Genomic DNA, 115,343 nt, shown 5'->3' with positions numbered 1-115,343 from the left:
GCACCCGTCACCGCGATGATCGACGACGCCCCGGGTTCGGCGACCTTCCGCGCACTGGCCTGGTCGCAGGACGACACGACGTCGGACGAACCCGTGCCCTACACCGGTGACGACGCCTACGAGCCGTACAACCCGTTCGGACCCGCGCCCACCGGTGCCCGGCCGGAGGTGCAGTACCTGCCCGCCGACGAACCGGAAGACGGGCGGCGCGGCTGGCACGTGCCGCAGCTGGCGTTCGGCGCCGCGGCGGTGGTCGCGGCGATCGCCGTCGGCGGCGTCGCCTATGCGTTGACCTCGACGTCGGCCGACAGCACACCGGTCACCGAGTTCGAGACCACCCGGCTGCCCGCCGGCGCGCCCCTGCCCGAGCCGTCGAGTGCGCCGCCGCCCCCGGTCGTCACCGTCACCACGGCGCCGCCCGCGCCCGCTCCGCCACCCGAGCCCGGCACGCCCGCGCCCCCGCCACCACCCGTGACGCCGGTGACCACGACGCCGCCGACCACCACCACGACGACGACCACGACCACCACGACGACGACCACGACAACCACAACCACCACGACGACGCAGCCGACCACGACGACGACGCAGCCGACGACCACACAGCCGACCACGACCCAGCCGACGACCACACAGCCGCCGGTGACCACGACGACGCAGCCGCCGGTGACCACGACGTACGTGACAGTGCCGTTCGTGCCGATCCCCATCCCGATCCAGGTGCCCAACAACTGACGTAACACCTTGAGCGGCAGGCGAATCCGATCCCGCTTGCGCCGGCGGGTTTCCGCGCACGCGTTCGGGGTAACACTATGCAAAGCCCTCCGCGTGGCTGGGTGGCCGACGAAGCCCCCACCCGGGGAGTTTCAGGTACCCAGACAGCGTGGCGCCGCTCGTAGCAGCTCTTCACAGTCACTCGCCCGATCGCCTTCGCGGCGACTGACCGTTCGTTTCGAGGACCCTCGATGGCCATCACAGACGTCGCGCAGTACGCGCATCTGAGCAACACCGACATCGAATCGCTCGGTGCCGAACTCGACACGATCCGCCGCGACATCGAAGAATCCCTCGGCGCCCGCGACGCCGCCTACATCCGTCGCACCATCGCCTTCCAACGGGCGCTCGACGTCGGCGCCCGGCTGCTCATCGCCGCCGGCAGCGGCAAGACCGCCTGGATCGCCGGAACCGCGGCGCTGGCGTTCGCCAAGACCGTGGAGAACATGGAGATCGGTCACAACGTCGGGCACGGCCAGTGGGACTGGATGAACGACCCCGAGATCCACTCGAACACGTGGGAATGGGATATGGCCGGGCCGTCGTCGCAGTGGCGGTACTCCCACAACTACCTCCACCACGTGTTCACCAACGTCATCGACATGGACGAAGACCTGGGTTTCGGCGTGATGCGGGTGACCCGCGACCAGCCGTGGGAGCCGCGTTACCTGCTTCAGCCACTGCGCAACATCGCCCTGGCGATCGGATTCGAATGGGGTATCGCGCTCCATGACATCCACGCCGCCAAGGAGCGCGCACAAACCCCGGGTGAGAAACACGCGCAGTCACGCCTGATCCGGAAGAAGATCGCCCGCCAGATGGTCAAGGATTACCTGATCTTCCCGGCGCTGAGTCGGTCACGCTGGCGCCGGACACTGGGCGCCAACGTCGCCGCGAACATCGTGCGCAATCTCTGGGCGTACGTGGTGATCTTCTGCGGCCACTTCCCCGACGGTGCGGAGAAGTTCACCGCCGCGGTGGTCGAGCAGGAGAGCAAGCCGGAGTGGTATCTGCGCCAGATGCTGGGCACCGCGAACTTCAACGCCGGACCACTGATGGCATTCGCCAGCGGGAACCTGTGCTACCAGATCGAGCACCACCTGTTCCCGGATCTCCCCAGCAACCGGTACGCGCAGATCGCCGTACGCGTGCGGGCACAATGTGAGAAGTTCGATCTGCCGTACACCACCGGGTCGCTGATGCGCCAGTACTGGCAGACGCTGCGCACCATCCACCGGCTCGCACTGCCCGACGGTGATGACGGTCACCGGGGCGTTTCCGCGACGGGCAAGCGGTGAACCCAGACGACTGACCGCAATCGGAAGAGTTGTCGATGAATGACGTCGAATACGTCGAACTGCACGGCGAGCGTGTCGCGTACCGGGATGCGGGCAGCGGCGAGGTTCTGCTGCTCATCCACGGCATGGCCGGCTGCTCGGACACCTGGAACGCGGTCCTGCCCCGGCTGGCCGAGAACTACCGAGTGATCGCCCCCGACCTGCTCGGACACGGCCGCTCGGCCAAACCGCGCACCGACTATTCGCTGGGTGCGTTCGCCGCCGGCCTGCGGGATCTGCTCGACGAGTTGGGGGTCGACCGGGCCACGATCGTCGGTCAGTCCCTCGGTGGCGGCGTCGCGATGCAATTCATGTACCAGCACCCGCAGTACTGCCGGCGGCTGATCCTGATCAGCAGCGGTGGCCTCGGACCCGATGTGGGGTGGGTCCTGCGATTGCTGGCGGCGCCGGGAGCCGAGGTCCTGCTACCGGTCGTCGCGCCCAAGCCGGTGGTCGCCCTCGGCAACCGGTTACGGCCCGTCCTGGGGGCGCTGGGCCTCGGCTCGCCACAGGCCGCGCAGACGTGGCAGTCCTACAGTTCGCTGTCCGATCCGCCCACGCGGGCGGCGTTCCAGCGCACGCTGCGATCGGTGGTGGATCACCGCGGTCAGTCGGTCAGTGCGCTGAGCCGCCTCGGGATGCACCTCGAGGTGCCCAGCCTGGTGATCTGGGGAGACCGGGACCCGATCATCCCCGTCGCACACGCCTACTCGGTGCAGGCGGCCAGACCGGGCAGCGCGCTGAAGGTGTTACCGGGTGTCGGGCACTACCCCCACGTCGAGGCTCCGGACGAGGTCGTCGACGCCATCCGGCAGTTCTTCCTGGACACCGCCGCCGATGATCCCCACCACCACCCGGGCGCGGTGACATAGCGTCGGACCCAAACCCTGCGTTCTTTCGACAGCGGTTCACAGGTTTGCTTAAGGTTGACCCGGGGTTGGGGCGAACCAGCGGGGTGGATATGGGTGCGGGACTGCAGTTGGGGCTGAGCACGCCTGCGGGCGTCTTCGGTCTCGACGAGGTCGCCGCCACCGGCGCCGCCGTCGACCGGCACGTGGATCTGGTCCTCTGGTACGAGGACTTCGCTGCACCACCGCCCGTGAGCGGCGTAACGAAGGTTTCGGCCACCGGGGCGGTCCCGGTGATCACCTGGGAGCCGTGGCTCTGGCGCACCGACGTCACGGTGGCGGGTGCGGAGACGATCTCCGAGATCGCCGCCGGGGCGCACGACGACCGCCTGTTCTCCTGGGCCGCGGCGCTGACGATCACCGGCGAACCGGTCCACCTTCGGTTCGCCCACGAGTTCAACGGCGACTGGTACCCCTGGACGCCGGCCCACGGCGCGACACCGGACGCCTACGTGGCCGCCTGGCGCCATACCCACGACCTGTTCCGCCGTGCCGGCGCGACGAACGTGCGGTGGATGTGGTCACCGGACGCGATCTGCGGCGGGGAGGTGCCGCTGCGCGCATGGTTCCCCGGCGACGACTACGTCGACGTCGTCGGCATAGACGGCTACAACTGGGGAACAACACGTCCATGGAGTCGGTGGACGCCCCCGGTCGAACTCTTCGAACCCGCCGTCACCGAGATCCGCGCCCTGACCGGCCGCCCCATGATGATCGCCGAGGTCGGCTGCGCGGAGGACGGCGGCGACAAGGCCGAATGGATCTCCTCGTTCGTCGAGTGGGCGGCCGCGCAACCCGATGTCGACGCGGTCATCTGGTTCGAACACGACAAGGAGACCGACTGGCGGATCACCAGCACCCCGGCGGCCACCGCGGCGATGGCAGGCGCACTGCGGACGGTGATGCCGTGACCGCCGAGACCCCGGTGTCGCCGTTCGCCCTGCCGCCGGAGGTGGAAGACGAACGCGTCCGCTCGCTGGCCCAGCTGCATGTGCTCGACACCCCACCGGAGGACCGGTTCGCCCGGATCACCCGCATGGCACGGGCCGTCTTCGGCATCCCGATGGCGGCCGTCGCCCTCGTCGACCGGGACCGGCAGTGGTTCAAACAGGTCGACGGCCTCGACATCGGCACCAACCTGCCGCGGAACCAGACGATCTGCCAGGCGACCATCGCCCGCAGCTACGAGCAACCCGACAACCCGGCGCTGATCATCGAAGATGCCGCTGCCCGACCGGAATTCGCGATGGTCCCGGGAATCGGTGAGCCGGGCGGCATCCGCTTCTACGCCGGCTATCCGCTCTACGGTCCCGGCGGCCATCCGGTCGGCACCTTCTGCATCTACGACACCGAACCCCGCTCGTTGACCGAAGCCGAACTGACGACGTTCACCGAACTCGCGTCCTGGGCGCAGCGCGAACTGGAACACTCCGACGACCTCGAGCGCGCCGCCGACGTGCAGCGGCATCTGCTGCCACGCCCACTCGGCGACCTCCCCGGGTATTCGGTGTGCGCGATGTGCCTGCCCGCCTACGCCGTCGGCGGCGACTTCTACGACCACTACCGCGTCGAAGGCGGTGCGGTGTTCACGGTGGCCGACGTGATGGGCAAGGGTTTGGGCGCCGCGATTCTGGCGGCCAGCGTGCGCTCCGCGCTGCGGGGCGCATCGAGCGCGTTCGCCCGGGTCGAACGCCCACTCGCCCCAGAGGACGTGGTCGACGCCGTCGCCCTCCAGTTGTCCGAGGATCTCAGTAGCACCGACACCTTCGTCACGCTCTTCCACTGCCAACTCGACAGCGCGACCGGAACCGTGCGCTTCGTCGACGCCGGACACGGCATCGCCCTGGTGGTGCGCGCCGACGGCCGGGTCGAGGGACTCGACAGCGCCGGTCTACCCCTCGGTGTGATGCCGGGCGACACCTGGGATTGTGGTGAGGTGACACTCGGGGAGGGGGATACGTTGATCATCGCCTCCGACGGTGTGCTCGACCTCATCGGCGACGGCAGCGATGCGCGCCCGGCGCTACGCTTCGTCGCCACCCACCCCGAACCGGCCGACCTGTGCGCCCGCGCCCGGGCACTGGTCGCGGAGAAGTCACCGCTGGACGACGTCACGCTCGTGGCGGTGCGCCGAGAGCCGACCGCGTGAGGCACCAACTGCCCGAAATCTCCCCCGGCAAATACCCGTCGCCCTGGTTGCGGCTGCTGATCCTCTGCACCGCGCTGTTGGGCATCAACTACATCGTGTGGCGCTGGTTCGGGTCGATCAACTGGGCCGCCTGGTGGATCGCGGTACCGCTGGTGATCGCCGAGACCTACAGCGTCATCGACTCGCTGCTGTTCGCGATGACGATGTGGAAGATGTTGCGGCGCAACCCACCTCCGCCGCCGCCCGACGACGCGACCGTCGACGTCTTCATCACCACCTACAACGAGCCGATCGACATGGTGCTGGAGACGGCCGAGGCCGCCCAGCGGATCCGCTTCCCGCACTCGACCTGGATCCTCGACGACGGCGACCGCCACGACCTGGCCGAAGCGGCCGCCGAGCGCGGCATCGGCTACATCACCCGATCGTCGAGTTGGACCCCCGACAAACCGCGCCATGCCAAGGCGGGCAACCTCAACAACGCGCTATTCGAGACCCACGGCGAGTTCATCCTCGTACTCGACGCCGACCAGGTGCCCGAACCCGAGATCCTCGACAGGACCCTGGGCTACTTCCGCGATCCGCACATGGCGCTGGTGCAGACGCCGCAGTACTTCCACAACGTCCCGTTCAGCGACCCGCTGGGTAGCCAGGCGCCGCTGTTCTACGGGCCGATCCAACAGGGTAAGGACGGGTGGAACGCGGCCTACTTCTGCGGGTCGAATGCGGTGTTGCGCCGGGAAGCGCTGATGCGATTGGGGATTCGCGGATACGTGCGCGCCGTCGAGGAGGGCGTCCGGCGGACGCTCTATGCGGCGCGCAAGATGATCAGGACCGCGCGCAAACAACCGGGCGCCGACCAGCCCGAGGTGCAGGAGGCGCTGGAGTCGGTGCTGCAGGCGGTGCGCGACGCCCGCCGTCAGTTGCGGGACAAGCGGGCCCTGGCCGATATCACCTTCGACTTCCAGCAGCGCGTCGACGCGGCCGCACGCACGGTGGTCGACGCCGACATCACCGCCATGCGGGCCGATCTCGAGGTGATCACCGCGCTGAGCGAACACCCCGAGGCCACCGCCACGACAGTGGTGTTCGATGACGAAGCGCTGGAGTCGCTGGCGGGCCGGGAGTGGTCCCCGCTCGGCGCGATCGAGTCGATCGGCGCGATGATCCGCGCCGTCGACGTGGGCCGCGACGACGAGGCGCAACCCATGCTGCCGATGGCCACCATCTCGGTCACCGAGGACATGGCCACCTGTATGCGGCTGCACGCACTGGGCTGGCGCTCGGCCTACCACCACGAGGTCCTCGCCCGTGGTCTGGCGCCCGACGACGTGCGGACCATGCTCACCCAGCGGCTGCGCTGGGCGCAGGGCACCATCCAGGTGATGCTGCGGGAGAACCCGTTCGTGCAGAAGGGACTGTCGATCGGCCAGAAGCTCATGTACTGGGCGACCATGTACAGCTATCTGGCCGGGTTCGCCGCGCTGGCCTACATCGCCGCCCCGGCGATCTACCTGATCTTCGGCATCATGCCGGTGACCGCGTACAGCTGGGACTTCTTCGGGCGGCTCATCCCGTTCCTCGTGCTCAACCAGCTGATGTTCATCATCATCAGCCGCGGCACCCCGACCTGGCGCGGCCAGCAGTACAGCCTCGCGCTGTTCCCGGTGTGGATCCGGGCCTGTTACACGGCGTTCCTCAACGTGGTGTTCGGGCGACCGCTGGGCTTCGCGGTCACCCCGAAGACCAGACAGGAGGCGACGGCGATCCCGTGGCACCTGGTGAAGTGGCAACTCGCCGCGATGGCCATGCTGGTCGTCGCATCGATCATCGGCATCGTGCAGCTGTACTTCGGTGCGATCTCCGTGCTCGGTGTCGGTGTGAACCTCTTCTGGGTGATATTCGACCTGTTGATTCTGAGTGTGGTGATCCAGGCGGTGCGCTTCCGCGGACACCAGGACGAAGGAGTGTGATGAGCAGATATCCGACCCGCACAACCGATTCCGGTGTGTTGGTGATCCGGCCGGAAGGGCGCCTCAACATGGTGGCCGCGCCGGCGCTGCGCAAACAGATCCACGAGCTCGTCGACGGCGGCAGCACCCGCGTCGTCGTTGACCTCAGCGCAACCGAGTTCATCGACTCCTCGGGTCTCGGTGCGCTCATCTCCGGCCTGAAGGTGGCACGGCAGGCCGGCGGCGACCTCAGGATCGCCGCGCCCACCAGACAGGTCACCACAGTCCTGGAACTGACCAACCTCAACCGCGTTCTGAGCACCTATGATTCGGCAGACGGTGCCTTCGATGGCGACGCATGACCCGTCGGTGGTACTCGAGACCACAACCGGGCCGGACACTCTGGACGCGGTCCAGCGCACGCTCGACACGCTGTGGGCGGAACACGACGTCGACGAGATGGTGCGCATGCACGTGGATCTCGCGGTCGGCGAGATCGCGGCCAACATCATCGAACATTCCGGCGGCGGCGACCCCGTCCGGATGCGGATGGAGGTGAGCCTCGATCCGGACGTGGTGCGCACCACCTTCTTCGACGACGGTCACCCCTCTCCGATCGACCTCGGGGAGGTCAGCATGCCCGAGGAGTTGTCCGACCGCGGGCGCGGCCTGGCGATCGCGCACCGCGTCCTCGACGAACTGTCCTACCGCCGCGACAGCGACGGCAACCACTGGACGCTGGTCCGCAGCCGCACCCCGTAGGGGGCCGGGTTCCGATCGGGTCTGCGAGAATCGAGCGATGTCGGTGCCTGAGAAGCAGTCGGGGCTCAGGGAGCGCAAGAAGCTCCAGACCCGCGAAACGATCAGGCGAGAAGCGTTACGGCTCATCAAAGAGCGGGGCTACCAGAACACGACGGTCGAACAGATCTCCGCCGCTGCCGACGTCTCGCCGCGAACGTTCTCCCGGTATTTTCCGACCAAGGAAGCCGTGCTGCTGTCGGACGACCAGATCGCTCCGATCATCGAGGCGTTCGTCGACGCCCCCGCCGACTTGTCGGTGATCGAGGCCTACCGCCACGCCGTCGCAAGGACGTTCGGCGCGCTGAGCGAGGAGCAGCGTGCGGAAGCGATCTTCGGTCAGCGGCTGATGTACGCCATCCCCGAGGCGCGTGGACTGATCTACACCGAATACGTCCGGTTGATCGAGCTGATCACCGAGGCGCTGACGAAGCGCCCCGGCCAGCCGGCCGACACGGTGGAGCGTCGGGTGCTGGCCGGGGCGATCGTCGGTGTGCTCATCGCGGCGTCACACAACACCCCGCTGCCCGGTGATCCGATCTCCCGGTTCCTGCAGGTGCTCGACGACAAGCTGAAGTAGCACGCACAAGAAAGAGGGGCACCCGACGGGTGCCCCTCCCTTGCTCGTCGTTCAGCGGACGTCGACATAGACGACGCGGTCGCCGTTGTCGTAGCGCACCGAAACGATCTTCGACTCGTCGAGGGGCTTCACCATGCCGTGATGGTTCACGCGGATGGCGTAGCCGCGGTCTTCGAGGGAGTTGATGGTGTCCTGTGCGTTACCGGGACCGGCCGGGGCGGCCTGCGCAGGCGCGGCCAGTCCGAGGAAGGCGGCGGTCAATCCGCTGGCGACGATGGTGGCGAATCCGAGCTTGTTCATGTCCCGCTTCTTTCTGTCCCTCTGGCGTCTCCGGACTTTTCCGTTCCGCTCTGACTGCGTAAACCTGCAGGTCAGCGGTTTAATTCCGGTGGCAGTAATTGATCGACAGACGGCAGGATCTATTCGTGCCGGATACCTCGACTTCGTCGAGCGGACAGCTTTCGACCGGGCCGGCGGACCGGGCCCCGGTCGCTGATCATGAAACCGTAGGTCGGGAAACGAAGATCTTTGCCGGAAATTGAATTTTTCAGCAAGTTTGCCGCTATCTTCAATGCACCAGCGGCCGCAATGCCGTAGGCATTCGGATGGCGTCGGGGGATGCATCTCAAGGGGAAAGCGATGGATGCTTCGGCGTATATCGGTCGTGTCGGCGGTTTGGCTGTGGCGTTGGGGGTGGGCGCCGCGGTGATGGTCGGAGCTCCGGGTACGGCGTTCGCCGAGACCGGGGAACCGACGTCCCAGACTCCGCCCGACGACAGCCCGAAGCCCGCTGCGGAGCAGGATGATCCGGGGCAGGAACAGGCCGAAGAAAAGGCCGAAGAACAGGCCGAGGAGCCTGATCCCGAGGCTCTCGAGGGGCTGCCGGACGACGACGGTGACGAACCGGTTGTCGAAGAACCGGTCGTCGAAGAACCGGTCGTCGAAGAACCGGTCGTCGAAGAACCGGTCGTCGTGGAGGACGACGCCGAGAAGGACGCCGAGGGTGCGGATCCCGACGTGACCCTCCCGATCGTCGACCCGACCACCTTCGAGCGCGAGTCGCGTAACCGCCCGGACAGCACGCTGCAGACCGAGAAGTCGTCGGAGCCCGAGGGATTCGAAACCCTTTCCGAGACTGCGGATGTCGCGTCCTTCGTCGTCGATACGGCGCACGAGGTGAGCGAACAGCCCGCCGCAGCGGCGCGGACCGTGCTCGTCGACAACGTCGAGGAGATGGTGCAGACGGTGCTGTCGCCGGCCGCGGCGGCCGTCACGGCGATCACCGCACCCACCGCGGCCCGCAACTCCGCCCCGGTCATCAACCGGTTGCTCGCCGCGTTCGGTCTTGGTTCGTTGCGCAACCTGCCGTCACTGCCCAGCCCGGCGTGGGCGCTCAGCGCGTTGCTCGCGCTCGGTTCGCGGCGCGAACTCGAACGGTCGGTGGCGACACGGTCCGTCTCGACGAGCACCCCCACCGTCTCGCTCGCCGCTGCGGCGACGCCGTACGATCCGGCCAAGGATTACGTCGTGACCCCGGTTTCGGTCAGCGGCAACACCGTTCGCATCACCAACGTCACCGGACCCGGCGGGCTGAACAACACCACCACCCGCTTCGGGATCGGTGGCACCGACCTCGGAATCATGTGGGACAACGGGATCAAGGACAACCCGAACACCGCCGTCAACGAACACCAGGTGCTCATCGCCTTCGGTGACACGTTCAGCAACCGCACCCCGGTGCGCACCGGCGTGTGGCGGATGAACACGCTCTTCCGTAGCACCGACACCGTGCTGTCCAACGGTATGTACGTCGCCGACGGCATCCCGCACGATCCCGGGATGTACAGCGGCTCACCGATGTCGGATCCGAACTTCTCGCGCGAGATCATCGGCAACTACCACTACGGCATCGGGCCGGAGGTGACGATGATCCCGACGGCGGCGATCTCGGTGCCCGGTGCGGGCAAGGACGGCGCGACGCGCCAGTACATCAACTACATGGCCGTGAAGTCGTGGGATTCGCCCGGCCGGTGGACGACGAACTACTCGGCCATCGCGTACTCCGATGACAACGGCCAGAACTGGACCGTGGTGCCGCAGTCGTCGGTGCGTCCGGCCGCCGCCGGCCGCACCATCCTGCCGTTCGTCAACGGCGACCAGAACTTCCAGCAGGGCGCCTACGTCCGCAAGTACACCGTCGACCCCGTCACCGGTAAGCCGCTGAAAAACGCTGCCGGACAAGAGATCACCGACGGCTACATCTACTCGTACGGCACCCCCGCCGGACGCACCGGCACGGCCTACGTATCCCGGGTGGCCGAAGCCGACATCCTGGACAAGACCAAATACGAGTACTGGAACGGGACTTCGTGGACGCCGGGTAACCCGGCGGCCGCCAAGCCGATCCTGCCGTCGACGACCACGACGAGCTTTTTCGGTCTGATCAAGACCACCACATATCCGACGGTCAGCGAGATGTCGGTGCAGTACAACAGCTACGAGAAGAAATACATCATGTTGTACGGCGACAAGAACAACAACATCGTCATGCGCAAGGCCGATTCGCCCGAGGGCCCGTGGTCGGCGCCGATCACGCTGGTGACGTCGTCGAAGATGCCGGGGTTGTACGCGCCGATGATCCATCCCTGGTCGTCGACCGACAACGTGAGCGCCGCCGACCAGCAGTACCTCTACTGGAACCTGTCGACGTGGGACGACTACCAGGTCAAGCTCATGCGCACCGATCTGACGAAGGTGTAGCGCCATCGGTGCCGCGGACGACAATCCAGTTATGAAGCGAAGGACGCTGGCCGCGCTGGCCGTCGGTGCTGCCGTACTGAGCCTGCCGGCCACCGCGGTGGCGCACGCCGCACCGCCGGCACCCCAGCCCGGGGCGGGGTGTGCGCCCGCGGTGGACCGCGCGTTGGCGCACACCGCCGACGACACCGTCGTGCAGTGCAGCGCGGGCCGCTGGGAGGTCTATGCGGGGCCCTATCCGTCGAGCGACCGTTGGTTCTCCGGCGGCGACGGTCTCGACCTGCACGGGCAGGGGATGCGCAACCCCGAGATGCTGTCGGGTCCGTGGACCGGGATCCCGCAGGACCCCGCCACTCGGTGCCGCGCCGAGCAGACCGCCGTCGTCAGTGCCGGGAAGGTGGGAGAACCGCAGGTCGCCGAGGGGGAGCCCGGGCAACCGCTGCGGTTCGAGGTACTGCCGGTGATGTTCTCGATCCAGCTCACCGGCGACTGTCTCTGGCAGGCCGACTGACCCTGGTCACGGGATCGTTGCCCGGGCGAACTTGAACCGCGCCCGCACAGCGGTATCGTCATCCCGAATTGTGCAACCAGAGCGGGAACGATCAGTGGACCTAGTACTCGGCGTGTCGGTGACCTCGACGGCGCTTCGCTTCGTGCTCGTCGAAGGCGCGACAGGTGACGGCGCGACCGTCGACAGCGGAACGCTTGCGATGCCGGTTTCCGGCGACAGCCTCGACGCGCTGGTCGGCGCGGTGTCCGGCGAAGGCCCGTACGCCGCGGCGCCCGGACAGCGGCCGCTGGCCGTCGGTGTGACGTGGACCGAGTCCGTCACCGAACAGGCCGCCGGGCTGATGACCGCCCTGACCGCCCGAGGTGTGCGAAACGTCGTCGCTCTCTCGCCTGCGGAGTCCGCCGCCGCGCTGGCCGCCGGACTCGGTGACCTGGCCGCGCAGACCGACGTCGCGGTGTGCGTGGCCGAACCGGATGTCGCGCTGGTCGCGGTCGTCACCGCCGACACCGTGCACGTCGACCAGATCGACCGCGCGGGTGCAGGCGCCCTGGCCCGTCAGGTGCGGGAGACGGCCGATTCGACCGCGGTGTACCCCGAGGCGGTCTACGTCCTCGGCTCGGCCGACGACGTCGACGCGGTGGTGGCCGAGCTCGCCGGTCTGGTCACGGCCCCGGTGCTGTCCGCGGCCGAGGCGGACCTGGCTCTGGCCCGGGGTGCGGCCCTGGCGTCGGCGCAGGGCTCGGTCGGTGTGGACGCCCCGCTGGCGTTGGCTCAGGTGACGACCGATGCGCCGAGGTCGTGGCTGACCTGGCGAATCCCCGCACTCACCTCGGTGCTGGTCGCGGCCGTGGTCACGTTCGTGGTGTCGCTGTCGGTCGCGCTCGGCCTGGAGTTGACGCCGCAGATGCGCTCGGACGACGCGGCGACCCGCCAGGTGGCCAGCGCCTCGGATCAGGCGAAGGCCGCCGTCGACGCACCCGCTCCGGAGGCGCTGCCCAAGGCGGCGCCGAAGCCTGCCGCGCCGCCGCCTCCGCCCGAGGCGCCGCCGGCGCCGCCACCGGAGGCTGTCACGGTCGTCGACATCGCCCCCGCCGCCCCGGCGCCCGCACCGGAGGTCGCCCCGGAGGTCGCCCCGGTCATCGAACCGGTGTACGCCGCACCCGAGGTGGCTCCGCCGCCGGCGCCGGTCTACGTGCCGCCTGCCCCGCCGGTGTACGTACCGCCCGCACCGGCGTACGTGCCGCCGCCGGCACCCGTGGCCCCGGCGTACACGCCGCCGCAGGCGGGATACGTGCCGCCCGTCGCCCCGCAGCAGCCGCGATTGCGTGACCGGATCATCGAGCGGCTGCCGATCATCAACCGGTTCCACGAACCGCAGTACCCGTACTAGGCGTCCTCGCCGCGGTCACGGCGCCGCAGCACCACTGCGGCGACTCCGCACACCAGGGCGATCGCCAGAGCGACGGTCGCGATGGTGAGCCCGGCCTGCCCGGCGGACGATTGGACGCCGAGCATCTGTGCGCGTCCCCAGGTGACCCATCCGATCAGGACGGCTTTGACGATCAAGATCACCGAGACGACACTCAACGCAGTGGCGGGCCGCATGGGTCCGAGGGTAGGCGCGCCCTGACGCCCGGTTCGTCACCTTTCCGTGACCATGCCGTGACATAACGCGAGTTATTTCGTACAGTGCTGGGGTGGGTAGGCACTCGAAGCCCAGCGAGCAGCGGCGAATTCCGTCGTCATCGCTCGTTTTGGCCATGCTCGCCGCCCCAGCGGCCGTGGTCCTCGCCGCCGGTGCCGACGTCCACCGGGAGGCGCAAACCGCCGCCGCACCCGCCCCGCTGCCGCCGCCGCAACTGCCGCCGTACGACCTGGAGGTGGTGGCCTCCGGTGCGGTCGGCGGGCCGGCAGACCTGAAGGTGGCGCCGAGCGAGACGGTGTCGGTCGCGAACTGGAAGGTGGCCAATCGCGCCTCGTACCGGGCGCTGCCGGTCGGCGTCGCCCCGGAGCGGGGTCTGCAGGTGAAGACCATCCTCGCCGCCCGTGCCATCAGCGCCGTGTTCCCCGAGATCCAGCAGATCGGTGGCATGCGGCCCGACGCCCTCAGGTGGCACCCCAACGGTCTGGCGATCGACGTGATGATCCCGAACCCGGGTAGCGCGGAGGGCATCGCGCTCGGCAACCAGATCGTCGCGTACGTGATCAAGAACGCCGAGCGCTTCGGCATGCAGGACGCGATCTGGCGGGGCGTCTACTACACGCCCAACGGTCCGCGCGGGTCGGGTAACGGGCACTTCGACCACGTGCACATCACGACGACCGGTGGCGGATATCCCACCGGTTCGGAGACGTATTTCCGTTAACGCAAATCTGAATTTGCGTCAATATTTGTCAGTAACTTTCCGGCATCGTTTCGATGCCGGCTCGGCATCGCGCACGCATATTCGCTGCGCCGAACGCTATACAGACTCCGCACCGCAAACACCGCGAGAAGGGTCGGGGAATGTCGTCAACGAGCCGTGTTGGAATTTCTTCACTATTCGCTTGTGCGCTCCTCTTCGGATCTACGGCGGTGACGCCGGACATATCGCAGGCGCAACCCGGACCGGGCGGGGCAACCGTGCTTACCCTCGCGCCGGCGTTCAACGAATTGAAGTCCAATTGGCTGCGTGGTGAATTGTTCGCCGCACCGAATGTGAAGGTCAAGGTCCCGTACACGAACATCCCGAGTGCCACGAACACGCACAAGGGCGCCGACAAACTCAACGAGATGCTGCACGCCTATCCGGGCCCCAAGATCGTGGCCGGGCACAGCCAGGGCGCGCAGGTGGCCGACGACTGGCTGCGCCGTTATGGACCGACCAGCGACATCGACCCGGCGACTGTGCAATTCGTTCTGACGGGTGATCTGGAGAGCAAGTACAACGGGTGCGCGAATGTTCCGGGCAGCGGTTGTGTGGCCGCCTACGGGGGAAACAATTTCCCCGATGACACCCCGTACACGGTGAAAGTGATCGCCCGTCAATACGACTATTTCGCGGACTGCCCCAACGACCTGTCGAATGAAACCGCGAAGAAGAACCGCAATGCGTCACAGGTCGTCGGCGGTAAGGGTGAACTCAACAGCGTGCACACGAATTACAGCAACATCGGTTTGAACGATCCCGGCAACAAGACCTTCGTCGAGGGGAATGCGACGTACATCCTCGGCGCACCGGCGACCTATTTCCTGCCGGTGGTCACGCAGAAGTGGACGTCGAACGAATCCAAGGTGGTGGAGGACGCCGAGCTGCGTCCCATCGTGGAATCGGCCTACAACCGACCGATGGGAGCGCCGCCCGCACCACCGGCACCGTGAACCAGAAGAGCAATCACGGCCCATCGGCGGGTTTGGCCCCCGAAACCGGCGCCGCTCCGTTTACGGTTTGGGAGTGCCAAACATGGATCGTCGGAGTGCAATGTTGATGTTCGGGGTCGGTGTGGCGGCTGCCGCGCTACCGGTTGCCAAGGCCGGTGCCCAACCGGTGATCGGTGATACGCCGCCCGGACCGGGTGTTCCCGAGGCCGGCGTACCCGGTCTCCTGTTCTCAGACGAGTTCAACGGACCGGCAGGGGCGCCGCCGAACCCCGCGTCGTGGTTCATCGTCCCGGCCAGGGAGACCATCCGGAACCCCGTCGAATGGGACAAGCCCTTCAACATGGGCCGCTACGTCACCGATCAGGAGCACGTCTTCCAGGACGGGGCGGGCAACCTGGTCATCCGGGCCACCCGCGGCCCCGGTGCGAACATCCAGGAGAAGTACGCCAGCGGGAAGGTCATCGGCAACTGGCGCGGCGGTGTCGGGACGACGTGGGAAGCCCGCATCAAGCTCAACTGTCTGACCGACGGCGCGTGGCCGGCGTTCTGGTTGATCAACGACAACCCGGTGCGCGGCGGCGAGGTCGACCTCGTGGAGTGGTACGGCAACCGGGACTGGCCCTCGGGCACCACCGTGCACGCGCGGTTGGACGGCACGCAGTTCCAGACCCACAAACACCCCGTCGACAGTGACTGGCACACCTGGCGGATGACCTGGCAGCCGCAAGGCATGTACTTCTGGAAGGACTACCAGCCGGGGATGGAGCCGTTCTTCACCGTGCTGGCGAACTCCCTGCCGGAATGGCCGTTCAACGACCCCGGCTACACGATGGCCCCGGTCTTCAACATCGCCGTCGGCGGCTCCGGCGGTCGCGAGCCGGCCGGCGGCAACTACCCCGCGGAGATGCTGATCGACTGGATCCGGGTCTTCTAACAGCAGCGTTCGAACCAGCATCGGAGTCTCATGTCGAACTACGGCCCGCCGGATGACCGCGGCTACTACTCCGACCCTCCGGACGGGTACGGCGGGCAGCGTCGGCCGCCGGGTCCACCTCCGGAGGAACCGGTTCCGTGGTACCGGACACCGGCGGCGATGTTCGCCGCAGGAGTCCTGCTGACGCTGGTTCTGGTGCTGCTCGTCTGGGCGGTCTTCGGCTCGAGTTCAGACGAGGCGGACACCACCCCGACGACCACGCTCACGCCGATCACCCCGACGGCGACGACCGCGACGACGGCGCCGGGGACGACTCAGACCGAGACCGAGACGGTGACGATCACCGAGACCAGCACGCCGCCGCCCACCACGACGGCCGAGCCGAGCACGTCGACCAGCGTCGTCACCAGCACGACCACGAGCACCACCGTCAGCACGACAACGGTGACGGTGACGGCTCCGCCACCGGCGCCGTAGTCGCTACACCTCCGGAACCCGGAGGTTCAGCAGGGCGCTTTGATCTCGAAGGGCATTGTCTGCGATTGTCCGGGGTTGGCCGGATCGGGTCCGACCACCGTGCCTGTGATCGTGTAGATGGTGTCGTCGAGGGTGGCCTCGGCCTTGCCCAGATCACCCCCGGCGACGCCGTTCACAGGGCCGATGTCGTCGATGCTGACCGTCTCGACTACCGGCTCCTGACCTCCGAGGCGCAGATATGCGTGGGCCCGGCCAGGTTCAGCGCCCGCGTCGATCATCAGCGACCACTCGATCTGACTGCACTCGACGGACCGGGTTTCGCGCGTCTGACCGTCGAGCGTGATCTGGCCCGCCTGCGCGGACGGTTCACTCGGCGGCGAGCCGGTCAAACCGCATCCTGAAGTGACGACGGCACCCACCACTGCTCCTGCTCGCACCACCAGTCGTCTCACCGAACACCTCCTAGCCGAAACTCGGATACCCGGATCTGGTCACAACTCGCGTGAGAACCACATCGCGGGAGACGTCGCTCAGTCGCCGGTGCTGCTGGAACTGCCCTTGCCGTTCGAATTTCCGGTGCTGCTGGAACTGGAACCGCCCTTGCCGTTGGAATTGCCGGCGCCGCTCGGGCGGTCGGTGGTCCCTGAGCTCTTGGGGCGGGATTGGGTCGAAGCATCCGCCGGAGCGTCATCTGCCGTTGATGCCGACCTCTTGACCGCCCCGTTCGAAGACGACCCGCCGATCGGCTCGTCGACGATGTGCTGCTTTGGCGCCGGCGGGCTCGTCGACGGAATCACCGAATCGTTCACGCCGTCAGACAGAGGAACCGCCGTTGTCGGCGTGGCGGAAGGAACTTTCGGCGTCGAAGGCGCCGCTACGGTTTGGACGGGGGGTGCAGGCGGGGGCGTCTGATTCGGCAGGGTCACCGACGGACCGCCGATGCCGTACGCGTCCTGCCCGGCCACGCCGGGCGGCGGTGTCCCCGGTTCGCGCAGATGGAGGATGTCCTGCGTCCCGTATGTCAGTCCTGTGGGTATCGCGTGAAGGAGGCTGGAACCAAGGGTCACCGGGTCGGGCAAGTAGAGGAAGTTGGCCGGTGTCGGCACACCGGGATTGATGGTGCGGTCGTACCCAGCCTCCACCAGGACGCGCAGTACGGGATCCAGCATGTCGACGGCAATGGGGCCGATGACCGGAATCCAGGTCAGCGGCATGAGGAGCGGCAGAGGATAGGTCGGGATCAGGTAGTACGCCGTGTCGCCGTAGGTGCCCTGGAACACGGCTTGGCTCATGTCGACGGATCCGTAGTCAGGGTGCACGAAGAGCTGACCCGCGAACGCGTTGGCGACGGCGAGGATATTCAGCGGATTGGTCGGGAAGTCGGCGAAGAGGTCGTACTGGCGCGCGATGTCATAGGTCGTGATCTCGCCCGGAGTCGCCCCCGCCGTGGTCGTCGGGGTGGGACCGATGAACGAAACGTCGAGGATCGGAATGTAGGCCCCGTCGAACCGCGACATCAATCCACCATTCGGGCGGCTGCCGTTGCCGAGGAGCACGAAGGTGACGTCGGGCGCGGCTGTCGGGTCGCTCGCTCAGTACTCGTTGAATTCTCGCTTGTACAACGTCGCGACCTGGGTGCCCTGCGAGTAGCCGAAGATGACGCTGCCGTCCAAGTCCTGGAACTGACCGGGTGGCGGCAGCGCGTTTACGCCTTGCTCGACCGCGTCGTCGTAGGTGGGGTCGACGAAGTAACCGTCGGAGAACGGCCAGAAGCTCGCCGGGTAGTCCACCACGACGATGCCGTCGGGCGGATTGTTGACCGTCCCGTCGACGTAGGGCATCGCCAGCTCTTCGGGCGTGGGATTCCCGTGGCAGAACGGCAAACAGAAGGGAACGCCGTACTCGGTTCCCCTGATGACATAGGTCGACGCTGCAAGCGTGAACACCAAGGTCACCGTCGAGACGAGAGCCAACAGAACGGTGCCGACGGCAACGAGAAGAGCCAGGCCGGAGCGGGCAAGAATTCGCATGTGCAGTCAATCCCCAGAGCAGTGACAGTGTGAGCGTCCAGCCTCCCCGCGAGCAATCACGCCACTCCGAGCCACGGTACTGGACAGTCCATCAACATCACGAGGCCGATTTGGCAGCAAATTGCAAAGGGGGCAACATCGTTAACCGGCCGAAGTTGCTCTTACGGGCTGTTATGGGACGGCGGTGCGACCAGGACGTGGTCAGTACGCTAGCTCGACACCCGGTGCAGGACGGCCGACAAATGGTGCTGCAGTGGCCGTCCCACCGCTGCCATCCGCAAGGTGTATGTCAGGGTGTCGCCGCTGATCTGCATCGACCGGCCAACGGCCATAACCTCTTTCGCGGACTCGCTTCGGCCGATGTCGGTCGAGATGAGGTCCATCCGCAACGTGTCACCGTCAGCGGTCAACGGCCCCTCTTGGATCTCGGTGATGCCGGTCGGATGCGCGAGGATCCACTCGACGTTGTTCGGCGTGGGCGCGCGCAGGTAGCCGGTCTCGGCGTGTAGCGGCCGACCGTCGTCTGCAGCGCGCGTGCGCTGGACGTAGGTGAGGAACGGCTTGCCGGTGTGGCCGAACGTGATCTCCTCGGTGTAGTCGAACGGTTCGATCGTCGGATACTCACCCGAACCCTTGCCGGACCACGTGCCGAGCAGGGGTGCCAGCGCGGTCAGGTCGGGGTGCACCTCGGGGATGGTGACGGCCACGTCGCCAGGGTACGTCGAGCGTGCGTTCATCGTGGCGCCGATTACCGACGGCGCCCGCCGAGGTTTGGTGGACCTCGCCACGGGTAAGCGGCGTCATCCGACGAGAACGGACGCCATGACAGCAGAGCCTTCGCGAATAGTGGTGACCGGGGCGTCGGGCAATGTGGGAACCGGCGTGCTGCGCGCGCTGGCGTCCCAGCTGCCCGACGCCGAGGTCGTGGGAGTGTGCCGGCGGCCGCCCACACACGGTGAGCCCTACGAGCGGGTGCGCTGGCACACCGTCGACCTGTCCGCGCCGAGCGCCGTCGCGGACCTGGAACCCGCTCTGCGAGGCGCGGACGTCGTCATCCATCTGGCGTTGGCCGTCCATCCGGTGCGCGACGAGCACTACCTCTATCGAGCGAATGTGCTTGGCACACAAGCACTCCTGAAGGCCATGACGGCGGCCGGGGTGAGGCAGCTGGTCTACGCGTCCAGTCTTGGCATCTACGCGCCCGGATCCGGACCGCCGGTCACCGAGGATTGGCCCACGACAGGCCAGACCACCTCGGTCTACAGCCGGCACAAGGTGAAGGTGGAGCAGGTCCTGGACGGGTTCGAGCTCGACCACCCCGAGGTCACGGTCTCGCGGTTCCGCCCGACCGTCGTGGTGCAGCGCGAAGCCGCCTGGCTGATCAAATCGTTGTACCTGGGTCCCCTGGTGCCACGGTCGGTGCTGGAACTCCTCCGTCGACGGGAGCTCCCCGTCCTTCCGGTGCCTGCGCCGCTGGCACTGCAGTTCGTCCACGCCGACGACGTCGGCGATGCAGTGGTCCGGATGGTCACGCAGCAGGTTCGCGGATCGTTCAACATCGCCGCCGATGTGCTGGACACGGCGGCGCTCGCCGACCTCGTCGGGGCACGCCCGGTCAGCGTTCCCCCGCAGGCGGTGCGCACGCTCATCGCGGCCCTGAGTGCTGTCCGTGTCGTGGCGCTGACCCCCGGGTGGTACGACGTGGCGTTCAGAACCCCGCTGATGGACACCTCCAAGGCGCGCCGGACGTTGGGCTGGGAGCCGGCGCGCTCCTCGGCCGAGAGCGCGCGGGAGTTGATCGAGGGCCTCGCCGACGGGGCAGTGGGCACCAGCGCCGCGATGGGGTGGCGGCTGCGGCCCCGCAGGGACGTCCGCGCCGCGGTCGATCGTGCGCATGACGTCACCCTGGTGTCATGGGGCGCGCTGGCGTTGCTGCGCGCCGCCGGGATGCGCCGCGCCCGCGTCGTGGATGCCGTGGTGGTGGCGTCGAACCTGGCCACGGGTACTCCGATGGCGCTGGACCGGATACTGGAGCGGCGCGCCGATCCGGTCGCACTGCTCGCGCCGGTGGCTGTCCTGGCTGCCCTCGGTGCCACGCTGCGCGGTGGCTGGCCCGCTGTTGCCGCCACCGGCGCCTTGCAGGTGCTCCGCATGTCCGAACGCAATCAACGAAAAGCGAAACTCGTTAGCAACGCCGAGGTTCCGGCAGGCTCCCGGGGGTAATGCCCCACGATGGATGAATCTGCGGCAACACCCGAAGTGGTCGTGGTGACGGGTGCCTCCAGCGGCATCGGCGAGGAGACGGCCCTTCGCTATGCGGGGCGCGGGGCGCGGCTGGTGCTCGCGGCACGCACTGAGGACGCGTTACAACGGGTCGCGGACGCCTGCCGCGCGGCGGGCGCCGAGGCCGTACTGGTCCAGGCCACCGATATCGCCGACGCCGCCGAGGTCGAGGAACTGTTCGGCGTCGCCGAGGGCCACTTCGGCCGGATCGACATCGTGGTGCAGTCGGCCGCGATCACCGCGTTCGGCCGGTTCGAGGACGTACCTGCAGGCGTCTTCGACAGCATCGTGCGGACGAACCTCATCGGATCGGCGAACGTGGCGAGGTCGGCCCTCGCCCACTTCCACAAGCGCGGCAGAGGGCATCTGGTGCTGATCGGCTCCCTGCTGGGTACGGCCGCTGCACCGTATCAATCCGCCTACGTGGCAAGTAAATTCGCGCTCAACGGGTTGGTGAGGACGTTGCGGCAGGAGAATCGCCACCTGTCGGGCATCAAGATCCACGGTGTCTACCCGGGTCCGGTCGACACCCCGGTCTACGGCACCGCGAGCAACTACTTCGGCCGCGCACCGCGGGTCCCGCCCACCGCGGTCAGGCCGTCGTCCGTGGTTTCGGCGATCGTCCGCGCCACCGATCGCGGGCGTTCCAGTGAGCGCCAGGTGGGTGTGTTCAACCGGCCCGTCATCGCGATGTACCGCCTGGCGCCGCCGGTGTACGACGTCCTCATGGGGGTGTTCCTGCGTACCTTCGGCTTCACGTCCGAGTCGACGGAGCCGACCCACGGCAACGCGTTCGCGCGGGATCGTCATCCGAAAGCGGATTGAGCGGAGCCTGGTTACGGGGCATCCGTCGTCGACAGCGGTTGGCGTTCGACGGAGCGCCCCAGGACGACCTTCGCCGTGATGACGCCCAACTTGACCATGCCCAAATACGTCGACGGGTTGAACATCGTCGGCCACACCGTGCGTGTTTTGTGCTCGTAGACCGGCCGGTCGGTGAACCGGTCGCGCAGCCACCTCAGCGTCATGGGCGCCGACAGCGGATGCAACAGCAGATGACCGCAGAACCGGTCGCGGTGGTAGGTGACCGCGGCACCGATGCGTTCATACTCGGCCACCAGTGCATCGACATCGTCGACGCTGATGATTCCGTCGTGCACCGCCTGGATGACCAGCACCGGGGGCTTGGGCCTGGATTTGCCGAGCTTGGTCTCGTCGAAGATGTGGCGCACTTCGGGCAGGTCCCACAGTTCGTCGGCCGTCATGTCGACGTAGGACCCGATGTCGACGTTGCGCAACTGCCAGACCGCCTGGGCCGTCGTCATCGTCTGCAACTTCTCGAGTAGCGCCTTACCCTCGTCGGTCGCGTGCTCGTCGACGACGTTCTGCGCGCCGGGGAAGACTTGCGTCAGTGCGGAGATCATCAGCGCGGCGAGGCCGGCGAAGAAGCTGCCGTTGAGGCGGCGCGCCACACTCCCCGGGTCGCCGACAGGTGAACCCAGCACGGCGCCAACGATATTGAGCTCCGGTGCATATCGCTCACACAGTTCGGCCGCCCACGCCGAGGCCAAGCCTCCGCCGGAGTATCCCCACAGACCCACCGGCGCAGACGGCGACAAATCCAAGCGCTCGCATTGTTGAGCGGCGCGCAGCCCGTCCAGGATGCGGTAGCCGGGCTCGACGGGAGCGCCCCACATGCCATGGCAGCCTTCGTGATCCGGTACGCAAACCGCCCAGCCTTCGGCCAGCGCGGCGGTCACCAACAAGTACTCCGCTTTGTGTGAACGCACCGATCGGTCCCGCGCCGCGCCGCATGGCGAACGAGGGGAAACAGCGTGACGCCACGGCGTCGATCGCGCACTGATAAGAGAGCATCGGATAAGCGACGTCTGGCTCGCGCTGCGCCGGGACGAGCACGGTCGTCACGGCGACTTCCGGTTCTTCGTGCAGATTCGTGGTGCGGTACAGCAGCTGGACGGCTTTCACGGGCTGGCCGACGAGGCCGAGGAATCCGATCTCCACGTCGCGCGAACGCAACACCGTGCCCGGTTCCGCGTGCTCGTAGCCCTCCGGGGCCCGGTAGAACGGGTCGTGGTCGGGCGGGATCGGACGTTCGCCGCGCCGCAGCTCGTCGTGCGGGGCGTGTGCGGCTCGTACTTGCGTCGCGGAATAGTCATCCATCGGTGTGGTGCCTCCTCGGCGTATTGCTGACGGCGCGCACGCCACGCCATCCGAAGTAGCCATTACCCGCGGTACCGGGAGGTCAACCCTCGGTCAGCCGAAACCGCCTCTGATGGTCAGATGCTCGCTCGCTGTCGACTGCTCTCCACCGTTGCGTCGACTCCGGCCGGTGGGTGCTGTCGTGCCCGCCAGAGCGCGCACACGCTGCAGATGAGCACGATGGTGAGCGCGAAAAGGTAAGCCGCTGGAAGTAGCTGATCCCATGTTCCGGGGTGGCGCAAGGACATGAGACCTGCTTGTGGGGGCAAGCTTCGCGATGCGACGAACCAGCCCCCGAAGATCGCCGCCAGCACCCACATGGCCAGCGCCGCGACGCGCGAGCGGTGTACATAGCCGAGGTACCCGAGATGGACGAGAAGCGGTGCGAACCACACCCAGTGATGGCTCCAGCTGAAGGGTGACGCGGCGGCCGAGGTCATCCCCGCGATGGCGACGCTCAAGAGCCGTTGACCGCGGCGCCACGCCAGCGCGGCGATCGCGATGGCGACGATCGCGAATACGCCTGCGGCCACGGTCGGCCACGGCGGGACCCAGTTGAAGCGCGTGAGAAGTCCGGCCAGGCTGGTGTTCGCCAGAGGGTCGCTGGAGATCCGTCCGACATCCTGGAACCTCTTCTGCAGCCAGAATTCTGTTGAATCGGCCGGCAGCAGGACGAATCCGACGGCGATGGTGGAGACGAACGTCAATCCGGCGACGAGTGCCTCGCGACGTCGCCCGGTTGCGACGAGGAAGACGATGAAGAGCGCGGGAGTCAGTTTGATCCCGGCGGCGACCCCGATACCCATCCCCGTCCACCTGCGCGACGGTTGCGCCAGCAGGTCCGCGACGACGATGGCCATGATCAGCACATTGATCTGACCGAGCTGTAGTGAGAGCCGGACCGGCTCGAGCCAGATGATCGGGGCCATCAGAAGCGCCGTCAAACCCCACAGACCCGTTGCGGTCCTGATTCCTGCGGCACTGAGCATCCGGCTGACGATGTAGCCCATGCATGCGACGTTCACCAGGAGACCGAGGACGAGAACGCCAGGCTGGCTCAACCCAATCAGGGGGAGGAAGCACAGCGCGGAGAACGGCGTGTATATGAACAGCATCGTGTCTGGGTTGCCGGTCAGGCCCACCGAGTACAGGTCCTGGCCGTCCCAGGCCCGCTCTGCCCCGAACCGGTACACCAGCAGGTCGACCTGGCTGGCCAGGCTGGGCCACCTCAGGTACGCCGCCACGTACAACGCCAACGCAACCGACAAGACGATCGGCCCCCATACGCGGACCGATCGAGGGACGGCGCGCGGGGGGAGATGGTCCTGCACGATGAGGCGACTCCTTCATCGGTGTCGGTCAGCTGGGCGAGGGTCGCGGTCAACCCTGGAAGCGCCCCTACCCGAGCGCAGCGAACGGTAAACGGTTTCGGAATCACCGTCGGTGCGCTTTCGGGCGCTCGCAGGTCCGGAATCCCTTGGCCGCGTGCTGCTCGGTGCGGGATATCGAGCGCATGCGATCACACAAGGACCATCGCTGGCGGAGAGGCCGGTTTGATCGGACGGCCGCGCTGACCGTCTGGGGCGAACACCCCTGGGGGTCAGAGCATCGAGCGCCGCACTGCGTGGCGAGATCGGTTCCCGCGCCGTCTAGTTGGTGGTGGGTGGTGGGGGTTGGAAGGGTGTGTACCACCACCAGTCGGCGTGCTCTCCGGATGGTCCGCGGTAGGGCGCGACGGTGGGTGGGGGTTGGTTGGGTGGGCGGGCCAGCGAGCCGGACGTGAGGTGTCGCCCGGTGCTGTCGGTGACGGTGAGCTGGTCGGCGGGTCCGGTGATGGTGATGACGCCGCGGTGGTGGGCCCGGTGGTGGTAGGGACACAGCAGCACGAGGTTGTCCAGGTCGGTGGCTCCGCCGTCTTCCCAATGCTGGATGTGGTGGGCGTGCAAACCGCGGGTGGCCCCACACCCGGGGACTGCGCAGGTGCGGTGACGGTGTTCCAGCGCGCGCCGCAGCCGGCGGCTGATCATGCGGGTGGTGCGCCCGGACCCGATGGGTTGGCCGTGGCGTTCGAACCACACTTCACAGGTGGCGTCACAGCCCAGGTAGCGGCGGTCGGCCTCCGACAGCAGCGGACCCAGATGCAGGGCGGCGATGCGCTCGTCGAGGTCCAGGTGCACCACCACGGTGGTGCGCTGACCGTGCGGGCGGCGGGTCACCTCGGTATCCCAGCCGGCCTCGACCAGCGCGGCGAACGCATCAGCCAGGGCGGGCATCGGTGGGCGGCCACCGGCGGGAGTGCCGGTGGGGGTGTCGGTGGGGGTGTCGTGGTCGCGTTTCCACTGCGCGATCAACGCATCGTGATGAGACCGCAAAGCGGCGTCAAACACCGCCGCCTCGACATGCGGCAGGGCGATACGCCAGTAGGTGTACTCCTCATCGGAGGTCTTGCGGATCGAGGCCTGCGCCACCGGCACCGGCTTGGGCTCGCCGTCGGCATCCTTGTCGGGCTCGGGTGCGGGGCGGGGTTCGAGTCTGATCGCGGTGCGGAGCTGGTTGACCGAGGCGCTGCGGGCCAACTCCGCATAATGCTCATCAGAACCTGCGCCCGCCCCTTCGGCGATGACCCCGACCTGATCCAACGACAGCCGCCCGTCGCGCAGCGCCTGCACACAACGCGGGAACTCCGCGATCCGGTGGGCGATCGCGGCGATGGTCTTACCGTTCCGCGACGAGGATCCGGTTTTCCAGGCCATCAAATGCGCCACCGACTTCGCCCCGGTGATCCCACCCAACCCGTCGTGATCGATCTCCGCGGCGATCTCCACCAGGCGTGCATCGATGGCGTTGCGCTGGCCCGCCAACTCCGCCACCTCCTCGAACAACACCTCCAGACGCTCCTTCGGCAACAGCGCCACCGCGCCGGACGAAACGTTCGAGGACATAACCCCATACAAGCACCAGGGTCCGACAATCCCGCGGGTTGCCCGACGGCCCACAGTCCGTGTGTGTCGGAGCCGATCATTTGTCTCACCAGCGTGTAGGCGCATCCTGGATGCCAGAGGATCGCGTACCGAAAAGGGGCAGCGATGGTTCGCGACGCGCGCGCGGAGGCATCCACCGCCTACGAGCGACACGGGTGGGAGGATGCGTACAACTTGCTGTCCTCCGCTGACGCGCAGGATTCGCTCGCGGCTGAGGATCTGAACCGGCTGGCCACTGCCGCTCATCTCACCGGGCGCTTCGACGCCGCCGGTGAGGCGTGGGAACGGGCGTACCGGGCATATGTCGAGCACGGCCATGTCGCCGAGGCAGTGCGGTGCTCGTTCTGGCACGCCCTGACACTGATGCTGCGCGGCGAGCACGCACGCGGCAGCGGGTGGTTGGTCCGGGCCCAGGGTCTCCTCGAGGAGGCAGGCCTCGACAGCGTCGAACGGGGGTACTTGCGCATCCCGGTTGCACTGCAGGCCCTCGGTGGTGGTGACCCGTCGGCCGCATATACCGAGTTCGACGCGATCGCAGCGGTCGCCAGGCGGTTCGGCGACCCGGATCTGCGGGCTCTCGGCCAGCTCGGCCGCGGTCAGGCGCTGGTCGCCCGTGGCGAGGCCGCACGGGGAACCGCGATCTTCGACGAGGCGATGCTGGCGGTGACGACCGGTGAGGTGTCGGCGATCGCCGCCGGGATTGTCTACTGCGCCGTCATCATCTCCTGTCAGCAGGTTTTCGATGTGCGTCGGGCGGCGGAGTGGACGGCGACGATGAGCCGCTGGTGTGCCGAGCAGCAGGGCCTCAAGGCGTTCCGCGGGCAGTGTTTGGTGCACCGTTCAGAGATCATGCAGCTGCAGGGTGAGTGGTCGGATGCGATGGAGGAGGTACGCCGGGCCTGCGATGCGCTGTCAGACGTCCCCGGTGATCCGGTGCTGGGTATGGCGCACTACCAGCAGGCCGAGCTGCTCCGGCTGCGCGGCGAACTGGACCGGGCCGAACTGGCGTACCGCGAAGCCAGCGGCTGGGGGCACCCGGTGCAGCCGGGGCTGGCACTGCTACGGCTGGCCCAGGGTCGGGTGGATGATGCGCTCGCCGCGATTCGCCGCGCGATGGCAGCAGCCGAGGGACCGGTCGAACGATCCCGGGTGCTGGCGGCCTACGCGGAGATCGCGCTCGCGGCCGGTGACGTCGAAGCGGCTCGCAGTGCGGCCGAGCAGCTCGAGACCATCGCGGCGGACTTCGAGTCGCCATACCTGCGGGCGGTCGGCGAGTACGCGCGTGGCTCGGTGCTGTTGGCGGGCGGCGATCCAGCGGCGGCCTGCACGGTCCTGCGCCGATCCTGGGCGGCCTGGCAGGAGCTGGACGCGCCCTACGAGGCCGCCCGGGTGCGGCTGCGGATGGCGCAGGCGTGCCGGCGGATGAACGATGACGACACCGCCGCGATGGAGCTCGACGCCGCCCGCCGGGTGTTCGAGCAACTCGGCGCCGCACCGGCGCTGGCGCAGGTTGCCGAGGTATCCACGAACGCACCGGCAGGTGCGCCGAGCGGGCTGACCGCGCGTGAGTTGGAGGTGCTGCGCCTGCTGGCGACAGGGGCGACCAACCGCGAAATCGCCCATACGCTGGTGATCAGCGAGAAAACGGTGGCCCGCCATCTGGGCAACATCTTCAACAAGCTCGACGTTTCGTCCCGGACCGCCGCGACCGCTTACGCCTACCAGCACGACCTGGTGTAGCCGCCTGCGCAGAATTACCCACGCCGCCTCGCGGGGCATTTGGTCAATCCGACCGATGCGGTACCGCTCGGCCCGCCCATACCGTCGGGCCCATGGCGCAACGCGTATACGCGCAGGCCCCGAGCCCGAGGACGCCCGCGCCCCGGCCGAGCCATAGAGCTAGTGCCGGGCCGCCCAGCGGCGGGCGTTGAGCCGCTACGGAGCTCACTTCGTCGAAGGCACCAGAGAGGAACTGTCATGAACATCCATGCGCCATCCCAAGACCTGATCCGCGATGCCTGGGATGCCATTGCGCCCAGGTTCGACGAGTTCGTGACGCCGGAGAGCATGCAGTACGGCGCTCATGCCCTCCGACAGCTCCACATCGGCAGAGGCACCAGATTTCTGGATGTGGCCTGCGGTAGTGGGGCATTGAGCCTCCCCGCCGCGCGCCTGGGAGCCGACGTGGTGGCAGTCGACATCTCGCAGGCCATGACCGAGCGGGTGGCCGCCAGGGCAAGGGCGCAAGGGCTGTCGAACATCTGGTGCCGGGTCATGAACGGTCAGGATTTGGACCTCGCCGACGACACGTTTGACATCGCCGCCTCCCAGCACGGGGTGTCGTTGTTCCCCGATGTGGACGCCGGGCTGGCCGAGATGGTGCGCGTGACCAAGCGCGGCGGGACTGTGCTCGTCATCGCGTTCGGCGCTCTGCCGAAGGCGGAGTTTCTCGCGTTCTTCGTAGCCGCCATCAAGGCGGCCGTGCCCGGCTTCGCCATCCCGCCTCTGGACCCGCCGCCGCTGCCATTCCAGCTGGCCGACCGGGAGCTCTTCCGCAGCAAGCTCATCGCGGCCGGGCTGAACGACGTCACCGTCGAGAGGACTGCCTGGGAGATGCCCTTCCGGTCGGGGGCGCACATGTGCACTATGGTCACCTCCAGCAACCCATTGGGCGCCCAGTTGGTCGCCGGCCTGACCGCCGCCCAGCGCGCCGACGTGGAACATGTGCTCGACGGGATACTTCGTGAACGCTCGGGCGGCCAACCGGGCGCGGTGCTGTACGCCGACGTCAACGTCGGTGTCGGCACGAAATGACCCCCTTGGTGGGTCGCGGCTGGCTACACGCTCACTGTGCCCGGCGATGCGGGGGCGCAGCCCAGTGCTCACCTGGTACTGATCCGCCCGAGCGGCATCGTCACCCGAGGATCCCTTTGTCACCTTCCTGAACGTGCTGCGCCCGGGACAGCCGGATTCCCGCCGACGACCAACCGCGTCTACCCACTGGTGAATGCGACGGGGACCGTCCTGGTGACCGATGTAATCGGCACCGGTGCACCCGGTGATCCGTTGTCCACCATCCTCACCCTCTACCGTCCTGGCGAGATGCCCGTCGTGGTCGAGATCCCCGGTCCGCCCGTGGGTAAGGGCCTCGGCGCCGACGGCACGGTGACCTACGCGGCATCCACCGCTTCGGGCTCGACGTTCACGGTGCTCCGTCCCGGTCAACCCGCCGTCACCATCAGCACTCCCGGTCCGGTCTCCAACGGGCCGGTGGTCGGGCCCGACGGCACGCTCTACCAGGTGACCGACGATCGCGTCTCGGGACGCACGAACCTGACGATCGTGACCGCCGCCGGGGAGGTGACCAGGTTGGACTTCGCCGGCAGCAGCCCGAGTCTGGCGATCGATCCGGACGGCGGCAAGGTCGTCCTCGTGATGACGACCCGCGAGGGAGGGATCGAGACGCGCACCGGCTATGAGATTGCAGTCGTGACGGGCGCCGCGTCGTCGGTCTAGCTGTTCGACGTGGAGCCGATGACGGGAATCGAACCCGCGTATTCAGCTTGGGATCTGTCCGTAAATTGCAGTACGCGCAAGTATCGCAAAGTATTGCAGGACAGCATCTTTCGGGTGTGTCTAGTACGGCGAGATGCAGGTAAGTTCATGCCAAATTCGGCACGTTTTTGCGGGGAAAGTGCGGAGCACCGGCAAACGCACCACCGAGCGACGGGTAGCGGCATGTGCCGCCTAGCAAGATCCATGGAAAGTGTCAGGCGCTACACACCGCGGGCTGCAGGCGTCCGCTAGGCGACGGATATTGGTGGGAGTGGCCGGTAGGCTCCCTCACATGGGGGTCCTGCCAGAAAAGCCTTGGCCAACGGCTGAGATCTACCTTGGCCTGCTATCCACCGCTCTGTTGGTGGTAGCCGTCGTCGGATACTTCGGCGATGAGGAGGAAGGTGTCACCGGCTGGCTCCTGGCTGCTGGTGTGTTACTCGCATCGCTGGCTGCTTTCTTCCGCAGAATCGAAGGTGTCCTGAAAATCACCAAAGAAGGCGCTGAGATCCCGATAGGGGAGTACCAGGCACAGCGGGGTCAGATCGTTCCTGCGCCTAAGCTCGAACTGCCCTTCGGCGGCGAGGGCAAGCTGACCGCGGAGATCGAAAAGAGCGAGATGCCGGCGCTTACGACGGGTGACCAACAGAAGCAACTCGGGACGGGTGCCGACGTCGGACGGGATGCGACTCCGTCGGTCGTCTTCACATCCCAGGCCGGCGAGCAGTACAACCAACTCACTCTGCCCCGCAAGCTCGCGGTCGATGCCGCCGTCGAAACCCTTGGGCAAGTCCGCGATCCCAAGTTCATTACCTCAGCCAACACTGGTGGCCGTGCCTATTCCCGCCGACGGCTCCCCGACCAGAACTTGCAACTGATCTATCGCATGTTGGATAAGACGAGGACCGACGAGCCGGACCGCTATGTCGTCATTGCAATTGAAGACATCAAATAGGTCGATTTCCGCGCCACCGGAGGCCACACCGGCAGCGGGACCTTCCTGCTGCGTGCAAGAACTCCCGAGGCACACTGCACGCCGAAGGTGCTCTCGCCGACACTTGCCGTTCGGGAAGCTCTACTCCCGTCGCCGTGTCTTTCGGCGCCCGCACTGCGTTCGAGGTTCGGTCGGATCGTTGCGTCGACGTGCCGCCGAGGTGCGCGGCTGCCGCCGTCGTATCGTCGACCAAGCCGGTGATGCGGGTGCGCTCGGCGTCCTCGGGACCGGGCTCGACGCGATGTGAGCGGCCGGGACGATACGAAGGACACCTCCGGTGAAGGTTGATCAACTGCGACGCGCAGCCCGTTCGGGCGGGGCAAATCAGCGCCACCCACCTATCGCCATGTCATATTTGCCATGTGACGGTTGCGCTCTACGTGAAAGTGTTCGACGGCATCGTCCTGGCAACCGACTCGGCAACCACCTTGAGCGCAGCCCTGCCGACTGGCCACATCGTCTCGCAGGTCTACAACAACGCCGACAAGATTTTCCACCTGCACCGTCAGCTCCCGGTTGCCGCGATGACTTGGGGGCTCGGAGTCGTTGGTCCGGCAAGCATCTCCTCGTTGTCGAAAAGCTTCCGGCTGCGGTTGATGGGGCGCGATCCGAAGTACAAGGCGGACACTCTTGATCTTTCCGACTTCAGTGTTGAAGACGTCGCGGACCGGGCGTCGAAGATGTTCGGCCAGGCGGCCAACGACGCTGGCTGGCAGAGCTTCCCCGCCGAGCTCGGCTACCTCGTTGTCGGTATTTCAACTAAGTGCGACCAGGCGGAAGCTTGGCTACTTGAGTTCTCGGGCAACACAGTGGAGCCAAAGCCAGTTCAAGTGCTAGAGGACTCAGAGTATGGTTTCCGTGCTTACGCCCAACCGGATGCCGTGAATCGCCTGTTCAACGGCTATGACGATCAACTCCGGGAGAGGTTGATAGATGCCGCGATGCAGCCTCCAAATACCGCCGATCGCGCTCAAGCGGAGTCGCAAGTGGACACCGCTCTTGGTCAGTACCGTTTGGACCCCGTCCAGCCGGGAATGCCTTTGCCAGACGCTATTGATCTAGCTCGTTTCATGGTGGAGACGACAGAGGGGTATGCACGGTTCCGTCTTGGGGCGGATACTGTTGGTGGACCGGTCGAAGTGGCTTCCATCAGCCCGCATGAGGGATTCAAGTGGATCAACCGGAAGCATTACTTCACTCGGGACTTAAACCCAGGAGAGATGACCCAATGACTCAGCTCCCATCTATCGCCAACCACTCGACGCCAAGCGGCCAGGGCAGTTCGAAGTCAGTGTTCCGGTCCGCTGGGCAAACAAAGCAGTATCCGCCCCGCCCGTCTATCACGACCGCAAAGCCCCAGGCCTCCGGTACAACAAAGAGCACACCCGCTTCGAAGGATGGCAAACGTAAATAGCCGTAACCTCTCGCGAACACGCGCTCCTGCACCCGCAGGGGCGCGTGTCGTTTTGTGGGCAATCTGCGCGCGGCGCAGATGAAGCTTGAACAGTCCGGCGTCGCGACTCAGAGCGATACGCCGGGGTCGACCGACGAGATCGGTCCCGCGATGATGTCCGCGGGAAGCAACTAACTGTTCTGCAACTGTGCAAGCGGCCGGGAGACGTGCCCCTGAGTCGGCGCGGACTTACTCGTCGAAGCGCCGCCGGAAGCGGTCCTCCATCCGGCTGGTGAACGCGCCGCCGGCGCCCTTGGCCCGCTTCGGCCGCTGCTGACTGACCTCGTCGGGGACGAAGTGGTCACGTCCACCAAGGCCTCGCCGGCGGGTGATCGCGAAGACCACGCCACCGAACATCACGACGAAGCCGATGACGGACAGAATCGCGAAGTCGCCGATCCGCGTGGCCGGGAACGCGACACCGGACACCAGCAACGCCAGTCCAATCACAAAAAGCGCTGCGCCCTTGAGCCGCCGCCGGGTGGACGGTGCGCACAGAGTTCCACCACGCACGCTGGACGCGAACTTGGGGTCCTCCGCATAGAGCGCGCTCTCGATCTGGTCGAGCATGCGCTGCTCATGATCGGAGAGTGGCATTCGTCCCTCCTTCGGGCCGTGCCGCCGTGTACGCCGTAATTATTAGGCGGCTAGAGGTCATGGTACGAGGGGAAGTCCGGTAAAGCATCAGCTTCTCGGTGCCACGGTGACGCGAGCGCTTCATCGCCATGGCGTCCGCCACACGGAGGTTGGCGCATCCCAGTTACCGTTGGCGGTCTGACACCAGTCCTCGGCGCGAGACACGACGCAATGACCTCGATGTTGTCGGCCCGGACAAGCGTCGGTACCCGCGCCACCACAGTTCGCGAATAGCAGCGTCGGCCGACCTTGATTGCCTCGGCCGACTTTTCTCGCCGACGCCGCTACCACCAGCGATCGAGTCATTTCCATCGCCGCGGTAGATCGACACCGCGTCGTTGCGGGGGTCACGCACGAATCGCCCGCAATGCGATCGGTATTAATTCGCGGAATGACGGTGTACGCGAGGAGCTAGGGCTGTCGTCTTGCTGCTCCATCTGCAGTACTTGCGGCCTTGTCTGGCCGCATGACCTTCCGGCATATAGCTCCACTTCATTCCGCCGTGCTGTACGACCTCGCCGGCGCCGCGTTGGTTATCGGGCATCAGGCGCAAAGCGGGGTTGTTGACGATGCTGCTGTCGGTTCGCTCCCAGCAATACTTGCGTTCCATCTCGAGGTGAGATCCTGTAGAACAACCTCGGACTGATCAACCCAGGGGGAAGCGGGCGCAGCGGTGACGCGGATTTTCGACAACATCAAACAGGACCTGGGCTCACACCTGGAGAAGACGCTCCTGGTGTCCAACACCATGGACGTCGCCGTCGGCTACTTCAACCTGCGCGGCTGGGCCGTGTTCGACCATCTCGTCAGAGATAAGGCTGAGAGCTGGAACGAGGGCGATCCGCCGATCGTTCGGATCCTCATTGGCATGGTGACCGCCGGCGTCCAGCAGGAGACGCTCGACGCCCTCCAGGCCGATCTGGAGGGCAACACGGAGTCAGACGCCGACGCGAACTCCGCGCGCGAGCGCAAGGCGGTGTTGGTCGAGCAACTCCGTCTGCAGTTGATGCGCGGACTTCCGACCGCAGCGGACCGTGCGGTCCTGCAGTCCCTGCGCGACCTGCTCTCAACCGGGGCTGTGGAAATAAAGGTGCACACCCGCAAGCCGCTGCACGGTAAGGCCTACGTTTGCCACCGCGACGACCTCAATAACCCGATCACCGGGTTCGTCGGCTCCTCGAATCTCACCCGACCTGGCCTCACTGTTAACTACGAGCTAAACGTCGACGTGCTCGACACCACTGCGGCTGAAACTCTCGCGCAGTGGTTCAACGACCGGTGGGACGACAGATTCAGCCGACCGATAACCGCGGACATTCTCGATCTGCTGGACGAATCGTGGGCGCGCCGCGAACCCCGACGGCCATACGACGTGTTCCTCAAGGTGTGCTACGACCTCTCACGCGATGTCCGCGAAGGGCTGGCCGAGTACTCCGTGCCCAGCGCAATCCGCGAACAGTTACTTGAGTACCAGGAAACCGCGGTGCAAACCCTCGCGCGGCGGATCATGACGCGGAACGGAACCATGCTCGGCGACGTGGTCGGTCTCGGCAAAACGCTGACGGCGATCGCGGTTGCACTGATGCTTCGCGACGAGCACGGCTACATGCCGCTGGTGGTGTGTCCAAAGAACCTGGTGTCGATGTGGGAGGAGCACTTCGAAGCGTACGAGCTGCATGGCAGGGTGGTGCCGTACTCCATGGCTCACGCGGTTTTGCCCGCACTCCGGCGGTACCAATTGGTCATCGTCGACGAGTCCCACACGCTGCGCAACGACACTCGCCGCGACTACAAGGCGATCCAGGACTACATCCAGGCGAACGACAGTAAGGCGCTGCTACTGACGGCCACCCCGTACAACATCCGATTCCTGGATGTAGCGAACCAACTAGGTCTCTACATCGACGACGACGACGATCTGGGCATCTCCCCTGTCAACGCGCTCGCCGCCGACCCGCGGCTGGCCGACAGAGTAGATGGCAAGACGACCACGATGGCCGCGTTCCGTCGCTCGGAAGATCCGGACGACTGGAAGCGCCTGATGAGCGAGCATTTAGTACGTCGGACCCGCACATTCGTGAAGAACAACTACTCCAAGAATGACGGCGACGGACCGTACCTGGAGTTTTCGGACGGTACCCAATTCAGATTCCCGCAGCGTATCCCGAAGCCGGTAGACCACTCCTTCGGCGAGAGCGACCCCGCCACGCTGATGGCCGGGGACACAACCCTAGACACGATCACCGCGCTTCAACTTCCCCGGTACGAGCTCGGCAACTACCTCTCGTCCACCGCTGCACCAACCGACGCGGAACGTGAGTTTATTGACAACCTGGCACGCGGCCGCGGCCACGTCGCCGGCTTCGTCCGCACCACCTTCTACAAGCGACTATCGTCCTGCGGGCATTCGTTCACGCTGTCCCTCAAACGGCACGTCGCACGCAACGAGCTGTTCCTGTACGCCATAGACAATGGCCTAGCGATCCCGGCCGGGACGATCACCGAGAACCAGTTCGGTGAGGACGACGACGACCCGAACGGCGGCGGCGAAGACACAGTTGGAACCCCCGAGACTCGCTACGCGACGCTGCAGGAGAAGAATCCGGCGGGCTTGACATGGCTTCGGCCAGAACTGTTTACCCCTGCGCTCCGGGAGGCGCTGGTCGAAGACACCGCGGCTCTCCGGACGCTGCTCACGTTGTACGGCGATTGGAAGCCCGAGACCGATTCCAAGCTTGATGCCCTGATCCACCTCTTGCAGATCGATCACCCCGACGAGAAGGTTCTCGTCTTCACCGAATACAAGGACACCGCCGAGTACATCGGAGCGGCGCTGCGAGCAGCCGGCATCGACCGCGTCGGCATCGCCACCGGTGACAGCGAGGACCCGACCCGGCTCGCGCAGCGGTTCTCCCCCGCGTCCAATACGCTGCCGGGCCACGACCCCGGCATCGCTCCAGAAGATGAACTCCGGGTTCTGATCGCAACCGACGTTCTCAGCGAGGGCCAGAACCTGCAGGACGCGCATATTGTCGTCAACTATGACCTACCGTGGGCGATAATCCGGCTGATTCAGCGCGCTGGCCGTGTCGACCGCGTCGGTCAGAAGGCCGAGACTGTCACGCTTTACTCCTTCTTCCACGAGTCGGTGGACAACGTGATTGACCTTCGCCGCCGTATCGCCGAGCGCCTCCACGCTAATGCTGAGGCATTCGGTTCCGATGAGCAGTTCTTCGGCTCCGACGGGGAAACGCAAGCCATCACTGACCTGTACAACGGCAAGCTCGACGAGACCGACTCCACAGACGATGTAGACGCGTCCAGCCTCGCTTACCAGCATTGGACCCAAGCTGTCGACCACGACCCCGACCTCGCCGCCAAAATCGCGGGCTTGCCCGACATGATCTCTGCAACCCGGCGCAAGCGGCTCACCGACATTGATACGGGGGTGGTCTGCTACGTGCGGACCGACTCCGGCGTTGACGGTTTCGGCCGCGCCACCTCGGACGGCACCACTTCACTCCTCACAGGCCACGAAGTCCTTAAGACCTTTGAGGCGTTGCCGGAGGAGCCAGGATTGGAACCCGTCGCGGATCATGACGACCTGATTGAGAAGCTGGTCCGCGGCCCTCTGGCCACTCCGACGCTCGCTGCGGGGAGGCTGCGGGGTGTCCGCCGGACACTCTGGAACCGCCTGGGTGCAACGCTGCATAGCCACAACGCCGATACCTCTTTGGCTCTCGACGACCTCTACCAACACCCGTTGACGAAGGACGCCGAAAACCGACTCCGTCGGGCGGTCCGCAACCAAGCGAGCGACGACGAATTGGCCACCCTGATAACCGCGTTGCACCGCGACGGCGATCTCACCGTCACCGCCCGTAGTGGTAAGGATCCGATCCGCATCGTCTCCAGCATGGGAATCGTGGAATGACCGACAACCGACTTCTCGACCTCGTCGACACTCGCGACTTTCGCACTTTATTCATCGACGAACTCGGCTGGGAGAATCCTGATCGGCCGCCGCTGAATCTGAATGTTGATGGCAACGACTACACCCTTACTCAGGTGGCCGGGTTTAAGGGATTGCGGATCTGGCACTGCCCGGTGCTGCCGCCGCGTCCCGTTCAACGTCAGATCGATGTCCTCGTTGGTAAGGACAATCTGGAGCGGCTGGTCATATTCACCGACGATCATCGCCAAGAATGGCGTTGGCCGCGCCGCGCGCAGCTTGGTTCCACCAACGCCAAACTTGTTGTCCACCAATACCACAACGGCGACCGTAAAACTCATTTAGGTGATCGTCTTCGTGCGATAGAGCTCGACTTCGACGAAGACCTCCCACTTGTCGCGCTCCTGGATCGGATGCGCGAGGCGTTCGACCGTGAAGCGGAGACCGCTTCGGTCGCGGCTGCACGGCTTATGGGAACTTTGTATTCCCACCTCGAATTAGCGGGTGTCGGTGCACACGAAGCTACGCTGCTGCTCGCGCGGCTTCTCTTCCTGTTATTCGGTGACGACGCCGACATGTGGAGGCCACCCGCACTTTTCGAGAACCACCTGCGCAACCAGACCACTGGGCAGACCCTTCACGGCGACTTGGTCGAGCTCTTCGATGTGCTGAACACCCCGCAGGATCGCCGCAGCATCGAAGCTGGCCATCCGCTCGCATTCTTCCGGTACATCAACGGTGGACTGTTCGAGGATCCATTGCGGTTACCCCCGTTGCCAGTCGAGTTCCGCAATGCCCTTCTGGAAGCATGCAGCTTCAATTGGTCGGTGATCTCCCCGGCTGTGTTCGGGTCGATGTTCCAGACCGTTAAGAGCAAGGAGGCACGCCGGCACGGCGGGGAGCACTACACCACCGAAGCGAACATCCTCAAGACGATTGGGCCACTCTTCCTCGACGAGTACCGAGACCGACTGAAGCGTGCTTGGGACGACAAAGGGCAGCTCACTCGCCTCCACAATGAGCTGGGGCAGTTGCGATTCTTGGACCCGGCCTGTGGATGCGGAAACTTTCTCGTTGTTGCCTACCGCGAGATGCGTGCCCTCGAACTCGAAATTCTGCGCCGTCGCCGCGAACTCGACATGATCGACGGCACCGCAACGGGCGGGGACCGCGCGCAACTCACGTTCGACGTCACCGGTGACATCAAAGTCACACTCGACCACTTCTTTGGTATAGAGATCGATGAGTGGCCGGCCCGGATCGCAGGGACCGCAATGCTGCTGGTGGACCATCTAGCCAACCAGCAGATGGAGCTGGAGTTCGGTGTCGCTCCCGACCGTCTGCCCATCACGATCGCGTCCAGCATCAAGGAAGGCAACGCGCTGGAGATTGATTGGAAATCGATCTTGCCTTCCAGCGAGCAGGTCATCGTCTTCGGGAACCCCCCTTACGCGGGGCAAAAAGAGCGATCGGCGCAACAGACCGCCAATCTTCGGTCCACCTTGGGCGACGACTACAACGGCAACCTCGACTATGTCTCGGCGTGGTTTCGAAAGGCGTCGGAATATCTCACCGCTCCCAACTCGCGGTTCGCCTTCGTCGCCACCAGTTCGATCTGCCAGGGGCAATCTGTCGCACCGCTTTGGGTGCCCATCCTGGACGCCGGTTGGACGATTGCCTTCGCCCACCGCCCCTTTGACTGGGACTCCGAATCGGCCAACCCTGCTGGCGTCCACGTTGTGATCGTGGGCCTTGCCCGAGGGCCGAAGCGAGTCGAACGCACGTTGTTTCACTACGCTGCCAACGGTCTCGGTGAGCCCGAGGCTCGACGGGTGGAGAACATCAACCCATACCTGCTTAACGGTCCCAACGTCGCAGTCCGGGGCTCGCGGAAGCCAGTACCTCCGCATTTGCCGCCGCTCACCGAAGGGAACAAGCTGTGGGACTTCAACCACCTGGTCATCAAGCCGGAGGAACTCGAAGCCTTCGAATCAGACCCCGTTGCGTCCCAGTTCATCCGGCCGCTGTTGTCCAATACCACTCTCTTGAAGAACAAGCCGCGGTGGGTTCTGTGGCTACGGGATGCGAAGCCCGACGACTGGGCTGGCAGTGCTCTGATCGAACGGCGACTAGAGCTGGTCAAGCAGGGGCGAACTGATAGTTCGGATGCGGAGGCGAATCGTAAGGCGTCGACCCCGCACCTCTTCACCAACTATCGGCAACCATCCGAGCCGTACCTCGCCATTCCAAAGGTTACCGGTCACACCCGCCTCTATCTGCCCGCCGCCTACTCAACACCCGACGTGGTCGTGAACAACACGTTGTTCACCGCGCCTGATCCGGATGGCTTCGTCTTCGCGATCGTCAGCTCGCGAATCTTCGCGGTTTGGCAGCGACTCGCGGGTGGGCATACCCGCGCGGATAGCAACTTCTCAAACACACTGGTGTGGAACACTTTCCCGCTCCCCGAACCCGGTAGTGTTTTCCGAGCCGCGGTGGTCGGTGCGGCAGCGAACATTCTTGAGGTGCGGAAGAAGTTCCCCGGCAAGACGTTAGAGGCTCTCTACGATGCCAGCAGCATGCCCATCGACTTGCTAACCGCGCACCGGAGTCTGGACGCGATTGTCGAAAAGCACCTCGATATCGATATCAGTGACATTGAGCGTTGCGAGGTGCAGCTCTTGTCCCGCTACGAACGAATGATCGAGGAACAAGGGAAGAAGAAGCGGTGAGGGCACCGGTGCTGACGCCGGCAGGCACTTAACACTTCAGCCAGATGCGCTAAACCGACAGCGCGTCGGCAACGACTGAGCGCGGAGGTCTGTCGAGTCAGGACTCTGGCCAGGATTAGATCTTCGACTCGTCCCACGGCTCGTCGGGCGTCATGGCGACTGCCGACTGCGGGCCTGACGTTAGCGAGCCAGCATCGGCAGCGAGATCAATCGCGTAAATCTCGGCCGCAATGTCGCGCTGCTGCTTGACCAACGCCGCGAACGCCGGGCCTGTGGCCTTCGGGTCGTCGATCGCCTTCGCAATTCGATGCTGCAACGCTACGAGTAGTTGGCGGCGATCACCACTCCTCGCCGCCTCTACGACCGACTTGGGTGCCGCTTTGCGAGATGCCCGCTTCACCGGCACGTTCTCGCCCGCCTTCATAACGCGCAGTCTTCGCTCGGTCACGTCCGGAGGCCAATCTGCTCGTCTCGAAAAAAATCGCGGCGGAGGGGGCGGCGCCTATGCCATGGGAGGCGGTCGCGGTGGGGGTAGGGGGTCACCCGCCCTGGGCACTTACGGCCGGCGCAACGTCATACGCGCACCGGCCCGCGAGGCGATCAGGCGATGTAGGACAGGCCGGCTTCGAAGGAGTTGTATTGCTGGATCTTGGCGAGGTCGTCGAGGTCTTCGCGCGCGGCAGGGTCCTGCTTGACGTATTCGGCGACGATGGTGTCCCAGCCGTTAGCGAGTGCTCGCGCCAGTACGGCCGCGGCGAGGCTCTTGTCGTCTGACCGCATGGCTGCCGCAAATACCTCTGCCGCTTCGTCGCTCCGGGTGAGCCGCGCGGCGCGGTCTTGCGCATCGCGGTAGGCGATGATCTGGCCGGGGTCGCTGCTGGTGACGCTCGACAACCCGAACAACCGCTTCTCAAGCGCCTGCTTCTTGGCGATGACCAATTCCTTCTCCTGCTTGCGGAGATCGCTAAGTTTGGCGCTCACCTCGGCGCGTTCGCTTTCGAGCTTCGCGCGCTTCCCGAGATCGGAAAGGGTGTTGTCGTTGGTCCAGCTTTCACTGGTGCGAGCCCATCGGCTTTGGATGCGTTCGGCTTGCGCGCGCAGGGCGTCGATCTGGGATTCGAGCTGTGCGAGGGACATTATGTTCGTTTTCCTTTCGAGGGTGGTTAGATCGCGGAGCGGCCTGTGGTGAGGTGCCAGAGTTCCTGGATGGCTGCAGATGTTGGGTGCTCTCCGAAGTGACGGATGCCGGCCTGGACCACTTGGTTCCATCGCTTGTCGATCGCCATGCGCAGAATGCCGAGCACCATGAAGTTGTCGGCACTGTTGCTCGCAGAAATCAGTAATCGGGCAGCTTCCGGTTCGGTCTCGACGGCTTGCAGGTCGCGGGTGTACGCAGCGTTTCGAAAGATGTTCTGGCGCAGGGCCGCGATGCGTTCGGCAGTTGCGCGCGCAGCTTCGATCGCCAGCATGCGTCGCTTCGCTTCCTGATCGATATTCCTTGCGACCCGATGAACGATCGTCAATCCAGACCGCTTGTCTGCGGTGCTAATCGTCGCCACCACCGAACAGATCTCGAACGTATACGGCGTCCTCGGATTCCGGCGGCTCCCGCCGAGAGTCAGGCGTCCGCACCCGCTGAGTAAGTTCCCTGAATTCGTCATCCGGCAGCTCTCGGAGGTACTGCTCGACTCCCAGCCGTAGGTAGTCGGTTGGGTTCATTTTGCTGACCTGCCTCTCCGTTCAGCGTGCTCAAGGACGGTCTGTCGCGGGAATAGCCATCGACCGCCGATCTCGCGGCCGGCAAGCTGGTCGCGAAAGCGAGGGCTTCGCACCCAGCTCATTGAGCAGTTGAGAATCGCTGCAGCCTCGGTCGTGTCGATGAGTTCCACTACCGAGGGTGACGATTGGGTTTGCGACGCACAACTTTTGGTTGCGTCTACGCAACTGACGAGTCGGTCGCGCAGAGCAGCGAATCCGTGCGGCAAGGGTTTGTTGCCGAGTGTGCGACGCACGATGAGATCGTTGACAGCGTAGAGCAGCAACTCGATTTCGTCCGGCGGAAATTTCATGACGCCAGCCGCGATGCGGTCGTCGACCCCGCCCTGGGATCGGTCGGCTCATGGTGGCTTCTCATTCCACGCGTACGCGGTCTGTGGATTACCTGGATGTCCCCGGTTTGCGTAACCCCATACCTAGACTCGGTAGGAGGTTTTGCGGCGCTCTTGCACCGCCAGGTGCATGAGCGGATGTATATACGGGTGAGGGTTTTCAGGTGTTGCACCGACGGGGGTGCAAGGTGTCTTGCACCGGCGGAGGTACAAGCTCGGACCTTCGCCCTTGTACTTTTTTTGGTGCAAGGTGGCAGTAGCCACCATGCACCAATGGTGGTGCAAGTTGAATGAGCGGATGATGCCCCAGTGGTGGTGCAAGGTTGAGCGGTCACCAGAAGTCCTCCTCGGGATCATCGACCGACTTGCGGCAAGGTCTGGGCGGCAGAATGATTGGTGTGGAGTAGTGAGATAGTTCGCCGTCGGTGAAGCGGCGGCCTCCGGCGCACACCACGTAGGCGCGGCGCCGTTGTACCGGCTTGCCGTCGCGGACGTACTCCCGGATCACAAGCCGCTGATCTTTGACCGCTGCCCCGATGGCTGCGGTGACGCGCCGGCGGTTCCCAGGCCAGCCGAAACGCTCGGAAATTTCGGCAGCCGATGTCTCCCATAGGCGCCGGCCGGACTGGGCCGACGTTGCGACCGACAGCAGGTAGGCCAGAACGGCGAATCCGTCGGTGCCGAGTGCGTCTTTGTGCGGTCCGGTGCGGATCAACTCGTCGGAGAGAATCGAGTAGCCAGTGCGCTGCTTGTCGCCCACTACGTAAATAGGGTTGCGGCGCCTCATCTCGTAGACCTGCTTGCTTCTTCCGGCGTTCGTAGTCCGTCCGCGCGCTGTGCGGCACATGTCCGCTCGAAAGCTGGTTTTCGATTCCCAATCTGGATAGGTCGTATTGACCGCGTGGACACACTGGCTCCAGGGAGATTCCAGGCGGTGACCCCTCGACCGACGAGTTGGCCAGCCATTACGTACTTGGCTCGAATGGGCCGCGGCGGTTCGTTGCCTGTTCCCGTCCAGTGTTTGGTGCACCGGCGCCGACGGAGGCCGTCGCCCTCCGCAGGTCCTCGGTGCTGTCAGAATTCGGAATCAGGCCGATGTCGGCGTGATCCTCCTGTGGCCAGCGCATCAGGCAGCGTCCGGCCCAGGCCGGGCAGCGTGCTCCAGACGCGCCAGGTACTCGTCAATCTGCCGATCCGTGCTAAAACGCCGACGCCCGATCGTGACCGAGGCCAGATCCCCCGATGCCCAGAGGTTGAAAACTACCGTTCGGCTCACTCCGAGACGGGCACCTACTTCGGCGTGATTGTTGTTCCGGTTCATCGGCCTCCTGTCGAGTTCGCGACCGTGCTGTCGCGAACCCGACAGTACATCGGGATGTCGGAAAGTCAACAGAAACTGTGCGATGATGTCGCCATGGACGACAGCCGAAGTTGGACCCGAGAGGTCGCAGAACGCGTTGGTGAGGCCGTGAGGTCGGCGCGGGAAGAACGGGGCATGTCGTACGTCCGTCTGGCCGAGGCAACCGAGAAGATCGGCGCACCTGTCCACCGGGTGGCGATACCGCGGATAGAAAAGGGTGAGCAGGGGGTTACGCTGCCCGAACTGATCGCGCTGGGTGTCGCGTTGGAGGCAGATTGGTCCAAGTGGTTGGACAGGGCTACGGCGGGCGTCGACATTCCAGGCGCCCGTTCTGATCGGGCGGTTCTGCGGATGCTGATCGCCGAAGTCGAAGAAAAGCTAGAAACGCAGCGCCACAATCTTTTCCAGGCCGAGGAGGGCGCCAAACGCCTGAATATGCCGGAGCGATACCGCGAGCGCCTTATCGATGAAGCGAGACGGTACCGCGAACTCATCGAGTCCCTTCAAGTGGCCCGAGATCGGTACCTAGAAGATCTGCGCGGAATGGAAGACGATGCCTAGGCAGCGGATGGCACCAGGCGAGCATGGCAAGATCACTGAACGCGAGCGCAATGGAATCTTCTATGCGACAACGTATGTCAGGCTCCATAGCGGTAAGAGGCGAGAGCGTGAGGCGCGGTCTGCAAAGTCCGCCGAGGATGCCCGGCGGACGCTAAAACGACGGATCGCCGCGGAGCTCGCAGTCGGGGAGCCCAGCGGGGTGATCAACCATCGCACGACGCTTTCCGACCTGTTCGACGCATGGATGCCGGTGAAGATCACTGAGGATCGGATCGGGGAGCGGACGGCAACGCTCTACCGCGATACGTGGAGATTGCACGGCGCTCATCAGCTCGGCGCGCTCCGAATCTCGGAGTTGTCGACAAGCCGCGCAGATTCCTACTTGAAGGCCCTGTCGCCGGCGCCTGCCACCTACATGCGCATCATCCTCTCGGGCATGTACTCGTTGGCTGTCAGGTTCGACGTGATCGGCAACAACCCAATTCGGGAAACGCGGACCGCCAAACTGGTTCGTAAGCCCGCAAGGGCGTTGACGGCGATGGAGTTTGAGCAGGTACGCCTGGCGGTCAGAGCATTCTGCGGACATAGGGGTCCGGGACCCCGGCGGGGTCGGATGCTGCCGGCGTTCATCGAACTGCTTGCGGCCACCGGTGCGCGGCCGGGTGAGGTGCTGGCGATCCGGTGGGAGGATGTCGACCTCCTCGGTACACCTCCGACCGTGACGGTGAACGGCACCGTGGTTGACGCGGGCAGAGTGGCCGGCAAGCCACTCCATCGGCAGAACGGACGCAAAGGCGGCGCGCCCCCGCACACTGTGAGCTTGCCGGCGTTCGGTGTCCAGGTCCTGGCCGACCTGTACGCGGTGACGGGTCCCGATGGGCCGGTCTTAACCAACCGTGACGGCGGCCTAGTGGCACTGACAAACATCCGGTCGTCCTTGCGCGAAGCGCTTGCCGGCCACGAACACCTCAAGTGGGTGACACCACACAGTTTCCGCCGGACCGTCGCGACGGTCGTGCGCGATGGACTTGGTGTCGAAGCGGCCCAACGTCAGCTTGCGCACGCCCAGCTCGCCACAACCGAAGGGCATTACGTTCAGCGGGTGACGGCCGGCCCAGATGCCCGCGACGTGTTGGAGACATGGGCCAGCAACCAAGCTTGAGAATCGTTTGTACGGGGAAAGTACGGAATTTCGAGCTTTCCTGTTAGCTGGCGAACTCCTGTGCCGCACCTAGCAGGGCACTTGGAGCCGATGACGGGAATCGAACCCGCGTATTCAGCTTGGGAAGCTGATGTTCTGCCATTGAACTACATCGGCCTTGCCAGCTCACGCTGGTGATCACGGAGATTATCACTCCGAGCCGATAGTCTCGTCGGGTGCTGCTCTCCGATCGTGATATCCGCGCCGAGATCGACGCCGGACGGCTGGGCATCGATCCGTTCGAGGACAGCCTGGTGCAGCCGTCGAGCGTCGACGTCCGCCTCGACACCCTGTTCCGGGTCTTCAACAACACCCGCTACACCCACATCGACCCGGCCAAGCAGCAGGACGAACTGACCAGCCTCGTCGAACCGTCGCCTGGTGAGCCGTTCGTCCTGCATCCCGGTGAGTTCGTGCTCGGCTCGACGCTCGAGACGTGCACCCTGCCCGACGACCTGGCCGGCCGGCTCGAGGGCAAATCGTCGCTCGGGCGCCTCGGCCTGCTGACCCATTCGACGGCCGGTTTCATCGACCCCGGGTTCAGCGGCCACATCACCCTCGAACTCTCCAACGTCGCCAACCTGCCGATCACACTGTGGCCCGGCATGAAGATCGGCCAGCTCTGCCTGCTGCGCCTGACCAGCCCGGCCGAACACCCCTACGGCAGCGCCAAGGTCGGCTCGAAATACCAGGGTCAACGCGGGCCGACACCCTCGCGGTCCTACCAGAACTTCATCAAGCTGAGCTGAGTCTGTTCGGCCCTGCGCCAGGGTGCCGATGCGCGAGAAGACACCGCGCCACGTTCGTGACCGCACGGCGGAGATTGGCCCGAAACTTCGCCACCTGGTCACGAACGACGGCGCAGGCCGGCCACGTCGCAGACATGCGAGAACGCGACGCCGTGGGCGCAGACTCAGCGCGGGGAATTCGAACTGGCAGGGGCCGGTTGTCGTAGTTCCGAGTAGGGTTTCTCGTACGCGATCAGCTAACGCCGTGGCGTGTAACGACTCGGCAGGTCGCGGCGATGAAGGTTCTAGTTGTCGGCTCGTTCGGTTCGGGCGCGCCGGGACGGCATAATCGATATAGCAAACTTTTGGAGGGCTTGGTGGACATCGTACTTGGTGTCTCGATGACACCGACGACGGTCCGCATGGTGCTGGTCGAAGGCGAGAAGGCCGACGGGGTGACCGTCGACCACGACGTCTTCGACATCAACGCTGTCGAAGGCTCAGCAACGTCGAACGCGGCCGATCAGGTCGTCGCCGCGGTGCTCGGCACGCAGGAGAGCGCCGCCGCGGGCGGCCACCACCTCCGGTCGGTCGGCGTGGCGTGGAGTGATCACGCCTCGGCGGCCGCCCTGCGCGACACGCTCACAGCACGCGGCATCGAAGACGTCATGCTCGTGTCCGAGGGTCACGCCGCGGCATCGCTGGCCCAGGCGGTCGGCCGCGCCGTCGGCTACACCGCCACAGCGCTGTTCTTCATCGACCGCGACGCCGCCACGCTGTCGGTCGTGCAGACCGACGACGGGTCGGTCACCAAGGTGCTCAGCCGCAGCCTGCACAGCACCGACGCGATGGCCGTGCTCACCGAGATGGCCGCCGCCGTCGACGCCCAGGACTCCCCGCCGCAGGGCATGTTCGTCGTCGGCTCCGGCGTCGACGTCAGCGAGGTCAAGGCGCATCTCGGACGTCTGCTGTCGCTGCCGATCAACGCCCCGGAGGAACCCGAGCTCGCGCTGGCCCGCGGTGCGGCCCTGGCATCCGCGCACGCACCGGACTTCGAGGCCTCGACCGTCGGGCTGGCCTACTCGCAGGATCCCGAGGAGGGAACCACCGCGGGCAGCTCGTATGCCGCGTTCGGCGCCGCCGCCACGCAGCTGGCCCCGGTCAGCAGCGCCGCCGCCGCACCGCAAATGGTGTTCGCCGAGCCCGAGGCCGCCCCCACCCCGGCCGACGACGAGAACCGCAAGCCGTTCCTGCTGGTCGGCAGCGCCCTGTCGTCGATCTTCGTGGTCGGCGTGGTGGCCCTGGTCATCTCGTTGGCCGTGAACATCCGCCCCACCGCCGACCAGCGGCCCAGCCCCGCCGAGGCCGCCATCGTTCCCAGCGCGCAGGCACCCCGTCCGGCGCCCGCGCCGGAGGCTCAGCCGGCGGTCGCCCCGCCCGCCCCGCCGGCCGAGACCATCAAGGCTCCGGTGCCTGTCGTGCGGGAGGCCCCGGCCCCGGCCCCGGCTGCGCCCCGCACCGTGTACGTCGAGAAGGCTCCCGTCCCGGCGGCACCCCCGGCACCCGCGCCGCTCCCCGCGGCGCCGCCCGCCCCCGTGCCCGCGCCGATTTCCGCAGCGCCGGTGCCCGCGCCGGTCCCGGTTCTCCCGGCGCCGGTGTTCCGGCCGCCGGTGGTGTTGCCGCCCCCGGTCATCCGGTTGCCGCGGCCCCAGCTGCCGCCGATCTTCCGCGACGACGACGAGCCCGAACGCCCGTCGTGGCCGAACCCGTGGCAGCCGAAGCCGCAGACGCCGCCGAAGCAGGACGACGACTACTGGCCTCAGCGGCCGACCGTTCCGACGGTGCCGCAAGCGCCGAAGCCTGTCGTGCCGCAGGTGCCCCAGACGCCGTACGTGCCGTCGGTGCCCCAGACGCCCTACGTGCCGTCGGTGCCCCAGGCGCCGTCGAATCCGTACTACCCGCCCTCGAGTTCGGGTGGCGGTTCCGGGTCGAGTCGCGGTGACTACGGCTCAGGGTCTGGCTCAGGGTCCGGCTCCGGGTCCTACGACGGAGGCGGATCGTCGGGCGGCGAGGATTCGGTGTGGCCGTTCCCGTCCTTCGGCGGCGGTGACTGAGCGGACGGTAGCGTTTCCGGCCATGTCGCCGGTGTATGCGCTCAACCTGTTCGACGTCGCGAACCGCGACGAATACCTGGCCTACGCCCGGCGTTCGCCCGCCGCGGTGACCGCCCACGGCGGCCGTGTCGTCGCGCTCGGCAAGTTCCGTGAGTCGGTCACCGGTGACATCGAACCCCGCCAGGTGTTGATCCTGGTCGAATGGGAGTCGAAGGAAGCGTTCAACAGCTACCGCAACGACCCCGACCTGGCCGATCTGCACCCGCACCGCGAGGACGGTTCCTCGGCCTACGTCTGGCATCTGTTCGACCGCTTGGACGATCTGCGGCCCCTCCTTAAGCTCGAGTGATGGTGCACGACTCCTCGGGGGCAACGATTCGGCAGCGGGTCCGGTGGCTGGCTCTGCACGGGTTCGTCCGCGGTATGTCACGGCTGGGGATGCGCCGCGGCGACCCCCAGGCGCGGCTGATCGCCGACCCGACGGTGCGCGCGAACCCGGCGGCCTTCGCCGACGAACACCGGGTGAAGGGACCGCTGATCCGGGGGCGCGTCGGGCTCATCACGTTCGACCACGCCGTCGCCCACGAACTGCTGCGCTCGGACGACTTCCGGGTGTCATCGCTCGGCGGTGAGCTGCCCAGACCGCTGCGCCGGGTCATCGACCGCACCGACACGGGACTGCTGCACCCGATCGAACCCCCGTCGCTGCTGTCCATCGAGCCGCCCGACCACACCCGCTGCCGCAAGCTGGTGTCATCGGTGTTCACCACCCGCGCCGTCACCGCACTGCGGGACGGGGTCGAGGCCACCGCGGTGAAACTGCTCGACGACCTCGAACGCGACGCCACCGGCAGCGGACCCGTCGACATCGTCGCGCGGTACTGCTCGCTGCTGCCGGTCTCGGTGATCAGCGACGTGCTCGGCGTCCCCGAGGCGGACCGCGCCCAGATCCTCCATTACGGCGAACTCGGCGCGCCCAGCCTCGACATCGGCCTGAGCTGGCAGCAGTACCTACGGGTGCACAGCGGCATCGTCGGCTTCAACGCCTGGCTGGTCAACCACCTCGAGAACCTGCGCCGCAACCCCGGCGACGACCTGCTGAGCCAACTGATCTCGGCCACCGAGGACGGGGCGGGCCTGAGCGAACGGGAACTGCAGGCGACGGCCGGGCTGGTCCTCGCCGCCGGATTCGAGACCACCGTCAACCTGCTCGGCAACGGCATCAAGATGTTGCTCGACCACCCGGACCAACTGGCGAAACTCCGGGACCGCCCGGAACTGTGGCCGACCGCCGTCGAGGAGATCCTGCGGCTGGACTCCCCGGTGCAGATGAGCGCACGGGTGGCCAAGAAGGACGTCGAGGTGGCCGGGGTGCCGGTCCGGGCCGGTGAGCTGATCATCATCCACCTCGCCGGTGCCAACCGCGATCCCAAGGTCTTCGACGACCCCCATCGCTTCGACATCGAACGCGACAACGCCGGCAAGCACCTGTCGTTCTCCGGCGGCAGGCACTTCTGCCTGGGCGCCGCACTCGCGCGCGCCGAAGGCGAAGTGGGACTGCGGACCTTCTTCGACCGGTTCCCCGACGCCAAACTGGCCGGGACGGCCAGCCGCCGCGACACCAGGGTGTTGCGCGGGTGGTCGACTCTGCCGATCACGCTCGGAACCGCCCGCGCCGCGCTAGGTTCGTGACGTGGACTTCCGGGCGGCGCTGCTCGAGCAGACCAACAGCTTCGGTGACCTGATCGCGACGGGCGATCCGGAGACGCCGGTGACGACGTGCGGGGACTGGACGCTCAGACAGCTGTTCCGCCACGTCGGCCGCGGAAACCGCTGGGCCGCGCAGATCGTCGCCGAACGGCGCCATGAACCCCTCGACCCGCGCGAGGTGCGCGACGGCCGGCCGCCCGAGGATCCGGACGGCGCGATCCAATGGCTGCGTGACGGTGCCCGGCTGCTCATCCACGCCGTCGACAGCGTCGGCTCCGGCACCAAGGTCTGGACGTTCCTCGGGACGCGTCCGGCCGGGTGGTGGATCCGTCGCCGCGTGCACGAGGTCGCCGTCCACCGCGCGGACGCGGCGCTGGCGCTCGGGCAGCCGTACGACCTCCCGCCCGACCTCGCCGCCGACGCACTCAGCGAATGGATCGAATTGGCGGCCGTGCAGGCCGGCCGCCGTGGACTGCCCATCGAACGGGGCCACACGCTGCACCTGCACGCCACCGACGAAAGCCTCGGCGGGGTTGGCGAGTGGATGATCACCAGCACCGAAGATGGCATCGACTGGACCCACGAACACGGTAAGGGCGACGTCGCCGTCCGCGGACCCGTCGCCGACCTGCTGCTGGCGGTGACCCGGCGCCGCACGCTGGCCGACAGTGGCCTCGAGGCGTTCGGCAAGACCGAGATCTGGGACCGGTGGTTGGAGCAGACGCCCTTCTAAAGTGGCGTACCTTCACGAACATGACCACATCGGAGAAGGCGACCGTGCTCGCGTGGCACGACGCGCTCAACGCCCGTGACATCGACACGCTGCTCGAACTGTCCAGTGACGACATCGAGATCGGCGACGCCCATAGGGCGGCGCAAGGGCATGCGGCACTGCGTGATTGGGCCCGCGCACTCGATGTCAACGCCGAACCGGGTCGGCTCTACATCCGTGACGGTGTGGTCGTCGTCGAACAGCAGATCACCTCGGTGACGGGGGAGACCGGTACCGCCGCCTCCGCTTTCCGCGTCGTGCACGACAAGGTGACGTCGATGTTCCGCCACGCCGACCTGTCGTCCGCGCTGGCCGCCACCGAACTCGGTGAAGAGGACCTGACCGGCTGATGCGGGGGATCATCCTGGCGGGCGGCTCGGGCACCCGGCTGTACCCGATCACGCTCGGGGCGAGCAAGCAGCTGCTGCCCGTCTACGACAAACCGCTCATCTACTACCCGCTGTCCACGCTCATCATGGCCGGCATCCGCGACATCCAGGTGATCACCACCGCCGAGGACGCCCCCGCCTTTCACCGATTGCTGGGCGACGGTGCGCATTTCGGCGTCAACCTCACCTATGCGGTGCAGGACGAGCCGGACGGGCTCGCACAGGCGTTCGTGATCGGCGCCGACCACATCGGCACCGACTCCGTCGCACTGGTGTTGGGGGACAACATCTTCTACGGCCCCGGGCTCGGCACCGGACTGCGCCGCTTCCACGACGTCAGCGGCGGGTCGATCTTCGCGTACTGGGTCGCCAACCCGTCGGCGTACGGGGTGGTGGAGTTCAGCGCCGACGGCACCGCCCTGTCGCTCGAGGAGAAACCCGCGACACCGAAATCGCACTACGCGGTGCCCGGACTGTACTTCTACGACAACGACGTCATCGAGATCGCGAAGTCGCTGAAGAAGTCCGCGCGCGGTGAGTACGAGATCACCGAGATCAACCAGCGCTACCTCGATCAGGGCCGGCTCACCGTGGAGGTACTCGCGCGCGGCACCGCATGGCTCGACACCGGCACGTTCGACTCGCTGCTCGATGCGAGCGACTACGTCCGCACCATCGAACGCCGTCAGGGACTGAAGATCTCGGTACCCGAGGAGGTGGCGTGGCGCGTCGGGTTCATCGACGACGAGCAGTTGGCCGCCCGCGGGCACAGCCTGCTCAAGTCCGGGTACGGCGCCTATCTGCTGGAGTTGCTCGACCGCTGATCAGGGCAGCCCGGGCAGCACCTTGTCGAGGGTGACCGGCAGATCGCGCACACGCACCCCGGTCGCGTTGTAGACGGCGTTGACCACCGCGGCGGCCGATCCGACGATGCCGATCTCCCCGGCGCCGCGCGATCCCATCGGGTTGGCGTGTTCGTCGGCCTCGTCGAGCCAGATCGCGTCGATGTCGGCCACGTCGGCGTGTGCGCTGATGTGGTAGGTCGCGAAATCCTGTGTGACGACGTGGCCGAACCGCGGATCGCGCACGCTCTCCTCGTGCAACGCCATCGACAGGCCCATCGTCATTCCGCCGATGAGCTGCGAGCGCAGCGTACGGGCGTTGATCGCCCGGCCGATGGAGAAGACGCCCAACATCCGCGGCACACGGATCTCCCCGGTGTCCCGGTTGACCCTCGCCTCGACGAAGTGGGCGCCGAAGGACTGCATGGTGAACTTCTCGGACTCGGGGTTCTCTGGTGCCTCGGCCACCGTGGTCGCGCCGATCGCCGGGGGATCGCCGTGGTCGCGACGGAACTGCCGTGCGGCCGCGACGATCGCCCGTCCCCACGAGTTGATGCCCGACGATCCGCCGGCCACCGATGCCTCCGGCAGCGCGCTGTCGCCGATCTGCAGGTCGACCGCGGCCACATCGCAACCCAACGCGTCGGCGGCGATCTGCGTCAGCGTCGTCCAGGTGCCGGTGCCGATGTCGGCGGCGCCGATCTGCACCAGGTAGCGGCCCTCGTCGGCGTAGGTGATCCGCGCGGAGTTACCCGGCATCTGCATGGCCGGATAGGTCGCCGACGCGACACCGAGCCCGACGTACCAGTCACCGGAAACACGTTGTGCGGGAACAGGATCACGCGACGACCAGCCGAACCGCTCGGCCCCCAGCCGCAGGCATTCCACGAGGTGGCGGCCCGACCACGGGTTGCCGGTCTCGGGGTCGACCTCGGGATCGTTGCGCACCCGCAGTTCGATCGGGTCGACCCCGCAGGCCGCCGCCAGTTCGTCCATCGCCACCTCGGCGGCGTAGGCGCCGGGACACTCACCCGGGGCGCGGAACCAGAACGGTACCGGCACGTCGAGGGCGGCGAGTCGGTGGGCGGTGCGCCGGTTCGGTGCGGCGTACATCTTGCGTGACGTCACCGCCGTCTGTTCGGCGTATTCCTTGACGGCCGAGGTCTGTTCGACGACCTCGTGCGCCAGTGCGGTCAGGGTGCCGTCCTGGTTCGCGCCGAGCCGGATGCGCTGGATGGTCGGTGTCCGATAGCCCACCAGGGCGAACATCTGCTGGCGGGTCAGCGCCAGCTTCACCGGCCGCCCACCGCTGCGCTGGGCGGCCAGCAGGGCCAGGACGTCGTGCGCGTGCGGGGCCCCCTTCGAGCCGAAGCCGCCGCCGACATGCGGTGCGATGACCCGCAACTGGTCGGGTTCGAGTCCGAAGAGCGGTGCCAGTGCCTTCCGCGCGGCGTGCACACCCTGTGTGGAGTCGTACATCGTCACCCCGTCAGCGGTCCATATCGCGATCGCGGCGTGTGGCTCCATCGGGTTGTTGTGCTCGATCGGTGTCGAATAGGTCTGGTCGACGGTGACCTCGGCCGAGGCCAGCGCCGCCTCCACGTCACCCTCGTCGGTGTCCGACGGATACCCCGCGTTGACCTGCTCAGGGGTGTAGAGCCCGGGGTGGTCGGCGGTCAGCTCCACGTCGTGCGATTCCTCGGTGTACCTCACCTGCACGAGACCTGCTGCGTGCCGGGCGATCTCGGCCGTCTCCGCGACGACCCCGCCGATGATCTGACCGCGGAAGTGCACGCGGTCGTCCTGCAGGATCGACAGCTCACCATCGGAGGTGTCGGCGAGTTCCGGGGCGTCGAACACCGTCAGCACATCGAGCACACCGTCGATCGCCCTGGCGGCGTCGGTGTCGACGGCCGCGACCCGACCACGGGCGATCGTCGACTGGATCGGATGCAGATACGCCGGATCGTCGACGCGCTGTTCGAAGGCGTACGGCGCGGCGCCGGTGACCTTGGCGCGGCCGTCCAGCCGTGCCATCGGGGCGCCGATCGCCTGCGGGTCGAGGAGTGTCATGGCCGTCCCCGTCCGGTCAGCGCGCGCAGTTCGGCGATCAGCGTGCGGCGGGCCAGCGCAACCTTGAACTCGTTACCCGGCTGCGGTTCGGCGGCCGACAACTCGGCGTCGGCGGCCGCGGCGAACGTGTCGTCGGTGGGTGGTGCGCCGGTCAGCACCTCCTCGGCGCGGCGGGCCCGCCACGGCTTGTGCGCGACACCGCCGAAAGCGATTCGCGCCGAACCGATCCGGTCGTCGGCGAGGCTGAGCTCGGCAGCGACCGATACCAGCGCGAACGCGAACGACGCCCGGTCGCGGACCTTGCGGTACTCGGACACCGCCCCGGGAGGCGGTGCGGGCAGTTCCACCGCGGTGATCAACTCGCCGTGGCGCAGCACGGTGTCGCGGTGAGGTTCGTCGCCGGGCAGCCGGTAGAACTCGTCGATCGGAATGCGGCGCTCGCCGTCGGAGCCCTCGACGACCACCACACCGTCCAGCGCGCTCATCGCGACCGCCATATCGGACGGATGCACGGCGATGCAGTGTTCAGACGCGCCGAGAATCGCGTGGTAGCGCACGTAGCCGCCGATCGCCGAGCAACCGCTTCCCGGGCTGCGCTTGTTGCACGGTGTGGTGACGTCCTGGAAGTACACACAACGGGTGCGCTGCAACAGATTTCCCGCCGTCGTGGCGGAGTTGCGCAGCTGACCCGACGCCGCGGACAGCATCGCCCGCGACAGGACGGGATAACGGCACCGGATCACCGGATGGGCGGCGAGGTCGCTGTTGCGAACGGTGGCGCCGATGCGCACACCCCCGTCGTCGGTGGCCGTCACCTCGTCGAGGGGCAGCCGGCTCACGTCGACCAGCAGGTCGGGGGTGGCGACCCCGAGCTTCATGTGGTCGACGAGGTTGGTGCCGCCGGCGAGGTAGGCGGCATCGGGATGCGCGGTCAGTGTTGCCACCGCATCGGCCGGGCTCTCAGCCAGGTGGTAGTCGAACGCCCTCACTGAACCCGCCTCACTGAACTGAAGCCCGTTCGATCGCGGCGACGATGTTCGGGTACGCCGCGCAGCGGCACAGGTTGCCGCTCATCCGTTCCCGGATCTCGTCGTCGGTCAGTTCCGGTACCGCCTCGAGATCGTCGGACACGAAACTCGGTGCGCCGGACTTGACTTCGTCGAGCATGCCGACAGCCGAACAGATCTGGCCCGGTGTGCAGTACCCGCACTGGAAGCCGTCCTCGTCGGAGAACGCCTGCGCGACGGGGTGCAGATCGTCGCCGTCGCCGAGACCGGCGGCGGTGGTGATGTGCGCACCGTCGGCGGCGACCGCGAACGTCAGGCAGGTGGTGACCCGCCGTCCGTCGCGCAGCACGGTGCACGAACCGCACTGCCCGTGGTCGCATCCCTTTTTGGGTGCGGTCACGCCGAGGTGTTCGCGCAGCGCGTCGAGAAGGGTGACGCGGTTGTCGAGGTGCAGTGTGTGTGGCCGGCCGTCGACCTCGAGGGTCACTTCACGATGACCGGTGGGCTGGGTCATGGCGGGCGGATACCCCAGGGCCTGACCGCGAAACGTCGCTAGTGGTTGTCCGCCCGCGGTGTCGCCAGGACAGCGGCGATTCCCGTCGTCAACGGGACCGACAGTGCCAGCGCGATACCGCCGACGGCCGAGCGCGCGACCTCGATGGCCACGCTCTCACTGGTCAGCACGTCGACCAGCGAGCGGTTGGCGACACTGAACAACAGCAGCAGCGGTAACGCGCTGCCGGCATAGGCGAGCACCAGCGTGTACACCGTGCTCGCGATGTGGTCACGGCCCACCCGCATCGCGCCGACGAAGACCGCCCGCCGCGAACTGCCCTCCAGTTCGGCCAGTTCGAACGCCGTCGACGCCTGGGTCACCGTCACGTCGTTGAGCACGCCGAGTGAGCCGATGATGAACCCGGCCAGCAGCAGACCGGTGATCGACACGTTGCCCAGGTAGGCGGCGACCTCGTTGTTCTGGTCCTCCGAAAGCCCGGTGAGATGGGCGATTTCGATGGCGCCCCAGGACAGCACGGCGGCCAGCAGCAGCGACGTCAGCGTGCCGAGCAGCGCGGCGCTGGTGCGCAGGCTGACACCGTGGGCCAGATAGATGACGGCATAGAGGATCACCGCGGACGCCACCAGCGCGACCGGGACGGCCGATGCGCCGTCGCGCAGGGCGGGCAGCAGGAACACCACCAGCACCGCGAACGCGACCACGATGCCCACCAGCGCGCGCAGACCCCGCCACCGCGCGACCGCCACGACCACGACGGCGAAGGCGGCGGCCAGCAGGGCCAGCGGCCATCCCCGCGCGTAGTCGTAGAACGTGTAGCTGGTGGCGCCGCCCGGGCTCACCTGACGGCTGAGCCGGATGTCGTCCCCCGCGGCCAACTGTGGCTGGCCGGGTCCGCCGCTGAACTCCAGAAGCGTGTTGGCGCCCTTGTTGGGCCCCGAGTCGATCGCGACGAGCACCTGTACGCACTGGGACCCGTCGGCCGGCGTCGGGACCGGATCGGCGGTGAGCACCTGACCCGCCGACGGACTGCCGCACGGCGCCAGGCTGGTGGCGCGCACCTGCCCGGCCTCCGTCGTCACCGCACCGCCCTCGGCGTTCTGGAAGGGCAGCGGGATGTCGGCCTTCTGCTGGCTCGGCCACAGCAGCACCGCGCCGATCGCCACCGCGACACCGATGAGCGCCAGCAACCCGACGACGATCCTGGCGGCCAACGGGCCGAGCGGGGACGGCCCGCTCAGCGAGTGGGAATGCGGGTGGGAGTGCGACACTCGCTACTGCCGGTAGCTGACCAGGAAGTTGCCGAGACGCTCGATGGCGTTGGCCAGGTCACGGGCCCACGGCAGCGTGACGATGCGCAGGTGATCCGGTGTCGGCCAGTTGAACCCGGTGCCCTGCACAACCAGGATTTTTTCCTGCAGCAGCAGGTCGAGCACCAGCAGCTCGTCGTCGTGGATCTCGTAGACCTCGGGATCCAGCCGCGGGAACGCGTACAGCGCGCCGGCCGGCTTCACGCACGAGACGCCGGGAATCTCGTTGAGCTTCTCCCAGGCCACGTCGCGCTGCTCGAGCAACCGCCCGCCGGGCAACACCAGATCGTCGATGCTCTGATGGCCGCCGAGCGCCACCTGAATCGCATGCTGTGCAGGCACATTCGGGCACAACCGCATGTTGGCCAGCAGGCTGATGCCCTCGATGAAGCTGCTGGCGTGCTCCTTGGGTCCGGTGATCACCAGCCAGCCCGAGCGGTAACCCGCCACCCGGTAGGCCTTCGACAGCCCGTTGAACGTCAGGGTCAACACGTCGGGCGCGACCGAGGCCAGCGAGATGTGCTTGGCATCGTCGTAGAGGATCTTGTCGTAGATCTCGTCGGCCAGCAGCAGCAGCTGGTGTTTCCGGGCGAGATCGGCGATCCGCTCCAGCGTCTCGCGGCTGTACACCGCGCCGGTCGGGTTGTTCGGGTTGATGACGACGATCGCCTTGGTGCGGTCGGTGATCTTCGACTCGATGTCGGCGACGTCGGGATTCCAGCCCTGCGTCTCGTCACACAGGTAGTGCACCGGGGTGCCGCCCGCCAGCGAGGTGCACGCCGTCCACAGCGGATAGTCCGGCGCCGGGATCAGCACCTGATCGCCGTTGTCCAGCAGTGCCTGCAGCACCATCTGGATGAGCTCGGAGGCCCCGTTGCCGAGGAACACGTCGTCGACGTCGAAGCGCGGGAACCCGTCGACGAGTTCGTAGCGGGTGAACACCGCCCGGCGCGCGGGCATGATGCCCTTGGAGTCCGAGTAGCCCTGCGCGTACGGCAGCGCCTGGATGATGTCGCGCATGATCACATCGGGTGCCTCGAAGCCGAACGGCGCCGGGTTGCCGATGTTGAGCTTGAGGATGCGGTGGCCCTCGGCCTCCAGCCGCGACGCGTGCTCGTGTACCGGGCCGCGGATCTCGTAGAGGACGTCCTGCAGCTTCGACGACTGCGTGAACGTACGGGGCCGCGGCTGGTGGCCCTGGGGGTGCCAGGTCCGCTCGGCCGGCGTCTGAGGCATGGTCACGTCGTCCATGGTGGCATTGCCGTCCACTCAATTAGAAATTCGTGCAGGTCGGGGGCCGGACAGGCCCGCCGCCACCGCGGTGCGTGCGGGGTCAGCGCTTCCCCGGCCGACGGGCACCCTTCGCGATGCCCAGGCCCTTGACCGGCGGCTCGTCACCCACGACGCGGGCGTCGCCGTTGCCCGATGCGGGCTGCGACGGTGCCTCCGGCTCGGGTTCGGGTGCTGGTTCGGCTTGGGCTTCAGGCTGGGCTTGCGGCTCGGGTTCGGCCGGCTTCGCGGGCGCAGCAGCCGGTGCGGCGGGTTTCTTCTTCGCACCCGGGCGACGGGCGCCCGCGGCGATGCCGAGCCCCTTCACCTCGGGTTCCGGCTTGGTCTCCAGACCCCGATCCGAATCGGCGGTGTCCGGGGCCTCGGTGCCGGCCTCGGCCTGGTCCGGGTCCGCGTTCGGCGGCTGGACGACCGTCGCGGCGCCTTCGTTCGGCGACGCCTTGGCGGGCGCCTTCTTCGCGCCGGGACGCCTGGCGCCTGCGGCCAGACCCAGCCCCTTGACCTCGGGTTCGGGTTTGGCTTCCGCGGGAGCCTCGGTGGTGCCCGCAGTCTCGGCCTTGGCCTCGGGTGCAGCTGTGGTCTTCTCGGTGGCGGTCTTCTTCGCGCCGGGACGCTTGGCGCCTGCGGCGAGACCCAGCCCCTTGGCCGGTGCGGCCGCGGGTGCCTCGGCCTTGGCTTCCGCGGGCGCCGCGGCGGTCTTCTCGGTGGCGGTCTTCTTCGCACCGGGACGCTTGGCGCCCCCGGCGATACCGAGCCCCTTCGCCGGAGCTGCGGCCGCCGGCTTCGATTCGGTGGCCGTCGACGCCTTGGCCGCGGGTGCTTCGGCCGGCGCTTCCGGCTCCTTCTCGGGGGCCTTCTCTGGGGCCGGTGCGGCCGCTGCCGTCTCCTCAGCACGAACGGCGGCGCGCTCCTCGGCCTCCTTGGCCGCGGTGCCCTTCTCCGGCAGCGTGACGCCGCTCTTGTCCAGCGACCCGAGCAGCAGCTGGGCCACGTCGAGGACCTCGGCCTTCTCGACGTTGCGGGTGGCGGCGACGTCGTCGACACCGTCGGTGATCATCACGCGGCAGAACGGGCAACCGGTGGCGATCGTCGAGGCGGTGTCCATCGCCTCCTCGGTGCGCTCCACGTTGACGCGCTTGCCGATGTGCTCTTCCATCCACATCCGCGCACCGCCGGCACCGCAGCACAGGCCGCGGTCGGCGTGACGCGGCATCTCGGTCAGCTTCGCGCCGGAGGCGCCGATCAGCTCACGGGGCGCCTCGTAGACCTTGTTGTGCCGGCCCAGGTAGCAGGGATCGTGGTAGGTGATGTCGGCCCCACCGTCGGCGGGGGTGACCGGAACCAGCTTCTTGTCGCGGACCAGCCGGTTGAGCAGCTGGGTGTGGTGCAGGACGGTGTAGTTGCCGCCGACCTGCGGGTACTCGCGACCGAGGGTGTTGAAGCAGTGCGGGCAGGTGACGACGACCTTGCGGTCGACCCGCTCCACACCTTCGAACAGGTCGTTGAGGGTCTCGACGTTCTGTGCGGCGAGCTGCTGGAACAGGAACTCGTTGCCGGAGCGTCGGGCCGAGTCGCCGTTACAGGTCTCACCCTCGCCGAGCACCAGGTACTTGACGCCGGCGATCGCGAGCAGTTCGGCGACCGCCTTGGTGGTCTTCTTCGCGCGGTCCTCGTAGGCGCCGGCGCAGCCGACCCAGAACAGGTACTCGTAGTCCTCGAAGGATTCGACGTCCTTGCCGAACACCGGCACGTCGAAGTCGACCTCGTCGATCCAATTGGTGCGGTCCTTGGCGTTCTGGCCCCAGGGGTTGCCCTTGGTCTCCAGGTTCTTGAACAGCACACCGAGTTCACCGGGGAACTCGGACTCCATCATCACCTGGTAGCGGCGCATGTCCACGATGTGGTCGATGTGCTCGATGTCGACCGGGCACTGCTCGACGCAGGCACCGCAGGTGGTGCAGGACCACAGCACGTCGGGGTCGATCACGCCGCCCTGTTCGAGGGTGCCGACCAGCGGGCGGGTGGCCTGCTCGGGTCCGGAGCCCATGATCCGTTCGAAGCCGGACTCCGGGACGTGGTCGTGGGAGTGCTTCTCGGATTCCTTCTCACCGCGCAGTTCCTCGCCGAGACCGCCCTCGGGGGTGTTCTCCAGCGGCGACTCCTTGTCGCCGAGGATGTAGGGCGCCTTGGCGAACATGTGGTCGCGCAGGTTCATGATCACGAGCTTGGGCGACAGCGGCTTACCCGTGTTCCACGCCGGGCATTGCGATTGGCAGCGGCCGCATTCGGTGCACGTCGTGAAGTCGAGGTAGCCCTTCCAGGTGAAGTCCTCGATCTTGCCGCGGCCCAGCACGGCGTCCTCGGCGGGATCCTCGAAGTCGATCGGCTCGCCGTTGTACTCCATCGGCAGCAACGGGCCGAGGCCGTTGGGCAGCCGCTTGAACGTGACGTTGATGGGCGCCAGACCGATGTGAAGGTGCTTGGAGTGCAGCACGATCAGCAGGAAGACCAGCATGACCGCGATGTGCAGCAGCAGGGCGATGGTCTCGACCCACTCGTTGACGTCGTGGCCGAGCGGGCTCAGGACCCAGCCCATGAACTGGGAGAAGAACGCGCCGTTGCCGTAGGGCAGGTTGCCGACGTCCGCGGCGGCGCCACGCACCAGCGCGTAGGTCCAGATGACGTTGAAGATCATGAACAGGATCAGCCAGGCGCCACCGGTGTGCGAACCGTAGAACCGGGAGTCGCGGCCGTGTTTCTTGGGCTCGCGGACGATGCGGATGATTGCGAAGGTGATGATGCCGAGCAGCACCGCGACGGCGAAGAAGTCCTGCAGGAAACCGAGTGCGTCCCACGTGCCGATGATCGGGATGTGGAAGTCATGGTCGAACAGCAGGCCGTAGGCCTCCAGGTAGACCGACGCGAGGATGAAGAAGCCCCACATCGTGAAGAAGTGCGCGATACCGGGGATCGACCAGCGCAGCAGGCGGGTCTGGCCGAAGACCTCTTCGAACTGCGTGGTGATGCGTTTGCCGAGGTTGTCCTTGCGGTTGTTCGCCTCGCTGGTGGGCGCGCCGGACCGGATCAGCTTCGTCAACCACAGCACGCGTTTTGCGGCGAGTGCGATCACGATGCCGGTCATCAGCAACCCGACGATGAGTCGGATCAGAATCTGCGTGTCCACGCGCGGCCTCCCGGGGTGAAGTTACTGAGCAGTAACTTAGCCCAAGTTACCCGTCGGTAACTTAGGCTTGGTCCTGCTCATAGTGTCACCATTGCCAAGCGGGCCGCTACGAAGGCTGCCCTAACCCGCCCTGTGGTCAGCCCGAGGGGGCGAGAAGTGCGCGCAGCATCGACAGCATCTCGGACCGCGATTCCGCGCCGAGCCGGCGGCGGATCCGGGCCACATGGTGTTCGACGGTCTTCGCTGAGATGAACAGTTGAGCGCCAATGTCCCGGTAGGGCATACCGAGCAGCAGCAGCTCTGCCACCTCGCGTTCCCGTTCCGAGAGTTGCGCCGGGGCGGCCCGGGCCGGGGTCGCTGCCGGGGTGGCCGCCGCGGGCGTCGGTGCACCCATACCGGTCGTCTCGGTCGGCACCTCGGCGCCGGCGACGCTTTGTTTGAGGTCGCGCGCGAGCTGCAGCATCGCCTGCGACACCCGGCCGTCCGGCGTCTGCAGGGCGGCCTGCCCGGCCAGCCGCGTCGCGTCCCAGGTGTGGCCGAACTGCGCCAGCCCGCGGGCGGCAGCGGACACCTCGTCGACATCGACGTGGTTGGCGAGCACCCGCAACCAGGTGCGACCGGCCGAGGCCAGCGCTTTCGCGAACGCGCTCTGTGCGCGCCCGTCGCGGCTGGCGGCGGTCAGCGCCTGCCCGTGCGGGGCGACCGCTTCCGGAGAGTTCGCCAGGATGCCTGCGTGCACACCCGCCCAGTGCAGCGGCACCGACCACAGCACCGGATCGCCCAGCGCCGTGAGCAGCGCGAAGGCCTCGTCGAGGGTGTGCTGTAACCGCTCGACCTGCCGCAGCCGGGCCGCGGCCACCCACAGCTCGCCGAGCGGGAGCAGCGCGAACAGGTCGACCGAGTATTCGGCCAGCACCTCCACCGCGGAGTACCAGTGCATCTGCATGGCGCCGCTGTCCCCGCTGCGCCGCGCGATCGCGGTCTGCAGCGCGGCCGCCCACAGCGCATCGCGGCGGTGCAGGTCGGCGGTGGGCCGCGGAAGCGCGGTGGCCGCGGCCTGCAACTGGCCGTCCTGCATGTGCGTCCAGCCCAGCAGCAGGCGGTGCCGGTACGTGACGAATATCGCATCGCCGGATCCGTCGTCGCGCCCGCTGCGAACGGCCCGGCCCATCACGCTGCGGGCGCGGACCGGGTCGCCGCCGTGCAGCGCCGCCAGCGTCACCAGTGCGACCGGGGTGTCGGGGGTGACGACGCCGGCATCGGCGTTCAGTGACTGCCCCAGCCGCGCCGCCGCGACGGGGTAGGGCTGGTCGAGGGACAGCATGAGCCCGTCGGCGAGGCTGCGCGCCGCGCGGGCGATCGACGTCGGGGGTCCGGCGGCCTGCGTCCGCGCGAGCTCCCTGGCGGTGTCCCCGTCAGCGGCGGCGAGTGCGGCGACGGTGCCCGCGGCGCTCAGCAGCGCGTCGGGGGACGGCCCCAGCCAGCGGAAGAGGTCGAAAGCATGGGCGGCGCTGCCGTCGTGCATCGCGATGCTCGCCGAGATCCGCACCGCGGCGGCCCGTTCGTCGGGGTCTTGGGAGGTGAGCAGTTCATCGGCGATGCGGCCCGCCGTCGCGCAGTCCCCGGTCAGCGCGAGTGCGTCGGCGAGTTGCGCGCTGAGTGCGGTGGCGCCGGCGTCGGCGGCCGCCCGGTACAGCCGTGCCGAGCGGGCAGGGTCGTTGGCGGTCTGCGCGGCCAGATCGGCCAGCGCGGTGCCGAGCCGTTCGTCGCGCAGTCCGTGTTCTGCCATTCTCAACGCGAGATCTGCTGTCAGCGTTGACAATTCGAGTTGCGAACGGAGCAGCGACACCTCGATGTCGTGGTGGCGGGCGGCGCCCACCAGCTGGGCGATGCCCTCGTGCACGGTGCGCAGGAAGCTGTGGTGGTACGCCGGTTCGAGAAGTCCGCTCGCCCTGGCCCGGTCGACGACGGCGAGTGCGGCGTCGGACGGGATGTGCAGGGCCGCAGCGACGTCGTCGGGTCCCAGTTCGGGGCTCAGCGACGCCACCAGCAGCGTGTCGAGCAGCGGTTCGTCGAGGCGGCGCAGCCGTTCGATCAGCGCGATGCGCGCCGCCTGCCGGACCGCCGCGGCCCCGTCGCCGACCGCGGTGAGCGCGGGCCGCAGCAGGAACGGCAGACCGGCGGTGACGGCGGTCAGTAGCCGGACGACCTCGGGTGCCGGGGCGGCACCGAGCGTCGCGGCCGCCGCCCGGCCCACCTCCACCGCGGTGACCGAACCCAGTGCGACGGCGGGGTTTTCGCGTTCGAGCGCGGTGACCAGTGCGCGCAGCGGCGCATTGTGTGCGAGCGGCTGGGTGGCGATCACCACCGTCGATCCCGAATCGGCCACCAGATCGGTGAGCCGATCGAGGTCGCCGGGGTCGAGCAGGTGCGCATCGTCGACGACCACCGCGGCCTCGGCGGGGTCGTCGGGGCGCCGCGGCCGGGACAGCACCGGACGGCCCGCCGACCGCAGGGCCGCACGCACCGCCGCCAGCACGGTCGACTTACCGGTCCCGATCCCCCCGGTGACCAGAACCTTCGCCGGCGCCGCGGGGTCCGCTTCGATCGCCGTGACGGCCTCGCGCGCCGCGGCCGGAAGCTCCGCCGGACGGTGCGGCGCCGGGCTTGCCATCGTGTGCGATCAGGCGCCGTCGTCGGGCACGGGAACGGTCGTGACCGGCGGATCGGGCGGGTCCACCGTCGTCGGCGGCGGTGCGGCCGTGGTGGTCGGCGGCGGCTGCGTCGTGGTCGGCGGCTGGGTCGTAGTCGGCCGCGTGGTGGTCGTCGTCGGCTGGGTGGTCGTCGTGGTCTGTTGGGTGGTGGTCGTCGTGGTCGTGGTGGGCTGAGTCGTCGTGGTGGTCTGCTGGGTGGTCGTCGGAGGAGGTGGTGGCGGCTGGCTCACCGTGGTGGTGGCCACGCCGTCGGGTCCGATGGTGACAGTGGTGACCGGCGGGGGTGGGGCCTGCGGCGACGGTTCCATCGAGAAGGTCGTCGCGGTCTCGGTCACCGGCGTCGAATCACCTTCGGTGCCGGTCAGGGTGATCGCCAGGCCACTGAGCGCCGCCAGCGCCGCCGCGGCGGCCGCGCCGAACAGCACCGGCGGGCGTTTGTACCAGGGCAGCGGCCCGGGTTCCTCACCGTGACCGGCCCCGTAGCCGGTGTCGTCGGGTGCGAACGCGACCGGCGGGCGCGCCCCGGTTGCGGACGGGTCGTAGTCCGCACCCGCGTAGGGAACGGGCTCACCGGCGGGTTCGTCGTCCTGTGACCAGGCCAGCGCGCGGAAGGTCGCCGACGAGGCCCCGTCCGCGGCGGCCGCGCCGGCGGCCAGTCCGGCCGCACCGGCCGCCCAGGCCGCTGCGCCCATGCTCGTCGGGGCGTCGGCGGCCGGGGCCATGCCGGTCGGAGCGTCGGCGTCGGCGCTCTGATTGGCCACCAACGCGGCGCCGGCGGCGACGTTGAGCTGCGACTCCGGGGTCGTGACGACCGGTGCCCGCAGATGCTCGGAGAGCCGCTGGGTGACGAGCGGGATCGCCGCCCCGCCGCCGACCGTCGCCACCGCGGTCACGTTCGCCACCGGAATCTGGTTGCGCTGCAACGTGTCCTCGATCGCGTTCAGCAACCCGCCGAGCGGTTCGGAGATCAGCTGCTCGAGTTCGGGCCGTGTCACCCGGATGTCCGACTGCACCCCGGGCAGATCGACCGGCACCGCGGTCGCGGTGTCGGCGGACAGCCGTTCCTTGGCCTGGCGGCACTCGTCGCGCAGACGGGCGAGCGATCCGACCGCGGCGGTGCTCGCCGGATCCGCGGACCCGGCATCGGCGATACCGACCAGCACATGGTTGAGCAGCGCCTGATCGATCGCATCGCCGGAGAACTCCGGGTAGCGCACGGTCTGGCCGACGGCGTCGAGGTTGGCGCCCGCATCGGCCAGCGAGATGCTGCTGCCGCTGCCGCCGAGGTCGACGAGGACGACCACGCCCTGGTCGGGCAGCCCCGGCGCGGCCTGCAGCGCGGCGAGCGCGGCGGTCGAGTCGGGGATCAGCGCGGCGGGCACCCCGTGCGGTGCGAGGTTCGGCCGGTTGCGCAGCGCCCCGCGAAGCGCCCCGACGGTGCCCGGACCCCAGTGGGCGGGCACCGCGATGGCGATCGGCGAACCGCCGTCGACCGTGCGGGCCATCGCGTCGAGCGCTTCGGCGAGCACCAGTTCACCGCGGTGTGCGGAACCGTCGGAGGCGACCAGCGGGACGGGATCGCCGACCCGGTCGACGAATCCGCTCAGCACGAGGCCGGGTTCGGTGGGGTTCGCCGACCATTCACCGGGCACGCCCACCTCGGGGGCCCGGTCGGCGAAGAGGGTGAGGATGGCACGTCGGATCACCGGCGGGCGGCCGACGCGGGCCGCGACCAGGTTCGTCATCCCGATCGACAACCCCAGGGGTTCGGTCATGGTGGCATGTCTCCTGTCTGGGCCGGCCACCACAATAACGCCGGGGTCCCCGCATCCTCGGGAAATCCCCCTAGTGGCGCGCATCCCCTAACGCCTAACCCCCTAATGGTCGAGGCGCGGGAGTGGGCTGCGCACCGATCCCGTGGGCGTCCGGCGTGCATAGCATCGTGACAAGCAGTCGGGGGACTGACTCCCGACCCGCGTGAACACGATCAGTCATGGGATCGGTAATGGAAAAGGGTGCTCGATGGCTAACTCACTACTCGACTTCGTGATGTCGCTGGTGCGGGACCCCGACGCTGCCGCACGGTACGCCGCCGATCCTGCCGCAGCCATCGCAGATGCGCAGCTCACCGACGTGACCAGCGTCGACGTCGACAACCTGATCCCCGTGGTGACGGAATCGATGCCGATGGCCGCGGCGTCGACCGGCCTGGACCCCTTCGGGGCGGAGGCCGCGGGCAATGTGTGGTCCAGCGGCGCCGCCACCGCGGCGTTCGACGCGTTCGCCGATCCGGCACCCGCCTCGGCCGTCATCGACACCACATCCGCCGTCATCGACACGACCGATCACTTCGACCAGGCCGCCGACCCGCTCACCGGATCCGACACCCTCGTCGACTCGCTGTCGACGCAGCTCACCGACCCGGTGCTGGACGAGGCGACGCCTGCGGGCACAGGCCTCGACGACGTGTGGGGTGCGGCGCTCGACGACGTCCAGCCGGCCGACCACGATCCCGGCCAAAACCCGGGGTTCGACCTGTTCGACTGACCCCACTCGCTTCACCGAAACCCGCGCGGATTCCCGTCCGCGTGGGTTTTTTGGTGCTTGAGCTGGGGTTATTCCGCTCATCCCGATATCCCCCGATGGATCCCCCTATTCCCCTAATGGGGATGAGCTCCCACCCCCTACGCGGATCGCTGAGCGAGGGGTGGCAACCCCGTTGGCCGGGTGTCTCGAACTCCATAACGTGGTGTCCAGATCGCCGGAGGGCCGGCGAGACAACCTCCCCGGGGAACCGGGAAGACACGAAAGGCAGTCACATGAACATCATTGACTTCATCCTCGACCTGTTCCGCAGCCCGGCCTCGGCGGCGTCCTTCGTCGTCGACCCGGACGGTGCGCTGCGCGATGCGGGCCTGCCGAACGTTACCGCCGCGCAGCTGGCGTCGGTGGCCGCGACGGCCGCACCCGCCGGCTACGCGCTCGGCGGCGGCGACCCGATCGTCGGCCTGCAGCGGGCGGTCGCCGACCACCACCAGCTGGCCTCGAACTTCGCCTCGCCGTTCTCGCCGCAGACCTCGTTCGCGCCGACGACCGAGTTCGCCAGCCGCAACGACACCGACCTGCTGAGCGGCAACAACGTCCCGATCGCCAGCCCCGACCAGGCCGCAGGCGCCAACGCCCAGAACGGTGCCTTCAACCTGGGCTTCGGTGACATCACCCTCGGCGACAAGACCACCCAGACCGCCACCAACGGCGGCGTCGTGGTCGGCGGCGACAACGACGGCGACATCGTCAGCGGTGACGGCGCGGTTCTCGGCGACGGCAACACCATGAACAACGGCGACATCCTGGCCGGCTCCGGCTCCAACGTGGTCGTCGGCAAGGACAACGAGGTCGAGGACAACTCGCAGACCGCGGGTGGCGACCTCATCGCCGACAACGACGCGCCGGTGCTCAACGACGTCGACACCAGCGGCGGCAACGGCGGCGGTGCGGACGGCGGCGGCAGCCTGATCGGGATCGGCGGCGGCAACGCGGTCGGCGGCGACGGCGGCAACGGTGGCGGCATCATCATCACCGACAACGACGTCAACGCCGGGACGCAGATCGACGGCGACTACGGCAGCGACAACGTCGAGGACAACTCGGTCAACACCTCGGTCGAGACCAACACCTCGACCTCGACCGAGAGCAAGATCGAGGACAACTCCTCGAGCTACGAGTCGAACATCGGCTCCGGCAACGACACCGCGATCGGCTCGGGCAACGAGACCAACACGAGCCTGTTCTCGGGCAACGACACCGGCTTCGAGACCAACACCGGTATCGACACCGACGTCGCGTCGAACAACGACACCAACACCGGTCTGGACGTGTTCTGACCGACAACCGGATGACGCAGCTGGCGGGGACCGACATGGTCCCCGCCAGTTCGCGCGCCTACCGTGTGAACAACTCCGCGTGAGAGAAGGGCGTCATGACCCGACCGAACGGCCCCCGCAACGTGGCCGATACGCGCAAGGTGGTCACCGAGCTCATCGAGCACACCACCAAGATCGCCGAGGCGCAGGACCGCGGCGACCTGGTGGCGCGGCTGGCGCGCGCCCGCACACGCATCGGTGACCCGCAGATCCGGGTGGTGATCGCCGGGCAGCTCAAACAGGGCAAGAGCCTGCTGCTCAACTCACTGCTCAACATGCCGGTGGCCCGGGTCGGCGACGACGAGTCGACGGTCCTGGCCACCGTCGTGTCGTATGCCGAACAGCCGTCGGCGCGGCTGGTGGTGGCCCGTCCCGACGGCGAGGAACCCGAACTCGTCGAGATCCCGACCACCGACCTCGGCAAGGATCTGCGCCGCGCACCGCAGGCCGACGGCCGTGAGGTGCTGCGCGTCGAGGTGACGGTGCCCAGCCCGCTGCTCAAGGGCGGTCTGGCGTTCGTCGACACCCCGGGTGTCGGCGGCCACGGCCAACCACACCTCTCGGCGACGCTGGGGCTGCTGCCCGACGCCGACGCCATGCTGATGATCAGCGACACCAGCCAGGAGTTCACCGAGCCGGAGATGACCTTCATCCGCCAGGCGCTGGAGATCTGCCCGGTCGCCGCGATCGTCGCGACCAAGACCGACCTGTATCCGCACTGGCGTCAGGTCGTCGACGCCAACGCCGGCCACCTGCACCGGGCGGGCATCACGACCCCCTTGATCCCCGCGTCGTCGACGTTGCGCAGCCACGCCGTCCAACTCAACGACAAGGAACTCAACGAGGAGTCCAACTTCCCGGCGATCGTGAAGTTCCTGTCCGAACAGGTGCTCGCCCGCAACACCGACCGCGTCCGCGATCAGGTGGTCAACGAGATCCGCGCCGCCGCCGAACACCTCTCGATGGCCGTGCAGTCGGAACTGTCCGCACTCGACGATCCTGCGGCCGGCGGCACCCTGACCGCCGACCTGGAGCGGCGCAAGAAGGAGGCGGAGGAGGCGCTGCAGCAGACCGCGCTGTGGCAGCAGGTGCTCAACGACGGCATCGCCGACCTGACCGCCGACGTCGACCACGACCTGCGGCAGCGTTTCCGCAACATCACCTTCCACACCGAGCGGGTCATCGACGCAGGCGACCCGACCCTGCACTGGGCCGAGATCGGTGCGGAACTCGAGGAGTCCGTGGCGACCGCCGTCGGCGACAACTTCGTCTGGGCCTACCAGCGGGCCGAGGCGTTGGCCGCCGAGGTCGCCCGCACGTTCATGGAGGCCGGGTTGGACGCGGTGCGGATGCCCGCGATCGACGCCAGGGAGATGGGGGCGGAGTTCGGCGAGTTCCGGTCGCTGGCCCATCTGGAGGCCAAACCGCTCAAGATCGGCCACAAGATCGTCACCGGGATGCGCGGCTCCTACGGCGGTGTGCTGATGTTCGGCATGCTGACGTCGTTCGCCGGGCTCGGCATGTTCAACCCGTTGTCGCTCGGTGCCGGCTTCGTCCTCGGCCGCAAGGCCTACAAGGAGGACATGGAGAACCGGATGCTGCGGGTGCGCAGCGAGGCGAAGACCAACGTGCGCCGATTCGTCGACGACGTCGCATTCGTGGTGGGCAAGGAATCGCGCGACCGGCTCAAGGGCATCCAGCGTCAACTGCGCGACCACTACCGCGAGATCGCCAACCAGACGACCCGCTCACTCAACGAATCGCTGCAGGCCACGATCGCCGCGGCCAGGCTGGCGGAGTCCGAACGCAACGCCCGCACCAAGGAACTGCAACGGCAACTCAACATCCTGCGTCAGGTCATCGAGCACGCCGAAAAACTCGGCACGCCGGCCGCGGCACCGGTCGCCGCGCCCTGACCGGCGGACCGGGTCTGGCAAGCTCTTAGCGTCAGCGAGTCGGGTAACTGGAACGGACTGGGCAAACCCTGAGCACAAGCGACCAAGTGCGCGCGATCCTGGGCGGCACCATCGCGGCCTACCGGGACGATCCGGCGTACCGTCAGCGCCCCGAGGTGCACAACGAACTCGAACGCATCGGCGCCCGGCTCAACCAGCCGATCCGCATCGCGCTGGCCGGCACGCTGAAGGCCGGTAAGTCGACACTCGTCAACGCGCTGGTCGGCGAGGAGATCGCACCCACCGACGCGACCGAGGCCACCCGCATCGTCACGTGGTTCCGCCACGGCCCCACCCCGAAGGTGACGGCCAACCACCGCGGCGGCCGCCGGTCGAACGTGCCGATCGCGCGCAGGTCGAGCGGCCCCGCCGACGAGAGGGGTCTGACCTTCGACCTGGCCAGGCTCGACCCCGACGACGTGCTCGACCTCGACGTGGAGTGGCCTGCCGCCGAACTGATCGACTCGACGATCATCGACACCCCGGGCACGTCGTCGCTGTCCCGCGACGTCTCGGAGCGCACGTTGCGGCTGCTGGTGCCGGGTGACGGGGTGCCCCGGGTGGACGCCGTGGTGTTCCTGCTGCGCACGCTCAACGCCGCCGACATCGCGCTGCTCAAACAGATCGGTGAACTGGTCGGCGGCTCATCGGGGGCGCTCGGCGTGATCGGGGTGGCCTCGCGGGCCGACGAGATCGGCGCCGGCCGAATCGATGCGATGCTCTCGGCGAAGGACGTCGCCACCCGGTTCACCGAGGAGATGGACCGCACCGGTATCTGCCAGGCGGTCGTGCCGGTCTCGGGGCTGCTCGCGCTGACCGCGCGCACGCTGCGGCAGAGCGAGTTCGTGGCGCTGGAGAAACTCGCAGGCGTGGATCCCGCCGAGTTGGCGAAGGCCATGCTGTCGGTGGACCGGTTCGTGCGCGAGGACAGTCCGCTGCCCGTCGACGCGTCGACCCGCGCCGCGCTGTTGGACCGGTTCGGCATGTTCGGCGTGCGGATCTCGATCGCCGTGCTGCGCGCGGGGGTCAAGGATTCGGTGGCGCTGGCCGACGAACTGCTCGAACGCAGCGGCCTGGTGGCGTTGCGGGACGTGATCGACCAGCAGTTCGCGCAGCGCTCCGACCTGCTCAAGGCGCATACGGCGCTGCTGTCGCTGCGGCAGTTCGTCCAGCTCAACCCGATCTACGCGACCCCGTACATCATCGCCGACATCGACCCGCTGCTCGCCGACACCCATGCGTTCGAGGAGCTCCGGTTGCTGAGCCAACTGCGTTCGCGAACAACGACGTTGACCGACGACGAGATGGCCTCGCTGCGGCGATTGATCGGCGGTTCGGGTACCGATGCGGCCAGCCGGCTGGGGTTGCAGCCCGAGGACCCTTACGACGGGCCGCGGGCGGCGTTCGCCGCGGCGCAGCGGTGGCGTCGGCGTGCCGAGCATCCGCTCAACGACCCCTTCACCGCGAGGGCCTGCCGGGCGGCGGTGCGCAGTGCCGAAGCGCTGGTCGCCGCGTACGCGGCGAAGGGCCGGTCTTACCGGGACGGACCCGCTTAACGTTTGTGCGCGCCGCGACGACAAACAGGTATGCGCACTTCTCTCGGCGTATCCCTGGGTGCGGCCAACCTGGTCGCCGTAGCCGACGGACGCCCGACCATCCAGCCCGCGGTACTGACGGTGGGCGGTTCGACCATCACCGGGTTCGTCGACCGCGTCGGTGATCCGGTGCCCCTGGTCGCGGCGGACGGCTCGGCGCACTACGGCGGTCAGCTGGCCGCCGCGGCGATCGAGGCGCTCACCCGGGCCGCCCACCCTCTTCGACGTCCCGACGTGGTGGCGGTCGCAGTGCCCGCACACTGGTCGACGGCAGCGGTGGCGGCGTTGCGCGCCGTCGTGCCGCACGTGACCGTGGTCTCCGACGCCGTCGCGGCGCTCACCGCGCTGCAGGCCAACCCCGGACTGCCCGCGCGCGGCGTCGTCGCGCTGTGTGACTTCGGGGCGACCGGCACCAGCATCACGTTGGCCGACGCGGGCGACGGGTTCCGCGTGATCGGCGAGACCGTCCGCTACGACGACTTCTCCGGAGACCTGATCGACCAGGCGGTGCTGCAGCATGTGCTCGCCGACCTCGCCGCCGGGATCCCCGCCGACCCCAGCGGTACGTCGGCGGTCGCGTCACTGTCCGCGTTGCGGGAGCAGTCGCGGGCCGCGAAGGAGCGACTGTCGGTGCACACCGCGACGGCGTTGGCCGGGCCGCACGGGGACATCCGGCTGACCCGGCCCGAACTCGAGTCGCTGCTGGCCGGCCCGCTCGCCGGGTTCGTCGACACCGTCCTCGACGTGCTGCACCGCAACGGGGTGGTCCCCGCGCAACTCGCCGCGGTCGCCACCGTCGGCGGTGGGGCACGGATACCGATTGTCACCCAACGCCTTTCGGAGGCGCTGCGGTTGCCGGTGATCACCGGTCCGTACGCGCAGGTCGTCGCGGCGGCGGGTGCGGAACTGATCGCGACGCGCGGCTCGGAGCAGGATGCGGTGACCGCGCTCGCGCCGGTGTTCGACGCCGCCCCCGCGACCGAGGCCGCGATACCGCTGGCGTGGTCGGCCGAGACCGAGGATTTCGAGGCGGCGACGCAGTACGCGCAGCCGGTGTACGACCCGGCGCTGGCGCGGCCAGGGATCCATTTCGACCCGGAGCCGATCGAGGATTCCCCGGACGGCTCAGCGTGGTACCGCAGGCCCGGGGCGTTGTTCGCCGGCGCGGCCTGTCTGGCGGCCCTGGCGGCGACCGGACTCATCCTCACCTCGCAGACCGGCGAGGCGGATGCCGTGCAGGCGGGCTCGTCGCAGATCACCGCACCGGTGGCGACGCAGCCAATCGAACAACCGGCCCCGCAGCAGGCCGCGGCCCCGCAGGGAGGGGCGCCGGCCCCGGTGGTCACCGAGCGGGTGGCGGCCGCCGCGCCCGCACCGGCGCCGAGGGCCGTTCAGCCACCGTCGCGACCGAATCCGAACGCTCCGGCCGAGCGGCGGGTGGCGTCCAAGCAGGTGGCGCCCGCGCCGCGAGCGCCCGCACCCGCTCGAGTACCGGCCCCTGCGCCTGCGCCTGCCCCGGCCCCTGCTCCGGCTCCGTCGATGGGTCTGCCCCGGATCCCGTTGCCGGAGTTCACGTTGCCGCGGCCCGCTCCGCCGTCGTCCACGCCGGCACCCGCTCCGGCGCCGGAACCCGAGCCCCAGCCGACGCAGGAGCCTCAACCGACGCAGGAACCGGAGCCGGAACCGACCGTCGCGCCGGAGCCTGAGCCGACCGTCGTCCCGGAGCCGACCGTCGCGCCGCAGCCTGAGCCGACTGCCGCGCCCGAACCCTCTGCGGAGGCTCCGGCCGAACCTCAGCCCGAGTGCGTGCCGGACGCCGAGACCGTCTGCTGACTCCGGCGCCCAGCGCAGGCGGTTCTCGCGAGGCTGAACTGACGCAGGTGTGTTCTTGCACTTTGCCTGCGTAGTTTCAGCCTCGCGGTGGCGGGCGCCGCCCGACCCTCAGCCTCCCGGCGGGACCAGCGTCGGCACCGTGATCGTCACCGTGCTGGTGCTCGTCTCCACCGTCGTGGTGGCGGCAGGCGAGGTGGTGGTCGTGGTCGGCGCCGTCGTCGTGGTGGTCGTCTCGCTGGGTGTGGTGGTCGTGGTCTCGGGCGGCGCCGTCGTCTCCGTCGGCGCCGTCGTCTCGGTCGGCGATTCGGTCACGGTCTGCGGGGGCACCACCGAGGGTGCTTCCGACGTGGTGGTGGTGGTTGTGGTCGTCGTCGTGGATTCGCCCGAGTCGTCGCCCGAGACCAACTGCACGACGAGCCAGACGATCACCGCCACCAGCAGGGCCGCGATCGCACCGAGGGCGATCAGCGCGCCCGGTTTGCGGTACCACGGCTGCGGCTCCTCCGGCGGCGGCTGGTCGTACGCCCCGGTGTAATCGCCGTACTGCGTCGGTTCATCGCTGTAGGCGTTGGAGTACTGGGTCGGCTCGTTGTCCGAATAATTCGGATCTTCAGGAGGTCGCGCCACGGGCTTCGATAGTAGGCGTCGTTTGCTCAGGGGCGCGGGTAAAGCGTGCGTGTCTCGTTGAGTCGCGGCCGGTTGCGGGTCGTCGTTCGCGGCGACGACTCCTCTTCGCTCTCCTCGGACTCCTCTTCCTGGGTCGTCGACCGCCCCCTGGTGCTCGAGGTCTCCGACGGCGAGGGAGGCGTCGACGACGGGAGCTCCGGTGGGAGGTCCAGGTCGGTGGTCAGGGGCGGGCTGATGCGCGTGGTGGTGGTCGAGGTGGTCGCCGAACTCGATCTGGTGGTCATCGACGAGAAACTCGGATCGACGAAATTCGCCGGCGCCTGCGGGGACTCGCCGCCACGCGACGCGAACATCACCCCGGTCACGATCAACCCGATCGCCGCCAGCCCGGCGATGCTCGCGCCGAGCACCTTGGCCGTCGAGTGGTGCCACGGAGTCGACGCATCGACCTGTCGGCCGGAATGCTCGTCGTCGTCGCGGGCGCCCGTCACGGGCACCGATCCTAACCGCGACCAGGTGCGGCGTGCCGGGTCAGCGCAGCTGGGGCAGCACCTGACCGGCGACCAGCGCCAGGTGGTCGAGGTCTGCCATGTCCAACATCTGGAGGTACACCCGCTCCACGCCGGCCTCGGCGAACGGTCCGAGCTTGTCGACGATCTCCGCCGGTGTGCCGACCATCGGCGAGTTGCTGCGCAGTTCGTCGACCTCGCGGCCGATCGCGTCGGCGCGCCGGGCGATCTCGGCGTCGTCGGCGCCCGCACACAGGACGAACGCCGCGGAGTAGACCATCGAATCCGGTTCGCGGCCCGCCTCGGCGACCGCCGCCCTGACCCGGTCGAACTGGGTACTCAACGTGTCCAGGGGGACGAACGGCACGTTGAACTCGCCCGCGTACTTCGCCGCCAGCGCCGGCGTGCGCTTGGCGCCCTGGCCGCCGATGATGACCGGCGGCACCGCCTGCACCGGTTTGGGCAGGGCAGGGGAGTCGACGACGGTGTAGTGGGTGCCGCTGTAGTCGAACGTCTCGCCGACGGGGGTGGCCCACATGCCGGTGAGGATGTCGAGTTGTTCGGTGAGCCGGTCGAACCGTTCACCCAGCGGCGGGAAGGGGATCGCGTACGCCTTGTGTTCGGCCTCGAACCACCCTGCGCCCAGTCCCAGTTCGACACGTCCGCCGCTCATCTCGTCGACCTGCGCGACGGAGACCGCCAGCGGGCCGGGGTGGCGGAACGTCGCCGACGTGACCATCGTGCCGAGCCGGATCGACGACGTCTCACGGGCGATGCCGGCCAGCGTCACCCAGGAGTCCGTCGGCCCGGGCAGACCGTCACCGCTCATCGCGAGGTAGTGGTCGGAGCGGAAGAAGGCCGAGTAGCCGAGTTGTTCGGCGGCTCGGGCCACGGCGAGTTGGTCGGCGTAGCGGGCGCCCTGCTGCGGTTCGACGAAGACACGGAAATCCACGGCGGCCAACCTACAGACCCTTCGGGGCATCGCGCAGCGCCTGGACGGCGGCGGGGTCACCCTCGAATTCGACGCGGGCCTCGCGACCGACCGCGAAGAGCAGCAATTCCTCCGGCCGTCCGGTGACGGTCACCGGATCACCTTTGCCCGCGGTGACCAGGGTCTTACCCTCCGGTGTGCGCAACGCCGCGCGCGCCGGCGCCTTGGCCAGTGTGAGGCGTGCCATCAGCGACAGCGTCCGGGTCAGGCCGTTGACCGTCGCGTCGTCGAGGGTGCGCGGTTCCCACCCCGGCTGCGCCCGGCGCACGTCCTCGCAGTGGATGAACATCTCGGCGAGGTTGGCGACCGGGTCGAGCAGTTTGAACGGTGAGTACAGCGGCGGCCCGGCGGCGATCTTGTCCAGCAGCTCGTCCCAGTCGCCCTCGGCCGCCCGGTTCTGGACCTTTTCGGTGTACTTCGCGAGCGCGGGGACGGCGATCCCGGCCGTGGCGTCCGGCCGGTGCTCCCGGACATAGAGGTGAGCGGCCAGGTCGCGGGTCTTCCAGCCCGCGCACAGGGTCGGGGCGTCCGGTCCCTTGGCGCGCATGGCATCGACGAGCGCGGCGCGTTCCCGCTGGGCGGCGGTCATGGTGTTCCTCCATCTGGTCCGGCGAGAGAGCTCGTGAGCATCGGGTGCAGCAATACCCCGGTATCGACTTCGCTACGCGCCGGGCCCGGGCCCGGGCCCGGGCGCGGCCAGGTCGGAGGAACGGCGCTGTCGGCAGGCGTCGAAGTAGCGAACAAACGCAACAATTGCGAACGTGCAAAAGATGTCGCCGGACATTCAAGTTTCCGGTACCGCGGGTATGGGTAGCCGGTTATCGTTCTCCGAAGTACTTGCGTTTCGATCGGCGGAGGTTTCGATGCCGGAAGTTCAACTGCACCACGACGGATATCCGAAGTACCGCAGGATGGTTCGCTTCGATTGGTCGGAGACTCCGGTGCACTGGGTGCCCGGGGATCCGTTCTCGACACACATGATGAACGTCCTGCATCTGCTGCTGCCGGAGGGGGAGCGGCACTTCATCAAGGCGGTGCTCGAGGCGTCCTCGCTGGTCGACGACCCTGAACTCGAGGGGTCCATCAAACCGTTCATCCAGCAGGAGTCGTGGCACGCCTGGGCGCATCAGATCGTCCTCGACCACCTCGCCGAACAGGGCATCGACACCAAGCCGTACACCGAGCGGCTGGGTAGAAGCCTGTCGATGACGCTCGGGGACCCCCCGCGCTTCCTGCCGGCCCGGTTGCACCGGTGGTGGCTGTACCGGCGGCTGGCGGATGTCGCCGCACTCGAACACTTCACCGCGGTCCTGGGGCAATGGGTGCTGCAGAATCGCGCCCTGGACTATGCCGGTGCCGATCCGGTGATGCTCGACCTGCTGCGCTGGCACGGCGCCGAGGAGGTCGAACATCGCTCCCTGGTCTTCGACGTCTACCAGAACGTCTGCGGGAGCTACTGGATCCGCGCGATCTCGATGCTCACCACCGCACCGCTGTTCATCGGCTGGTGGATCGCCGGGGCCCGCTACCTGATGAAGAACGATCCGACCATCGACCAGACCTGGCGCTGGCGGGACTGGTTGCGTGCGGCGCGGCAGTACCGGCTCCCCGGGCCGGGGAGCCTGCTCTTCACGATCCCGGTGCGCTACCTGCGGCGCGGCCACCACCCCGATCACGAGGCCTCCACCGAGATGGCCGTCCAGTACCTGGAGTACTCGCCGGCGGCCCGCGCGGCGCGCGAACGGGCCGGGCTCGCACCCCAGACGACCTGATCCCGGCAGCGGGTGCTGGCCGGCGTGGAACGAGATGAGGAGGTGCACTGGTGAAGGTTTCGGTGGATTTCGACACCTGTGACGGCAACGCCGTCTGTATGAGCATCTGTCACGAGGTGTTCGAGCTGGACGACGACGGCTACCTGCACCTGCTGCAGGAGAACCCGAGCGAGGAACTCCGAGAGCAGGTGATCGGCGCCGAACGGTCCTGTCCCACCCAGGCGATCACCGTCGAGGGATGAGCCATGCCGGTGGACCGTCAACTCGAGAAGATCCTCGTCGTCGGCACCGGTGTGGCCGGGATGCGCGCGGCGGAGACCCTGCGCCTGGACGGCTACCGCGGTGAGCTGACCGTCGTCGGCGCCGAACGTCACGCCCCGTACCAGCGGCCGCCGCTGTCGAAGAAGCTGCTGAGCGGCGCGGTGCACCGGGCCGGGGCCGACCTCGCGCCGCGGATGGACCTCGAAGCGCGGGTGCTGCGAGGAGCCTCGGTGCGCGAGCTCGACATGTCCACGCGCACGGCACACCTGCGCGACGGGTCCGACGACGTCTCGGTGCCCTTCGACGGACTGGTCGTCGCAACCGGCGCGGCCGCACGGCAGTGGCCGGACGGTCCGGTGCCCGACGGGGTCATGGCGCTTCGCACCGTCGACGACTGCCTGGCCATCCGGGAGCGGCTCGAATCGCGTCCGCGGGTGGTCGTGGTCGGCGGCGGGTTCATCGGCGCGGAGGTGGCGGCGACGTGCCGGTCTATGGGTCTTTCGGTGACACTGATCGAAAAGAGCAGTGCGCCAATGGCTTCAGCGCTCGGCGAGGAGATGGCCGCGTGCTGGGAACGACTGCACCGCGGCAACGGCGTCGAGTTGCGTTCCGGGGTGGGTGTGGAGTCGTTCGCCGGCGACGACCGGGTCGAGGCGGTGCACCTGACCGACGGCACCCGACTGCCCGCCGACCTGGTGATCATCGGACTGGGCGTCACCCCGTCTGTCGACTGGCTCAGCGGGTCGGATCTGCGCCTCGACAACGGCGTGGTGTGCGACGCCACGGGTGCGGTGGAAGGTGTGACCGATGTGGTGGCCGCCGGTGACGTCGCGTCCTGGTGGCACCCGCGCTACGAACGGTATCTGCGCATCGAGCACTGGGAGCACGCCGAACGTCAGGGGGTCGCGGCCGCGCACACCCTGCTCGCCGGGCCCGAGCGGGCGCAGGAGTTCGACGCCCTGCCGTACTTCTGGACGGATCAGTACGACGTCAAGATGCAGATGCTCGGTGTGCCTGACGGTTACGACAGTGTCGCCGTCGTCGAGGGTAGCCCCGACCGGTGGGACTTCGTCGCCGCCTACGGTCGCGACGGTCGCGTCATCGCGGTGCTCAGCACCATCCCCGGCCGGGTCCACGCCTATCGCGACGCAGTCTTCGGCGCCTTCCCGCCGGCCCCGCCCGGGTAGTCGAGAAGGTCAACTCTCCTGCCGCTCACGGCGACGCGACCCGACACCCAGGACTCCGACCGCCGCGACCACGGCAGCTCCGGCGACGGCCAGGCTGACCGTCCAGACCCGCCGGTCGTGCAGTTCCGCACGGCAGAGGTCGGTATAGGCGACGTCGACCAGGAGGCCGCCGTCGACCGGAACGTTCGCGGCGTTGCCGTCATCGAGTGCCTGCGCCTCGGAAAGATCCGGCCCCAGAGCGCTGCCACAGTCGACCACCTGCCGTTCGGGGGACACGGACACCGGCGTCAGCAGGCCCACCACACCGACCAGCAGCGCGACCAAACCCAACATCAGAGCGAGTCGTTTGACGATCATGCCGCCCCTTACCCCCTGCGCGCCGCTCCGATACGGGTACCGGTCCCCGCGCCTCCGCGACACGTATCAGCGGTGGCGAGACGGGGTATGTGACCCCATGGTGGACAGACTGCGAGGGCTTGGCCTAGCTCCGCGGCGACCGCTGACCCGGGTCGCCGCGACGGCCCTCGCGCTGTCGGCGGTACTCGCCGGCTGTTCCGAGCAACAGCCGACCGAACCCCCTGTCTCGCGCGCGACGGTGACGGTGAACGACACCGCCGTCGCATCGCTCGTGCCCCGATGCGAACGCCAGCAGAAGTATCTGTCGGTCCGGGCCGGGAATTCGCGGGGGGAGATCACCGGCGTTCTCGACGTCGGCGGTGCGCGGCCCGTGGCGAAGTGGGTGAAGATCCGCGACCTGGGCGGATTCTCGGGAGACTTCTGGGAGGGCGGCGTCGGGAGCATCAAGACCGTCAGAAACGACGGCGACACAACCGAACTGGGCGGCACGGCCTACGGCGTGTACACCGCGCGTCCGCACGAGCTCGCCCAGACCGCACGCTTCTCCTTCGAAGTGCAATGCTGAGCGCCGGACGAGCGACCGGTGTGGTGGAGCGGATGCTGCGGTGCCGGCCCCTGGTACGCGCGCCGATCCTGCTGTACCGATGCGGCCTCGGCTTCATGCTGGGCGACCGGTTCTTGATGCTCGAACACGTCGGCCGCAGCACCGGCAGGCGCCGCTACGTAGTGCTCGAGGTGGTCGCGCATCGCACGCGCGACTCCTACACCGTCGCTTCGGGATTCGGCGAACAGGCGCAGTGGTTGCGCAACGTCGCGGCCCAACCCCGGGTGCGCGTGTCGACGGGGCGGCGCATCTCGGTGCCGGCGACCGCCCGGCGGTTGACCGGGCCCGAAGCCGATGATGCGCTGACCGACTACCGGAGCCGCCATCCGCGGGCGTGGCGCGCTCTGAGAGGAGTCCTCGAGCGGAACCTCGGCGGCCGGGTCGAGCCGCCGGGCACCGAGCTACCGGTGGTCGAGGTCGCGCTCGACTGACACCGGCTCACGCATCCGGCAGCCGCCACCCCGCCGCGCCGGGCAGGGCCAGCGCTTCCTGCGGACCCCACGAGCCGGAAGCGTAGGTGAGCGCCGGTGGCGGTGCGTCGAGCACCGGCTGGCACACCTGCCACAGCCGGTCCACCTCGTCGGCGCGGGTGAACAGGGTCTGGTCCCCGCGCATCACGTCGAGCAGCAACCGCTCGTAGGCCTCGAGCGGGGTGTCGTCGGAATCCTCGTCGGCCACGCCGAGACTGAGGTCGAGCGGCATCAGCCCGAGGTCGGGGCCGGGTCGTTTGGCCAGCAGCCGGACCTGGAACTCCGGTGAGTCGGTCAGTTCCAGGACCAGTTGGTTGGGGGAGTGCTCGTTGTCGTCGGCGCCGAACAGCGCCATCGGCGGGCTGCGGAAGGTCAGCGTGACGGTGCGTCGGGTGGCCCCGAGCGCCTTGCCGGTGCGCAGGTAGAACGGCACGCCCTGCCACCGCTCGGTGTCGATGAACGCCTCGAGCGCGACGAACGTCTCGACCTGCGAATCGTCGGCGACGCCCTCCTCCTCGCGGTATCCGTCGTACTGACCGAACACCACGCGGTCGGGATCCAGCGGTCGCATGGCCTCGAAGACCTTGGCCTTCTCGTTGCGCAGCGACACCGGATCGAGGTGGACGGGCGGCTCCATCGCGACGAACCCCAGCACCTGGCACAGATGCGTGGAGATCATGTCGCGGAAACAGCCCATCGACTCGTAGAAGCTGCCGCGGCCCTCGATCGTGAGTTCTTCGGGGACGTCGATCTGCACCGACACGAGGTGGTTGCGGTGCCAGGCGGGTTCGATCAGGCCGTTGGCGAACCGCACCGCCAGGATGTTCTGCACCGCCTCCTTCCCGATGAAGTGGTCGATGCGGTAGACCTGATCCTCGTCGACGACGTCCTTGAGCGTCGCGTCGAGTTCGCGCGCGGTGTCCAGGTCGGTGCCGAAGGGTTTCTCGACGACCACCCGTGCACCCTCGGCGAGCCCCTCACGGCCCAGCATCCCGATCATGGGCTGCATCGCCCTGGGTGGGACCGACAGGTAGATCAACGTCTGGGCGCCGTCGCCGAGTCGCGTCCGGGCGGAGCGGACGGCCTCGGCGAGGTCGCTGCCGTCGTCACTGTCGGAGGTCTGAAAAGACAAGCTTTGCAACAGGTTTGACAGCACGCGATCGTCGATGTCGTCGACCGAGTCGCGCAACCCGTCGCCCACGCTGTCGCGGAACTCGTCGTCGCCGCCCGGGGAGTGGCGGCCCGATCCGATGATCGCGTACTCCTCCGGCAGGCGTCCCGCCGCGGCCAGCCGGTACAGACCGGGGAACAGTTTGCGTTTCGCCAGATCGCCGGTCGCGCCGAACAGCACGAAAATGTGTGGGGCAGGACGCTGTTCGCTCACTGGTGCAACATGCCCGGCGGCCGCATGTCTTCAAACCGGTGTGACCGACAAGTCAGAAAGTCTGCACCCGTTCGACGGAGACGAACATGCCGCGCTGGGTGCGGTCGTTGGTGAAGCGGGTGCCGTCGCTGCTCGCGTCGATCGTCCACCCCACCACCGAGTAGCGGCGGTAGTCCAGGGTCACGGCCGGGATGTCGCCGAGGTTGCCGAGCACCCACTCGACCTGCCCGTCGGCCGACAGGCGCACACCGTTGGCCGGCAGGCCGCCGACCTCGGGGGAGTCGGTGAACTGCGCTTCGCAGCCGACCTCCTCGGTGCTGAGTTGGCAGCGCGTCTTACCGGACTTCGTCTGGATGAACACGTAACCGTTCTGCGGTGCGAGCACCTCGGCGGCCGACGGCGGCGCGGACGCGCTGGGCGGCGCCGGGGTGAGGGTGCGCGGCGGCGGGGCAGGAGTGGAGGTGCGGGACGGCCGCGGGGTCGGGACCGTGGGCTCGGTCGGTTCGATGAGCGAGTCGGGGCTTCGGACCGCGGTGCCGCTGGTGTCGTTCTGGCAGCCCGTGAGCAGCGTGGCGACGGTGACGACGCCCGCCATCACCACCTTTGACCGCACCCCTCAACCCTACGGGGGTTGTGGTGTAAGTGACTGGAGTGACGCGCGCATCATGTCGGTGTAGCCGTCGGCGAGCCGGCGCAGCTGGTGCTCGCCGTCGCCGGTGAACGACGAACCGTGCATGATCGCCAGCGTCGTCGGGCGCAACTCGGCCAGGGTGGTCAGCGTGGGAACGAGATCGGTGCAGAGCCCGGTGGCGTGAAAGAAGGCCTCCGCCTCGAGAGCCGGAGCGACGCAATCGTTTTCGGTGAGCGCGGGACAGCGGCCGACATGGGTGAACAGATCCCCCGCAAGCAATGTGCCTGTCGCGTCGTCGAACCACAGGCCCGCCTCCCAGTTGTGCGGGACATGCGGGGTGGCGATGAACCGCAGCGAGTGCCCGCCGGTGTCGAGCGGTTCGTCGGTGGCCGCGACCGGTGGCCGGTCGCACATGTCGGTCAGCGACAGCATGCAGGCGAGCTGACCGTGCACCACCTGGGCGTTCGGGGCGCTCGCGAGCAGAAGGTTCATCGCGCCGCACTCGTCGGCCTCGAGATGGCCGAACGAGATCCATCGCAGCTTTTCGAGGGGGATGACCCGTTGGATCGCCGCCGACACCAGCGGGAAGAGTTGCCGTTGTCCGCAGTGGAAGAGGAACGGCTCGTCACCGGTGAGCAGGAACTGGTTGAAGGTGAACCCGTGCTCGGTGATCTCGGGAACGTAGGTCGACAGCCGGAAGACTCCGGGCGCGATCTCGTCGACGGTGGTTTCCATGCCCTGATCGTCCGCCTACCGGTGCCGGCGGTGGGCGTAGTGGACAAAAAATCCGCGCCGGGAACAAATCCGTCGGCCGACCAGTTGAGGGTAACGACAAGTTGAGTGAACTTCGCTCAAGTCTGAGTTGACAGCCGGGCCTCCGGCGGAGCAGTCTTGAGTGCGGTCCGCTCAGACCCCACAAACGTAGTAGTCGGTAACAAGGAGGACAAACCATGGCTCGTGCGGTCGGAATCGACCTCGGGACCACCAACTCCGTCGTCGCAGTGCTGGAGGGTGGCGACCCCGTCGTCGTCGCCAACTCCGAGGGCTCGCGTACGACGCCGTCCGTCGTCGCGTTCGCGCGCAACGGTGAAGTGCTGGTCGGACAACCCGCCAAGAACCAGGCGGTGACCAACGTCGACCGCACCATCCGGTCGGTCAAGCGGCATATGGGCACCGACTGGAACACCGAGATCGACGGTAAGAAGTACACCGCCCAGGAGATCAGCGCCCGCACGCTCATGAAGCTGAAGCGCGATGCGGAGAGCTACCTCGGCGAGGACATCACCGACGCCGTCATCACGGTGCCCGCCTACTTCAACGACGCCCAGCGTCAGGCCACCAAGGAAGCCGGCCAGATCGCCGGCCTCAACGTCCTGCGCATCGTCAACGAACCGACCGCCGCGGCGCTGGCCTACGGCCTCGACAAGGGTGAGAAGGAACAGACCATCCTGGTCTTCGACCTCGGTGGCGGCACCTTCGACGTCTCGCTGCTCGAGATCGGCGAGGGTGTGGTCGAGGTGCGTGCCACCTCCGGTGACAACCACCTCGGTGGCGACGACTGGGACGAGCGTGTCGTGACGTGGCTCGTCGACAAGTTCAAGGCCTCCAGCGGCATCGACCTGACCAAGGACAAGATGGCCATGCAGCGGCTCCGCGAAGCCGCCGAGAAGGCCAAGATCGAGCTCAGCTCGAGCCAGAGCACCTCGATCAACCTGCCCTACATCACCGTCGACGCCGACAAGAACCCGCTGTTCCTCGACGAACAGCTCACGCGCGCCGAATTCCAGCGCATCACCCAGGATCTGCTCGACCGCACGCGGCAGCCGTTCCAGTCGGTGATCAAGGACGCCGGCATCTCGGTCGGCGACATCGACCACGTCGTGCTCGTCGGCGGCTCCACCCGGATGCCCGCGGTCTCCGAACTGGTCAAGGAGATGACCGGCGGCAAGGAGCCCAACAAGGGCGTCAACCCGGACGAGGTCGTCGCCGTCGGCGCCGCGCTGCAGGCCGGTGTGCTCAAAGGTGAGGTCAAGGACGTCCTGCTGCTCGACGTCACCCCGCTGTCCCTCGGTATCGAGACCAAGGGTGGCGTGATGACCAAGCTCATCGAGCGCAACACCACGATCCCGACCAAGCGGTCGGAGACCTTCACCACGGCCGACGACAACCAGCCGTCGGTGCAGATCCAGGTCTTCCAGGGTGAGCGCGAGATCGCCTCGCACAACAAGCTGCTCGGCTCCTTCGAGCTGACCGGTATCCCGCCCGCCCCGCGCGGTGTCCCGCAGATCGAGGTCACCTTCGACATCGACGCCAACGGCATCGTGCACGTCACCGCCAAGGACAAGGGCACCGGCAAGGAGAACACGATCCGCATCCAGGAGGGCTCCGGCCTGTCCAAGGAGGAGATCGACCGGATGATCAAGGACGCCGAGGCGCACGCCGACGAGGACCGCAAGCGGCGTGAAGAGGCCGACGTCCGCAACCAGGCCGAGACGCTGGTCTACCAGACGGAGAAGTTCGTCAAGGAACAACGCGAAGCCGAGGGCGGGTCGAAGGTTCCGGAAGACGTGTTGACCAAGGTCGACGGCGCGATCTCCGAGGCCAAGACGGCGCTCGCCGGCACCGACATCGGCGCGATCAAGGCGGCGATGGAGAAGCTGGGCACCGAGAGCCAGGCGCTCGGCCAGGCGATCTACGAGGCCACCCAGGCCGAGCAGGCCGCCGGCGGTGGCGCCGGTGGCGCCGACGGTTCGTCCAGCAGCAGCGATGACGACGTCGTGGATGCCGAGGTCGTCGACGATGACCGGGAGAACAAGTGACCCGTCCCTTCAACAGCGAGAGCGATCCGCAGGAGCCGGTGACCGTCACCGACAAGCGGCGCATCGATCCCGTGACGGGTGAGGTACGCGATCCGTCCGGCCCGGCCCCCAGTGGGCCGGCGCCGGACGCCGCGCCGGACTCCTTCGCAGGGGAGACCCCGGAGGAGGCCGACAAGGCCGGTGAGCTGCTCGCCGATCTCCAGCGGGTGCAGGCCGACTTCGCCAACTACCGCAAGCGGGCCCTGCGCGATCAGCAGCTGACGGCGGACCGCGCCAAGGCAGGGGTGATGGCGCAGCTGCTGCCGATCCTCGATGACCTCGACCGGGCACGCAGCCACGGCGACCTCGACACCGGCCCGCTCAAGGCGGTCGCGGACAAGCTGGTGAGCACGCTCGAGGGGCTGGGGCTGACGCCGTACGGCGAGGAGGGCGACGAGTTCGACCCCGGCCTGCACGAGGCCGTTCAGCACGAGGGCGAGGGCACCCACCCCGTCGTCGGCACCGTGATGCGCCGCGGTTACAAGGTCGGTGACCAGGTGGTGCGCCACGCGCTCGTCGGCGTGGTGGACACCGTGCCCGCGGGCGACACGGCCGAGAACGCCAGCGCGGCGGGGCGCGAGGCCGCAGAATCAGACAACCAGTAACGAGAGAAAGGTGAGGAGGTGACGCGGTATGGCCCAACGCGAGTGGGTCGAGAAGGACTTCTACAAGGAGCTCGGCGTCTCCTCTGACGCCAGCGCGGACGAGATCAAGAAGGCCTACCGGAAGTTGGCCCGCGATCTTCACCCCGACACGAACCCGGACCCGTCCGCCGCCGAGCGGTTCAAGGCGGTGTCCGAGGCGCACAGCGTGCTGTCGGACGCGGCGAAGCGCAAGGAGTACGACGAAACCCGCCGGCTGTTCGCCGGCGGCGGCTTCGGGCGTGGCCGGTTCAACGGCGGCGGCGGAGGATTCGGCGGTTTCGGCGGCGCCGACGGTGGGGTCGAGTTCAACCTCAACGACCTCTTCGACGCCGCCGGGCAGACCGGCGGCGCCAACATCGGCGACCTGTTCGGTGGTCTGTTCGGGCGGGGTGCCTCGCCGCGGCCCAGCCGGCCCCGGCGGGGTAACGACCTCGAGACCGAGACCGAGCTGTCGTTCCTGGAGGCCACTAAGGGTGTGGCGATGCCGCTGCGGCTGACCAGCCCGGCACCGTGCACGAATTGCCATGGCAGCGGCGCACGTCCGGGCACCAGCCCGAAGGTGTGCCCGAACTGCAACGGCGCCGGGGTGGTCAACCGCAACCAGGGCGCGTTCGGGTTCTCCGAACCCTGCACCGAGTGCAAGGGCAGCGGCTCGATCATCGAGCACCCCTGCGGCGAGTGCAAAGGCACCGGCGTCACCACCAGGACCCGCACCATCAACGTGCGGATCCCCCCGGGCGTGGAGGACGGTCAGCGGATCCGGTTGGCCGGTCAGGGCGAGGCGGGTCTGCGCGGTGCGCCCTCGGGCGATCTGTACGTGACCGTCCATGTGCGTCCGGACAAGGTGTTCGGCCGCGACGGTGACGACCTCACCGTCTCCGTGCCGGTCAGCTTCCACGAGTTGGCGCTCGGCACAACGCTTTCCGTCCCGACGCTGGAGGGCAAGGTCGGTGTGCGGGTGCCCAAGGGCACCTCCGACGGCCGCATCCTGCGGGTGCGTGGGCGCGGTGTGCCCAAGCGTGGCGGCGGGCACGGCGACCTGCTGGTCACCGTCAAGGTCGCGGTTCCGCCGAACCTCGAGGGTGAGGCCGCCGAGGCGCTGGAGGCCTACGCGAAGGCCGAGCGCGCGAGCGGATTCGACCCGCGGGCCGGCTGGGCAGGAGCCTGATCGTGGCGGCCAAACGGAACGAGGAAGCGCGCACCTTCCTGATCTCGGTGGCCGCCGAGTTGGCCGGTATGCACGCGCAGACGCTGCGCACCTATGACCGGCTCGGCCTGGTCAGCCCGCAGCGCACGTCCGGCGGCGGCCGGCGCTACTCCGAGCGCGACGTCGACCTGCTGCGCGAGGTGCAGCGGTTGTCGCAGGACGAGGGCGTCAACCTGGCCGGGATCAAACGCATCATCGAACTGACCAACCAGGTCGAGGCGCTGCAGTCGCGCGTCAAGGAACTGGTCCGCGAGGTCGAGGAGTTGCGCGCCAACCAGCGCCGCGATCTCGCGGTGCCGGCGAAGAGCACCGCGCTGGTCGTGTGGCAGCCGCGGCACGGCCGCGGCCGCTAGGTCACCCTGATGGTGAACCGACTCGTATCGGGTTCACCCGGCGCCGCCACCCGGTAGTTCTCGCGGCGCAGCGCGTCGGTGGGCGCGGCCATCGGTTCGACGGCGACCAGATCGTCGGCCGACGGTGCGAAGAGTTGCGCTGCCGGATAACCTTTTTCGAACGTCACCTCCACCCGCCGGTCACCACCGGCGAGGACGAACAGCGCGCCGTCGCCGACCTGGTCGAAACCGTGGTCGAGTTCGCGGTCGCCGAGCGGTGCGGTGCCACCCGCCCATTCCTCGGTGGCCCCCGTCGGCAGACCCCAGGCGTCGACGCGCAGGTGGCGCATCGTCGGGGACTGCAGCTGCCACTGCGCGCGCGCGACGTCCGGGATCTGCAGGTACGGGTGGTAGCCGTAGCAGAGCGGGACCGGTGCTGCGGCCGACGGCGTCACCGTGGTCTCCACGGTCAGGGTCCGGTCGGCCAGCGTCACCGACATCGTGAGGACGTGGGGGAACGGGAAGGTCGCCAGCAGGCGCGGTTTGTCGGTCCAGTCGACCTCGGCCACCAGCGTGTTGTCGGACCGCTCGGTGACCACCCACCCCGGGTAGGCGCCCAGCACCCCGTGGATCGGCACCCCGTTTTCGTCGGTGCGCACCCCCGCAACGCCCGGGGTGAGCGTGACCACGCCGCCGTCGATGGCGTACTTGCTCGAGCTCAACCGGTTCGCCCACGGGTAGAGAAGCGGGATACCCATCGTCTTACCGCTGGTGATGTAGGCCTCCACGCCGCGGCGCTGGCCGAGGAACTCGACCCCGCCGTCGGCCAGCGATGTGCAGATCATCCCCGCGGCGGGCACATAGGTCGCGGTCACCGAGGACGACGGATCGCTCAGTGTGACGGGTTGGTGTTCGGCCACGTCGCCAGTGTGGCACGGTACGGCCGCCCGGTGGCCCGGCGCTGTGGTCAGGTGGTCAGCGGGTCGTGCTGAATGCGTTCGGGTGGAGCGCCTTTGGCGATCAGCGCGGCCTTGGTGGCCTCGGTCATCGCCACCCCGCCGCAGATCAGGATCTGCCGGTCACCCCAGTTGCCGTAGCGGGTGACCACCGCGTCGAGTCGCCCGGTCTGGCGGACGTGCAGCCCCCGCGGCGGCGACGGGTCGGGATAGTCGGCCGCCCACGGCGGATCGCTGCTGTACTCCGACACCGGCGTCACCGACAGCCACGGATTGGTCGAGGCGATCTGCCACAGCGTCATGAGGTCGTACAGATCGCACGGGAACCGTCCCCCGAAGAACAGGTGTACGCGCGGGTTCACCCCGAATCGGGTCATATCCATGATCAGCGTCCGCAACGGGGCCAGGCCGGTGCTGCCCGCGACCATCAGCACGTCGCCGCCGTCGCGGTCGACGGCCAGTGCGCCGTGAGGGTTCGACACCCGCCAGCGGTCACCGACCTGGGTCTCGTTGACGATCGCGGTGCTCACCATGCCGCCGGGCACCGAACGGATGTGGAATTCGATGTACCCGTCCGGATCGGCGGGGATCGCGGGGCTGAAGTACCGCCAGCGCCGCGGCCACTGCGGCACCTGGACGGTGACGTACTGACCCGGGTGGTAGGCCAGCGGCTGGTCGAGTTTCAACCGCACCACGGATACGTCGCGGGTGGCGCGGATGTGCTCGATGACGGTGCCGTCGCAGAACGGCGGGCCCTCTTCGGCGTCCGCGGCGCCGCGCATCACCCCGGTGGCCAGGGCGACGGCGTCGTGGGCGGCCTCGGCCACCCGATCGGACCACTGGTCGGCGAGCCCGCTGCGCAGCGCGGCGTACAGCGCGTCACCCATGGTGTCGTAATGCCGTTGCACCACACCGTATTTGCGGTGGTCGCGGCCGAGTTGGGCCAGGAACGCCACGGGCTCTTCGGCGCGCTGGTCGATCAGTTCGCCGAACAGCCAGGTCATCGCTTCGGCGAAGACGGTGCGCTGGCGGGCCATGTCCGGCGGGAACAGGTCGCGCACCGAGAGGTCGGCGGCGAACCAGCGGGTGTAGAAGTCGGCGATCAGGGGGTCGGAGCCGCGACGGGGATTGACCGCGTCGCGCAGTACCGCCAGCGCGTCACGGTCGTCGAGTCCCACGTCGTGCGAGTGTAAGTCAGTCTCCTGTGCGCGCCCGTTCTCGCAGCGCAGCCAGGGCGATGAGTACCGCGCCGGCCACCGCCCAGCAGATCGCCACGACGATCGCCGACGTCGCCCCGGCCCCGCCGAAGAACGCCGTCGAACGCAGCAGCGTCGCGGTCGCGCCCTGGGGGAACAACTGGCCCACCTCACCCCACCCGCGGGGCAGCATCTCGGGTGCGCTGTTCAGTCCGGACAGCGGGTTGCCGACCAGCAGGGCCAGTGCCGCGCCGCAGGCCAGACCGACCCGGCCGAACAGCGAACCGAGCCCCAGGATGGGCAGCCCGCAGGCGAGCAGTCCGAGCGTCAGACCCGCCGTCACGCCCCAGAAGTTCTGGTCGAACGAGCCGAGGACGTAGTACAGCAGGGCGGTGATCGTCCACGCGGCGACGCCGCTGAAGACGATGGCGGCGGCCAAGCGGGTCCAGACTTCCCGGCGCAGGGCGAGGACCAGTGCGATCGCCGGAAGGATGCCGGCCAAGGTGATCGGCAGGGCGGAGGCGGCCAGTCCGGTGCCGCGTGGGTCGGTGTCCGGCAGCGGGGCGACGTCCTCGATGGTCGGAGCGCTGCCGGTCTGGGCGGCCATGCCGGTGCCGAGTTGGGTCAGCACCTGTGCCACGGCCGGGCCGGCCCCGCTGGCGATGAGCAGCTTGCGTCCGTCCGGACCGACGGCCAGCCCGCCGTACACCTGCCGGTCGGCGATGGCGTCCCGCAGCGCGTCCTCGCCGGGGTAGTAGGTGACGGCGAAGGCGCCGGGGGCGCGCTCGTCGAGCATCGCGGCGATCCGACCGTTGGCCGCCTGCGGGCCCGCGACGCCGATCGGCACGTCGTGCGGGCCCGATTTCGCCGCGGGCAGCGCGAACGCGAGCGCGACGATCGCGACGACGGCGGCCAGCGCGATGACGATCCCGGCGGCGCGGAAGGCCGGCGGGGGTTCGTGGTGGCGCGTCGGGGTGTGAGGGGATGACGTCGTTGTCATGGCCCCGCCTCCTTTTCATCTGTCGTTGAATTCTTGTGCTGTGAGCGTAACCCCGCGCCGGTATCTATTCAATAGCTGTTGAAATGATACTGTCGTCACATGGCCTCACCTGCGAAGACGACCCGTCGCCGCGGCCGCCGACAAGGGGAGCCGGTGTCCCGCGATGTGGTGCTGGCCGCGGCGAAGAACCGGTTCGCCACCGACGGCTACGAGCGCACCACGCTGCGGGCCATCGCGAAAGACGCGCACGTCGACCCGTCGATGGTGCTGTACCTGTTCGGTTCGAAACTCGACCTGTTCCGCGAGTCGCTGCGGTTGATCCTCGATCCGGAGCGGCTCGTCGAGGCCCTGTCGGAGGCCGGCGGCGACGTCGGGAGCCGGATGGCCCGGGTGTACCTGCAGATCTGGGAGTCGCCGGAGACCGGACCGAGCATGGTGGTGATGCTGCAGTCGGCCACCTCGAACAGCGAGGCCCACGAGGCGTTCCGCACTTTCATGCAGACCTACGTGCTCGCGGCGGTGTCCGGGGTGCTCGGCGGCGACGAACACGCACGGCTACGCGCGATGCTGGCCGCGACCACGCTGGTCGGCACGGCGGTGCTGCGCTACGTGATGAAGATCCCGCCGCTGGCGACGATCCCGACCGAGGATCTCGTCGCGCAGCTGGCCCCGACGGTGACGCGCTATCTCACCGCCGACGCCGAGGAGCTGGGGCTACCGGCTCAGAGTGTGTGAATTCCCTTGTACAGGACCAGAAGTCCGATGACGACGAGTATCACCGCCATCAGCGTGGCGTGGTTGCGCTCCATCCAGTCCTTGAGGCGCGCGAGCGGATCGTCGAGTCGACCGCCCGACACCGCGTAGGCCAGGATCGGCACCGCGACGCTGCAGCCCGCGATCGCGGCGAAGTAGACCACCGCGGCCCACACCGCATTGCCGAGGCCCGCTGAGCCGATCGCCAAACCCGCTGCGACACAGATGAACAGGACCTTCGGATTGGCGACGGTCAGTACCGCGGCGGTGCCCGCGGCCCGGCCCGGGCCGAGGGTGGTCAGGTTGCGCAGCCACTTCGGCTGGTGCGACGAGGAATGTCGGCGCGCGAATCGGACCAGGCCGAAGACGATCAGCGCGGCGCCGATCACGATGCGCAACCACGACGCCCAGCTGGGCGGCTTCTCGAAGCCGCCGATCGCACCGGACACCGCGACGAAGATCGCCGTCAGTGCCCCGAGGCCGATCAGCCAGCCCGCCATGAAGGCGAGGGCGGTCGGCCGCGGTCGGGGAGTCTGGAGCATCAGCACCGCGGGGATGATCGACAACGGCGAGAGCGCGATCACCAGGGCAAGCGGAATCAGTTCGGTCAGCACAGTTCCCCAACTGCCGGTCATGCACGCTCCTTCGGTCCGGATGTCGCACTCAACGTAGTCACACTCGGCCGGTTTCGAATGAGTGCGCCTTGTCAGCGCGTCGCCGAGACCGGCTCAGTCACGTGGTAACAGTGCCGGAATCACCGGTAGCGGCCAGTTCGTCATCCGTCATCGTCCGGGGTGCATCATGCCGTCGAGCTCATCCCGGGCGTTCGCGTCGGTCGTCAAGTACTGCGCTTGTGCAAGCTCGAGGCTGCCTGCGAACGCCTCCGACACCGACTGCACTGCCGCGCAAGCCTTCACGCGCGCCTCCTCGGCTGCTGCCGCCGCAGCGAAGGCCGGTGCGCAGACTCGGCCGTGAGTTCGTTCGACCTCGGAGGCGACTCCATTGGTCAACGTCGTCGCCGCGGCGATCTGGTGTGCCCCACGATTCTGCTTGTCCGACAACTCCCGCAAGTGGGCGGGAGATACGTGCAATTCACCCGGTCCTTCAGTCATGCCCTAGACCCCTACATCCTCGTCGGATAGCAATCATCGGCCACTTCCTCGTAGAGGCGCGTGGCTGCTTCGATACTCGCTGCCGATCTCTCGGACAGATTCGCCAGTTCGTTCATGTACCAGACGCAGGTCGGCACCGATACGCCGACCACGGCTGTCTCGATCGAGAGCGACAGCGCTTTGCCGGACTTTCCCAGCGCGCGCGCTGCCAGTGCAGGTGCAATGGCGTTGCCCATCATCGTCGCAGCGTTGTTGAGGATCCGACGTGTGGTCTCGACCGCGCCCGCCTCGGCTGAAAGAGCCATCCGCACATCGAGATCGGCGTCGACCATCTTCTTCATGCGGAGTTGTTGGCGTTCGTTCGCGGTCGCGTACGCATCGGACGCCGCACCGGTCCATCTCTGGTCGGGAGTGGCGCCGGCCAACGTTTCGGTGACTTCGTTGAAACGCTGCGCGCCCATGCTGTAGCCGTCTGCCCGCTCGGGTTCGTTGGTGAACCCGCACTCGTATTGCATTGCCAGGACGGCTTTCAGGCCTCCTTGGATAATCAGGGTTTGTTTCGCCAGCGGAAGCATGCCTGCCGCGACGCTGGCCATCTCCGCGGAGTCGGCAGCCAAGTTCCACAGCGCGTCGACACCGTTCTGATCGATGAGTTGGGCGGTTTGAGCTACTCCCGAAAGCATTTCCCCCGCAGCGCCTATCGGGCCGAACGGGTCGAACGAACTCATCGTGCTGCCGACCTTCTCCAGCACTTTGCCGTAGTCGTCGAACAACCCCATCGACCAGTACCACCTCTCTCCCAGACTGACCGTAGCAGTGGGCGTAAGGTGCGGCAGACGCTAATTTCACACTTTGCTGGGTATGATCCGTACGGCCGCCACCAAGGCGTCCCCCTCGATGGAGGTGAGTCATAGGAGACGACGCGGGTCTGGGCGCGGCGCCCGGATGGTTCGCCGATCCGTGGGATCCATCGCGACTCAGGTTCTTCGACGGTCGGCGATGGACCGGCGATACCGCCATCGGATCGCCGCTGACAGGTACGTATGGCCAAGCGGACGGTGGTTACCCGCTCGGCCGTCCCAGGCTTTACGTGTGCCGGTTGTCTGACCATCGTGACGAGGACGTGCAGTGGTCGGTCGATGATGAGTTCGGCAGACAGGTCGCGGTGGTCGTATCGACTTCGCTGCCGAACGAACCCTCCGGGACTCTGCATTTCCAGATGTCGGAGCCCGGCGGTACGCCGATGCTGTCCATCACCCGCTTCGCGGAGCGGCAACACCGACTCGAAATCCGCGATTCAGCGGGCGGCGTCATCGGCCAGATCCGTCAGACGAGCACCCGGGGGCAGGCGTTTCGGAAAGCTCGCATGGCGGTCGTGCTCGAATCTCGCCGGCAGCCACTCGCCTGTGCCGATCTGACCATCGACCCTTCGCAGAACCGGTATGCCAACCTCGAGACACCGATCCGCGGCGCCGCCGGTGCGGTGATCGCCACGATCGAACGACAGGGCGGGTACACGGGCCGAGGGGACGACCCATTCGTCTACGAGTTGCGATGTGCGCAGCCGACCGGTGAGCCGCTGCCGATGCTGCTGCTGGTCACTGCTTTCATGCATTCGCTCTACGACGGCGTGGTCGATCGTGGGCCCTTTGGTGCAGTCGGGCGTTGGTTGTCTCGTCCAACGTGGGAGTCGTGAGCGGCACCGCCCCGGGGTGGTTCACAGACCCCTGGGATCCTCGTCAGACGAGGTACTTCGACGGTGACCGATGGACTGGCAGCATTGCGCCGCATCCCGGGTATGCCCCATCGGCACCGGGACATCCGATCGGGGAGCCGATCCTTCTGTTGCGCGCCATCCCCTTTCCGCGAGACGTGGACGTCTCGTGCGCGTTGGAGACGCAAAGCGGTCAACAGGTTGGTCTCATCCGACCGCGATCGAACAGATCGTCCGCGATCAACCGCGAGGTCGCCGATCTGTCCTACGAGGTGCTCGGACCGGGCGGCGCTCCGATCCTGTCGCTGAAGCGGCTGGGCGGATTGGCGCGCAGACACACCATCGTGGTCGAGGACGCCACGGGCCGTCATCTCGGCCGCATCCGTCAGACGAGTTCGGTGTGGCGACAGATGCGCACAACGCGTATCACCGTGGCGCTCGAGGTCGGTGGACACCAGGTGGCGACGACGGATATATGCATTCACCCCCGGGACAGATTCGCCGCCGTCTGTGAGCCGATCGGACCCACCGTCGGCCCGGCGATCGCGACCGTGGAACGACAGTGGCGATCGGTCGGGACGAGTAACGACTTCTTCGACTACACACTGAGCTGCCTGCAGCCCACGGTCCACCCTCTGCCCGAGCTCCTCCTGGCGACGGCATTCGCGCACTACCTCTACGACAGGCTCGCCGTCGGCGGCCCGCTGGAGACCTACCAGAGCTTCGGGCGGGGTGGCACCTGGCACGACCCCCGTTGACGCGCCGACATCGAGGGCCCTTTGCCTCTAGTCCGACATCTGCAAAGGAGTTAAAGTTGAGCGGAACAGACTCAAGATTTAGTGCGTTGAAGTAGCCGACAAGCATTTCAACCAGACGATCGGAGGTGTCGTGGACTCGTTCAACCCGACGACCAAGACCCAGGCGGCGCTGACTTCGGCGTTGCAGGCGGCCAGTGCCGCAGGCAACCCCCAGATCGCGCCCGCCCATTTGTTGATGGCATTGCTGACGCAGAACGACGGCATTGCCGCACCCCTTCTGGAGGCCGTCGGCGTCGAACCCGCGACAGTTCGGGCCGAGACGCAGCGCCTCCTCGACCGGCTGCCCAGCGCCAGCGGCGCCAGCAGCCAGCCGCAGCTGTCGCGTGAGTCGCTGGCCGCGGTCACCGCCGCCCAGCAGCTCGCCACGGAGATCGACGACGAGTACGTCTCGACCGAGCACCTGATGGTCGGCCTGGCCACCGGCGACTCCGACGTCGCCAAGCTGCTGACCGGCCACGGCGCCTCGCCGCAGGCGCTGCGCGAGGCGTTCGTCAAGGTGCGCGGCAGCGCCCGCGTCACCAGCCCGGACCCCGAGGGCAGCTACCAGGCGCTGGAGAAGTACTCCACCGATCTGACCGCCCGCGCACGCGAAGGCCAGCTCGACCCGGTCATCGGCCGGGACACCGAGATCCGCCGCGTCGTACAGGTGCTGAGCCGTCGTACCAAGAACAACCCGGTGCTCATCGGTGAGCCCGGCGTCGGCAAGACCGCGATCGTCGAGGGCCTGGCCCAGCGCATCGTGGCCGGTGACGTGCCGGAGAGCCTGCGCGGTAAGACCGTCATCTCGCTCGACCTGGGTTCGATGGTCGCCGGTTCGAAGTACCGCGGTGAGTTCGAGGAACGGCTCAAGGCAGTCCTCGATGACATCAAGAACTCGGCGGGGCAGATCATCACGTTCATCGACGAGCTGCACACCATCGTCGGCGCCGGCGCGACCGGCGACTCCTCGATGGACGCCGGCAACATGATCAAGCCGATGCTCGCCCGCGGTGAGCTGCGGCTGGTCGGCGCCACCACCCTCGACGAGTACCGCAAGTACATCGAGAAGGACGCTGCGCTCGAGCGCCGGTTCCAGCAGGTCTACGTCGGCGAACCGTCGGTGGAGGACACCGTCGGCATCCTGCGCGGCCTCAAGGAGCGCTACGAGGTGCACCACGGCGTGCGCATCACCGACTCCGCTCTCGTCTCCGCTGCCACCCTCTCCGACCGCTACATCACCGCCCGGTTCCTGCCGGACAAGGCCATCGACCTGGTCGACGAGGCCGCCTCCCGGCTGCGCATGGAGATCGACTCCCGGCCCGTCGAGATCGACGAGGTCGAGCGCCTGGTCCGTCGCCTCGAGATCGAGGAGATGGCGCTGGCCAAGGAGGAGGACGACGCGTCGAAGGAACGGCTGGAGAAGCTGCGCGGTGAGCTGGCCGACTACAAGGAGAAGCTGGCGGAGCTGACCACGCGGTGGCAGAACGAGAAGAACGCCATCGACATCGTCCGCGAACTCAAGGAGCAGCTCGAGGCGCTGCGCGGTGAGGCCGACCGGGCCGAGCGCGACGGCAACCTCGAAAAGGCCGCCGAGCTGCGCTACGGCCGCATCCCCGAGGTCGAGAAGAAACTCGACGCCGCGGTCCCCCAAGCCGAAGCCCGGGACGACGTGATGCTCAAGGAGGAGGTCGGACCCGACGACATCGCCGAGGTGGTGTCGGCCTGGACCGGCATCCCCGCAGGCCGCATGCTCGAAGGCGAGACCGCCAAGCTGCTGCGCATGGAGGACGAACTCGGCAAGCGGGTCGTCGGGCAGCGCAGGGCGGTGCAGGCCGTATCCGACGCGGTGCGGCGCACCCGGGCCGGCGTCGCCGACCCGAACCGGCCGACGGGCTCGTTCATGTTCCTGGGCCCGACCGGTGTCGGTAAGACCGAGCTGGCCAAGGCGCTGGCGGAGTTCCTGTTCGACGACGAACGCGCGATGGTCCGCATCGACATGAGCGAGTACGGCGAGAAGCACTCCGTCGCCCGCCTGGTCGGTGCGCCTCCGGGATACATCGGATACGACCAGGGCGGCCAGCTGACCGAGGCGGTGCGGCGTCGCCCGTACACCGTGGTGCTGTTCGACGAGATCGAGAAAGCCCACCCGGACGTGTTCGACGTGTTGCTGCAGGTGCTCGACGAGGGCCGGCTGACCGACGGTCAGGGCCGCACGGTCGACTTCCGCAACACCATCCTCATCCTGACGTCCAACCTGGGCGCCGGCGGCACCGAGGACATGGTGATGGCGGCAGTGCGCTCGGCCTTCAAGCCCGAGTTCATCAACCGGCTCGACGACGTGATCGTGTTCGACGGGCTCAACCCCGAGGAGCTGGTGTCCATCGTCGACATCCAGCTGCAGCAGCTGGCCAAGCGGCTGGCGCAGCGTCGCCTCACGCTCGAGGTGTCGCTGCCGGCGAAGAAGTGGCTGGCCGACCGCGGGTTCGACCCGCTCTACGGCGCCCGGCCGCTGCGTCGGTTGATCCAGCAGTCCATCGGCGATCAGCTCGCGAAGATGCTGCTGGCCGGTGACGTGCACGACGGTGACATCGTGCCGGTCAACGTCAGTCCGGACGGCGAATCGCTGGTGCTGGGATGAGCGCTTGCGCGAAGACCCTCGGCCTGGGCTGAGGTCTTGAGCGCCCGAGATCAGGGTTGGGCACGCCGAAACGGTCGTCGGCGTGCCATAACCCTGATCTCGGCGTGCGGAAATAAGGTTGTGACCAACTTGAGTTCGGGCGAATGCGGTACCAGCAAGTAGGCTAGGTCCGATGGTCCCGCTCTGGTTCACGCTGTCTGCGCTCTGCTTCGTGGGCGCAGCCGTGCTTCTCTACGTCGACATCGACCGTCGACGCGGGCTCGGCCGACGCCGGAAGTCGTGGGCCAAGTCGCACGGCTTCGATTACGAGCACGAATCCGCCGACATCCTCAAACGCTGGAAACGCGGCGTGATGTCCACCGTCGGTGACGTCACCGCCAAGAACGTCGTGCTCGGCCAGATCCGTGGCGAGGCGGTGTTCATCTTCGACCTCGAGGACGTCGCCACCGTCATCGCGCTGCACCGCAAGGTCGGCACCAACGTCGTCGTGGACATGCGGCTCAAGGGCATCAAGGAGCCCCGCGAGAACGACATCTGGCTGCTCGGCGCGATCGGCCCCCGGATGGTGTACTCCACCAACCTCGACGCGGCCCGCCGCGCCTGCGACCGGCGCATGGTCACGTTCGCCCACACCGCGCCCGACTGTGCCGAGATCATGTGGAACGAACAGCACTGGACGCTGATCAGCATGCCGGTCACCAGCACGCGCGCCCAGTGGGACGAGGGTCTGCGCACCGTGCGGCAGTTCAACGACCTGCTGCGGGTGCTGCCCCCGATCCCGCAGACCGATTCCGTCCAGGCCGTCGCCCGGCGCAGCGGTTCGCCCAGCCGGCCGATCAACCCGGCGCCGCACCGCCCGCCGGAGCCACCGCAGGGCCGCCCCGACGTCGGCCGTCCCGGTTCTGCCGCCCCGGCCCGCCCGTACGCGCAGCGTCCGGAGGCCGGCCGGCCCGACGGTCCGCCGGCGGCACGTCCCGACACCGCACGCCGGACCCCGCCGGCGCGCAACGGGCACCAGTCGGCCAACTTCCAGCGCTGAGTGCGCTCCTCCGCGATGCCCCGTCCCGTCGTCCTGATCACCGGACCGACCTCCGGCCTCGGTGAAGGCTTCGCGCGGCGCTACGCAGCCGACGGCCACGACCTCGTCCTCGTCGCCCGCGACGAAGCCCGCCTCGAAGCGCTCGCGGGGGCACTACGCGCCGAGACCGGCGCCGGTGTCGAGGTGCTACCCGCGGACCTCGCCGACGCCGATGACCGCGCCAAGGTCGCCGAACGGCTCTCCGCGGGCGTCCGGGTGCTCGTCAACAACGCCGGATTCGGCACCTCCGGGGAGTTCTGGACCGCCGACTACCAGGTGTTGCAGTCCCAGCTCGACGTCAACGTCACCGCGGTCATGCAGCTCACCCACGCCGCCCTCCCGCCGATGCTCGACGCGCACGCCGGCACCGTCATCAACGTTGCGAGCGTGTCGGGTCTGCTGCCCGGCCGCGGGTCGACCTACTCGGCCTCCAAGGCGTGGGTGATCGCCTTCTCCGAAGGACTCGCCAACGGGCTCGGCGGCACCGGCGTCGGCGTGCACGCCCTGTGTCCCGGATTCATCCACACCGAATTCCACCAGCGGGCCGGCATCGAGATGTCGGGCCTGCCGTCGTGGATGTGGCTCGAAGTCGACGACGTCGTCGGTGACTGTCTCACCGCCGTCGCCAAGGACAGAGTCGTCATCGTGCCCGGTGTGCAGTACAAGGCCATGACCACCGTCAGCCGCCTGGTCCCGCGCCACCTCGTGCGCGCCATGACGAGGACCGTGGGCCGCGGCCGCGGCCGCACCTGATCGCCGGTGCGCGCGCTCGTCGCCGTCGTCGTGACGGTTCTGCTCGTTGCGGTCACCGGCTGCTCGAAGGCCGAGGGCCGGTCCGACACCTACTCCGCGCCGACGGCGAAAGTCGGTGAGTCCCTGGCAGTCTCGGGATGGAACATCTCGGTGTCGAATCTGCGCTTCGAGGCCGATCACGTCCTCGTCGACGTCGACGCCTCGCATTCGGGCGAGGGCGAACCGGTCGCGCCGGAGTCGCTGCGGTTCGGCCTCTACGGCGCGCTGGTGCACCCGATCGAGGCGAACGGGCTCGGCAGCTGCCAGAACGTCGACGCGCTCAACGTCAACCCGGTGTCCGCGCCGAGCCCCGACCGGCTCAGCGGCACAGTGTGTCTGGGTCCGCAGCGTGACCAGAGCCAGGTGCGTGGCATCTACGCGTACTCACCGCAGGACCGGATGGCCGGGACCACGGTCGCCTACGCCGCGGCGTTCCCCGTCGGCCTGCTGCCCACCCGTGACACCGAAACCGGCCTCACGCTCAAGACGACCAGCCTCGATGCGTTCCGCGCCGACGGCGCACAGCTGAACCAGGCCGCGCTGGGTGACCCGGAAGCCTTCAGCGGCAACGGTTACATGCTGCTCGGCCTCCAGATCGACGGGCTGGCGAGCCGCTACCGGGAGGACTCCATGCGCCGGGGCGGCCCGCTGATGGTCGTCGTCGCACCGACGTTGCCGGGTAAGGGACTGAGCTACGCGTGTGCGGCGTACGGGGCATCGGTGCTGGTGCTCCCGGAGGCGTCCCGCGAGGCGGTGAACATGCGCGCCTCCCTGTGCACGCAGGGTGAGATCAACCGCGCGCTGCTGTTCGCCTCGGTGTCGGTGGTCGGGACCCACGCCGCGCTGTGGACCACCGGTGACTGAGGCGCCGGGTCCCACCGAATGGGGTGAGGCCCCCGGCGTGGGACCGTGGCCGGGGGAGTTGCCCGACGATCCGCGGTACGACCCGGAACTGTTGCGCGACGGCGACACCCGCAACGTCGTCGACGCGTACCGCTACTGGACGCGTGAGGCGATCATCGCCGACATCGACCGGCGCAGGCACCCGCTGCACATCGCGATCGAGAACTTCGGCAACGATGCGAACATCGGCTCGGTGGTGCGCACCGCCAACGCCTTCGCCGTCGACACGGTGCACATCGTGGGCCGGCGCCGCTGGAATCGCCGGGGCGCCATGGTCACCGACCGCTACCAGCGGCTGCGCCACCACGACAGCACCGCCGAAATGCTCGACTTCGCAGCCGAAGCCGGGCTGACCGCGGTCGCGGTCGACAACATCCCCGGCGCCGTACCGCTGGAACACACCGATCTGCCGCGCGAGTGTCTGCTGATCTTCGGGCAGGAGGGGCCCGGGATCACCGACGACGCGAAAACCGGTGCACGGCTGACGGTCTCAATTGCCGCGTTCGGCTCCACACGCAGTATCAACGCGGCCGTCGCCGCCGGCATCGCCATGCACACCTGGATCGTTCAGCACGCCGACCTCGGCAAGGCGTGGTAGCCGCTCACGCAGCAGCACCCACACCGTCACCGCCGAGGTCAGCATCAGCGCCGCGCCGACACCGGAGGCGACCGCCAGTCCGCTGCTGAACGATTCGCGCGCCGCGTCGAGCAGTGCGCCGGCCTGGGCGGGCGGCAGTCCGGCGGCGACGTCGGTGGCGGCGGCCAGCGAATCGCGGGCCTGCGTCGCCGCGGCGGGCGAAAGGCCCGGCGGCACGACGAGGGTGCGGTACACCCCGGTGAGAATCGAACCGACGACGGCGATGCCCAGCGCCATCCCGAGTTCGTAGGCGGTCTCCGAGACGGCGGCCGCCGCCCCGGCGCGTTCGCGGGGAACGCTGGCCAGGATGACGTCGCTGGCCACGGTGAACGCCAGCCCCAGTCCGACACCGACGACGAACAGCGCGATGCCGAGGTGCGGATACGGTGACGTCGGGTGGATCGTGGTGAGCGTGGCCATCGCGACACCGACCAGGGCGAGCCCGGTGGTGAGCACGGCGCGCTGAGTCCAGCGGCGTACCGCGAACCCGGCCAGCACACCGAACACCGTCGCGGTGACCGCCGCGGGGAGCTCGGCCAGTCCGGCGCCCAGCGGGCTGTACCCCTGCACCAGCTGGAAGTACTGCGAGAGGAAGAACACCAGCCCCGAAAGGCCCAGCACGGACAGCAGATTCGCCCCGACCACACCCGAGAACGCCCGGTTGCCGAACAGCCGGACGTCGATGAGCGGGCTGGGCAGCCGCAGCTGCCTGCGGACGAACACCGTCAGTGCGGAGACGCCGACCACCGCGGTCGCCAGGGCGCTGAGCCGCGGACCGTGTGCCGCGGTCTCCTTGATCGCGTAGACCACGCTCAGGATGCCGAGCATCGACAACCCGACGCTGGGCAGATCCCACGGGCCCGGTTCGGGATTGCGATGTTCGGGCAGCAGGGTGAGCCCACCGATCACCAGCACGGCCATCACGGGTGCGTTGATGAGGAACACCGAACCCCACCAGAAGTGTTCGAGCAGAACACCGCCCACCATGGGGCCGAGTGCGGCGCCCGCGGAGAACGCCGCCGCCCAGATACCGACGGCCATGGAGCGCTGCCGGGCGTCGGCGAAGATCCCGCGGATCAGCGCGAGGGTGGCCGGGGCCAGTGTCGCGCCTGCGACGCCGAGCAGTGCGCGGGCGCCGATCAGCGCCTCTGCGGTGGGGGCGTAGGCGGTGACGACGGAGACGGCGGCGAAAAGCGTTGCCCCACAGAGCAGCAGCCTGCGGTGGCCGATGCGGTCACCGAGACTGCCCATTGTGATCAGCAGGCTGGCGAGCACGAACGAGTAGATGTCGCCGATCCACAGCAGTTCGGTGGCGGAGGTGTGCAGGTCGCTGCTGATGAACGGTGTCGCCAGCGCCAGCACGGTGCCGTCGATGCCGATGACGAGGACCGCCAGGGTGAGCACGCTCAGGGCGAGCCAGCGGCGGGTCATGAGTTCTGCACTCCACTCAGCAGTAGTTCGGAGATCATGCGTTCGAAGTCGCGGCCGGCCGCGCGGCCGACCTGGATACACCAGCCCGCGCCGGCGACCAGGCTGTAGAGCGCCTCGGTCAGCCACGCCGCGGTCAGGTCGGGACGGAACTCCCCGGAGCGCTGGCCGCGTTCGAACAACGCGGTGATCGCGGCGTCGGATTCCGCCCAGCCCTGCATGGACTGGTCGCCGTCGATGTCCTGGCTCTGGCTGTAGAGCAGCGCCAGATACGGCGACACCGGTCGGCAGGCGGCGACCAGGCGGCGCAGCGCGTCGGCCGCCGAACCCTCCGAAAGGCGTGCCGCGTCGACCGCGGTACGCATCTCGGCGATCGCGAGGTCGTCGAGTGCGGCCATCAACGCCGGTTTCCCGGCGAAGTGGCGGTGCAGCGTCGCCCTGCTGACGCCGACGGCGGCCGCGATCTCGTCCTGGGTCGCGTTCGGCCGGCGGCCCAGGAAGTCCGCGGCGGCGCGCAGCACAGACTCGCGGTCGGTCACCATGAAGCGAGAGTATCTCATCTGAGACAGATTTGTCTCATCGCTGTTGGCCGGAGCGGTTCCCGCGGCGGGGTCGGTGAGGCAGGATCGACCCATGGATCAGCTGTGGGCAAACCGGGCGGCCAGCGCCGAGGCGGCGATCACCCAGCGGCATCTGCGTCGCCTCTGGGGGCTGCCGGGCACCCAACTCGGCGTGGTGGCCTGGCCGGCGGCCGGACCGCACAAACAGTTCCGTACGTGGCATTACTGGTGGCAGGCCCACCTGCTGGACTGCCTCGTCGACGCGCAGCTGCGCGAACCCGACCCGGACCGCCAACGGCGCATCACCCGCCAGATCCGCGCGCACCGCATCCGCAACATCGGTCGCTGGACCAACGACTACTACGACGACATGGCGTGGCTGGCGCTCGCGCTGGAACGCGCGGGCCGGCTCGCCGGCGTGGCCCGACCCCGCGCCCTGGGAACGCTGTGCGAGCAGTTCCTCAACGCCTGGGTGCCCGAGGACGGCGGCGGCATCCCCTGGCGCAAACAGGACCAGTTCTTCAATGCGCCCGCCAACGGACCGGCAGGCATCTTCCTGGCGCGTTACGACAACCGGCTGCGGCGTGCGCAGCAGATGGCGGACTGGATCGACGAGGTGCTCATCGACCCGGACACCCAGCTGGTGTTCGACGGCATCAAGGGCGGATCGCTGGTGCGGGCCCAGTACACCTACTGCCAGGGTGTGGTCCTCGGGTTGGAAACCGAGCTCGCGGTGCGCATCGGCGGTGACGACGGGGGCGGTGAGCACGCCCTGCGGGTGCACCGACTGGTCGCGGCCGTCGCCGAACACATGGCCCCCGACGGCGTCATCAAGGGAGCCGGCGGCGGCGACGGTGGCCTGTTCAACGGCATCCTCGCGCGCTACCTCGCACTGGTCGCCACCACGCTGCCGGGTGACACCGCCGATGACGTCGCGGCCCGCGACACCGCGCGGCGGATCGTGCTCGCCTCGGCCGAGGCGGCGTGGGGGAACCGGCAGACCGTCGGGGCCGACGGGGGCGCGCTCCCGCTGTTCGGGGCCTTCTGGGAGCGCACCGCGGAGCTTCCCACCGCGGCGGGTCGGCAGGCCGAATCGGTCGAGGGTGCGGTGAACGCCTCGGAGATCCCCGAACGCGATCTGTCGGTGCAACTCTCGGGATGGATGCTCATGGAGGCCGCGCACGCGGTGAGCGATCAACCCGCGGAGTCCGCTGATCCGGGGCCCGCCGAAACGTGACCGAGGCGTCCGCGCGCACCATCGGACCGCTGCCCAGCCGCTTCAGCCGGGACCCCAAGACCCCGCGGTCGACCGACAACGCCGCGGCCGCCCTGCTGCTGGCCTTCACCGTGCTGGCCATCCTGTGGGCGAATTCGCCTTGGGCGCAGAGCTATTCGACGTTCTGGGATACGCACGTCGCGGTGAGCTTCGGTGAGTACCGCGCCGAGTTGTCGGTCAAACACCTCGTCAACGACGGCCTGATGGCGTTCTTCTTCTTCATCGTCGGGCTGGAGGTCAAGAGCGAGTTCGTGATCGGCGAACTGACCGACCGGTCGCGGGCGGCGGTGCCCGTCGTCGCGGCGATCGCCGGGCTGATCGTGCCCGCGGTCATCTTCCTCACCTTCAACCCCTCCGGACCCGACGCCCAGGCGTGGGGTGTCGTCATCTCCACCGACACCGCCTTCCTCGTCGGCGCGTTGGCGGTGATCAAACCCAAATTCCCCGCGCGCCTTCGGATCTTCCTGCTGACGCTGGCGGTCGTCGACGACGTCGGGGCGCTCGGCGCGATCGCGCTGTTCTACACCGACGACCTGAAACTCGCGCCGCTGGCGGTCGCGGCGCTGCTCATCGCCGCGCTGGCCATGGTGCGCAGGCTGCCGTCGCTGCGCGGACCGGCCTACGCCGTCCTGGGTTTCGCGCTGTGGATCGCGCTGTACCTCGCACACGTGCACCCGACGCTGGCCGGTGTGGCCGTGGCCGTGCTCATCCCGGTCTTCACCCCCGAGCGCCGACAGGTCGAACAGACCGTCGACCTCGTCCGGGCGTTCCGCCAGTCACCGAACCCGCAGTACGCCCGGGCGGTGACACGCGGTCTGCGCGAGTCGATCTCGATCAACGAGCGGTTGCAGACCGCGGTCGGACCCTATGTGTCGTTCGTGGTGCTGCCGATCTTCGCCCTCGCCAACGCCGGCGTGCACCTCGACGAGCAGACCATCACCGCGGCGATGAGCTCGACGCTCACGTGGGGCATCGTGGCCGGATTGGTGGTCGGGAAGTTCGTCGGGATCACCGCGGCCACCGCGCTGATGAGCGCCACCGGCTGGGGTCAGCTCGCGCCGGGGCTCTCGCTGCGGCGGGTGGCCGGCGGTGCGGCGCTGTCCGGGATCGGTTTCACCATCTCGCTGTTCATCGTCGACGTCGCGATCGAGGACCCGGCCCGCCAGGACGAGGCCCGCGTCGGCGTGCTGATCGCCTCGGTCCTGGCGTTCACGTTGAGCTGGGCGCTCTTTCGCATCACCGACTGGATCAGCCCACCCGAACCCGTCGGACTCACCCTCGTACGTCCGGTCGATCCGGAGCGCGACCACATCCGCGGTGATCCGGATGCACCGCTGGTCCTCGTCGAGTACGGCGACTACGAATGCCCGTTCTGCGGCCGCGCGACCGGAGCGATCGACGAGGTGCGCACCCACTTCGGCGACGACCTGCTCTACGTGTGGCGCCATTTCCCGCTGGAACGCGCGCACCCGCGGTCGTTCGACGCCGCCCGCGCCAGCGAGGGCGCCGCAGCGCAGGGCAAGTTCTTCGAGATGGGCCGCGAGTTGTTCGCCCATCAGGACGATCTGGAGTGGTCCGACATGTACCGCTACGCGGTCGCGATCGGCCTCGACATCGAGCAGTTCGACCAGGACGTGCGCGTCCACGCCTCGAAGGTGCTGCACCGGGTGCGCGACGACGCCCAGGATGCGGAGGTGATGGACCTCAACTCCACACCTACGTTCTTCGTCAACGGCAAGCGACACAAGGGGCCGTGGGATGCGGCCAGCCTGATCCGTGCGCTGGAGGCGGGGCGTTAGCCGCCTCAACTCCAGAGCGTCACATGCACCTTCGGTTTGAAGCGGGTGACGCCGACACCGGTGCCGCGGATCATCGCCTGTGTGCAGCGGGGAGTGGTGATGAAACGCATCAGTTCCGATGATGCCGGTGGGCGCGCCGCCGGGGTGAGCGTCGAAGCGAACCACTCCCCGGACGTCTGCAGGCCCGCTCCTTTGATCTGCACCAGTCGGCGCGACGAAAGATCTCTCGACACCGCGAAGCCGAGGGTCAGCGTCACGCCGCCGGCGCGCTGCACTTCCTCGAGTGCGGCCGCCTCGCTCTGGAAGATGCGCTGCCGCGACTCCGGGATCGACAGGTTCCGCAGCATCGTGGCGACCTCACCGTCGACGCCGCCGGCCGACGGCCCCAGCATCCAGTCGTGCTCGCGCAGCTGCGCGGGTGCCTGCATGCCCGGGCCCGCGGCGGTCTCGGGGGCGGCGACGGTGATGATCTGGTACTTGAGAAAGGGGCGTACCACGAGGGCGGGGCCGGGGTCAGCGGGTGCGGGGCCCAGCGTGATGTCGACGGCGCGTGACTCGATCAGGTCGCGGAACCGGCTGGTGGGGTGCACAGACAGTTCCACCGTGAGATCGTCGGCGCGCGCGGAGAACAACTCGATCAGGCCGGGCGCGGCGTGTTCGGCGAACATCGTCGACGCGGCGATGCGCAGCAACCGCCTGCCGTGGGCCGCTTCGGTCACCTCGATGGCGGTCTGCTGCTGCAGCCCCAGGATCTCGATGGCACGGCTGGCGAGCCGAAGGCCTCCAGGAGTGAACGCCAGCCCGGCCGACGTGCGGCTGAACAGCGGATCGTCGAGTTCCTTGCGCAGCTGTGTGACGTGCATGGAGATTCCCGCGTCCGACATGCCGAGTTCCTCGGCGGCCGCACGCACGGAACCCAGTCGCACCACCGCCGAATAGGCACGGAGCTGAGCGGGTGTCACGGTGTGCAGCCTACGGTCGGCATACATTGGGCGACGTGAGAGACGTGCTGAGCGCCCTGTCAGCAGTGTGGCGCACCGGCGGTACGGCCGGTCTGGCGACGGTGGTGCGCACCTTCCGATCGGCGCCGCGCCAGCCCGGCGCCGCGATGGTGGTGGCACCCGACGGCACGGTGACCGGTTCGGTGTCGGGCGGCTGCGTCGAGGGTGCGGTGTACGAACTGGCCGGTGACGTGGTGGGCAGCGGGACGCCGGCACTGCAGCGCTACGGCGTCAGCGACGACGACGCCTTCGCGGTCGGCCTGACATGCGGCGGGATTCTCGACGTGTTCGTCGAACCGGTGTCGCCGGCGACCTTCCCCGACCTCGACGCGGTCGTCGAGGACATCGAATCGCACCGCCCCGTCGCGCTGGCCACCGTCATCGCCCACCCCGACGCCACCCGGGTGGGTCGTCGGCTGGTGGTCCGCTCCGACGAGGTCAGCGGCACGCTCGGGTCGTCGCGTGCCGACGCGGCGGTGACCGACGACGCCAGAGGGCTGCTGGCCACCGGGCGCAACGAGGTGTTGACCTACGGACCTGACGGCCAGCGGCGCGGGGCGGGCATGGAGGTGTTCGTCGCGGCATACGCCCCGCGACCGCGGATGCTGGTGTTCGGCGCTATCGACTTCGCCGCCGCGGTCGCACAGCAGGGCTCGTTCCTCGGCTACCGGGTGACGGTGTGCGACGCGAGGCCGGTGTTCGCCACCGCGGCCCGCTTTCCCACCGCCGACGAGGTGGTCGTCGACTGGCCCCATCGCTACCTGGCCGCACAGGTCGCGGCGGGTGACGTCGACGCGCGAACCGTCATCTGCGTGCTGACCCACGACCCCAAGTTCGACGTTCCGCTGCTGGAGGTGGCGCTGCGGCTGCCCCAGGTCGCCTACATCGGCGCGATGGGATCGCGCCGCACTCACGACGACCGGTTGACCAGGCTGCGGGATGCCGGTCTCACCGACGCCGAACTCGATCGGCTGGCGAGTCCCATCGGGCTCGACCTCGGCGCGCGCACACCCGAGGAGACGGCGGTGTCGATCGCCGCCGAGATCGTCGCCGTCCGGTGGGGCGGAACCGGCCGCCGGCTCACCGACACCGACGGCCGGATTCACCATGACCAGGGCAAAGACAGTGAGTTCAGTGATCGCTTAACTCGCTATTGACGCCCGCGTCGGGCGGGCCGAGACTGAAGCCCTCCCGATGAGTGTGAGGGCGGTCACATGCAGGTCCCCGGTCCCTTCGAATACGAACGAGCCACCAGCGTCGACCATGCAATCGGCCTGCTGGACCGGCTCGGTGACGGCGCCATGATCGTGGCGGGCGGGCACAGCCTGTTGCCGATGATGAAGTTGCGGATCGCGAATCCGGAGTACCTGGTCGACATCAACGACCTGACCCGCGAACTGGGCTACATCACCGTCGACGCCAGGGCCGTGCGCATCGGTGCCATGACCCGGCATCGGCAGGTCCTGGAGTCGGCCGAGTTGGCCGAGGTGTGCCCGATCTTCGCCGACGCCGAACGGATGATCGCCGATCCGGTGGTCCGCAACCGCGGCACGCTGGGCGGGTCGCTGTGCCAGGCCGACCCGGCGGAGGACCTCACCACCGTGTGCCAGACCCTCGGGGCGGTCTGTGTGGCCCGCGGCCCGTCCGGGCAGCGCGAGATACCGATCGACGAGTTCCTCGAAGGGCCGTACGAGACGTCGTTGTCGCACAACGAGATTCTGCTCGAGGTGCGCATCCCGGTGCGGCCCAACACCTCGAGCGCCTACACGAAAGTCGAACGCCGGGTGGGGGATTGGGCGGTCACCGCCGCGGGCGCCATGGTCACCCTCGACGGCGACACCATCACCGCCGCCCGAATCGGCCTCACCGCCGTGAACCCCGATGCCGCCGCACTGGCCGCCGTCGGCGCGGCACTGGTCGGGCGGACCGCCGACGAGGACGCCTTCGCCGAGGCGGGCCGGCAGGCCGCCGACGCGTGCGCACCCGACTCCGACATGCGGGGCAGCGCCGACTACAAGCGGCATCTCGCGTCCGAACTGACCGTCCGCAACCTACGCACCGCCGTGCGGCGCGTCCGAGAAAGGGCCTGAGTATGCAGGTGAGCATGACCGTCAACGGCGAGCCGGTGAGCGCCGATGTCGAACCGCGGATGCTGCTGGTGCACTTCCTGCGAGATGAGTTGCGGCTCACCGGAACCCACTGGGGCTGTGATACCAGCAACTGCGGGACCTGCGTGGTGTCGCTCGACGGGGAGCCCGTGAAGTCGTGCACGATGCTGGCCGTGATGGCCGACGGGCACGACGTCCGCACGGTGGAGGGCCTCGAGGTCGACGGAAAGCTCGACCCGGTTCAGGAGGGGTTCATGCAGTGCCACGGCCTGCAGTGCGGCTTCTGCACCCCGGGCATGATGATCACCGCCCGCGCCCTCCTGGACCGCAACCCCCACCCGACCGAACACGAGATCCGGGAGGCGATCTCCGGGCAGATCTGCCGGTGCACGGGCTACACCACGATCGTGCGGTCGGTGCAGTGGGCCGCCGGGCACGCGCGGGGGCGGGACGTCGAATCAGGCCCGTCCGCAACGGATTTCGCACCGCAGTCCCAGACCGACGACACCCTCGGCCCGGTGGCTGGTGACCATCTCATCGAGACAGGAAGCCCATCATGACCGCGGTGGACGAACGCCCGGACGCGCAGGCGGACAACGACAGGAAACCGTGCGGTTACGGCCGGATGCTGCGCAAGGAGGATCCGCGCTTCGTCCGCGGCCGGGGCAACTACGTCGACGACGTCACGCTGCCCGGCATGCTGCACCTGGCGATCCTGCGCTCACCGTATGCCCATGCGCGGATCGCGAACATCGACATCTCGGCCGCTGAGGCGCATCCGAAGGTCAAGGCGGTCGTCACCGGCGCCGACCTGGCGGAGAAGGGCCTGGCCTGGATGCCGACCCTGTCCAACGACGTGCAGGCCGTCCTCGCCACCGACAAGGTGCGATTCCAGGGGCAGGAGGTGGCATTCGTCGTCGCCGAGGACCGGTACTCGGCTCGTGACGGCGTCGAGTTGATCGACGTCGACTATGAACCTCTCGACCCGGTCATCGACGTCCGCCGGGCACTGGATCCCGACGCGGCGGTGATCCGCACCGACCTCGACGGTAAGACCGACAACCACTGCTTCGACTGGGAGACCGGCGACGCCGCCGCCACCGACGCGGCGTTCGCCAAGGCCGACGTCGTGGTCAAACAGGAGATGGTCTATCCGCGTGTGCATCCCGCGCCGATGGAGACCTGCGGCGCGGTCGCCGACCTCGACCCGGTCAGCGGCAAGCTCACCCTGTGGTCGACCACGCAGGCGCCGCACGCACACCGCACCCTCTACGCCCTGGTGGCCGGGCTGCCCGAACACAAGATCCGGGTCATCTCACCGGACATCGGCGGCGGCTTCGGCAACAAGGTGCCGATCTATCCGGGATACGTCTGCGCCATCGTGGGTTCGCTGCTGCTGGGTAAGCCGGTCAAGTGGATGGAGGACCGCAGCGAGAACCTGACCTCGACCGGATTCGCCCGGGACTACATCATGGTCGGCGAGATCGCCGCCACGTCCGACGGCAAGATCCTGGCCGTCCGCTCCAACGTGCTGGCCGACCACGGTGCGTTCAACGGCGTTGCGGCGCCGACGAAGTACCCCGCGGGCTTCTTCGGGGTGTTCACCGGCAGCTACGACCTCGAGGCCGCGTACTGCCACATGACCGCGGTCTACACCAACAAGGCGCCCGGCGGCGTGGCCTACGCGTGTTCGTTCCGGATCACCGAGGCGGTGTACTTCGTCGAGCGGTTGGTGGACTGTCTGGCCTACGAGATGAAGATGGACCCGGCCGACCTGCGGCTGCGGAACCTGCTGAAACCCGACCAGTTCCCGTACCACTCGAAGACCGGCTGGACCTACGATTCCGGCGACTACGAGACCACCATGCGCAAGGCCATGGACATGGTCGGCTACGAGCAGTTGCGCGCCGAGCAGGCCGCCAAGCGGGAGCGCGGTGAGCTGATGGGGATCGGCATGGCGTTCTTCACCGAGGCCGTCGGCGCCGGACCGCGCAAGGACATGGACATTCTGGGACTCGGCATGGCCGACGGCTGTGAACTGCGGGTGCATCCCACCGGTAAGGCCGTCGTCCGGTTGTCGGTGCAGACCCAGGGGCAGGGCCACGAAACCACCTTCGCGCAAATCGTCGCCGAGGAGTTGGGGATCCCACCCGACGACATCGACGTGGTACACGGCGACACCGACCAGACGCCGTTCGGGCTGGGCACCTACGGCAGCCGTTCGACCCCCGTATCCGGTGCCGCGGCCGCGTTGGTCGCGCGCAAGGTGCGGGACAAGGCCAAGATCATCGCCTCGGGGATGTTGGAGGTCTCGGTCGCCGACCTCGAATGGGACAAGGGCGCCTTCCACGTCAAGGGTGACCCGGCGGCGTCGGTCACCATCCAGGACATCGCGATGCGCGCGCACGGCGCCGGTGACCTCCCGGAGGGCATCGAGGGCGGCCTGGACGCCCAGATCTGTTACAACCCCGAGAATCTCACCTATCCGTACGGCGCCTACTTCTGCGTGGTCGACGTCGATCCGGGCACCGCGGTGGTCAAGGTCCGGCGGTTCCTCGCGGTCGACGACTGTGGCACGCGGATCAACCCGATGATCATCGAGGGTCAGGTGCACGGCGGCATCGTCGACGGGATCGGGATGGCGCTGATGGAGATGATCGCGTTCGACGAGGAAGGCAACTGCCTCGGCGGGTCGCTGATGGACTATCTGATCCCCACCGCGCTCGAGGTGCCGGAGCTGGAGACCGGTCATACCGTCACGCCGTCCCCGCACCACCCGATCGGCGCCAAGGGCATCGGGGAGTCCGCCACCGTCGGCTCACCCCCCGCGGTGGTGAACGCCGTCGTCGATGCGTTGGCGCCGTTCGGAATCCGGCACGCCGACATGCCGCTGACCCCCTCCCGGGTGTGGGAGGCCATGCAGGGCCGGCCCACCCCGCCGATCTGATCATGAGGTCCGCCGACACCATGCACGACCGCGCGCAGCAACTGCTGCAGACGCGCATCCCGTTCGTCCGCGCCACCGTGGTGCGGGCCCAGCAGCCGACCTCGGCGCATCCCGGCGACGAGGCGATCCTGTTGTCCGACGGGACCATCGAGGGTTTCATCGGCGGCGAGTGCGCGCAGAGTTCGGTGCGCAAGGCGGCGCTCGGGGCGCTCCAGGCGAATCAGAGCGTCCTGCTGCGCGTATTGCCCGACGGAGACGTGCATTTCCCCGACGCCCCCGGTGCGTGCGTCGTGGTCAACCCGTGCCTGTCCGGCGGAGCGCTGGAGATCTTCCTGGTGCCGCAGGTGCCCGCCCCGCTGGTGCGGATCTGCGGTGACACCCCGATCGCCGAGGCGCTGGCCCAGGTGTGCGCCGTCCTGGGATACGAGGTGACCCGCTCGGCCGGCGAACCGGCCGGCGCGACCGCGGTCGTGATCGCCAGCCACGGCGGCCCGGAGGCCGAGATGATCCGCGCCGCGCTCGATGCCGACGTCGGCTACATCGGCCTGGTGGCCAGCCGGGTGCGCGGCGCCGCCGTGCTCGAGGGCCTGCATCTGACGGCCGCCGAGCGGGCCCGGGTGCACACCCCGGTCGGTCTGCCGATCGGGGCGCGCACCGCAGCCGAGATCGCGGTCTCCATTGCGGCGGAACTGATCGCGGCCATCCGCGTCGACGCGGCGGCGCCGCATCCCGCCGAGGTGGGCGCCGCGGAGGACCATCATCGCTGCCACTGACCCGCTCTTCGCCGACGTCGCCGACGTCATCGCCCGTTTCGACCGGCGGGACTACCTGCTCGACACCGGTACCGCGTCTGCGATCTACCTGGCGACGACACTCGGCCGCCCGCTGCTGCTCGAGGGTGAGCCGGGTGTCGGGAAGACCACGGCGGCCAAGACCCTCGCGGACGTGTGCGGCGCACCCCTGATCCGGTTGCAGTGCTACGAGGGGCTGTCAGCGGGAGAAGCGCTCTACGACTGGAACTATCAGCGTCAGCTGCTGAGCATCCGGCTGGCCGAGGCACGCGGCGACCACATCACCGAAGCCGACCTCTACGCCGAGAAGTACCTGGCCGACCGGCCCATCCTGCGGTGCGTGCGGCACCCCGGCCCGACACCGCCCGTGCTGCTGATCGACGAGATCGACCGGGCCGACGACGAATTCGAAGCACTCCTGCTCGAATTTCTCGGCGAATCGAGTGTGACGGTCCCCGAGATCGGCACCTTCGTCGCCGCCGTGCCGCCGATCGCAGTGCTCACCTCCAACCGCAGCCGCGACCTGCACGACGCCCTGCGGCGGCGCTGTCTGTACCACTGGATCGACTACCCGCAGCCGGAACGGGCCGTGGCCATCCTGCGCCGGACCGTGCCCGGGGCGACCACCGCGCTCATCGAGCAGGCCGCCCAATTCGTCGGTGCGGCAAGGGAGCTCGACCTCGACAAACCGCCGGGCATCGCGGAGACGATCGACTGGGTGGCCGCGCTGGTCACCCTGGGGGTGGCCGAACTCGTCGAGTCCGTCGACACCGTGCTCGCCGGGTTCAGCGCCCTGGCCAAGACACCCGACGATCGTGCCGTCCTGCGCGATGCGCTCGTCGACCACAGTTGGACATGAGGAAGGAAGACGATGAAGATCGCCAATGAATTCACAGTCGGTGTGCCGATCGAGCAGGCCTGGGACGTGCTGACCGACCTCGAGCAGGTCATCCCGCTGATGCCGGGTGCGGCGATGACCGGACGCGACGGCGACGACGTGATGGGCAAGGTCAAAGTCAAAGTGGGACCGGTGACCAGTGAATTCAACGGGAAGGTGCACTTCGTCGAGCAGAACCGCGCCGAGCACCGCGCGGTCATCGACGGCCGCGGCAAGGAAGCCCGCGGCACGGGCAACGCCGCGGCGACGGTCACCGCGCAACTGCATCCCGACGGGGACCGCACCCGCGTCACCGTCGACACGGATCTGAAGATCGTGGGCAAGCTCGCGCAGTTCGGCAGCGGCATGCTGCAGCAGGTTTCGGAAAAACTGCTCGGCCAGTTCGTCGAGTCGCTGGAAGCCAAACTCGCGGGCGACGCGACTCCGCCCGCCGCCGCCCAGGAGGTCGCGACACCCGTCGCCGGCGGTGACGGCGATGCGCCCAGGCCGCAGGTGGTGCCGGCCCCGCCGGCCGAGGCGCCGCCCATCGACCTGCTCGAACTCGCCGGCGGCGGAGCCGTCAAGAAGTACGGTCCACCGGCCGTCGGCGCGCTGCTGCTCCTGGTGCTGCTGTTGGTGGCGCTGCGTCGACGGCGGCGATGAGCGCACCCCTGCTGCTGCGCGGAGTCGACCTGGCGGCGTTCGCCGTCGCCCTGGTCGCGAGGCTGCGCGGCGGCGGGGTGGTCGTATCGGCCAGTGGGTCCGCGGAATTCGTGCACGCGATGCGCGCGCTGCGGCCCGGCCGTCGCACCGAGTTGTACTGGGCCGCCCGGCTGACCCTGGTCAACCGTGCCGACGATCTCGAAACGTTCGACCGCGTCTTCGAGGCGGTGTTCGCCGATGCGGTGCTGGGCCTGGACCCATTCGCGATGAAACACCGGTCCGCCGACCCGGACCCGTCCCGTCCCGTGGCCCGGCCCGGACAGGGTCCGCCGGAGGACGTCGACGGCTTGCCGTGGGTGACCCGGCCGACGAACATCCGCGCGGCCGCCGGATCGGAAGGCACCATCACGCTGCCCGACGTGCTGCCCAGCGGGATGACCGCGCGCGCCGACGAGCCGTTCGACCAGTTCGAGCCCGAGGATCTGCGGTTGCTCGGCCAGTGGCTGGAAGACGCCGCGCCCCACTGGCCGCGCCGCCGGACCCTTCGCCGTCGACCGCACCCTCGCGGCGATCGCATCGACCTCCGTCGGACCGTCCGCGCGTCCCGTGGCACCGGGTGGGAGACCATCCGTCTCACCCGGACCCGTCGACGGCAGCGGGATCGCCGCATCGTGTTGGTCTGCGACGTCAGTCGCTCCATGCAGGCCTACGCGACGGTCTACCTCCACCTCATGCGGGCGGTGATGATGCGCCGGGACCGCCTGCGGCCCGAGGTGTTCGCGTTTTCCACCTCACTGACGCGGCTGACCCCGGTGCTCTCGCACCGGTCGCCGGAGCTGGCGCTGGCCCGGGCCAACGAGACCGTGGCCGACCGCTACGGCGGCACGCACGTCGGGCGCAGCATCGGGGAACTGGTGTCGGGTCCCCATGGCGCCGTCCTGCGCGGGGCGGTGGTGATCATCGCGTCGGACGGGTGGGACAGTGACGCTCCGGAGGTTCTCGTCCATGCGCTGGCCCGGGTTCGCCGCCGGGCGTACCGCGTGGTGTGGCTGAACCCGCGCGCCGCCCACGTCGACTATCGGCCGCTGGCCGGCTCGATGGCCGCGGCGCTGCCCTTCTGCGACGAGTTCATGCCGGCCCACTCGATCAGCGGGCTCCGGGACCTGTTCGAGGTGCTCGGCGAATCCTCGGCATCTGGTGACCGGCCCCGGGCGGTGGTCCGCGGGCGAAGTCGGCCCGCTGCGCGGCGCCGGATGCCATGCTGAGCGGTATGGATCAGTACCGGCGCGACGGCCTGGTGTTCGAGGTGCGGGACGAGGGGCCGGCCGACGGCCCGGTTGTGGTGCTGCTGCACGGTTTCCCGCAGCGCAACACCAGCTGGGACGCCATCATCGAGCGGCTCACCGCACAGGGCTACCGCTGCCTGGCGCCGAATCAGCGCGGGTATTCGCCGGGCGCGCGGCCCCGGCGGCGGCGCGACTACCGCATCCCGGAGCTGATCGCCGACGTCGGGGCGCTGATCGACGCCAGCGGCGCCGAACGCGTGCATCTCGTGGGTCACGACTGGGGCGCCGCGGTCGCGTGGGGGGTCGCCGCGGAGATGCCCGAGCGGCTCGCCACGGTGGTCCCGGTGTCGGTGCCGCATCCGGCGGCGTTCCTCAAGTCGATTCCGACCAGCCGGCAGGGCCTGGCGTCCTGGTACATGTACTTCTTCCAGCTGCCCTATGTGCCCGAACTGCTGCTGACCCGGCGACGCGGGGCGCTGGCGCTCGGTGCGTTGCGCCGCACGGGCCAGAGCGAGGCTGCCGCCGAACGCGACGTCGCCGCGATGCTCGATCCCGGTGCGCTGACCGCCGGCCTCAACTGGTACCGCGCTATGCCGTTCATGGATCCGCGCGCGACCGGCGGCAAGATCACGGTCCCGAC

General features: G+C 68.0%; 105 protein-coding genes, 1 tRNA gene and 3 pseudogenes (2 of these 109 cut by a window edge). 68 read left to right on the top strand and 41 right to left on the bottom strand.

The features are described 5' to 3' along the window. From G6N49_RS21385 to G6N49_RS21345, 9 genes are all read left to right on the top strand, one after another. Nucleotides 1-735, top strand: partial view of an Hsp70 family protein gene (locus tag G6N49_RS21385; protein ID WP_163647428.1) — the 3' portion only. It extends 1,056 nt beyond the left edge of the window; only the last 735 of its 1,791 coding nucleotides appear in the window; the start codon falls outside the window, past its left edge; the stop codon is at nt 733-735. 230 nt (nt 736-965) lie between these two features. Then, nucleotides 966-2,072: a fatty acid desaturase family protein gene (locus G6N49_RS21380; protein ID WP_064872573.1), complete on the top strand. Its 1,107-nt coding sequence runs from the start codon at nt 966-968 to the stop codon at nt 2,070-2,072. A gap of 35 nt (nt 2,073-2,107) precedes the next feature. Continuing rightward, nucleotides 2,108-2,983, top strand: a complete 876-nt coding sequence (locus G6N49_RS21375) for an alpha/beta fold hydrolase (RefSeq protein ID WP_011557829.1) — start codon at nt 2,108-2,110, stop codon at nt 2,981-2,983. A gap of 65 nt (nt 2,984-3,048) precedes the next feature. Further along, nucleotides 3,049-3,930: a glycoside hydrolase family 26 protein gene (locus tag G6N49_RS21370; protein ID WP_235679561.1), complete on the top strand. Its 882-nt coding sequence runs from the start codon at nt 3,049-3,051 to the stop codon at nt 3,928-3,930. Further along, a complete protein-coding gene (locus G6N49_RS21365) occupies nt 3,927-5,168 on the top strand; it encodes a GAF domain-containing SpoIIE family protein phosphatase (RefSeq protein ID WP_011557831.1) in 1,242 nt (413 codons plus the stop codon). Before G6N49_RS21370 ends, G6N49_RS21365 begins: the two co-directional genes overlap by 4 nt. Continuing rightward, a complete protein-coding gene (locus G6N49_RS21360; RefSeq protein ID WP_011557832.1) occupies nt 5,165-7,141 on the top strand; it encodes a glycosyltransferase family 2 protein in 1,977 nt (658 codons plus the stop codon). The genes G6N49_RS21365 and G6N49_RS21360 overlap by 4 nt, the downstream gene beginning before the upstream one ends. Next, entirely contained in the window at nt 7,141-7,482 is a 342-nt protein-coding gene (locus G6N49_RS21355; protein WP_011854393.1) for an STAS domain-containing protein, read from the top strand. The genes G6N49_RS21360 and G6N49_RS21355 overlap by 1 nt, the downstream gene beginning before the upstream one ends. Then, nucleotides 7,469-7,882: an ATP-binding protein gene (locus G6N49_RS21350; protein WP_011557834.1), complete on the top strand. Its 414-nt coding sequence runs from the start codon at nt 7,469-7,471 to the stop codon at nt 7,880-7,882. Before G6N49_RS21355 ends, G6N49_RS21350 begins: the two co-directional genes overlap by 14 nt. 37 nt (nt 7,883-7,919) lie before the next feature. Then, nucleotides 7,920-8,498: a TetR family transcriptional regulator gene (locus G6N49_RS21345; RefSeq protein WP_083045577.1), complete on the top strand. Its 579-nt coding sequence runs from the start codon at nt 7,920-7,922 to the stop codon at nt 8,496-8,498. Between the two features lie 51 nt (nt 8,499-8,549). Here G6N49_RS21345 and G6N49_RS21340 read toward each other — a convergent pair whose 3' ends face one another. Continuing rightward, nucleotides 8,550-8,798, bottom strand: a complete 249-nt coding sequence (locus G6N49_RS21340) for a hypothetical protein (RefSeq protein WP_011557836.1) — start codon at nt 8,796-8,798, stop codon at nt 8,550-8,552. A 339-nt stretch (nt 8,799-9,137) separates the two neighbouring features. Between G6N49_RS21340 and G6N49_RS21335 the strand changes: the two genes are divergently transcribed. The 3 genes from G6N49_RS21335 to G6N49_RS21325 all read left to right on the top strand — a co-directional run bounded on the left by G6N49_RS21335 (nt 9,138) and on the right by G6N49_RS21325 (nt 13,156). Further along, nucleotides 9,138-11,258 (top strand): glycoside hydrolase family 183 protein, encoded by a 2,121-nt coding sequence (locus G6N49_RS21335; RefSeq protein ID WP_083045576.1) that lies wholly within the window; start codon nt 9,138-9,140, stop codon nt 11,256-11,258. A gap of 31 nt (nt 11,259-11,289) precedes the next feature. Next, a complete protein-coding gene (locus G6N49_RS21330; protein WP_011557838.1) occupies nt 11,290-11,766 on the top strand; it encodes a hypothetical protein in 477 nt (158 codons plus the stop codon). 94 nt (nt 11,767-11,860) lie between these two features. Next, on the top strand, nt 11,861-13,156 hold the full coding sequence (locus G6N49_RS21325; protein WP_083045575.1) for a DUF7159 family protein: 1,296 nt from the start codon (nt 11,861-11,863) through the stop codon (nt 13,154-13,156). On the opposite strand, the gene G6N49_RS21320 is transcribed toward G6N49_RS21325, so the two are convergent. Beyond that, nucleotides 13,153-13,371: a hypothetical protein gene (locus tag G6N49_RS21320; protein WP_041309446.1), complete on the bottom strand. Its 219-nt coding sequence runs from the start codon at nt 13,369-13,371 to the stop codon at nt 13,153-13,155. The genes G6N49_RS21325 and G6N49_RS21320 overlap by 4 nt on opposite strands. Nucleotides 13,372-13,463: 92 nt before the next feature. On the opposite strand from G6N49_RS21320, the gene G6N49_RS21315 reads away from it, so the two are divergent. The 4 genes from G6N49_RS21315 to G6N49_RS21300 all read left to right on the top strand — a co-directional run bounded on the left by G6N49_RS21315 (nt 13,464) and on the right by G6N49_RS21300 (nt 16,538). Then, complete coding sequence (locus G6N49_RS21315) at nt 13,464-14,132, top strand: VldE C-terminal domain-containing protein (protein WP_179967778.1); 669 nt, start codon at nt 13,464-13,466, stop codon at nt 14,130-14,132. Between the two features lie 140 nt (nt 14,133-14,272). Then, nucleotides 14,273-15,127, top strand: a complete 855-nt coding sequence (locus G6N49_RS21310; protein WP_011557841.1) for a PE-PPE domain-containing protein — start codon at nt 14,273-14,275, stop codon at nt 15,125-15,127. An 82-nt stretch (nt 15,128-15,209) separates the two neighbouring features. After that, on the top strand, nt 15,210-16,061 hold the full coding sequence (locus G6N49_RS21305; RefSeq protein WP_011557842.1) for a glycoside hydrolase family 16 protein: 852 nt from the start codon (nt 15,210-15,212) through the stop codon (nt 16,059-16,061). Nucleotides 16,062-16,091: 30 nt separating this feature from the next. After that, on the top strand, nt 16,092-16,538 hold the full coding sequence (locus G6N49_RS21300) for a hypothetical protein (protein ID WP_041309447.1): 447 nt from the start codon (nt 16,092-16,094) through the stop codon (nt 16,536-16,538). Nucleotides 16,539-16,564: 26 nt separating this feature from the next. Here G6N49_RS21300 and G6N49_RS21295 read toward each other — a convergent pair whose 3' ends face one another. The 3 genes and pseudogenes from G6N49_RS21295 to G6N49_RS21280 all read right to left on the bottom strand — a co-directional run bounded on the left by G6N49_RS21295 (nt 16,565) and on the right by G6N49_RS21280 (nt 19,305). Next, the gene (locus G6N49_RS21295; protein ID WP_225891792.1) at nt 16,565-16,927 is read right to left on the bottom strand and encodes a lipoprotein LpqH; all 363 of its coding nucleotides are present in this window, start codon (nt 16,925-16,927) and stop codon (nt 16,565-16,567) included. 141 nt (nt 16,928-17,068) lie between these two features. Next, a pseudogene (locus G6N49_RS21290) lies at nt 17,069-18,379 on the bottom strand (PE-PPE domain-containing protein). A 398-nt stretch (nt 18,380-18,777) separates the two neighbouring features. Then, nucleotides 18,778-19,305, bottom strand: coding sequence for a peroxynitrite isomerase (locus G6N49_RS21280; protein WP_011557847.1), 528 nt, complete (start codon nt 19,303-19,305; stop codon nt 18,778-18,780). Nucleotides 19,306-19,390: 85 nt separating this feature from the next. On the opposite strand from G6N49_RS21280, the gene G6N49_RS21275 reads away from it, so the two are divergent. After that, a complete protein-coding gene (locus G6N49_RS21275; RefSeq protein WP_083045573.1) occupies nt 19,391-20,791 on the top strand; it encodes an NAD-dependent epimerase/dehydratase family protein in 1,401 nt (466 codons plus the stop codon). Between the two features lie 9 nt (nt 20,792-20,800). After that, the gene (locus G6N49_RS21270; protein WP_083045572.1) at nt 20,801-21,676 is read left to right on the top strand and encodes an SDR family NAD(P)-dependent oxidoreductase; all 876 of its coding nucleotides are present in this window, start codon (nt 20,801-20,803) and stop codon (nt 21,674-21,676) included. An 11-nt stretch (nt 21,677-21,687) separates the two neighbouring features. On the opposite strand, the pseudogene G6N49_RS21265 reads toward G6N49_RS21270, so the two are convergent. The 3 genes and pseudogenes from G6N49_RS21265 to G6N49_RS21255 all read right to left on the bottom strand — a co-directional run bounded on the left by G6N49_RS21265 (nt 21,688) and on the right by G6N49_RS21255 (nt 26,013). Continuing rightward, a pseudogene (locus G6N49_RS21265) lies at nt 21,688-23,032 on the bottom strand (lipase family protein). Nucleotides 23,033-23,148: 116 nt separating this feature from the next. Further along, nucleotides 23,149-24,402, bottom strand: coding sequence for a glycosyltransferase 87 family protein (locus G6N49_RS21260; RefSeq protein ID WP_083045571.1), 1,254 nt, complete (start codon nt 24,400-24,402; stop codon nt 23,149-23,151). 318 nt (nt 24,403-24,720) lie between these two features. After that, complete coding sequence (locus tag G6N49_RS21255; RefSeq protein WP_163647427.1) at nt 24,721-26,013, bottom strand: HNH endonuclease signature motif containing protein; 1,293 nt, start codon at nt 26,011-26,013, stop codon at nt 24,721-24,723. A gap of 144 nt (nt 26,014-26,157) precedes the next feature. On the opposite strand from G6N49_RS21255, the gene G6N49_RS29600 reads away from it, so the two are divergent. The 5 genes from G6N49_RS29600 to G6N49_RS21230 all read left to right on the top strand — a co-directional run bounded on the left by G6N49_RS29600 (nt 26,158) and on the right by G6N49_RS21230 (nt 31,833). Continuing rightward, the gene (locus G6N49_RS29600) at nt 26,158-27,792 is read left to right on the top strand and encodes a LuxR family transcriptional regulator (RefSeq protein ID WP_083045623.1); all 1,635 of its coding nucleotides are present in this window, start codon (nt 26,158-26,160) and stop codon (nt 27,790-27,792) included. Between the two features lie 237 nt (nt 27,793-28,029). After that, nucleotides 28,030-28,866, top strand: coding sequence for a class I SAM-dependent methyltransferase (locus G6N49_RS21245; protein WP_083045622.1), 837 nt, complete (start codon nt 28,030-28,032; stop codon nt 28,864-28,866). 213 nt (nt 28,867-29,079) lie between these two features. Further along, nucleotides 29,080-29,568, top strand: a complete 489-nt coding sequence (locus G6N49_RS21240) for a hypothetical protein (protein ID WP_235679560.1) — start codon at nt 29,080-29,082, stop codon at nt 29,566-29,568. Nucleotides 29,569-29,899: 331 nt separating this feature from the next. Next, entirely contained in the window at nt 29,900-30,562 is a 663-nt protein-coding gene (locus G6N49_RS21235) for a hypothetical protein (RefSeq protein WP_083045620.1), read from the top strand. Nucleotides 30,563-30,963: 401 nt separating this feature from the next. Next, the gene (locus tag G6N49_RS21230; protein WP_083045619.1) at nt 30,964-31,833 is read left to right on the top strand and encodes a hypothetical protein; all 870 of its coding nucleotides are present in this window, start codon (nt 30,964-30,966) and stop codon (nt 31,831-31,833) included. A 410-nt stretch (nt 31,834-32,243) separates the two neighbouring features. On the opposite strand, the gene G6N49_RS21225 is transcribed toward G6N49_RS21230, so the two are convergent. Beyond that, nucleotides 32,244-32,651, bottom strand: a complete 408-nt coding sequence (locus G6N49_RS21225) for an SCO2097 family morphological protein (protein ID WP_083045618.1) — start codon at nt 32,649-32,651, stop codon at nt 32,244-32,246. 712 nt (nt 32,652-33,363) lie between these two features. On the opposite strand from G6N49_RS21225, the gene G6N49_RS21220 reads away from it, so the two are divergent. Beyond that, a complete protein-coding gene (locus G6N49_RS21220; RefSeq protein ID WP_197913488.1) occupies nt 33,364-36,624 on the top strand; it encodes a helicase-related protein in 3,261 nt (1,086 codons plus the stop codon). After that, nucleotides 36,621-39,374, top strand: a complete 2,754-nt coding sequence (locus G6N49_RS21215; RefSeq protein WP_133056670.1) for a class I SAM-dependent DNA methyltransferase — start codon at nt 36,621-36,623, stop codon at nt 39,372-39,374. Before G6N49_RS21220 ends, G6N49_RS21215 begins: the two co-directional genes overlap by 4 nt. Nucleotides 39,375-39,489: 115 nt before the next feature. Here G6N49_RS21215 and G6N49_RS21210 read toward each other — a convergent pair whose 3' ends face one another. The 6 genes from G6N49_RS21210 to G6N49_RS29590 all read right to left on the bottom strand — a co-directional run bounded on the left by G6N49_RS21210 (nt 39,490) and on the right by G6N49_RS29590 (nt 42,803). Then, complete coding sequence (locus G6N49_RS21210) at nt 39,490-39,798, bottom strand: hypothetical protein (protein ID WP_083045615.1); 309 nt, start codon at nt 39,796-39,798, stop codon at nt 39,490-39,492. Between the two features lie 176 nt (nt 39,799-39,974). Further along, nucleotides 39,975-40,511: a hypothetical protein gene (locus tag G6N49_RS21205; RefSeq protein ID WP_083045614.1), complete on the bottom strand. Its 537-nt coding sequence runs from the start codon at nt 40,509-40,511 to the stop codon at nt 39,975-39,977. A 26-nt stretch (nt 40,512-40,537) separates the two neighbouring features. Beyond that, nucleotides 40,538-40,936: a hypothetical protein gene (locus G6N49_RS21200; RefSeq protein WP_133056669.1), complete on the bottom strand. Its 399-nt coding sequence runs from the start codon at nt 40,934-40,936 to the stop codon at nt 40,538-40,540. Between the two features lie 153 nt (nt 40,937-41,089). Then, nucleotides 41,090-41,443, bottom strand: a complete 354-nt coding sequence (locus G6N49_RS21195; protein ID WP_133056668.1) for a helix-turn-helix domain-containing protein — start codon at nt 41,441-41,443, stop codon at nt 41,090-41,092. A gap of 370 nt (nt 41,444-41,813) precedes the next feature. Beyond that, nucleotides 41,814-42,242 (bottom strand): hypothetical protein, encoded by a 429-nt coding sequence (locus G6N49_RS21190; protein WP_197913487.1) that lies wholly within the window; start codon nt 42,240-42,242, stop codon nt 41,814-41,816. Between the two features lie 366 nt (nt 42,243-42,608). Beyond that, nucleotides 42,609-42,803 carry a hypothetical protein gene (locus tag G6N49_RS29590; RefSeq protein WP_083045612.1) on the bottom strand — a complete coding sequence of 65 codons (195 nt, stop codon included), beginning with the start codon at nt 42,801-42,803 and terminating at the stop codon, nt 42,609-42,611. Nucleotides 42,804-42,977: 174 nt separating this feature from the next. Here G6N49_RS29590 and G6N49_RS29585 point away from each other — a divergent pair, with 174 nt between their 5' ends. After that, nucleotides 42,978-43,403, top strand: a complete 426-nt coding sequence (locus G6N49_RS29585; protein ID WP_133056667.1) for a hypothetical protein — start codon at nt 42,978-42,980, stop codon at nt 43,401-43,403. After that, nucleotides 43,396-44,565, top strand: coding sequence for a tyrosine-type recombinase/integrase (locus G6N49_RS21180; RefSeq protein WP_083045610.1), 1,170 nt, complete (start codon nt 43,396-43,398; stop codon nt 44,563-44,565). The genes G6N49_RS29585 and G6N49_RS21180 overlap by 8 nt, the downstream gene beginning before the upstream one ends. Nucleotides 44,566-44,647: 82 nt before the next feature. On the opposite strand, the gene G6N49_RS21175 is transcribed toward G6N49_RS21180, so the two are convergent. Beyond that, a tRNA-Gly gene (locus G6N49_RS21175) sits at nt 44,648-44,721 on the bottom strand. 59 nt (nt 44,722-44,780) lie between these two features. Between G6N49_RS21175 and dcd the strand changes: the two genes are divergently transcribed. The 7 genes from dcd (at nt 44,781) to rfbA (ending at nt 51,141) form a co-directional block, all read left to right on the top strand. Next, the gene (gene dcd, locus G6N49_RS21170) at nt 44,781-45,353 is read left to right on the top strand and encodes a dCTP deaminase (RefSeq protein WP_011557856.1); all 573 of its coding nucleotides are present in this window, start codon (nt 44,781-44,783) and stop codon (nt 45,351-45,353) included. A gap of 356 nt (nt 45,354-45,709) precedes the next feature. Continuing rightward, entirely contained in the window at nt 45,710-47,446 is a 1,737-nt protein-coding gene (locus G6N49_RS21165) for a DUF7159 family protein (protein WP_179967777.1), read from the top strand. A gap of 22 nt (nt 47,447-47,468) precedes the next feature. Continuing rightward, a complete protein-coding gene (locus G6N49_RS21160; RefSeq protein ID WP_165760727.1) occupies nt 47,469-47,795 on the top strand; it encodes a DUF1330 domain-containing protein in 327 nt (108 codons plus the stop codon). Further along, a complete protein-coding gene (locus G6N49_RS21155) occupies nt 47,795-49,138 on the top strand; it encodes a cytochrome P450 (RefSeq protein WP_064917640.1) in 1,344 nt (447 codons plus the stop codon). Before G6N49_RS21160 ends, G6N49_RS21155 begins: the two co-directional genes overlap by 1 nt. A 1-nt stretch (nt 49,139) precedes the next feature. Next, the gene (locus G6N49_RS21150) at nt 49,140-49,889 is read left to right on the top strand and encodes a maleylpyruvate isomerase family mycothiol-dependent enzyme (protein WP_064875937.1); all 750 of its coding nucleotides are present in this window, start codon (nt 49,140-49,142) and stop codon (nt 49,887-49,889) included. Nucleotides 49,890-49,909: 20 nt separating this feature from the next. Next, nucleotides 49,910-50,278 (top strand): nuclear transport factor 2 family protein, encoded by a 369-nt coding sequence (locus tag G6N49_RS21145; RefSeq protein WP_083045037.1) that lies wholly within the window; start codon nt 49,910-49,912, stop codon nt 50,276-50,278. Beyond that, nucleotides 50,278-51,141, top strand: coding sequence for a glucose-1-phosphate thymidylyltransferase RfbA (gene rfbA / locus G6N49_RS21140; protein ID WP_011557862.1), 864 nt, complete (start codon nt 50,278-50,280; stop codon nt 51,139-51,141). The genes G6N49_RS21145 and rfbA overlap by 1 nt, the downstream gene beginning before the upstream one ends. Here rfbA and G6N49_RS21135 read toward each other — a convergent pair whose 3' ends face one another. From G6N49_RS21135 to G6N49_RS21100, 8 genes are all read right to left on the bottom strand, one after another. Next, nucleotides 51,142-53,232 (bottom strand): xanthine dehydrogenase family protein molybdopterin-binding subunit, encoded by a 2,091-nt coding sequence (locus tag G6N49_RS21135; protein WP_083045038.1) that lies wholly within the window; start codon nt 53,230-53,232, stop codon nt 51,142-51,144. Beyond that, nucleotides 53,229-54,221 (bottom strand): FAD binding domain-containing protein, encoded by a 993-nt coding sequence (locus G6N49_RS21130; RefSeq protein ID WP_064917637.1) that lies wholly within the window; start codon nt 54,219-54,221, stop codon nt 53,229-53,231. The genes G6N49_RS21135 and G6N49_RS21130 overlap by 4 nt, the downstream gene beginning before the upstream one ends. A 10-nt stretch (nt 54,222-54,231) precedes the next feature. Beyond that, nucleotides 54,232-54,753 (bottom strand): 2Fe-2S iron-sulfur cluster-binding protein, encoded by a 522-nt coding sequence (locus tag G6N49_RS21125; RefSeq protein WP_011557865.1) that lies wholly within the window; start codon nt 54,751-54,753, stop codon nt 54,232-54,234. Nucleotides 54,754-54,791: 38 nt separating this feature from the next. After that, entirely contained in the window at nt 54,792-56,024 is a 1,233-nt protein-coding gene (locus G6N49_RS21120; protein WP_083045039.1) for a YibE/F family protein, read from the bottom strand. Nucleotides 56,025-56,027: 3 nt separating this feature from the next. Further along, entirely contained in the window at nt 56,028-57,314 is a 1,287-nt protein-coding gene (locus G6N49_RS21115; RefSeq protein WP_011557867.1) for a pyridoxal phosphate-dependent aminotransferase, read from the bottom strand. An 82-nt stretch (nt 57,315-57,396) separates the two neighbouring features. Further along, nucleotides 57,397-60,537: a heterodisulfide reductase-related iron-sulfur binding cluster gene (locus tag G6N49_RS21110; RefSeq protein ID WP_083045040.1), complete on the bottom strand. Its 3,141-nt coding sequence runs from the start codon at nt 60,535-60,537 to the stop codon at nt 57,397-57,399. Nucleotides 60,538-60,673: 136 nt separating this feature from the next. Further along, a complete protein-coding gene (gene iniR / locus G6N49_RS21105; protein WP_083045041.1) occupies nt 60,674-63,211 on the bottom strand; it encodes an isoniazid response ATPase/transcriptional regulator IniR in 2,538 nt (845 codons plus the stop codon). A gap of 9 nt (nt 63,212-63,220) precedes the next feature. Beyond that, a complete protein-coding gene (locus tag G6N49_RS21100; RefSeq protein WP_011854416.1) occupies nt 63,221-65,026 on the bottom strand; it encodes an Hsp70 family protein in 1,806 nt (601 codons plus the stop codon). A gap of 247 nt (nt 65,027-65,273) precedes the next feature. Here G6N49_RS21100 and G6N49_RS21095 point away from each other — a divergent pair, with 247 nt between their 5' ends. From G6N49_RS21095 to G6N49_RS21075, 5 genes are all read left to right on the top strand, one after another. Further along, nucleotides 65,274-65,798 carry an Rv0340 family IniB-related protein gene (locus G6N49_RS21095; RefSeq protein WP_011854417.1) on the top strand — a complete coding sequence of 175 codons (525 nt, stop codon included), beginning with the start codon at nt 65,274-65,276 and terminating at the stop codon, nt 65,796-65,798. Between the two features lie 272 nt (nt 65,799-66,070). Then, nucleotides 66,071-67,135, top strand: coding sequence for an IniB N-terminal domain-containing protein (locus G6N49_RS21090; protein ID WP_041924956.1), 1,065 nt, complete (start codon nt 66,071-66,073; stop codon nt 67,133-67,135). A gap of 95 nt (nt 67,136-67,230) precedes the next feature. Then, nucleotides 67,231-69,090, top strand: coding sequence for an isoniazid-induced dynamin-like GTPase IniA (iniA, locus tag G6N49_RS21085; protein WP_011854419.1), 1,860 nt, complete (start codon nt 67,231-67,233; stop codon nt 69,088-69,090). A gap of 68 nt (nt 69,091-69,158) precedes the next feature. Continuing rightward, on the top strand, nt 69,159-70,685 hold the full coding sequence (locus G6N49_RS21080) for a dynamin family protein (RefSeq protein WP_041924957.1): 1,527 nt from the start codon (nt 69,159-69,161) through the stop codon (nt 70,683-70,685). A gap of 30 nt (nt 70,686-70,715) precedes the next feature. Further along, nucleotides 70,716-72,557, top strand: a complete 1,842-nt coding sequence (locus tag G6N49_RS21075) for an Hsp70 family protein (protein WP_011854421.1) — start codon at nt 70,716-70,718, stop codon at nt 72,555-72,557. 108 nt (nt 72,558-72,665) lie between these two features. Here G6N49_RS21075 and G6N49_RS21070 read toward each other — a convergent pair whose 3' ends face one another. The 4 genes from G6N49_RS21070 to G6N49_RS21055 are packed head-to-tail and all read right to left on the bottom strand — an operon-like array spanning nt 72,666 to nt 75,273. Then, nucleotides 72,666-73,184, bottom strand: coding sequence for a hypothetical protein (locus tag G6N49_RS21070; RefSeq protein ID WP_011854422.1), 519 nt, complete (start codon nt 73,182-73,184; stop codon nt 72,666-72,668). A 26-nt stretch (nt 73,185-73,210) separates the two neighbouring features. Continuing rightward, on the bottom strand, nt 73,211-73,675 hold the full coding sequence (locus tag G6N49_RS21065; protein ID WP_049771738.1) for a hypothetical protein: 465 nt from the start codon (nt 73,673-73,675) through the stop codon (nt 73,211-73,213). Between the two features lie 40 nt (nt 73,676-73,715). Then, complete coding sequence (locus G6N49_RS21060) at nt 73,716-74,645, bottom strand: LLM class F420-dependent oxidoreductase (RefSeq protein ID WP_011557877.1); 930 nt, start codon at nt 74,643-74,645, stop codon at nt 73,716-73,718. Nucleotides 74,646-74,655: 10 nt separating this feature from the next. Further along, complete coding sequence (locus tag G6N49_RS21055) at nt 74,656-75,273, bottom strand: TIGR03085 family metal-binding protein (RefSeq protein WP_011557878.1); 618 nt, start codon at nt 75,271-75,273, stop codon at nt 74,656-74,658. Between the two features lie 274 nt (nt 75,274-75,547). Here G6N49_RS21055 and G6N49_RS21050 point away from each other — a divergent pair, with 274 nt between their 5' ends. From G6N49_RS21050 to G6N49_RS21040, 3 genes are read left to right on the top strand one after another with little or no spacing between them, the layout of a single operon-like run. Next, nucleotides 75,548-76,456 (top strand): metal-dependent hydrolase, encoded by a 909-nt coding sequence (locus tag G6N49_RS21050; protein WP_011557879.1) that lies wholly within the window; start codon nt 75,548-75,550, stop codon nt 76,454-76,456. A gap of 50 nt (nt 76,457-76,506) precedes the next feature. Then, nucleotides 76,507-76,698 (top strand): ferredoxin, encoded by a 192-nt coding sequence (locus G6N49_RS21045; RefSeq protein ID WP_011557880.1) that lies wholly within the window; start codon nt 76,507-76,509, stop codon nt 76,696-76,698. 3 nt (nt 76,699-76,701) lie between these two features. Next, nucleotides 76,702-77,904, top strand: coding sequence for an NAD(P)/FAD-dependent oxidoreductase (locus G6N49_RS21040; protein WP_064876122.1), 1,203 nt, complete (start codon nt 76,702-76,704; stop codon nt 77,902-77,904). Between the two features lie 9 nt (nt 77,905-77,913). Here the strand turns inward: G6N49_RS21040 and G6N49_RS21035 are convergent, their stop codons facing one another. After that, nucleotides 77,914-78,261 carry a hypothetical protein gene (locus G6N49_RS21035; protein ID WP_011768032.1) on the bottom strand — a complete coding sequence of 116 codons (348 nt, stop codon included), beginning with the start codon at nt 78,259-78,261 and terminating at the stop codon, nt 77,914-77,916. Nucleotides 78,262-78,505: 244 nt separating this feature from the next. Between G6N49_RS21035 and G6N49_RS21030 the strand changes: the two genes are divergently transcribed. Together G6N49_RS21030 and G6N49_RS21025 are read left to right on the top strand one after the other, a co-directional pair. Continuing rightward, nucleotides 78,506-78,826, top strand: a complete 321-nt coding sequence (locus tag G6N49_RS21030; RefSeq protein ID WP_235679559.1) for a lipoprotein LpqH — start codon at nt 78,506-78,508, stop codon at nt 78,824-78,826. Beyond that, a complete protein-coding gene (locus tag G6N49_RS21025; protein WP_011557884.1) occupies nt 78,820-79,296 on the top strand; it encodes a nitroreductase family deazaflavin-dependent oxidoreductase in 477 nt (158 codons plus the stop codon). Before G6N49_RS21030 ends, G6N49_RS21025 begins: the two co-directional genes overlap by 7 nt. 7 nt (nt 79,297-79,303) lie before the next feature. Here the strand turns inward: G6N49_RS21025 and zwf are convergent, their stop codons facing one another. From zwf to G6N49_RS21010, 3 genes are read right to left on the bottom strand one after another with little or no spacing between them, the layout of a single operon-like run. Then, nucleotides 79,304-80,719, bottom strand: coding sequence for a glucose-6-phosphate dehydrogenase (zwf, locus tag G6N49_RS21020; RefSeq protein ID WP_083045042.1), 1,416 nt, complete (start codon nt 80,717-80,719; stop codon nt 79,304-79,306). 52 nt (nt 80,720-80,771) lie between these two features. After that, nucleotides 80,772-81,332 (bottom strand): hypothetical protein, encoded by a 561-nt coding sequence (locus tag G6N49_RS21015; RefSeq protein ID WP_083045043.1) that lies wholly within the window; start codon nt 81,330-81,332, stop codon nt 80,772-80,774. A gap of 9 nt (nt 81,333-81,341) precedes the next feature. Next, a complete protein-coding gene (locus tag G6N49_RS21010; protein WP_011557887.1) occupies nt 81,342-82,085 on the bottom strand; it encodes an MBL fold metallo-hydrolase in 744 nt (247 codons plus the stop codon). A gap of 215 nt (nt 82,086-82,300) precedes the next feature. Between G6N49_RS21010 and dnaK the strand changes: the two genes are divergently transcribed. From dnaK to G6N49_RS20990, 4 genes are read left to right on the top strand one after another with little or no spacing between them, the layout of a single operon-like run. Further along, nucleotides 82,301-84,169 (top strand): molecular chaperone DnaK, encoded by a 1,869-nt coding sequence (gene dnaK / locus G6N49_RS21005; protein ID WP_011557888.1) that lies wholly within the window; start codon nt 82,301-82,303, stop codon nt 84,167-84,169. After that, a complete protein-coding gene (grpE, locus tag G6N49_RS21000) occupies nt 84,166-84,813 on the top strand; it encodes a nucleotide exchange factor GrpE (protein WP_011854429.1) in 648 nt (215 codons plus the stop codon). Before dnaK ends, grpE begins: the two co-directional genes overlap by 4 nt. Nucleotides 84,814-84,841: 28 nt before the next feature. After that, nucleotides 84,842-86,020, top strand: a complete 1,179-nt coding sequence (dnaJ, locus tag G6N49_RS20995) for a molecular chaperone DnaJ (protein WP_011557890.1) — start codon at nt 84,842-84,844, stop codon at nt 86,018-86,020. A 2-nt stretch (nt 86,021-86,022) separates the two neighbouring features. Beyond that, entirely contained in the window at nt 86,023-86,412 is a 390-nt protein-coding gene (locus G6N49_RS20990) for a heat shock protein transcriptional repressor HspR (RefSeq protein WP_011557891.1), read from the top strand. Here the strand turns inward: G6N49_RS20990 and G6N49_RS20985 are convergent. Genes G6N49_RS20985 through G6N49_RS20975 form a run of 3 tightly spaced genes read right to left on the bottom strand, consistent with a single transcriptional unit; the run spans nt 86,409 to nt 89,543 of the window. Continuing rightward, entirely contained in the window at nt 86,409-87,311 is a 903-nt protein-coding gene (locus G6N49_RS20985; RefSeq protein ID WP_083045044.1) for an aldose 1-epimerase, read from the bottom strand. The genes G6N49_RS20990 and G6N49_RS20985 overlap by 4 nt on opposite strands. Before the next feature lie 47 nt (nt 87,312-87,358). After that, a complete protein-coding gene (locus G6N49_RS20980) occupies nt 87,359-88,525 on the bottom strand; it encodes an FAD-binding oxidoreductase (RefSeq protein WP_083045045.1) in 1,167 nt (388 codons plus the stop codon). Nucleotides 88,526-88,541: 16 nt separating this feature from the next. Further along, entirely contained in the window at nt 88,542-89,543 is a 1,002-nt protein-coding gene (locus tag G6N49_RS20975) for an ABC transporter permease (RefSeq protein ID WP_064872046.1), read from the bottom strand. Nucleotides 89,544-89,642: 99 nt separating this feature from the next. Between G6N49_RS20975 and G6N49_RS20970 the strand changes: the two genes are divergently transcribed. Next, nucleotides 89,643-90,278: a TetR/AcrR family transcriptional regulator gene (locus G6N49_RS20970; protein ID WP_179967776.1), complete on the top strand. Its 636-nt coding sequence runs from the start codon at nt 89,643-89,645 to the stop codon at nt 90,276-90,278. On the opposite strand, the gene G6N49_RS20965 is transcribed toward G6N49_RS20970, so the two are convergent. From G6N49_RS20965 to G6N49_RS20955, 3 genes are all read right to left on the bottom strand, one after another. Next, nucleotides 90,266-90,931, bottom strand: coding sequence for a GAP family protein (locus tag G6N49_RS20965; protein WP_011557899.1), 666 nt, complete (start codon nt 90,929-90,931; stop codon nt 90,266-90,268). The genes G6N49_RS20970 and G6N49_RS20965 overlap by 13 nt on opposite strands. Before the next feature lie 147 nt (nt 90,932-91,078). Then, nucleotides 91,079-91,408: a type VII secretion target gene (locus G6N49_RS20960; protein ID WP_083045047.1), complete on the bottom strand. Its 330-nt coding sequence runs from the start codon at nt 91,406-91,408 to the stop codon at nt 91,079-91,081. A gap of 11 nt (nt 91,409-91,419) precedes the next feature. Continuing rightward, nucleotides 91,420-92,187 (bottom strand): EspA/EspE family type VII secretion system effector, encoded by a 768-nt coding sequence (locus tag G6N49_RS20955; protein ID WP_064872042.1) that lies wholly within the window; start codon nt 92,185-92,187, stop codon nt 91,420-91,422. Between the two features lie 131 nt (nt 92,188-92,318). Between G6N49_RS20955 and G6N49_RS29890 the strand changes: the two are divergent. From G6N49_RS29890 to G6N49_RS20915, 8 genes and pseudogenes are all read left to right on the top strand, one after another. Further along, nucleotides 92,319-92,414 (top strand): annotated as a pseudogene (locus G6N49_RS29890) (DUF2510 domain-containing protein); the annotation flags it as partial. A gap of 237 nt (nt 92,415-92,651) precedes the next feature. Continuing rightward, nucleotides 92,652-93,104, top strand: coding sequence for a hypothetical protein (locus G6N49_RS20945; protein WP_235679558.1), 453 nt, complete (start codon nt 92,652-92,654; stop codon nt 93,102-93,104). After that, on the top strand, nt 93,101-93,880 hold the full coding sequence (locus G6N49_RS20940) for a DUF2510 domain-containing protein (RefSeq protein WP_083045048.1): 780 nt from the start codon (nt 93,101-93,103) through the stop codon (nt 93,878-93,880). Before G6N49_RS20945 ends, G6N49_RS20940 begins: the two co-directional genes overlap by 4 nt. A gap of 130 nt (nt 93,881-94,010) precedes the next feature. Then, nucleotides 94,011-96,557 (top strand): ATP-dependent chaperone ClpB, encoded by a 2,547-nt coding sequence (gene clpB, locus G6N49_RS20935; protein ID WP_011557904.1) that lies wholly within the window; start codon nt 94,011-94,013, stop codon nt 96,555-96,557. A gap of 172 nt (nt 96,558-96,729) precedes the next feature. Continuing rightward, on the top strand, nt 96,730-97,596 hold the full coding sequence (ttfA, locus tag G6N49_RS20930; RefSeq protein WP_011557905.1) for a trehalose monomycolate transport factor TtfA: 867 nt from the start codon (nt 96,730-96,732) through the stop codon (nt 97,594-97,596). Nucleotides 97,597-97,611: 15 nt separating this feature from the next. Continuing rightward, nucleotides 97,612-98,388 (top strand): SDR family NAD(P)-dependent oxidoreductase, encoded by a 777-nt coding sequence (locus G6N49_RS20925; RefSeq protein ID WP_011854440.1) that lies wholly within the window; start codon nt 97,612-97,614, stop codon nt 98,386-98,388. A gap of 6 nt (nt 98,389-98,394) precedes the next feature. Beyond that, entirely contained in the window at nt 98,395-99,291 is an 897-nt protein-coding gene (locus tag G6N49_RS20920; protein WP_011854441.1) for a hypothetical protein, read from the top strand. Then, nucleotides 99,284-99,928, top strand: coding sequence for a TrmH family RNA methyltransferase (locus G6N49_RS20915; protein ID WP_011854442.1), 645 nt, complete (start codon nt 99,284-99,286; stop codon nt 99,926-99,928). Before G6N49_RS20920 ends, G6N49_RS20915 begins: the two co-directional genes overlap by 8 nt. Here G6N49_RS20915 and G6N49_RS20910 read toward each other — a convergent pair. Next, complete coding sequence (locus G6N49_RS20910; RefSeq protein ID WP_011557909.1) at nt 99,821-101,398, bottom strand: MFS transporter; 1,578 nt, start codon at nt 101,396-101,398, stop codon at nt 99,821-99,823. The genes G6N49_RS20915 and G6N49_RS20910 overlap by 108 nt on opposite strands. Then, entirely contained in the window at nt 101,395-101,937 is a 543-nt protein-coding gene (locus G6N49_RS20905; RefSeq protein ID WP_041309453.1) for a TetR/AcrR family transcriptional regulator, read from the bottom strand. Before G6N49_RS20905 ends, G6N49_RS20910 begins: the two co-directional genes overlap by 4 nt. 91 nt (nt 101,938-102,028) lie before the next feature. On the opposite strand from G6N49_RS20905, the gene G6N49_RS20900 reads away from it, so the two are divergent. Both G6N49_RS20900 and nhaA read left to right on the top strand, forming a co-directional pair. After that, entirely contained in the window at nt 102,029-103,192 is a 1,164-nt protein-coding gene (locus G6N49_RS20900) for a glycoside hydrolase family 76 protein (RefSeq protein ID WP_011557911.1), read from the top strand. Next, the gene (gene nhaA / locus G6N49_RS20895; RefSeq protein ID WP_011854443.1) at nt 103,189-105,030 is read left to right on the top strand and encodes a Na+/H+ antiporter NhaA; all 1,842 of its coding nucleotides are present in this window, start codon (nt 103,189-103,191) and stop codon (nt 105,028-105,030) included. The genes G6N49_RS20900 and nhaA overlap by 4 nt, the downstream gene beginning before the upstream one ends. Before the next feature lie 5 nt (nt 105,031-105,035). Here the strand turns inward: nhaA and G6N49_RS20890 are convergent, their stop codons facing one another. Then, nucleotides 105,036-105,992, bottom strand: coding sequence for a LysR family transcriptional regulator (locus tag G6N49_RS20890; RefSeq protein WP_011768035.1), 957 nt, complete (start codon nt 105,990-105,992; stop codon nt 105,036-105,038). Nucleotides 105,993-106,027: 35 nt separating this feature from the next. On the opposite strand from G6N49_RS20890, the gene G6N49_RS20885 reads away from it, so the two are divergent. The 9 genes in view from G6N49_RS20885 to G6N49_RS20845 are tightly spaced (at most 57 nt apart) and all read left to right on the top strand, a layout consistent with a single transcriptional unit that may run on beyond the window. Then, nucleotides 106,028-107,188 (top strand): XdhC family protein, encoded by a 1,161-nt coding sequence (locus tag G6N49_RS20885; protein WP_011854444.1) that lies wholly within the window; start codon nt 106,028-106,030, stop codon nt 107,186-107,188. Between the two features lie 57 nt (nt 107,189-107,245). Next, a complete protein-coding gene (locus G6N49_RS20880) occupies nt 107,246-108,121 on the top strand; it encodes an FAD binding domain-containing protein (RefSeq protein WP_011854445.1) in 876 nt (291 codons plus the stop codon). A gap of 2 nt (nt 108,122-108,123) precedes the next feature. Next, a complete protein-coding gene (locus G6N49_RS20875) occupies nt 108,124-108,699 on the top strand; it encodes a (2Fe-2S)-binding protein (protein WP_011854446.1) in 576 nt (191 codons plus the stop codon). Beyond that, complete coding sequence (locus G6N49_RS20870) at nt 108,696-111,086, top strand: aerobic carbon-monoxide dehydrogenase large subunit (protein WP_011854447.1); 2,391 nt, start codon at nt 108,696-108,698, stop codon at nt 111,084-111,086. Before G6N49_RS20875 ends, G6N49_RS20870 begins: the two co-directional genes overlap by 4 nt. Nucleotides 111,087-111,088: 2 nt before the next feature. Beyond that, a complete protein-coding gene (locus G6N49_RS20865; RefSeq protein ID WP_011557918.1) occupies nt 111,089-111,859 on the top strand; it encodes an XdhC family protein in 771 nt (256 codons plus the stop codon). Beyond that, on the top strand, nt 111,846-112,736 hold the full coding sequence (locus tag G6N49_RS20860; RefSeq protein WP_085975365.1) for an AAA family ATPase: 891 nt from the start codon (nt 111,846-111,848) through the stop codon (nt 112,734-112,736). The genes G6N49_RS20865 and G6N49_RS20860 overlap by 14 nt, the downstream gene beginning before the upstream one ends. A gap of 12 nt (nt 112,737-112,748) precedes the next feature. Continuing rightward, nucleotides 112,749-113,417, top strand: a complete 669-nt coding sequence (locus G6N49_RS20855) for an SRPBCC family protein (RefSeq protein ID WP_011557920.1) — start codon at nt 112,749-112,751, stop codon at nt 113,415-113,417. Further along, on the top strand, nt 113,414-114,682 hold the full coding sequence (locus tag G6N49_RS20850; RefSeq protein ID WP_011854448.1) for a vWA domain-containing protein: 1,269 nt from the start codon (nt 113,414-113,416) through the stop codon (nt 114,680-114,682). Before G6N49_RS20855 ends, G6N49_RS20850 begins: the two co-directional genes overlap by 4 nt. A 5-nt stretch (nt 114,683-114,687) precedes the next feature. Then, nucleotides 114,688-115,343, top strand: the 5' portion of a protein-coding gene (locus tag G6N49_RS20845; RefSeq protein WP_407665048.1) for an alpha/beta fold hydrolase. The gene runs 187 nt beyond the window's last position; only the first 656 of its 843 coding nucleotides appear in the window; its start codon is at nt 114,688-114,690; its stop codon lies beyond the right edge, outside the window.

Origin of the sequence: Mycolicibacterium monacense (assembly GCF_010731575.1) — a bacterium.
GTDB classification, from domain to species: domain Bacteria; phylum Actinomycetota; class Actinomycetes; order Mycobacteriales; family Mycobacteriaceae; genus Mycobacterium; species Mycobacterium monacense.
Note: the sequence above shows the minus strand (reverse complement) of the source record. Positions and strands in the feature narration are given on the sequence as shown.

Bases quoted from the DNA above. Each gene is read 5' to 3' on its own strand.
- G6N49_RS21280 (WP_011557847.1), bottom strand. From the start codon at position 19,305: ATGAACGCACGCTCGACGTACCCTGGCGACGTGGCCGTCACCATCCCC.
- G6N49_RS21245 (WP_083045622.1), top strand. From the start codon at position 28,030: ATGAACATCCATGCGCCATCCCAAGACCTGATCCGCGATGCCTGGGAT.
- G6N49_RS21160 (WP_165760727.1), top strand. From the start codon at position 47,469: ATGTCGCCGGTGTATGCGCTCAACCTGTTCGACGTCGCGAACCGCGAC.
- G6N49_RS21310 (WP_011557841.1), top strand. From the start codon at position 14,273: ATGTCGTCAACGAGCCGTGTTGGAATTTCTTCACTATTCGCTTGTGCG.
- G6N49_RS21300 (WP_041309447.1), top strand. From the start codon at position 16,092: ATGTCGAACTACGGCCCGCCGGATGACCGCGGCTACTACTCCGACCCT.
- G6N49_RS29600 (WP_083045623.1), top strand. From the start codon at position 26,158: ATGGTTCGCGACGCGCGCGCGGAGGCATCCACCGCCTACGAGCGACAC.
- G6N49_RS21335 (WP_083045576.1), top strand. From the start codon at position 9,138: ATGGATGCTTCGGCGTATATCGGTCGTGTCGGCGGTTTGGCTGTGGCG.
- G6N49_RS21340 (WP_011557836.1), bottom strand. From the start codon at position 8,798: ATGAACAAGCTCGGATTCGCCACCATCGTCGCCAGCGGATTGACCGCC.
- G6N49_RS21215 (WP_133056670.1), top strand. From the start codon at position 36,621: ATGACCGACAACCGACTTCTCGACCTCGTCGACACTCGCGACTTTCGC.
- iniR (WP_083045041.1), bottom strand. From the start codon at position 63,211: ATGGCAAGCCCGGCGCCGCACCGTCCGGCGGAGCTTCCGGCCGCGGCG.
- rfbA (WP_011557862.1), top strand. From the start codon at position 50,278: ATGCGGGGGATCATCCTGGCGGGCGGCTCGGGCACCCGGCTGTACCCG.
- G6N49_RS21035 (WP_011768032.1), bottom strand. From the start codon at position 78,261: ATGATCGTCAAACGACTCGCTCTGATGTTGGGTTTGGTCGCGCTGCTG.
- G6N49_RS21275 (WP_083045573.1), top strand. From the start codon at position 19,391: ATGACAGCAGAGCCTTCGCGAATAGTGGTGACCGGGGCGTCGGGCAAT.
- ttfA (WP_011557905.1), top strand. From the start codon at position 96,730: ATGGTCCCGCTCTGGTTCACGCTGTCTGCGCTCTGCTTCGTGGGCGCA.
- G6N49_RS20975 (WP_064872046.1), bottom strand. From the start codon at position 89,543: ATGACAACGACGTCATCCCCTCACACCCCGACGCGCCACCACGAACCC.
- G6N49_RS21010 (WP_011557887.1), bottom strand. From the start codon at position 82,085: ATGGAAACCACCGTCGACGAGATCGCGCCCGGAGTCTTCCGGCTGTCG.
- G6N49_RS20900 (WP_011557911.1), top strand. From the start codon at position 102,029: ATGGATCAGCTGTGGGCAAACCGGGCGGCCAGCGCCGAGGCGGCGATC.
- G6N49_RS21305 (WP_011557842.1), top strand. From the start codon at position 15,210: ATGGATCGTCGGAGTGCAATGTTGATGTTCGGGGTCGGTGTGGCGGCT.
- G6N49_RS21380 (WP_064872573.1), top strand. From the start codon at position 966: ATGGCCATCACAGACGTCGCGCAGTACGCGCATCTGAGCAACACCGAC.
- G6N49_RS21375 (WP_011557829.1), top strand. From the start codon at position 2,108: ATGAATGACGTCGAATACGTCGAACTGCACGGCGAGCGTGTCGCGTAC.
- G6N49_RS21195 (WP_133056668.1), bottom strand. From the start codon at position 41,443: ATGAAATTTCCGCCGGACGAAATCGAGTTGCTGCTCTACGCTGTCAAC.
- G6N49_RS21180 (WP_083045610.1), top strand. From the start codon at position 43,396: ATGCCTAGGCAGCGGATGGCACCAGGCGAGCATGGCAAGATCACTGAA.
- G6N49_RS20870 (WP_011854447.1), top strand. From the start codon at position 108,696: ATGACCGCGGTGGACGAACGCCCGGACGCGCAGGCGGACAACGACAGG.
- G6N49_RS21100 (WP_011854416.1), bottom strand. From the start codon at position 65,026: ATGACCGAACCCCTGGGGTTGTCGATCGGGATGACGAACCTGGTCGCG.
- G6N49_RS21090 (WP_041924956.1), top strand. From the start codon at position 66,071: ATGAACATCATTGACTTCATCCTCGACCTGTTCCGCAGCCCGGCCTCG.
- G6N49_RS20945 (WP_235679558.1), top strand. From the start codon at position 92,652: ATGCTGTCCATCACCCGCTTCGCGGAGCGGCAACACCGACTCGAAATC.
- G6N49_RS21135 (WP_083045038.1), bottom strand. From the start codon at position 53,232: ATGACACTCCTCGACCCGCAGGCGATCGGCGCCCCGATGGCACGGCTG.
- G6N49_RS21115 (WP_011557867.1), bottom strand. From the start codon at position 57,314: ATGGACGACGTGACCATGCCTCAGACGCCGGCCGAGCGGACCTGGCAC.
- G6N49_RS20910 (WP_011557909.1), bottom strand. From the start codon at position 101,398: ATGACCCGCCGCTGGCTCGCCCTGAGCGTGCTCACCCTGGCGGTCCTC.
- G6N49_RS20875 (WP_011854446.1), top strand. From the start codon at position 108,124: ATGCAGGTGAGCATGACCGTCAACGGCGAGCCGGTGAGCGCCGATGTC.
- G6N49_RS21125 (WP_011557865.1), bottom strand. From the start codon at position 54,753: ATGACCCAGCCCACCGGTCATCGTGAAGTGACCCTCGAGGTCGACGGC.
- G6N49_RS20865 (WP_011557918.1), top strand. From the start codon at position 111,089: ATGAGGTCCGCCGACACCATGCACGACCGCGCGCAGCAACTGCTGCAG.
- G6N49_RS21075 (WP_011854421.1), top strand. From the start codon at position 70,716: ATGCGCACTTCTCTCGGCGTATCCCTGGGTGCGGCCAACCTGGTCGCC.
- G6N49_RS20925 (WP_011854440.1), top strand. From the start codon at position 97,612: ATGCCCCGTCCCGTCGTCCTGATCACCGGACCGACCTCCGGCCTCGGT.
- G6N49_RS20850 (WP_011854448.1), top strand. From the start codon at position 113,414: ATGAGCGCACCCCTGCTGCTGCGCGGAGTCGACCTGGCGGCGTTCGCC.
- G6N49_RS20955 (WP_064872042.1), bottom strand. From the start codon at position 92,187: ATGGGGTTGTTCGACGACTACGGCAAAGTGCTGGAGAAGGTCGGCAGC.
- dnaJ (WP_011557890.1), top strand. From the start codon at position 84,842: ATGGCCCAACGCGAGTGGGTCGAGAAGGACTTCTACAAGGAGCTCGGC.
- G6N49_RS29585 (WP_133056667.1), top strand. From the start codon at position 42,978: ATGTCGTACGTCCGTCTGGCCGAGGCAACCGAGAAGATCGGCGCACCT.
- G6N49_RS20880 (WP_011854445.1), top strand. From the start codon at position 107,246: ATGCAGGTCCCCGGTCCCTTCGAATACGAACGAGCCACCAGCGTCGAC.
- G6N49_RS21095 (WP_011854417.1), top strand. From the start codon at position 65,274: ATGGCTAACTCACTACTCGACTTCGTGATGTCGCTGGTGCGGGACCCC.
- G6N49_RS21270 (WP_083045572.1), top strand. From the start codon at position 20,801: ATGGATGAATCTGCGGCAACACCCGAAGTGGTCGTGGTGACGGGTGCC.
- G6N49_RS20905 (WP_041309453.1), bottom strand. From the start codon at position 101,937: ATGGTGACCGACCGCGAGTCTGTGCTGCGCGCCGCCGCGGACTTCCTG.
- G6N49_RS20855 (WP_011557920.1), top strand. From the start codon at position 112,749: ATGAAGATCGCCAATGAATTCACAGTCGGTGTGCCGATCGAGCAGGCC.
- G6N49_RS21055 (WP_011557878.1), bottom strand. From the start codon at position 75,273: ATGACCGCCGCCCAGCGGGAACGCGCCGCGCTCGTCGATGCCATGCGC.
- G6N49_RS21210 (WP_083045615.1), bottom strand. From the start codon at position 39,798: ATGAAGGCGGGCGAGAACGTGCCGGTGAAGCGGGCATCTCGCAAAGCG.
- G6N49_RS21350 (WP_011557834.1), top strand. From the start codon at position 7,469: ATGGCGACGCATGACCCGTCGGTGGTACTCGAGACCACAACCGGGCCG.
- G6N49_RS21330 (WP_011557838.1), top strand. From the start codon at position 11,290: ATGAAGCGAAGGACGCTGGCCGCGCTGGCCGTCGGTGCTGCCGTACTG.
- G6N49_RS21345 (WP_083045577.1), top strand. From the start codon at position 7,920: ATGTCGGTGCCTGAGAAGCAGTCGGGGCTCAGGGAGCGCAAGAAGCTC.
- G6N49_RS20970 (WP_179967776.1), top strand. From the start codon at position 89,643: ATGGCCTCACCTGCGAAGACGACCCGTCGCCGCGGCCGCCGACAAGGG.
- G6N49_RS21025 (WP_011557884.1), top strand. From the start codon at position 78,820: ATGCTGAGCGCCGGACGAGCGACCGGTGTGGTGGAGCGGATGCTGCGG.
- iniA (WP_011854419.1), top strand. From the start codon at position 67,231: ATGACCCGACCGAACGGCCCCCGCAACGTGGCCGATACGCGCAAGGTG.
- G6N49_RS20960 (WP_083045047.1), bottom strand. From the start codon at position 91,408: ATGACTGAAGGACCGGGTGAATTGCACGTATCTCCCGCCCACTTGCGG.
- G6N49_RS21205 (WP_083045614.1), bottom strand. From the start codon at position 40,511: ATGTCCCTCGCACAGCTCGAATCCCAGATCGACGCCCTGCGCGCGCAA.
- G6N49_RS21155 (WP_064917640.1), top strand. From the start codon at position 47,795: ATGGTGCACGACTCCTCGGGGGCAACGATTCGGCAGCGGGTCCGGTGG.
- G6N49_RS21355 (WP_011854393.1), top strand. From the start codon at position 7,141: ATGAGCAGATATCCGACCCGCACAACCGATTCCGGTGTGTTGGTGATC.
- G6N49_RS21225 (WP_083045618.1), bottom strand. From the start codon at position 32,651: ATGCCACTCTCCGATCATGAGCAGCGCATGCTCGACCAGATCGAGAGC.
- G6N49_RS21050 (WP_011557879.1), top strand. From the start codon at position 75,548: ATGCCGGAAGTTCAACTGCACCACGACGGATATCCGAAGTACCGCAGG.
- G6N49_RS21320 (WP_041309446.1), bottom strand. From the start codon at position 13,371: ATGCGGCCCGCCACTGCGTTGAGTGTCGTCTCGGTGATCTTGATCGTC.
- dnaK (WP_011557888.1), top strand. From the start codon at position 82,301: ATGGCTCGTGCGGTCGGAATCGACCTCGGGACCACCAACTCCGTCGTC.
- G6N49_RS20965 (WP_011557899.1), bottom strand. From the start codon at position 90,931: ATGACCGGCAGTTGGGGAACTGTGCTGACCGAACTGATTCCGCTTGCC.
- G6N49_RS29590 (WP_083045612.1), bottom strand. From the start codon at position 42,803: ATGAACCGGAACAACAATCACGCCGAAGTAGGTGCCCGTCTCGGAGTG.
- G6N49_RS21255 (WP_163647427.1), bottom strand. From the start codon at position 26,013: ATGTCCTCGAACGTTTCGTCCGGCGCGGTGGCGCTGTTGCCGAAGGAG.
- G6N49_RS21145 (WP_083045037.1), top strand. From the start codon at position 49,910: ATGACCACATCGGAGAAGGCGACCGTGCTCGCGTGGCACGACGCGCTC.
- G6N49_RS21040 (WP_064876122.1), top strand. From the start codon at position 76,702: ATGCCGGTGGACCGTCAACTCGAGAAGATCCTCGTCGTCGGCACCGGT.
- G6N49_RS21235 (WP_083045620.1), top strand. From the start codon at position 29,900: ATGGGGGTCCTGCCAGAAAAGCCTTGGCCAACGGCTGAGATCTACCTT.